This window comes from Deinococcus sp. LM3 (genome assembly GCF_002017875.1).
GTDB lineage: Bacteria > Deinococcota > Deinococci > Deinococcales > Deinococcaceae > Deinococcus.
In genome coordinates this window covers 2,542,129-2,652,635 of the sequence record NZ_MUFV01000001.1, presented here as the reverse complement: position 1 = coordinate 2,652,635, position 110,507 = coordinate 2,542,129, and the positions used below count along the sequence as shown (strand labels likewise).

Genomic DNA, 110,507 nt, shown 5'->3' with positions numbered 1-110,507 from the left:
AGCTCAGGCCGCCCGCCTGTTCGCGGCGCAGCTTGCCACCCGCGCGGTCCTGCTCGTACACGGTGACGGCGTGCCCGCGTCCGGCCAGCAGCGCGGCCAGGGTCAGTCCGGCGATCCCGCCCCCCAGAATGCCGACCGTCCGAGTGCCGACCGTGCGCCTCACCCTACAGGCCGGTCCACTGGCCGCGCGCCAGCAGGTACACGAGCTGCACGCCCGCCACGGCGCCCACGATCCAGGGCGTGACGATACTCAGCGGGTACAGCCGCGCGGCCCGTTCCGGCGTGGGGCGGCGCAGCAGGCCCAGGGCCATGCCGCCGCAGGTCAGCAGCAGCGCCAGCGCCGTCAGTTTCGACGCGGGCCACAGCAGCGCGGCCGCCAGCGCGAACCACGCCAGGGCGTAGGCGGCGCTGCCCCGCACGCCCAGGGTGGTGGCGACCGTGCGCGTCCCGGCGGCCCGGTCGGCGGGGATGTCCTGCGCGGCGTCGAAGGCGTGCTTTCCGACCGAGTAGCTCATGAGGGCCAGCAGCGGCCCCCACGGGGCGGGGCTGCCCAGCGTCAGGGCCGGGAGGATCAGCGGCAGGGCGTAGGCGACGTTACTCAGGCCGTCCAGGAAGGGGCGGCCCTTCAGGCGCAGGGGCGGCAGGCTGTACGCCGCGAACAATACCGCCGACAGCAGCAGCACAGCCGTCGCGGCCGGCGGCAGCAGCAGCGTCAGCAGCAGCAGCGCCGGCACGTTCAGCAGCAGCGTGGCGCGCAGCAGCGGGCCGCCCTCGGCCAGGGTCAGGCGCGCGCCCTGCCAGCCGCCCTTGCGGGACGAGCGGGCGTCCTCCTCGCGGTCGGACAGGTCGTTCAGGCCGTAGATCAGCAGGTTGAACGGTAGCGTCAGGTACGCCAGCAGCAGCAGCGTGGCCGGGTCCAGGGTGTACAGGCGGCCCGAGAGCCACACGCCCGTGACGAGCGTGCCGACCGTGTTCACCCACAGCGCCGGGCGGGACACGGTCAGCAGGCGCCGCAGCGGCAGCCGGTGGGTTCGGGGAGAGACGGCGCCTGACATGAGCAGTCCGCATTGTAGGCACGTGGCGGGCCGGGCAGATGCCCCTTGGGCGCAATCCTTACCATCCGGCGGACTGTCCGTGCGTCACAATAGGCCGAGATGAAGCCCACTGCCGGACGGTCCCAGACCGGAATGTTCACCGCCTCGGAGGTCGAGGCGCAGACCGGCGTGCCGGCCACGACGCTGCGGCAGTGGGAGCGCCGTTACGGCTTTCCGCACCCCGCCCGCAACGCCAGCGGGTACCGCCTGTACTCGCCGGGGGACGTGGCCGCCATTCAGTACATGCAGTCGCAGTTGCAGTCGGGCGTGCCGGCCAGCCGCGCCGCCGAGCTGACCCTGCACGCCATGACGGCCGGTGCCGGCCCGGCACCCACCCCGGCCGCCCCGGACCGCGCGGCGCCCGAGCAGGGCCGCAGCGGCGCGCAGTGGTCGGCGCTGCTCACGCAGGCGCTGATCGATTCCGACACGGACCGCGCGGCGGCCGTGCTGTCCGAGGCGCACGCGCAGATTCCGGTCGAGGTCGTCATGACCGACGTGATCAGCCCCACCATGATCGAGATCGGCGCCCGCTGGGAACGCGGCGAGATCACGGTCGCGCACGAGCATCAGGCGACCGCGTTCCTGCGTTCACGCATCTCGGGCCTGATGGACGTGGCGGGCGTGCAGGCGGGCTTCGGGCCGCTGGTCGTGGCCGCCTGCGCCCCGCAGGAGCAGCATGAACTGGGCCTGATGATGCTGACCCTGGCGCTGCGCCGCCGGGGCGTGCGCGTGGCGTACCTGGGCGCGAACGTGCCGCTGGGCGACCTGGCCGTGTACGCCCGGCAGCGCGAGGCCCGCGCGGTCCTGCTGGCCCTGAACGGCCCCTGGGCGCTGGAGTCGACGCTGGAACACCGCCGCGACCTGGACGGCCTGAACGTGCCGCTGTTCGTGGGCGGAGCGCTGCTGAACAGCCAGCCGCACCTGGCGCGCACGCTGGGCGGCGAGTACGCCGGTCCCGACGCGCCCAGCGCCGCGCAGCAGATCGCCGCCCGGCTGCTGGGCGGCGCACCCCCCCCTCATCCTCCCGGAGGTTCAGAATGAACGTACTCGTGACCGGAGCCAGCGGCTTCGTCGGAAAGGCCGTCGTGGCCGAACTGCTCAAGCACGGACACACCGTCACGGCCGGCAGCCGCTCGGGCCGTGACGTGGGCGGCGCGCGGGGCGTGACCCTGGACGTGACCGATCCCGGCAGCGTGCAGCGCGCCGTGGGACAGGCCGACCCGCAGGCGGTCGTGCATCTGGTCGGCATCATCGCCGAGAAGGGCGACCAGACCTTCACGCGCGTGCATGTGGACGGCACCCGCCACGTCCTGGCGGCCACGCCACGCGGCGCGCGCTACGTGCACATGAGCGCCCTGGGCGCGCGCGAGGACAGCGCCAGCGGGTACTCCAGCAGCAAGGCGCAGGCGGAAGCACTCGTGCGGGCCAGCGGCCTGAACTGGACGGTTTTTCAGCCCAGCCTGATCTTCGGGCCGGGCGATGATTTCTTCGGGCGGGTCCTGCGGGAACTCGTGAGCACCGCACCGATCGTGCCGCAGATCGGGGATGGCCGCTTCCCGTTCCGGCCGGTCAGCGTGCAGGACGTGGCGCAGGCCTTCGCGCTGGCGGCGGGTTCCGACCTGGGCGCCGGGCAGACGCTGGCCCTGACCGGCCCGCAGGAATTCACGTTCCGGGAACTGCTGGAACTGGAACTCGGGGCGCTGGGCCGGAAGAAACCCATCGTGCCGGTCCCGCTGTTCCTGATGGACCTCGCCGTGCCGCTGATGCAGGTGCTGCCCAGCCCGCCCATCACGCGCCACCAGTACGCCATGCTGAAAGAAGGCAACACCGCCCCCAACGAACCGGCCCGCACGCTGTTCGACCTGCCCATGCGCCGCCTGCCCGACGACCTGCCGGGCCTGCTGCGCGCCGCCCGCTGACGCGAATCTCGCGGGCGGGTGCGGGTTACAGCGAGCGGGGCAGGTCCTGAAGGACCGTGACCTGCATGGGCGGCTGGCCCTGCCGGAACGCCGCGAGGTACCCGGTGACGGTCCCCCCGGCCCGCTCGACCAGCCGGGCCAGCGCCTGGGCAGTCCCGCCGCTGGCGATCACGTCCTGCACGATGGCGACCCGGCGGCCGCGCAGCCGCTCGGCGTGCGGGCCGTCCAGCCACAGCGTCTCGGTGACGCCCAGCGTCATGCTCGGCACCTCCTGAATCAGCGGGGACTGCATGTACGTGCGGCGTTTCTTGCGCGCGCAGACGTACGGCAGGCCGCTGCGGTCACTCAGTTCGTGCGTGAGCGGCAGGGCGTTCGTGACGACCGTCAGCAGCACCTCGGTCTGCGCGGGAATCAGGGCGACGAGTTCCTGCGCCGCCGCGTTCGTGAACTCACTGTCACCAATGAATTCCACCAGCGGCACGCGGCCCAGGTTCCCGGCGCGCACGGTCGGCAGGGTGCGTTCCAGACTGCCGATCCTGACGGTCAGTTCATTCGGGTTGTTCATGGCCCACACCCTATCCTGCCCGCGTGCGGGAGCCTTCAGGTGCACCCGGCCGGGCCACGCGGCTGTCCAGCCCGGCGGAACGCGGGGAGGCGGTCATTGGAGCGGGCCGCCTCCCCCCAAAGGGAATGGCAGCCCGGTGCGCGGCGGCTCCGATCAGTTCTCGAACAGCGGCAGGTGGCCCAGCGCCGTCACTTCCGGGCGTTCCTGCCCCTCGGTGAACACCGCGACGACCGCCGCGACCTCCCCGCCGACCTCCTCGATGATCTGACGGATGGAGTGCAGGGTGCCGCCGCTGGACACCACGTCGTCCACGATGGCGACCTTGCGGCCCCGGATCTTCTGCACGTCGAAGCCGTCCAGGACCAGCAGTTGCGGTTTGCCGGTCGTGATGCTGACCACCTCGCGCGCCACGGGCTCCACCATGTACGGCTTCTGCGTCTTGCGGATCACGATGTACGGCTTGCCGCTCTCACGGCTGATGACGTGCGCGAGGCTCAGCGCCTTGACTTCCGGCGTGACCAGCACGTCGATGTCGGCGGGCAGCAGGCGGGCCAGTTCACGGCCGGCCGCCTCGGTCACTTCGGTGTCGCCCAGCATGTTGAACAGGGCGACGCTGACGCCAGGAGCGACGGGAACGATGGGAAGGTCGCGGGTCACGGCGCCCACTTGAACTTTGAACGTGTTCACTCTGAGCAGTGTAGTACGGACCTCCCCGCCGCACAGCGGGTCAGCTGCGGCGGCCGGGAGGTCCGGTGAGGAGCCGGGGACTGGGCGGCGCCGGCCCTTCCGGCAACGGCTAGTCCAGGGGCTGGCCGTTCAGGGTGGCGCGGCCCTGCTCGAACCGCAGGTCGAGGCTCAGCTGGTCGCCGCTGCGGGTCAGGTACCCGGCGCCGAGCAGGGTGTCGATGTCGGCCAGTTCGGCCAGCGGGCCGAAGTTGCCGAGCAGGGTGTTCAGGGCGTCCCGGGTGGCGCTGAGTTTCAGTTGCAGGTCGGCCAGGGCCAGGGCCGCAGCGGGCTGGTCGGCCAGTCCCTGGAGTTCCGGGTCACTCAGGCTGGCCGCGCCGGGCAGGGACAGCTGACCGGTCAGGGTGACGTTCCCGGTGGGCTGCGTGATGTTCAGGCGCTCCAGCCTGAGCACCGGGTTGTCTTTCAGCAGCGCGAGCAGGTCGGCGCGGGCCTGCGTCTGCTGCGCGGGACTGAGGGCGGCGAGGGGGTCGCTGGCCGCGCCGCTTGCGTCCGGCTGGTCCTGCGACGCCTCGTTCAGCAGGGTCGTGAGACGGGCGAGCGGTTCACGGGCCAGGTGTCCGAGGCTCAGGTGCAGTTGCAGGTCGCGCAGGGACTGGGGGCCGTTCGGGCTGGGCAGGGTCAGCGTGCCGACGTCGTACTTCACGGTGCTATTCAGGTAGTCGCCCTCCCCGGTGGTGTCGGCGCTGATGTTCAGGCCGGTCAGGTTCATGGAGTCGGCGTCGGCGTTCAGGGAGGCGCGGTCCAGAGTCAGGGTGGCGCGGCCCAGGCCGATGGGATCCTCTGGCCCGTTGCGGCGGTTCTCGCCGGTCAGGGTGACGCGGCCGATGCTGCCGCTGGTCGGGTTGCCGTCGCCGGGGTCGCTGACGGTCAGGCCGGGCCAGCTGAGGTTCAGGCGGGTGTCGTTGCCCTGCACGTCCATGGTGCCGCCCAGCGGTTGCCAGTTGACGGTGGTGCCCTGTTCGGTGACGGTGCCGCCCGGAACGTCCACGCGGCTGCGGGTGTCTCCGGCGAGGCCGATGGCGGTCACGATCTGGGGCTGGCGGGTGGGGAAGGCGCGGGCGTAGGCGGCCTGCGCCTGCGGGTCCTCGGGGCGGAAGGTGGTGGTCACGGTGGCCTGTCCGACGCCCCGGAAGGCGGGCAGCGGGCCGTGCTGGATGTCGTTCGTGACGATCAGGCCCTGACTGGTCCCGCCCTCGCTGAAGGTGAGGCGCAGGACCTGGGTGCTGTGCGTGAACCCGCGCGTGTACGACACCTGCTCGACCTGCGCGCCCGAGGCGGCGGCGCGGGCGCGCAGCGTGGCGGTCAGGTCGGCGGTGAGGGTCTGGGCGCGGCTGGAGAACACGGCGGTCGCGCCGGCGTACGTGCCGGCCAGCAGCAGCGCGCCCAGGGCAGCGGCGGCCAGCGGACGCCCTGCGCGACGGGCCGGGCGGAGGCGACTGCTCCGGGGCTGGCCGGACTGGCCGGGGCTGGGTCGGTCGGGGCTGGGTCGGTCGGGGCTGGTGGGCCGGGTGGGGTCGGTCATGGGGTCTCCTGCTGGGCGTGGGGGTGCGCCGGCGGTCGGCGGGACGGGGGTGGGGCTGGCTCCGGCAGGCTAGCGGGCAGGCCGGACGGGCGTTGCTGCAGGTGCGCTTGACAGCAGGTCAGCTGCATCCGGGTGTGCTGGACGGGTCCGGTGACCGCCCGGCGGGCCGGTATGGGCCCCGTGAGAGGACCGTCCGGGCACCTGTCTGGATAGTTGACTTGTTTTGTACGCCATAAAGGTTTACCTTTTTTGTCAATGATTGCCTCCGCCCCCACCCGACAGCCGGCCCGACCAGCCCGCACGGACCTCAGCGCCCTGAAGTTCAACCAGCTGGCCGTGGTCTTCGTGACGCTGCTGGCCGTGATCCTGACCCTCCCGGCCCTCACGCTGATCCTGGGCGCGGCCATGCTGCTGGGCGCCGTGCGTCCTGACCTCTCCCCCATGCGCGCCGCGTACCGCCTGCTGGGCCCATCCCTGGGCCTGAGCCCCGAGGTCGTGGACGAGGATCCCCGCGCGCACCACTTCGCGCAGGGCGTGGGCGGCACCTTCCTGCTGGCCTCCGCCGCGTTCACCCTGACGGGCCTGCCGGTCGTGGGCGCGCTGCTGGGCGTGGTCGTGATCGCGCTGGCCATCCTGAACCTGACCGAGAAGATCTGCGTGGGATGCATCATGTACTTCCAGTACCGCCGCCTGCGCTACCAACTGCTGAAACGCTGAGCCGCACCACGCCCCTTTCCGAACAAGCCTCCCCGCCCCGCGCGACCAAAAGGACATCCCATGAGCGACATTGAAGCCCTGAAGAAAGAAGTGCCCCCGTTCCAGATCTTCGACCTGATCCCCCAGTACGCCGCGCAGGGCTTCATCGACCCCGAACGCATCGACCTGCTGAAGTGGGCGGGCGTGTACCCGCAGCGCCCGCAGGAGGACGGCTTCCTGATGATGCGCGTGCGCGTGCCGGCCGCCGAGTTCTCCAGCGCCACCATGCGCGAGGTCGCCAACATCGCCGAGGAGTACGGCCGGGGCTTCCTGGACGTGACGGACCGTCAGGCATTCCAGTTTCACTGGCTGACCATCGACAAGATCCCGCAGATCTTCGACCGGCTCGCGCCGCTGGGCCTGCACCCCAAGGGGGCGTGCGGTGACACCGTGCGCGCCGTGATCGCCAGCCCCCTGGCCGGCCTGGACGCCCGCGAGATCATCGACGTGCGCCCCCTGGCCCACGCCATGGAAGGCACCCTGACCGGAAACCCCGAGTTCCAGGACCTGCCGCGCAAGTTCAAGATGAGCATCACGGCGGTCCCGGAACTCGAAGGCATTCACATGATCAACGACATCGGCTTCCTGGCGCACCGGGTGAACGGCGAGGTCGGCTTCGACGTGTGGGTGGGCGGCGGCCTGGGCGCCGTGGCGCACCTGTCCAGGCGCCTGGGGGTGTTCATCCGCCCCGAGGAGGTCGTGGAGGTCGGGCAGGCCATCACCGCCGCGTACCGTGACCACGGGTACCGCCAGAACCGCAAGAAGAGCCGCCTGAAGTTCCTGATCAAGGACCTGGGCGTCGAGAAGTTCCGCGAAATTGTCGAGAACGACTACCTGGGCCGCAGGCTGACGGACGGCCCGGCCGCGCCGACCGCGCGCTTCGGCGGGAACGACGTGCTGGGCGTGAACCCGCAGGCGGACGGCCTGAACTACGTGGTCGTGGCGACCACCGTGGGCCGCATCGACCCCACCAAGGCCCGCGCGCTGGCCGACCTGGCCGACCGCTACGGCAAGGGCGTGCTGCGCACCACCGCCTTCCAGAACATGGTGCTGCCGCACGTGGCGACCGCCGACCTGGACGCCGTGACGGCCGCGCTGAGCGAACTGGAACTGGCGCCCAAGACCACGCTGCGCGGCACGACCATCGCCTGCACCGGTAACCAGTTCTGCCGCCTCGCGCTGACCGAGACGAAGGCCCGCACCGCGAACCTGATCGACCATCTGGAAGCGAAGTTCAGTGGGCTGGACGTGCCGTTCACCATCAACCTGACCGGGTGCAGCAACGCCTGCACGCGCTATCAGGTGGCGGACCTGGGCTTCATGGGGGCCAACAAGACCGACAAGGACGGCACCGTCCACGAGGTGTTCAACGTCCACTTGGCCGGCAGCATCGGGCAGGCGCACCGCACGGGGACCAAACTGAAGGGCGCGGTGCCGGCCGAACGCCTGAACGAGTACACGGACGCCGTACTGGCCGAATTCCAGGCGAACAAGCAGCCCGGCGAGAGCTTCGTGGAGTACTCCGACCGCATCGGGCACGAGCACTTCGCGCCGGACGCCGTGCTGGGGGCGCGTGAGGCGGTGACCGCGTGACCGCCGTGGCCGACAGGAGCGTCGGTACGGGCCGCGTGGTGTGGCTGACCGGGCTGAGCGGCGCGGGCAAGAGCACCCTGGCGGGCGCCCTGCACCAGGAACTCCTGGCGCGCGGTGTGGCCGTGGAACTGCTGGACGGTGACGCCGTGCGCGAGAACCTCAGCAAGGGCCTGGGCTTCTCGAAGGCCGACCGGGACACGAACGTGCGCCGCATCGGGTTCGTGGCAGGCCTGCTGGCAAAGCATGGCGTGACGGTGCTTGTCAGCGCGATCAGCCCGTACGCCGACACGCGCCGCGAGGTGCTGGACAGCTTCCCGAGTGCGCTGGAGGTGTTCGTGGACGCCCCGCTGGAAGTCGTGACGGAACGCGACGTGAAGGGCCTGTACCTGAAAGCCATTGCCGGGGAGATCCCGCACTTCACGGGCGTCAGCGATCCCTACGAGGCCCCCGAGAACCCGGACCTGCACCTGCGCACCGACCGCATCAGCGTGGACGAGGGCGTGCGGCAACTGCTGGAGGCGCTGAAGGTATGACCGCCACCTCGCCCCGACCCGACTTCACGCCGGACAGCGATCCGCTGGACGTGATCCGCTGGGCGCTCGGCGCGCACGGGCGGGTGCTGATGCCCAGTGCGTTCAACCTGAACGGCGTGGTTCTGATCGATCTGGCCGTGCGGGCCGGGTACCGGGGCGAGGTGGTGTTCGTGGACACCGGGTACCACTTCCCCGAGACCCTGGCGACCCGTGACCGGCTGGCGGCGCGCTACCCGGAACTGACCTTCGTGACCCTGAACGACGGGGCCAGTCCCGAGGACGGGCAGACGGACCCGGCGCTGTACGCGGCCGATGCGGACGCCTGCTGCGCTGTGCGGAAGGTCGCGCCCCTCCAGGCGTACCTGCGTGCCCAGGCGCCGGACGCGCTGCTGAACGCCCGCAGCCGCGATCAGGCGACCACCCGCGCCGACATTCCCTTCGTGGAGCAGGGCGCGCGGGTGAAGGTGAACCCGCTGGCCCACTGGACCCGCGAGCGCCTGGAAGCGTACGCGCGTGAACACGACCTGCCGGTGAACCCGCTGTACTTCGACGGGTTTCTGAGCGTGGGCTGCTGGACCTGCACGCGCGCCGTGCGCCCCGGCGAGGACGCCCGCGCGGGCCGCTGGGCCGGGAAGGGCAAGACCGAGTGCGGCCTGTGGGCCGGAGGGAACGCCCTGTGAACCGTCGCTGTTGACCTCACCGCATCCGGAACGCCGCCTGCCCCTTTCGAGCGGCTTTTCCTGCCCGGAATAGTTGAGTAGTTTGATCCACCAATGCCCTCCGCCCCACTGTTCCTTCACGAGGTTCCTCTCATGACCATCCTGCTGCCCGAATCCGCCCTGCTGCCCACGCCCCTCGGCGGAACCCTCGTGAATCTCGTGCGCCGACCCGGCCACGACTTCGATCCGGCCGAACTGGCTGGCCTGCCCCGCCTGAACATCAGCGACCGCAGCGCCGCCGACCTCGAAATGCTCGCCACCGGCGCATACTCCCCCCTGACCGGCTTCGTGAACGAGGCCGACTACCTGTCGGTCATCGAGCGGTTGCGCCTCGCGGACGGCACGCCCTGGAGCATTCCCATCACGCTACCGGTGGGGCGCGAGCAGGCCGGGCTGCGCGGCCGCGTGGTCCTGAGCCACGGCGGGCAGGACATCGGCTGGATCGACGTGCAGGAAGCCTACGAGGCCCGCAGGAGCCTGGAAGCCCGCGAGGTCTACCGCACCGAGGACCCCGCGCACCCCGGCGTGGCCGCCCTGCTGGCCCAGGGGGACGTGAACCTGGCCGGGCCGGTCGCGCTGTTCGAGATCCCGCGCGGCGCGTTCCCCCGCCACCACCGCACGCCCGCCGAGGTGCGGGGGGTGATCGAGGCGCGCGGCTGGCGTTCCAGCGTGGCCTTCCAGACCCGCAACCCCATTCACCGCGCGCACGAGTACCTGCAGAAGGTGGCGCTGGAACTCGTGGACGGCCTGCTGCTGCACCCGCTGGTGGGCACCACCAAGGGCGACGACGTGCCCGCCGACACCCGCGTGAAGGCCTACGAAGTGCTGCTGGAGGGGTACTACCCGCAGGCCCGCACGCTGCTGAGCGTGTACCCGGCCGCCATGCGTTACGCCGGGCCGCGCGAGGCGATCCTGCACGCCCTGTCGCGGCGGAACTACGGCGTGACGCACTTCATCGTGGGCCGCGACCACGCGGGCGTCGGCAGTTACTACGGCACGTACGACGCGCAGGAGATCTTCAGCGCATACACGCCCGAGGAACTGGGCATCCAGATCCTGAAGTTCGAGCACACCTTCTACTGCAACTCCTGCGGTCAACTCGTCAGCCCGCGCACCTGCCCGCACGACAGCAGCCACCACCTGGTACTGAGCGGCACGAAGGTCCGCGAGAAGCTGCGCGCCGGGGAGAACCTGCCGGCCGAGTTCACGCGGCCCGAGGTGGCCGAGGTGCTGCGCGCCGCGTACGCCGAGAAGGTATAAGTCACGAGCTGAAAGAAACCTGAAGGGACGGTGGGCACCGTCACACGCACGCGCCCGCCGTTCCGCTTGAAATGCAGCGTCCCACCCCGGAGGGCCCATGACCCGAAACAGTATTCCCACCCTGCTGATCCTCTCAATGCTCGGCAGCGCTGCCGCCCAGGACGCCCAGACCGTGCGCCTGGGCTTCTTTCCCAATCTCACGCACGCGCCTGCCCTGGTCGGCCTGGAGCGTGGCACCTTCCAGAAAGCACTCGGTAAGGTAAAACTGGACCCCAGGGAATTCGTGTCCGGCACCACCCTGACCGAGGCGTTCGCCGCCGGTCAGATCGACATCGCGTACGTGGGGCCGGGGCCGGCCATCAACGCGGCCGGGCGCGGCATGCCGGTGCAGTTCCTGGCGGGAGCCAGCGAGGCGGGCGCGGTGCTCGTCGTCCGTAAGGACAGCAGCGTCCGGTCCTACAGGGACCTGGGCGGGAAGGTCGTCGCCGTGCCCAGTCTGGGCAACACGCAGGACATCAGCCTGCGGCACATCCTGAACGAGAACGGTCTGAGATCCAGGACGGACGGCGGGACCGTCACGATCACGCCCGTCGCGCCGGCCGACGTGATGACCGCCTTCGCCGCCAAGCGCGTGGAGGTGACGCTGGTGCCCGAACCGTGGGGCGCGGCCCTCGAGGCGCAGGGCCACCGCGTGATCGGCAACGAGAAGACCGTCTGGCGCGACGGGAAGTACCCCACGACCGTCGTGATCGTGAACTCCAGGTTCGCGCAGGCCAACCCGCAGCTCGTCACGGCGTTCCTGAAGGCGCACACCGAGGCGGTGGCGTTCATCAACCGCAACCCGGTCGGCGCGCAGACGGCCGTGAACGCGCAGCTGCTGGAACTCACGGGCGCGAAACTCGATCCGCGCGTGCTTCAGCGGGCCTTCGCGCGGACTCGTTTCACGACCAACCTTGATCTGGCCGCCCTGACCGAGTACGCGAAGCTGAACGTGGAAGCCGGATACGCCCGCAGCGCGCCGGATCTCGCGCCGTTCATCCGGAAATGAGGCTGACGTGACTGCTTCTCCCCTGAACCCCGAGCGTCCCGTTGCCGTCCGCAGCGGACCGCCCCGCTGGCAGACCCTGCTGACGCAACTGACCGGGCTGCTGATCATCGTGGGGCTCTGGTGGCTGGTCACCGACGTTCTGAAACTGTACCCGCCGTACGTGTTCCCAGGCCCGAAGGCCGTGTGGACCGAGGTCAGTTACGGCCTGTGGGGCACAGGCCCCCAGGACGGCAAGCTGCTGTCCGCCATCGGCGGGAGCCTGCGCCGCGTCCTGACGGGCTACGTGATCGCCGTGCTGCTGGGCGTGGTCGTGGGCCTGCTGATGGGCGCGTGGCGGCCGCTGCGGACCACGCTGGGCGCGTACCTGACCGGCATTCAGAGCGTGCCGAGCATCGCGTTCGTGCCGTTCGCGATCCTGTTCCTGGGCCTGAACGAACGCGCGGTGCTGTTCGTGGTCATCCTGGAGGGATTCATTCCGGTGGCGCTCGCGGTGTCCGGCGCGCTGCTGAACGTGCCCCCGGCGCTGCGCGTGGCGGGCCGCACGCTGGGGGCCGGATCGCTGAGCCTGATGCTGCGGGTGCTGCTGCCCGCCAGCGTGCCGAGCATCCTGACCGGGCTGCGCACCGCCTGGAGTTTCTCGTGGCGCGCGCTGGTCGGCGGGGAACTCCTGATCGCCGGGGCGGCCAGCCTGGGCGAGCAGCTGGAGGTCGGGCGGAACACCGCGAACGTGGCGCTGGTGCTGGCGACCATCATCATCATCGGCGTGATCGGCGGGCTGTTCGACGCCGTGTTGCGCGCCGCCGAGACCCGCGTCCGGCGGGATTACGGCCTGGAGGTGCCCGCATGACCGCGTCCGTTCAGGAAGGTGTCCGCCCGGCGTCCACGACGACCCGCAGCGGTGCGCCGCTGTCGCTGGACGGCGTGACGTTCCGCTACCCGTCGCGCCGCCGCACCGGGGCCGGCGTGGGCCCACTCACGCTGGACGTGCCGGCCGGGGAGTTCCTGTGCGTGGTCGGTGCGTCCGGCAGCGGCAAGAGCACCCTGCTGAGCCTGCTGGCCGGGTTCCTGAAACCCCAGGCGGGCAGCATCACGCTGGGCGGCGAGGCCGTCCGGGGGCCGCACCCGCGCCTGACGCTGGTACAGCAGGAAGCGGCGCTGTTCCCGTGGCTGACCGTCGCCGGGAACGTGGGCTTCGGGCTGCGCGGCCTGAACCGCGCCGAGCGGCAGGCGCGGGTGGCCGACGCCCTGCGGCAGGTGGGCCTCGCGGAGTACGGCGCGCGCCGCCCGCACGAACTGAGCGGCGGTCAGCGGCAACGGGTCGCCCTGGCCCGCGCGCTGGCGATCCAGCCGGGCCTGCTGCTGCTCGACGAGCCGTTCAGCGCCCTGGATCACGCCACCCGCACCGCCCTGGCCGATGAGCTGCTGGCCCTGTGGTGGCAGCACAAGGTGACGGTCGTGTTCGTCACGCACCAGCTGGAGGAGGCTCTGCACCTGGGGCAGCGGGTGGTGGCGCTGCGGGCCGGTCAGGTCGTCCTGGACGCCCCTGCCAAGAGCGTCAGCCTGGACGATCTGCGCCGCACCCTGGAAGACGAGGCACAGTAAAGCGGAGCGAGTGGGGAGTGGGAACCAGCTGACCGGCGGTTCCCACTCCCCATTTCCTGCGGTGCTGTCATACGGATTCCGTTTGTTTCGCTGACAATCCGGAACTTCACCGGATTGCCAGCTCCACGTCCGGAACCCGTTTCTCTCCCATTCGCATCCGCTCGGATTGAATGGTCTTTGCAGCCCATTCAATCGGAGTCCGTATCAGTGGGCGGCGGCCACTTCCTTGCCGCGTTGCTCGGTGGCGAGGCGGTCCCAGTCGATGCGGCGGCGCCTCCATTCGAAGATCAGGACCTTCACGACCTCCTCGGCGCTGCGGGCCAGGAACACGCCCCACACGCCCAGCGGGGAGTACAGGCCCAGGCCGATGGCGAGCGGCAGGCCGACGACGAACGCGCCCACGACGTCACCGATGATGACGCCCTTGCCGTCGGCCGCGCCGGGCAGGACGCCGCCACCGATGATCATGTTGCGGACCTTGACGACCTGCGTGACGGCGCTGATCAGGATGCCGAACAGGGCGATGTGATGCACGTCCGCGCCGACTTTCGGGAACAGGCCGGGCACGGTCAGGGCGCTCGCGGCGAACAGCACGCCGAAGCCGATGCCGGTGACGATGCCGGCGCGGCCGATGCGGGAAAGCCAGAGTTGCGCGGCGGCCGCGTCGCCCGCCCCCAGGGAGCGGCCGATGAAGACGGTGGCGGCGCTCATCAGGCCGAAGGACCCGACGATGAAGATGCCTTCCAGGGTGTGCACGATCTGGCTGGCGGCCAGGGCGGCGGTACCGACGCGGGCGAACACGGCGGCGTACATGAAGCCGCCCAGACTCCAGGCGAACTCGGTAAACGCGATGGGGGCGCTGATGGTCAGCAGGGGCGCGGCGATGGACCGCCACGCGGGCCGGGGGGCAGGGTGAGCGCGGCGAGGTGGCGGGGACCGTAGATCTGGTAAGCGAGCAGCGCGACTTTCAGGGTGTTGGCGATCACCAGCGCCCAGGCCGCGCCGACCACCCCGAGCTGCGGGAGGGGGCCGACGCCGAACACCAGCCCGTACGCGACGAGGCTCTCGACGATCACGGTGATGACGGTGGCGACCAGCGGGGTGCGGGCGTGCCCGAGGGAGCGCAGCGCGCCGCTGAGAATCCAGGCGAGGCTGCCGGGAATCAGGGCGAGCATGCTGACCTGCATGTAGGGGATGGCGGTGCGGGTGACGGCTTCCTCGCCGCCGGCCAGGGAGAGGAGCGTGCCGGCGCCCAGGACGACCGGGACGGTCAGGAGGGCCGCCGCGAGGACGCTGGTGGCGACGCTGACGGTCAGGGTCTGGTTGACGCCGGTCTGGTCGCTGGCGCCGGCGCGGCGGGCGACGAGGATGGAGGTGCCGCTGCCGAGCGCGCCGAGGGTAACGAAGAACAGGAAGCCGAGGCTGCCGCTCAGGCCGACGGCGGCGACGGCGACTGCGCCGAGCGTGCCGACGATGATCTGGTTGATGAAGGTCAGGACGAGCTGAATGACCATTTCAAGGCTGACGGGGACGGCGATGGCCGCGATTTCGCGTCCCGGACTCTTGATCGATTCAGTTGGTGGGGTGATGGAGGGCACGACAGACATGGTGTCCACGGTACACCTGTGCCGCGCGGGGTGAATCAGCCGTCTGGCGGGTCCGCGGGTCTGAACCGGGTTCAGGAATCGGGAGCGGCAGAAGCCGACAGGGGAACGCTTTCCAAACTCTTATCAATTGATATCTATTTAGCCCTTTTGATTGACATTCATCAAGAAGGCCCGCAGAATACCGTACGAGAGGCAGCCCCCATGACCCAGGACCCCACCGCGACCGCCGAACACCCCGCCCCCCTGATCCCCGCGACCTCGTGGGCGATCATCGACTCCACCCTGCGGGAGGGCGAGCAGTTCGCACGCGGGAACTTCAAGACCGACGACAAGATCGAGATCGCCCGCGCCCTGGACGCCTTCGGCGCGGAATTCATCGAGGTCACCACCCCGATGGTCAGCGCCCAGACGCACGCCGACATCCGCCGCCTGACGGGCCTGGGCCTGAACGCCAAGTTCCTCACGCACGTCCGCTGCCACATGGACGACGTGCAGCGCGCCGTGGACACCGGCGTGGACGGCCTGGACCTGCTGTTCGGCACCAGCTCCTTCCTGCGGGAATTCAGCCACGGCAAGAACATCGGGCAGATCATCGAGGCCGCGCAGGAAGTCATCAGCTGGATCAAGACCAACCACCCGGACCTCCAGATCCGCTTCAGCGCCGAGGACACCTTCCGCAGCGAGGAAGCCGACCTGATGGCCGTCTACAAGGCCGTCTCGGACCTGGGCGTGCACCGCGTCGGACTGGCCGACACGGTCGGCGTCGCCACGCCCCGGCAGGTGTACACCCTGGTCCGCGAGGTCCGCAAGGTCATCCACGCCGAGTGCGGCATCGAATTCCACGGCCACAACGACACGGGCTGCGCTGTCAGTAACGCCTACGAAGCCGTCGAGGCGGGCGCCACCCACATCGACACCACCATCCTCGGCATCGGCGAACGCAACGGCATCACGCCGCTCGGCGGGTTCCTGGCCCGCATGTTCACCTTCGATCCGCAGGGCCTGATCGACAAGTACAACCTCGACATGCTCCCGGAACTCGACCGCATGATCGCCCGCATGGTCGACCTGCCCATCCCCTGGAACAACTACCTGACCGGCGAATTCGCGTACAACCACAAGGCCGGCATGCACCTGAAAGCCATCTACCTGAACCCCGGCGCCTATGAGGCCATCCCGCCCGGCGTGTTCGGCGTGGGCCGCCGCATCCAGGCGGCCAGCAAGGTCACGGGCAAACACGCCATCGCCTACAAGGCCCGCGAGATGGGCCTGCACTACGGCGAGGACGCCCTGCGGCGCGTCACCGACCACATCAAGGCGCTGGCCGAGCACAACGAACTGGACGACGAGCACCTCGAAACCCTGCTGCGCGAGTGGGTCAGCGCGTAAGGGCAGCGCGTAAGGGAAGGTGTCGAGACGGCCAGGCAGGTGGCGCACGGTCAGTGGGCCAGAATGACGGCATGAACGCCGAATCCGCTCCCGTCACCGACTCTGAAACCACGCCCGTGCCGGACCTGCGCCGGGTCTTCGCCGCGCCGGACGGCAACGGCGGCAAGCTGGTGGCCGTCTTACCGCAGGGCGGCGACGAGCAGGCGCGCGCCGCTGCCTCGGGTGCGCCCCTGAGCGTGTTCGTGCAGGCCGCCGACCCGACGGGTCTGAGGCTGCGGGTGTTCACGCCGACCCGTGAGAAGGGCAGCAGTGATAGCGCCGCCATCGCCGCGCTGAGCGCCGTGCAGGGCAGCGCGGGCCTGCTGGACGTGGTGGAGGTCACGCAGGGCGACCCGGAGGCGGGCGGCGAGGTGCAGATGGCGCAGTTGTGCGGCGGCGAGTGGCTGCTGCGTCAGGGCGTGGTGACGGTGCAGGCGGTCATGGCGGACCTGTCGGCGCTGGAGTTGTCGGCGCTGGGGCTCTCCCCTACCGAACCGGCCTGGGTGGCCGGGACGGGCCGTCCGAATCTGGTGGCCGAGGTCGCGGACCTGGGCGCGCTGGACGCCTTCGTGCCGGACGACGCGGCCGTGAGCGGCGTGAACCGCGCGACCGGCACGACCGGCCTGATCCTGTTCTGCGTGGGCGGCCCGGCCCGCGCGGACGTGAGCTTCCGGGCGTTCGGGCCGCTGAAGGGCTTTACCGAGGACGCCGCGAGCAGCAACATGCTCGCCTGCCTGACCGGCGTGCTGGGCCACCTGGGTCGCCTGCCGGCAGACAGTACCCTGATCCGCGCGGCGCAGCGCCGGCCCGGTCAGCCCGCCCGCCTGAGCGCCCAGTACGCCCCGGCGGACGGCGGCACCGAGGTCTGGGTGGGGGGCCGGGTCACGCCGGTCTGACCGGGCGGTGCTGGCTCACGGAAGGGGGGCCGCCCGCCCCGTACACTGTCTTCATGGAGCTTTTACTGGACCTTCACCCCGACGCCTACCCGCTGCAGGGCTTTCGCCGCAAGCAGTTGCTGGAGTGGGTGTTCGAGCAGGGCGTGGGCACCTTCGACGCCATGACCAACCTGCCCGCCCAGGCCCGCGCGGAACTGGAGGCGTCGTACCAGCTGAACCCGTTCAAGCTGATCGAGACGGTCCGCAGCGCCGACGGCAGCGTGAAGTACCTGTTCACGCTGATGGACGGCCGGCAGATGGAAGCGGTGTACATGCCGTACCTGGACCGCAAGACCATCTGCGTGTCCACCATGGTCGGCTGCCCCGCCAGGTGCGCGTTCTGCGCGACCGGCGCGATGGGGTTCGGCCGGAACCTGACGCCCGGCGAGATCGTGGGGCAGGTGCTGGCCGTGGCGGGCGGCGAGGGCTTCGCGCCGCGCGAGATCCGCAACCTGGTGTTCATGGGCATGGGTGAGGCCATGCTGAACTACGACCACACCATGCTGGCCGCGCGCATCCTGCTGCACCCGGACGCGCTGGACATGAGCAAACGCCGCGTGACGCTCTCCACGGTCGGCATTGCCAAGGGCATCCAGAGGCTGGCGACCGAGGACGACCTGGGCATCAAACTGGCGATCAGTCTGCACGCCCCGGACGAGGAGACGCGCCGCCGCATCATCCCGACCGGCGCGGTGAACTCCATTGAGGAGATCATGGCCGCCGCCCGCGAGTACCAGTCGGTCACGGGCCGCCGCATCACCATGGAGTACACGATGCTGAAGGGAATCAACGATCACCTGTGGCAGGCCGAACTGCTGGCCGACCTGCTGCGCGGCATGGTCAGTCACGTGAACCTGATTCCCATGAATCCCTGGCCCGGCTCGGACTTCGAGAGCACCACCGAGGAGCAGCTCCAGGCCTTCTACGACACCCTGGAAGCGCGCGGGGTGGACGTCAGCGTGCGCCGCTCGCGCGGGCGGGATGCGGGGGCCGCCTGCGGGCAACTGGCCCTGAAACGCCCCTACGCCGTCAGCGGTGAGCAGGGCACCGGAACAACCGCCGGCGCCTGAAGTCCGCAGGGCGCGGCCCGGCCGTAGCGGGGTGCGGCGCGCATATGAGTAAGGGTTCCGAGAGAGGTTAATGCTACGCTACTCGCGTTTCCGAACACCAGGAGGCCATCAAGGTGACGCAATACACACGCTCCGTTCTGCTGGGCCTGACGCTGGCCCTCGCCAGCCAGGGTGCCGCCCAGACCATGATCGAGACGGTCGGTGCGGCCGGCATTCAGAACACCCTGCAATCCGCCGGTACGCCCGCCATCCCGAAAGTGACCGTTCCCACCGCGCCGGGCGCCGCCAGTGACGCCGGCAGCGCCGCCACCCCGACCGTCACCGTCACGCCCCTGACCGCCGAACAGCAGACCCAGCTGGAAGCCGCGCAGGCCGCGTTCCGCGCCGGGCAACTCCCGCAGGCGCGCGCCGCCTTCGAATCGCTGATCACGCAGAACTACACCAACCCCGCCCCGCACTTCGGGCTGGGGCTGGTGCTGTTCGCGCAGAACGACGACAAGGGCGCCGCCTTCGAATTCACGCAGTTCGCAGCGCTGGCCCCCACCCGCTTCGAGGGGCCGTACAACCTGGGCGTGATCGCCACCCGCCAGGGGAACCACGAGCAGGCGCTCACGCTGTACACCCAGGCCGCCGGCCTGATGAAAGATCAGGCGGGACCGGCCGCGCAGCGTCAGGTCCTCGAGGCGCTCGCCGCCGAGCAGACCCGCAAGGCCGACTTCGCCGCGCTGAGCGGCACGCTGGCCGCCATCGGCACCCTGGACCCGCAGGACCTGGACGTCCAGTACCGCCTCGCGCAGGCCCGGACCCTCAGCGGACAGGGCGCCGCCGCGCTGCCCGGCGTGTACGCGCTGCTGGCGCAGGCCCCGGCCCGCGTGGACGCCGCGCTGCTGCTGGCCGACATCTACGTCGCGCAGGGCCTCCCGGACCGCGCCGTGCGGGAACTCGACGCGGCCGCCGCGCGCGTCACGAACGGCAGCGACCGCTCGGCGCTGCTGCTGCGCAAGGCCAACGTCCTCGCCCAGGGCGGCGACACGCGCGCCGCCGTGTTCGCTGCGCAGGACGCCACCCGCGCCGACAGCCGCAACGCCGCCGCCTTCGCCCGCGTGGGCGAACTGCGCGCCCTGCGCGGCGACCGGCCCGGCGCCCTGACCTTCTACCAGAACGCCGTGAAGCTCGCGCCTGACAACGCCGCCTACCGCGCCGCGCTGGCCGGGGTGCGCCTGACCCTCAACCAGAACGCCCAGGCCGCCGCCGACGCCGCGCTGACCCTGACGCTGCGCCCCGACGACACCACCCTGGCCCGCGCGCTGTTCGTGCAGGGCGTCGCCGCCTACCGCCAGGGGCAGTACGCCCAGGCGATCCGCGCCCTGAGCTCCAGCCAGACGCGCGCGCCCAGCGCCGAGACCAGCCTGTGGCTGGGCCTCAGCGCGTACGCGCAGAAGGACTACCCGGCCGCCGCGACCGCGCTGGGCGAGAGCGTGAAACTCAGTCCCACGCCCACCGCCCGCCTGAACCTCGCCAGCGCCCTGCTGGCCAGCGCCCGCTACGCGGAAGCCGAGGCGATCCTGCGCGGCCTCGTCAGCGACGACCCGAAGAACGCCGAGGCGTGGTTCCAGCTGGGCCTGTCGCAGCGCGCCCAGGCGCGTGAAACCGACGCCCGCGCGTCCCTGAAGACCGCCGCCGCGCTGGGCAGCACCCGCGCCGCCGGGGCCCTCAAATGAGCCGCGCCCCCACCACCCCGCGCCGCTGGCCCGACCTGCTGATCGGGCTGCTGGTCCTGCTGCTGCTGGGCGGCTTCGGCACGCTGCTGCTGCGCGGCAACCCACAGGGCGCCCCGGCGGCCGGGACGGACTCCTCCGCCGCCTCCACAGACACCCCCGCCGAGGCGACCATTCCTGGCGCGCCCGGCACCACCGAGACTGGGGGGATCACCACCGCGCCCATCACGGCGGTCCCCAGCACCGACGCCCCGGCCGCACCCACCAGCGACGCCGCCCCGCAGGACAGCGCCGTCACCGACGCACCGATCATCGAGGCCGCGCCCATCGGCACGCCAGAAACCACCGCCGACCCGGCCGCCGGCGCCAGCACGGATGAAGCCAGCACGGACGAGGCCAGCACCGATGCGGCCAGCACAGGCGAGGCCAGCACGGACGCCGACGAAACCGACCCCGACGCGGCCGACCAGACCCCGGCCACCGCCGGCGGCCCGGCCCCCCGCGTGGAAGGCGCGGTGCCCACCAGCGAAAGCCGCGTGCCGCTGCGCAGCGACTACCGCATCACGCTCGGCACGTTCAGCAGCGAAACGGCCGCGCAGAACGCCGCCGCGCCCGTCCAGGGCATCGGCTACACCGTCTACCCCATCGACGTGGGCGCGCAGGTCGTCGCGCAGATCGGTCCCTTCGCCGACGAGCAGAGCGCCCGGCAGGCCCTCGCGGACGTGCAGCGCGCCTACCCCGGCGCGGTCCTGTACCCCCCGCGCAACCAGCCGGCCGCCGCCACGCCAGCCCCGGCCACCCCCTCCCAGGCCACCAGCGCAGCCCCCGCAGCCACCCCGGCCACCAGCGCGCCCGCCACCCCGGCGGCCCCCAGCGGCCCCACCTACCTGCAGGTCGGCGCATTCGACCGCGTGGAAAGCGCCCAGAACCTCGTGCAGCAACTCCGGGACCTCGGGTACGCCCCCACCGTCAGCGCCCCCGAAGGCCGCAAGGTCACGGTCCTCGTCGGCCCCTACGAGAACCCCGACGCCCTGACCCGCACCGAAGCCCGCCTCGCCACCAACGGCCTCGACAGCTTCCGGGTTCGCTAACGTGGCCGAAATTCCCACAGCCGCCATCAGCCGCCTCGTCACCTACCTGCGCATCCTCGAACAACTCGAAACGCAGGACATCAGCCGCACCAGCAGCAGCGACCTCGCCGAACGCGCCGGCGTCAGCGCCTTCCAGGTCCGCAAGGACCTCGCGTACTTCGGCCGCTTCGGCACGCGCGGCATGGGCTACACCGTCCCCATCCTCAAACGCGAACTCGTCCGGGTCCTCGGCCTCAACCAGACCTGGAACGTCGTCATCGTCGGTGTCGGCCGCCTCGGACAGGCCATCGCCAACTACCCCGGCGCCAGCGACTACCAGTTCCAGTACGTCGGCCTGTTCGACGTGAACCCCGCCATCGTCGGCCAGCAGGTGCGCGGCCTCACCGTCCGCCACACCGACGAACTCCGCGACTTCGCCCGCCACACCACCGTCGACATGGGCTTCCTCGCCGTGCCGCCCGAACACGCCCAGGACGCCGCGCAGGCCCTCGCCGACGCCGGCATCAAGGGCATCCTCAACTTCGCGCCCGTCGTCATTCAACCCCGCACCCTCGAACGCGGCGGGCCGCAAGAAATCAGTGACGAATGGCGTGGTCTTATCGTCGAAAACATCGACTTCCTCGCCGGCATGAAACGCCTCGCCTTCTACATTCTCAACCCACACCTCAAAGACGCCCCCACCCCGGAGGACCCCGCATGAAGAAACTCTCCCTACTCGTTCTCCCTCTCATTCTTGCAGCGTGCGGTGAAACTGGCGTGAACGTCGGCCAGGGTGTCAGCATGACCGCCGCTCTGATCGGCACTGAGGTCGGCGCCGACGTGGTCAACGTCTACGCTAAAAATGCCGACGGCACGCGCGGCGCATACATGGGCAGCGAGGTCAAGGTCTACCGACCGACCCAGGGCGCCCTGAATTTCGAAGTGAAGGCCGGCAGCCTCGGCATGACCATCACGTCCGCCAAGGTGGTGTACACGGATGCTTCCGGCACTCCGTTCGCCGCTCCCTCCAATACCTTTAACACCACCCTGAACATCAAGGTGCCGGAAGGGTACGTCTGCCCTGGCGGCGCCACGACCTGCACGTTCACCGAGAAGACCGCCACGCCCGTCACGTTCACCGCTCCAGCGAACGAGCTGTACCTCCTGAGTGAGCAGGCGGCCATCGCGGCCGCCGACAGCTGCGTGGACGGCTCGGCAGTCCTGGCCTCGGGCCAGGGTGCCTGCGCTGAAGTCCGTATGAACATCACCCTCACGGGCCAGGACACCCTGGGCACCACCCGCACCATCAACATTCCCCAGGCTCAGGTTCGCGTTTACGTCGCCACCGTCACCGAAGAGGTCCGCTGAATGAAAACTGCTCCCCGTAACCCCCTCCTTCTTCTCCTTACCGGTACCCTCGTCGCCTGCGGTGGCGGCGACACCCCCAGCACGCCCGGCAACACCGCACCCGCCGTGAACATCAAGGCGAACGGCCGCACCATCACGGCCGACACCTACCTGCCCACGGGCGGCCGACTGGACGTCAGTGTTTCCGATCCTGACATCGGCGGCAGCATCAAGAAGGTCGTCTACTCGATCGACAACGGCCCCAAAACCGACCTGACCCCCGCCGCTTCCATGACCCTGGCCCTCCCCGGCCTGAGCGGCGGGCAGCACGAGGTGACGGTCGAGGCGACCGATAATGTCGGCGCCGTGACCACCGTGAAAGCGCCGTTCCTGATTGACGCGGCCGCGCCCACCCTGACCACCGTCAACCTGAACGGTCAGGCAGCCACAGACACCGCCACCTTTACGGTCGGTGACGCCGCCCTTCTGAACGTCACCGCACAGGACACCCGCGGCGACACGCAGAACACCGCCGGGCCGGTCAGCATCCGCGTACTGGAAAGCGGGACGCTGGTCAAGTCCGTCAGCGGCAACACCCTGACCGCCGACCTCACCAAGGACCCCAAAGGTCAGGCCCGCACGGCCGGAACCGTGATCTTCACCGTCGAAGCGGAAGACAGCGTGGGCTTCGTGCGCAGCCGCAACATTGCCGTCACCTTCAACGCCGCCACCACCGGAGATGACGGCGTGATCGCCCCCACCTTCACGTGGCTGAGCCCTGCCAGCGACTTCGTGAAAGGCGGCGGCACCGTCACCCTGCGCGCCACCGCCACCCGCAACGGCCAGGACCTGAGCAGCCAGATCGCCTACACCGCCACCTGCGGCACCATCACGGGCAGCACTTGGACCCTGGGCACCGATTGTGCCGACGGCAGCAAGCAGAGCGTCACCGCCACCGTCACCGACGGCGGCCGCAGCTTCAGCAGCCCCGCCAAGGTCATCACGGTCGATTCCAGCGACCCCACCGTGCAGATCACCAGCCCCCAGCAGGGCCAGAGCTTCACGCAGAACCCCATCAAGATCAGCGTGACCGGCACCGACGCCGTCAGTGGCCTGGACCGCATCCTCGTGGAAGCCAAAAAGGACGGGGACACCAATTACACGCAGGTGGGCGTCGTCACGGCCGCCAGCGGCGACGTCACCTGGGCCCCCATGAACGGCACGTACACCCTGCGCGCTACCGCCACTGACAAGACCGGCCGCACCAGCACCACCACCCTCAGCGGCATCAAGGTCAACCTGACCAGCAGTGACGCCACTCCCCCCACCGTCGCCCTGTCCCCCATCCCCGCCACGCCCCAGCGCGCCACCATCACCGTCACCGCCACCGCCAACGACACCGACAGCGGCGTGGCCAAGGTCGACCTGTACGACGGCGGCACCCTGATCGAATCCAAGGCGACCGGCGTGGGCGGCAAGTACACCTTCAGCCTCGACACCACCAAACTCAGCGATGGCGCCCACACCCTGCGCGCCATCGCCTTCGACAACGCCGGCCTGAGCGCCGAAACCAGCGCCAGCCTGACGGTCGACAACACCGCGCCCGTCGTCAACTGGATCAGCCCCGCCGACGGCACGATCACGCGCGGCGAAGTCACCCTGAACGCCACCACCAACGAAGGCACCGTCACGTACACCGTCGACGGCACGCCCCTGACCGGAAACAAGGCCACCTTCACCAGCGACGGCACGCACACCATCACGGCCACCGCGCAGGACGCCGCCGGCAACCGCACCACCAGCACCATCCGGGTCACCAGCGACGCTACCGCTCCCACCGCGCAGATCACTGGCCCCACTGCCGGCAGCACCCTGACCACCAACCCCGTGACCATTAACGTCACCGGCAACGACACTGGCAGCGGCGTGGGTAGCCTGGAAGTCTTCGCCAACGGCACCAGCGTCGGCACCGTCAGCGGCGCCAGCGGCACCGTCACCTGGACCCCCACCAGCGGCACCTACGACCTGACCGTCATCGCCACCGACAAGGCCGGTAACAAGAGCGCCGCCAGCGCCCCCGTGAACGTCACGGTCAAACTCGCCACGGCCGACACCACCGCCCCCGCCTTCGTGGGCACCGCGACCGTGCAGCCCGCCCCCACCGCCACCTTCTCACGCGGCGTGATCACCCTCGACGGCTTCGTGAAAGACCCGGAAAGCGGCGTCAGTCAGGTCGCCCTGTTCAACGGCGGCGTCCGCCTGAACGCCACGCCCAGCCTGAGCGTGCAGCCCGACGGCAGCACCCGCTACGCCCTGACCCTGGACAGCAAGGCCCTCCCCGACGGAACCTACACCCTGATCATCCAGGCCACCAACGGCGTCGGCCTCGTCAGCAACCAGGACGTCAGCGTCAAGATCGACAACACCGCCCCCGGCCTGAGCTGGAACGCCCCCACCTCTGTCGGCAGCGCCGGGACCCTCACCCTGAACGCCATCACAGAGACAGGCGCAACCATCACCTACGCCGCCAGTTGCGGCACCATCACGGGCAGCAACACCTGGACGTACGGTGACTGCCAGGACGGCACTGCCGCCACCCTGACCGCCACCGCCACCGACGCCGCCGGGAACACCACCACCCAGACCCGCACGATCACCGTCGACCGGACCGCCCCGACCGTCCAGATCACCAGCCCCACCCAGGGCCAGAAATTCACCCAGAACCCCATCACCATCGCCGTGAGCGGCACCGACAACGTCGCCGTCGAGCGTATCGACGTGCTGAACGGCACCACCAAGATCGGCACCGTCACCGGTGCGCAGGGCACCGTCACCTGGGCTGCCTCCAACGGCAACCAGACCCTCACCGCCCGCGCGTACGACCGCGCCGGAAACAGCACCGACACCACCGTTACCTTCACCGTCGCCCTCACCACCAGTGATACGACCCCCCCCACCGGGAATGTCACGGCTCCCGCTGGCGACATCAAAGGCCAGGTTGCGCTCACGGTGACGGCCTTCGATACCACAACCGTCACGGACGCTGCCAGTGGCGTCGCTACCGTCAGCCTGTACATTGACGGCCTCCTGAGCGGAACCCAGACCACCGGGGTAGACCGGACGTACACCTTCGCGACCGACACCACCAAGCTCAGCGAAGGGGAGCACACGGTCAAGGCAGTCATCACCGATAACGCCGGGAACACCTTCACCACCCCCACCACCCCCCCAGTGATCGTGCGTGTCAACAACGCTGCGCCGACCATCAACATCAGCAACCCCGCCAATGGCGCGCTGCTCCGCGCGAACAGCGACCTCACCGTCAAGGCCACCGGCACCGACACCACCCCCGGCGACACCCTCACCTACGAGTACAGCGTCGACGGTGGCGATTTCAGCACCGCCGCCCCTACCCTGCCCAACGGCAAGGACGCGGACGGCCTCCACACCGTCACCGTGCGCGCCACTGACAAGGCTGGGAATACCGGTACGACCACCTCCACGTACACGTACGACGGCATCGCCCCGACCGTGCAGATCACCAGCCCCACCCAGGGCCAGATGTTCACCAGCACCCCCGTGACCATCAGCGTGATCGGTCAGGACAGCGGTACCGGCGTCGCCAGCATCAAGGTGTATGCGAATGCGAATCCGAATGACGTCACCAGTCCCGACGAACTGATCGGTACGCTCGGCGGGAACGGTAGCGTCACCTGGTACCCCCGCAAGACGGATGGCAGCCCTTACACCATCAAAGCCATAGCAACCGACAGGGCTGGCAATACCAGCGGCAACACGACCAGCCCCGGCGCGACCGTGACCGACGTGAAGGTGCAGACGGCAAGCAAAGTTGACGTCGAAGACCTGCGCATCGAGGTACCCAGCGCGAATCCCAGGGGTGCCCAGTTCACCGATTCCGGACTTGCCTACGTTCGCGGTCCTCTGTTAGTCAGCGCCACGGCCACCACCAACGCCCCCAACTTCAGCCTGGCTGACCTTCAGATTGACGGTCAGACGCGCAGCAGCCTCACGGCACCTGCTGCCCAGCCGACCTTGCAGCCGACCTTCAACTTCGACTTCGACACCCTCAACGAGGGCCTGCACGACGTCGGCGTTCGCTTCACCGACTCACTGGGTACTGTGGGCATCAAGAAAGCCACCGTGTTCGTCGACAAGACCGCACCCGTTATCACGTGGAATACACCCAGCCTGACGAAAGCAGCTGTTAACCTGGACGCCACGGCAGTAGACGCCGCCTCAAGCGCCAACGTGCCGACCATTCCAGTCACTTACAGCGAGAACGGCAAAGACGTCGCAGTCCCGATTACCGGCGATGGTCAGCACACTGTGACTGCTACCGCCGCCGATAACGTCGGCAACATCGGCACCCGCACCGTGACCTTTACGATCGACTCCACGGCCCCGGAAGTCATCCCGGCCCTCCCGGACAACCGGGACAAGCCGCAGGAATTTACGACTGCGCCCATCACGTTGACGGCCACGGCTACGGACGCAACCACCAGCGTCACGAGCATCGAATTACAGGTAGGACTGCAAGGTACTGACACGAATCCGACTCAGTTCGTCACGCTGGGCCGCCAGAACGGAGCCTCGTACAGCGCAGTCTTCACGCCGTCTGAGGCAGGAAGGTATGCAGTCAGATACATTGCCCTTGATGCGGTCGGCAATTCGAGCACCGTTGAGCGCCACTTTACTTACTCCGTGTCGACGCCCCCCACAGAAAAGGCTCCAGAACCTAGGCTCTCTGTTGTTGGGAGTGGACCTTACAGCGGTAACATTAGCGTCAGCGTCTCGGGCAACTACGATAGCCTGAGCCAAGTTGACCGGATGATTTTGGAGATCACGGATGCCAAAGGGGTGGTCGATAATTCGACCTACGTGACGACCCAGTCACAAACGACCTTTAGTGTGGACTCCACAAAGTTAGCAAATGGAGAGGCCTACCTCTCGGTGATCGCTTACACCAAATCTGGGCTCCGCACAATCACCAAGCCACCGCTGACAATAGAAATTAGCAATATTCTAAATCCCACGATGGCGATTGCCGCTCCTAGTGACGGAGCCTTGATTACAAGCCCCGTCGTACCTGTGCGCGTGACCATCACGAATGCGGGAACTCCGTCACTTATTACGGTTGGCTCGCTCGAGATTGAGTTGTATGATTATCGTGGGCAACTTGTCTCGGTCAAGAAAGAAACCGTAAATGATTCGAGCAACCCCGCACGTAAACAGGTGCAGTGCATCTACTCAAACGGCGGGATGAATGCGACCTGTGACACGACTTTCGATATCGCCGGTTTGCCAGCTGATAGATACACAATTCGTGCCAAGGCCTTCGCAGAAGTCACCGGAGGTAGTCCTTCCACTCAAGAGATAAGGGCGACCAGCTCGTTCACTTCCAATACGTCGAGCGTGAATCCACCCGCCGCAACCATCAGCTTCCCGACCGCAGTAACTCTTAACCAAGTTGACGCCAATGGAAATTACAAGCGTGTCCCCGCACGCATTGATAGTGGATCCGGATTCTTCGCAACAGTTAGTGATGACAAGGGCGTTCAATACGTTGAAGCCCGACTAGTTGGACCTTATGCCGAAGGCAATATCGAAACAGACGGTACTCGTCAGTGCCAAGCCAGCGGAAGCATCATCAGTGGCGAGAACGAAATCAATGTTTTGCTATTGAATGTACCAGGAGCTGGCAACACTGTATACACGCCCCAAGATATATTTATTCCCAAGCTCGATATTGACGGCTCCACCTATGTACCTAATAGCAAAGCGGGACAACGTTACGACCTACGTGTTACTACCGCCGACACGGAAGGTAACCGTAACATCCAATGTGTTCCAGTGCAGGTCGAGCGCGGTCTAAAACGTCCAAGCTATGATGCGTCCAACTCTACGACGCCCAGCACTCCTAGTAACACTCCCGGCGAACTGACTTACACGAGCGGCACCTGGATTCTCAACAGTATCCCAGCAAACTCACGCGTGGTGGCTATTCTCTACTCCAACGGAAAACAGGTAGGCACCGAATTCTTTGCAAAAACGAATGGCAACTCTCTGACGGTGTCGCAGACCTTCTCTGACGTCGGCACCTACGAAGTGAAATGGCTGATTGAAGATATGTCGGACATAGCGCCCACTCAATTGAACTCTACAGGGGTCGTGACGACCCAGGCTGGGGGATACATCAACGTTGCGCGTAACCCCAAGTAAGTAAGACAGCAAAGAACGCCCCCCACCGCGTTGGTGGGGGGCGTCTTTTTACTGATCTCGTTCAGTTTTTGATGGTGTATTCGGCGAAGCCGTCGTCGCGGGTGCGCAGGAGGGCGGCGCCCTGGGGGAGGTATTTCTGGGCGTTGGGGCTGCTGGTGTAGAGCAGGGTGGCGCCGGGGATGGGGGTGAGTTTCCAGTTGCCGTCGGCGGTGGGGTTGACGGTTTTCTGTTCGTTGAAGTATTTGACGAGGGCTTCGCGGGTTTCGTCGGGGGCCTGGAGGATGATGTTCTTGCCGTTCAGGCCAGGGAAGCTGCCGCCGCCGCTGGCGCGGTAGTTGTTGGTGGCGATCACGAACTGCTGGGCAGGGTCGATGGGTTTGCCCTGGTAGCTGAGGTTCTTGATGCGGCGGGCGGCGGGGTTGGCGACTTCGCCGCGGTTGTTGTAGCGGTTGGGTTGGGTGACGTCGATTTCGTAGGTGACGCCGTCGATCACGTCGAAGTTGTAGGTGGGGAAGGTTTCGTCGACGAGGGCCTGGGGTTCGGTCTTGGTGGGGTCGATCTGTTTGAACTGTCCGGCGCTGCGTTCGAGCCATTCCTGGACCTGCGCGCCGGTGACGAGGACGGCCTGGACGGTGTTGGGGTAGACGTACAGGTCGGCGACGTTCTTGATGGCGAGCGTGCCGGCGGGGATGTCGGTGTAGTAGCTGGCGCCGGCGCGGCCGCCGGCTTTGAAGGGCGCGGCGGCGGACAGGACAGGCAGGTCACGGTACTGGGTGCTGCTGAGGGCGGCCTTGACGTAGGCGGTCTGGGCGTTGCTGACGAGCTGGACGCTGGGGTCGTCCTGCATGAGGGCCCAGTAGGAGTTGATGGGGGCGCTCAGGTCGGCGACCTTGCCGCGCACGTAGCCGAGGGTGCCCTGGTGGGCGGTGTCGACGGCGGCGGCGACGGTGGTGTCGGCGGTGACGAGGCTCTTCTTGGCGGTCTTGTCCCAGATGGGGCGGATGCCGCCCTGGGCGTCCACGATGGTCCACTTCTGGGTTTTGCGGTCGAGGCTGAGTTTCAGGTCGGCGACGCCGAGGTTGTTGCCCCAGAAGCCGGGCATCAGGACGACCTTGCCGTTGATGGTGCCCTTGGCGAGGTTCACGCCGGGGACGTCCTTGTAGGAGGCGCTGGGGAATTCGAGGTGGCTGTGGCCGGTCAGGACGACGTCCAGTCCGGGGACTTTGGTGAGTTCCGCGCCGGCCTGTTCCTGGCCGGGGGTGTACGGGCCGGAGTTGATGCCGGTGTGGGCGAGCGCGACGACGATGTCGGCGCCTCTGGCTTTCATCTCGGGGACGAACTTCTGGGCGCTCTGGATGATGTCCGTGACCTGCACCTTGCCGTCCAGGTAGGCCTTGTCCCAGTTGAGGATCTGGGGGGGCGTGAAGCCGATCACGCCGACGTTGATGTAGTACGGGCGGCCCTGGGTGTCGCGGACCAGTTTGCGCTGGATGACGTAGGGGGTGTAGCGGTTGCTGCCGTCCATGTTCAGGACGTTGGCGTTCACGTATGGCATGGGTGCGGAGGCCAGGACGCGGTCGAGGTAGTCGAGGCCGTAGTTGAATTCGTGGTTGCCGAGGGTGGCGCCGTCGTATTTCAGGGAGCGCATGGCCTGGTGCATGGGGTGCAGTTCGCCGTCCTTGATGGGGGCGATGCGGGCGGCGTAGTCGCCGAGGGGGTTACCCTGGATCAGGTCGCCGTTGTCGAACAGCAGGGTGTTGACCTTCTCGGCGCGGGCCTTGGCGATCAGGCTGGCGGTGTATTCCAGGCCGAACTCGCCGGTGGGTTTGTCCTGGTAGTAGTCGTAACCGCGCGCGGCAGTGTGCAGGTCGCTGGTTTCGAGGATGCGGAGTTCGACGGTCTGGGCGCCGGCTGCGCCGAGCAGCAGGGCCGTCATCAGGGAGATAGTTTTAAGCACGCCGTCAAGGATAGCGAATAGCGTCAGGGGTGTATCTGCCGTTCCCAGGTGAGTGGCAGGTCATTGAAAGACCGTGCCCGATGGTCATGCCGGTGTGCATGACGGGCGGGGGTCTGCGTTACAGGCTGGCGGCCAGCGTGCGGAACAGCGCGGGTGGGGTGGGGTGGGCGGCGCCGTCCTGCCACGCGAAGCGCAGGTCGCGCAGGGGGCCGCCTTCTGCGACGCCCATGCCGCCGGGGAACAGTGGAGTGTAATCGGGCGGGGTGGTGACGGGGACCGCGCCGGGCAGGTCGAGGGCAGTGCGGACCTCGCGTTCATGACCGAAGTGCAGGACGTGCGTGCCGTCCGGGGCGGCCCAGCTGAAGCGGGCGGCGGTGGGGGCCAGCGGGCCGGGGTGGACGATGTGTCCGGTGCTCAGGCCGGGGCGCAGGCGCAGCGTGATCTCCAGTGACTCGCCCAGCAGGCCGAAGCTGCCCACGAACGGGCGGGTCAGGTCGTAGCCCTGCACGTTCTTCACGGTGCGGCCGCCCGCGCGGATCACGCGGCCGCTGGGCGCGCGGAAGGTGACGCCCAGAATGTCCGACGCGAACGGGAAGGTCTGCCCGAAGCCCCGCGCGTGATCAGGTCGCCGACCGTGCCGGGCAGGTTCACGCGCGGAAACGGTGGGTACAGTCCGGCGGGCAGCGCGGCGAACACCTCGGGGAGGGTGGTGTCGCCGCTGACGGTGATGGTCTGATCGCCGGGGGACAGGTCAAGGATGGTCATGGGCGGCCTCCGGCGGTGATAGTTGATGGTTGAAAGTAGATGAACGAACGGCCGGGCTGTCTCCGTTGACTCTCAACCATCAACTATCCACTCCTTCCGCAGGAAGGATCTTGCCGGGGTTCAGGGCGAGGTGTGGGTCGAGGGCGCGTTTGACGTTCCACAGGGCCTTCAGGGTGCCGGGGTCGACGGCGTCGGTCATGAAGTCGCGTTTCATGGAGCCGATGCCGTGCTCGCCGCTGAGGACGCCGCCGTGCCGCAGGGCGACGAGGGCGATTTCGTGCGCGAGGTCGTGGACGGCGTGGGTGTCCTCGTGGCGCGGGTCGAACAGGATGTTCGGGTGCAGGTTGCCGTCTCCGATGTGCCCGAACTGCACGAGCCGGAAGGGGCTGGCGTCGCCGAGGGCGCGGATCTCGCGGACCACGTCCGGGAGGGCCGAGCGGGGCACGACGATGTCCTCGTTCATGCGTTGCGGGCGGATGCGACCCAGCGCGGGGCTGACGCTGCGCCGCGCGCGCCACAGGGCGGCTCCCTCGGCGTCGGTGGCGGCGCGGCGCACGGTGCCCCCGGCGCGTTCGCAGGCGTCGGCCACGAGTTGCAGTTCGTCCTGCACGGTGTTCAGGTCGTCTCCGTCGGTGTCGACCAGCAGGACGGCCTCGGCGCCTCTGGGCAGGCCGAGGTTCAGGTAGTCCTCGACGGCGTTCGTGCAGGCGCGGTCCATGAATTCCAGTTTGCTGGGCACGGCCCCGGCGGCGATGGCAGCGCTGACGGCCTCGGCGCACGCTCCGACCTCGGGGAAGTGCGCCATCAGGGTGCGGGTGTGCGTGGCAGGCGGGATCAGGCGCAGGGTGGCCTCGGTGATCAGGCCCAGGGTGCCCTCGGAGCCGATCAGCAGTCCGGCGAGGTCGAAGGCGTCGCGGGTGACGTGGTGCAGATCGCCGTCTGCGTCCACGAAGCTCAGGGCGCGGACGTAATCGCCGGTCACGCCGTACTTGAAGCACATGGGGCCGCCCGCGTTCTCCGCGAGGTTCCCGCCGATGGTACTGGTGCGGAAACTGGCGGGGTCCGGCGGGTAGATCAGGCCGTGCGGTCTGGCGGCGTCGCTGACGGCCAGGGTGATCACGCCCGCCTGCGCCTGCGCCTCACGCCGTTCGGGGTGGATGGTCAGGCGGGTCATGCGGGTGAAAGAGATCACCAGTCCGGGTTCCGTGGGGGCCGCGCCGCCCGACAGGCCACTGGCCGCGCCGCGCCCCACGATGGGCACGCCCGCCGCGCGCGCTGCCCGCACGGCGGCCACCACGTCCCCGGTACTTTCGGGCAGCACGACGGCCAGCGGCGTGGCACCGAACTGGATGGCGTCGTAGCGGTAGTTCAGGCGTTCGGACAGGTTCGACAGCACCTTGCGCGGCCCCAGCAGACGCGTGAGGTCGGCGGCCAGGGCATGGTGCGCCCCCCCCGCCGAGGCAGGCTTGCGAGCACGGGAATTAGTGGTCAGCGCCAGTTTCTCCATGCTCACGAGCCCGCCCCTCCATCAACCATCAACCATCCCCTATCCCCTTTCACAGTTCCCCCCGGTACGCCAGGTCGAGGATTTCGATGGTGTGCATGACAGGCGCGCGGTCGCCCTGGCGGCGCACGTGGCTCTGGATCTGGGTGTGGCAGCCGATGTTGCCGCTGGCGATCAGGTCGGGGGTGGTGGAGAGGATGTTCTTTGCCTTGCGCTCGCCGAGTTGCGTGGCGAGTTCGGGTTGTTCGAGGTTGTACGTGCCGGCCGAGCCGCAGCACAGGTCACCCTCGGGGATTTCGAGGACGGTGACGCCGGGGATGGCGCGCAGCAGGTCGCGCGGCTGGGCGCGGACGCCCTGCGCGTGGGCGAGGTGGCAGGCGTCGTGGTACGCGACGTTCAGGGGTCGGCTGGCGGGCAGGGTGGGTTCCAGCGTGCCGTCGGCCAGCAGGCCGCCCAGGTACTCGCTGATGTCCATGACCTTCGCGGCGAAGGCCTGCGCGCGGGCCTCGTCGGGTTCGCCGTGCAGGACCATCGGGTACTCCTTGAGGCCCGCGCCGCACCCGGCAGCGTTCGAGAGGATCGCGTCAAAGTCGTCGGGGTTGAAGGCGTTCAGGTTGGCGCGCACCAGTTTCAGCGCCTCGTCTCGCGCGCCGGTGTGCAGCGCGGCGGCGCCGCAGCAGCCCTGCCCGTCGGGAATGACGACCTCGATGCCGTTGCGGCTCAGGACGCGCAGGGTCGCGGCGTTGAAGTTGGGCGTCAGGGCCTGCTGGGCGCAGCCGACCAGGAACGCCACCCGCCCCCGCCGCTGCCCGCGCGCGGGCGTGAGCTTCGCGCTGGGCTGCATGGCGGGCACTGATTCGGGCAGCAGGTCCAGCGGGCTGCGCAGCGCGGCGGGCAGCACCGGCGCCAGCGGCTTGGCGAACTGCCCCAGGCGGGCGGCCACGCTGAACACCTTCGGGGCGGGCAGGATCTTCAGGATCGCGGCGCGCTTGGCCCGGTCGAACGGACTGCGCTGGCGCTGCGGCTCGCTCCAGCCCCGGAACGCGGTGATCAGTTCCCCGTACGGCACGCCGCTGGGGCAGGCGGTCACGCAGGCCTGACAGCCCAGGCAGCGGTCCAGGTGCGGCGCGGCGTCCATCAGTGGCAGGCCGCCCTCCAGCACCTCCTTCATCAGGACGATCCGGCCGCGCGGACTGTCCATCTCGTCGCCCAGCAGCGCGTAGGTGGGGCAGGCGGGCAGGCAGAAGCCGCAGTGCACGCAGGCGTCGACCGCGTGAGCCATGACCTCGCCCTGCCCGCCGAGGGTCTGCACGGGAATGTCGTTGTTCAAGCGTGGAACCTCATGCCCTACAGGATAGGCGCGGCTGGACGGGAGAACTGGGCGTGCGGGCGCTGTGGGCTAGGGGGGTGCCCCGCGCCTCGGCGTTACCTGGTCAGCCAGCGAAGGATCAGGTCCGCACTGCGCACCGGGCTCAACCCTGACACGTCCAGTGTGGGTGCGGGCCACTCGCTGCGATCTCCATTCAGCCAGCGATCCCACTGCATGTCCGGCCAGCTTCCCTGGGTGATCACGTCCGGGCGCCACAGCGGGTCGTGGTGGTGCAGGCGCAGCCATGCCGACCAGTTCAGGACATCCTGCGTGTCCTGACCGTCACCGCGCGTCCGCAGGCGCCCGATGCGCTCGACGTCACCGACGTCCAACAGGGCGTGACGGACCGTTGCAGTGCCGGGCATCGAGGGGGCAGCCAGCACCTCGCCTAGCGGGCACGGCCCGAGCAGCCCGAGAGTTCGCCCCGTCCCCAGAGCGGCCCGGATCCACTCATCGGTCACCTGCTGCCGCTCGGCTTTACCACCACCCCGCCACCGCTCGTCGAAGTCGTGCCAGTCGACTTCCGGGCACGCGCCTTTCAGGTGGGGCAGCAGGGTGGTCTTTCCGACGCCGGACGCACCGGCCAGCACGATCAGCATGCGCCGACTCTGACAGGTCCAGGCCCGGCAGACATCCGTCACCTGACCTACCGTGACTACGCGCAGCTTTTCCCCGTGCGCTCAGGCGCAGACTGCCGGGCATGAGTGTTTCCTCTCCCCTGCCGCTGTCCGTGCTCGACCTCGTTCCCGTGCCGCTGGGGTCCAGCGCGGCCGAGTCGGTGGAGGCCGCCTTGCAGTACGCGAAGGCCGCCGAGGACGCCGGGTTCACGCGGTACTGGGTGGCCGAGCACCACAACATGGGCGCACTCGCCTCCAGCGTGCCGCTCGCGGTGCTGGCGGCGGCGTCGCAGCGCACCACGCGCATCCGCCTGGGGTCGGGCGGCGTGATGCTGCCCAACCACGCGCCGCTGAGCGTGGCGGAGGGGTACCGGCTGCTGTCGGCCCTCGCGCCGGACCGGGTGGATCTGGGCCTGGGGCGCGCGCCGGGCACGGACGGCCGCACGGCCCGCGCACTGCGCGGCGCGCAGGGAATGATCGAGGAGTCCTTCGAGCGGCAACTCTCGGACCTGATCGCCTTCGGCACCGGGCAGTACCCGGCCGGGCACCCCTTCGCGGGCACCGTGGCGGCCCCGGCGGGCGAGGGGCTGTTCCCGCCGCTGTGGATTCTGAGCAGCAGCGGCTACGGCGCGCACGTCGCAGCGAAAGCGGGGGCGGGGCTGGCGTTCGCGTGGCACATCAACCCGGACACGGCGCAGGCCCGCGCCGCCGCCGACGCGTACCGCGCCGCGTTCCAGCCCTCGGAAGCCTTCCCGGAGCCACGCGTGATCGTCGCCGCGAGCGTCGTCACCGCGCCCACCGCCGCCGAGGCCGAGGAACTGAGCCTGCCGCTGGGCCTGATGTTCCTGCGCCTCACGCGCGGCGAGAGCGCCCCCTACCCCACCGTCGCCGAGGCAAAGGCCTACCCGTACACCCCGCAGGAACGCGCGCTGGCCGACTCCATGCGGCGCCGCGCCATCATCGGCGACCCGCAGAGTGTGGCCGCGCGCCTGCTCGCCCTGGCCCGCGACGCGGCCGCCGATGAGGTGATCGTCAGCCTGAACATCCCCGACGCCGCCCAGCGCCGCGACACCCTGAAACTGGTCATGGACGCCGTCCGCGCGCAGGAAGCTCGGGAACCCGCGCTGGTGTGACCGTGGGAGCAGCGAGGCGGGCAACTGGCCTCAGCTGCTCGCCTCATCGGCACGGGCATAGACGCCCAGACGGATGCCGAGGAGTACGACGGTCAGGAACCCGGCCATCCAGTACCAGAGGAATACACCCGTTTCAAGGTGGCCCCGGCAGATGGCCAGGAACGTCGGATCGGTGGAGCAGTGACCGTACCGGATGTCCCACAAATATTCGGCCCACAAGAGGAACACGGGCGGCACGGTGAGACACGCGAACAGATGTGCCGGGACGATGAGGTAAGCCCACCAGCGGGAGTGCCGCAGGAGCCACCGCCGCCGGAACCGAACGGTGAGCAGGTAGGCGAGGAGTGGGCTGCCGATCAGCGGCCCTACCGTCCACAGGAAGTCGAGCATGACTCATGGTGCTCATACGCCCGGCCCCCTGCCGTCCATCTTTCAGCTGAACTGCACCTTCTTCGGTTCCGGGAGGCGCGCGGCGATGATCGCGCTGGGGATCAGCAGGCTCAGCGCGGCCAGGGCGGCGGTGGTTGGGCTGGTGGCGTCGGCCAGCGCGCCGACGAGGAACACGAGGAGGCCCGCGAAGCCCCAGGAGAAGCCCATCATGATCGAGCTGGCGACGGCGACGTGGCCGGGCGCGTACTCCTGCGCGGTGACGACCCCGACGGGGATGCTGGCGTTCACGGCGGCCCCCACGATGAAGGTCAGGGGGTAGAACCACCAGTTGGCGGGGCTGGAGAGGATGAGCAGCGCGAAGAAGGGGATGGTGGTGAGGATCGCGCCGCGCAGGACGGTCACGCGGCCCAGGCGGTCGCTGAGCCGTCCTCCGACGATGCCGCCGATGGCGCTGGCGACCGAGTACACGGCGAGCGTGATGGCGACCTCGCGCGCCCCGTAGCCGCGTGCCAGGAGCATGAACGGCAGCATGGCGTTGTAGCCCATGCTGGCCAGCGAGCGCAGGACGGCCATGGCCCACAGCCACACGAGGGGGCCACGGAAGATGCCGGCGTAATCGCGCAGTGGGATGCGCTTCGCCTTCTGCACGCCGCTGGGGGTGACGGCGAAGGTGATGGCGGCGACGACCACGCCGATCAGCGCGAACCACGGCAGGTGCGTGAGGCCCACCCCGGCGAAGACCGGGCCGAGTGCCATCCCGGCGGTGCCGCCCGCGCTGAACAGGCTGGCCCAAAGGCCGCGTTTGTCGGGGGGGCTGTGCTGCGCGACGTACGCGGCTCCGGCCGGGTGGAAGAAGCCGCTGCCGAGTCCGGCGACCGCGACGAGCAGGATCAGCGCCCCGAACCACGGGACGAAGCCCATGAGGGTCAGGCCGATCCCGGTCATCAGGGGCCCGAGCGCGGCGGCGTAGCGGCGGTCGAGGCGTTCACCGAGGATGCCCAGCAGGGGTTGCAGGACGCTGCTGGTCAGCGAGTACACGCTGGACAGCAGCGTGACGGCGGCGATGCTGACCCCGTATTTGGCCTGTAGCGCGGGGGTCAGGGGGGTGAGCATGGCGCTGTAGGCGTCGTTGATGAAGTGCCCGGCGGTGACGGCCACGGCGATGGCGGTGGCGTGGCGGGTGGCGGTGGCGGTGACGCTGGCCTGCATATGGGCTGCACGGTACTGCGCGCGGCGGGGCAGCGTGGGGGTGGCAGGCGACGAAGGGCGCCGGTGCGTCCGGACTGGCGGGCCGCTATGGCCCCGCCCCCCCGGACGCACCTGATCGTTCAACGTTCGGTGAAGATGCCGGCATGGGTTGTGACAGCCCCGCAAGACCCATGACCCTACCCTGGGGTATGACTGACCCGTTCCGCGCCTCGATTGCCCGCGCTCTGCCCAGCCCGGAGCGGGTGCGGGAGTCCCTGCGGGGGCTGAGCGGGCCGGACCTTCAGGCGGCGGCCGATTACTTCAGCCGGACCCTGCCGGAGTTCGACGTGGCGGTCGCGCTGCCGGGCGCGGCGGGGCTGGCGCAGGCGGTGGCGGACCTGCGCGGTGCGTTCCTGGTGATGGCCGGTCGCACGGCGGCGGGCCGCTGGGAGCTGTCCGCCCCGGACCTGGCCGGCATCACGCGGGAGCTGGGGGCGGGGCGGCGGCCCGCGCGCGCCGTCCTGTTCACGCCGCAACTGAAAAGCGGCCTGAAGGAGCTGGAGGTCCTGCTGACCGCCGCCCGGCCCGGCTGGCTGATCCCGGCACTCGCGGCGGGCGTGGCGCGCACCGACGCGCTGGGCCGCGCCCGCCTGGAATTACAGGGCGTGCAGGTGGTCACGCCGGTCATGCTGGCCGACACGCCCGGCGGTCTGGTGTTCGAGCGCCGCTATCCTCACTCGGCCTGACCGGCACCCTGCCCGGCGCGGTAGTGCGCGAGCGCGCGTTCCTCGGCCGGGATGCGGATGCCCAGCAGCAGCGCGGCGTTCAGCAGCGTGAAGGCCAGCGCGGTGCGCCACGCGCCCACCGCGAGCGGCGCGGCGGCGAGTTCCAGGGCCACGACCGCGTAGTTCGGGTGCCGCAGGTAGCGGAACGGGCCGCCCGTGACGCGCTGCCCGCCGGGCACGATCAGGATGCGGGTGTTCCAGTAGCGGCCCAGCGTGCGGATCACCCAGTAGCGTAGCGGCTGGGCCAGCAGGAACAGCAGCAGCGCCGGGACGTTCACGCGCCCGCCCGCCGCGCGGCCTTCCAGGAACGTGAATATCATCCAGGCGGGGTGCAGCACGAAGAACAGCGGGTAGTGTTCCTGGCCGTATTCCACGGCGCCCTGCTCACGCGCCCAGGCCTCGTTGCGGCGCGCGACCCGCAGTTCCAGCAGGCGCTGCGCGGTCAGGAAGGCCAGCAGGCCGCCCGCCAGGGAGCGGGCCTTCACGCCTGCTCCAGCAGGGTGTCGGCGGCCTCGTCGGCGCTCAGTTCACCGCGGGCCACGCGGGCGTACAGGTCGCCGCTGCGTTCTCGGGCCAGCCTCAGCAGCCTCTCCTGCACCAGGGACCGGACCTCGAACTCGGCGCGGGCCTCGCGGCGGGCCAGCAGGCCAGCCTCACCCAGGTGCGCGCGGTGCGCCTCGACGGCGTCGATCAGGGCGTCCAGGCCGGCGGCCTTCGAGGCGATGGTCTGCCGGATGGGGGCCATCCAGGTGTGCTCGTCGTGCGCGCCGAGGCCCTGCGCGGCCATCAGTTCCCGGACGGTCCGGGCGGCGCCGGGCAGGTCGGCCTTGTTCACGGCGATCACGTCCGCGATCTCCATGATCCCGGCCTTGAAGGCCTGCACGCCGTCCCCGCCGGCCGGCGTGAGGACCAGCAGGGTGTGGTCGCAGGCGGCGGCGACGTCCACCTCGGACTGACCGACGCCCACGGTTTCCAGGATCACCCAGTCGAAGCCCGCGCCTTCCAGCAGGGACAGCACAGACATGGTCCGCGCGGACAGGCCGCCCAGCGCACCCCGGCTGGCGAGCGAGCGCACGAACACGCCCGCGTCGGCGTGATGGCGCAGCATGCGGATGCGGTCCCCGAGGATCGCGCCGCCGCTGTAAGGGCTGCTGGGGTCCACGGCCAGCACCGCGACCCGCTGCCCGCGCGCGCGGAGCGTGGCGATCAGGGCGTCGGTCAGGGTGCTCTTGCCGCTGCCGGGGCTGCCGGTCACGCCCAGCACCACGGCCCGCCCCCCCTGGCGGGCGGTGCGTTCACGGGCGGCGCGCAGCAGGGGCCGGGCGCCCGGCAGGCCCGCCTCGGCCAGCGTGACGGCGCGGGCCAGGGCGCGCAGGTCCCCGGCGCGGTAGCGGGCGAGCAGGTCGCCGGGCGGCGGACTTCCGGCTGGGGTCAGCGGGGCGGTCACGGCCTGCCCCGGCCGGAACGGGTGGAAGGAAGGGAAGGCATGTGCCCCCCAGGCTAGCGCATGGGCGCGCGGCGGGGTTCAGCCGCGCAGGACGCGGATCACGTCGGCGGCGCGGTAGGCGGCGGGCAGGTCCCGCAGGTCGTTCAGGCGGTCGCCGCTGGTCAGCAGGGGCGGCTCGGTGTGCCCGCCGCGCTGCACCTGCGGGTACCCGGCGTCGGCCATCAGGGCGTTGCACAGGCACTTGCGTCCGGTCGTGTCGGCGGCCTGTCCGCCCTTGGCGGTGTACGCGGCGACGGGTTCGCTGGGGCAGCGCCAGCCCACGCCCCCCTGTGGGGTGCGGTACGCCTCGCGCAGGTACCCGATGTCGCACACCCGCTCGCGCGCCGCGTACGCTCCGGCCTGCGAGAGCGTGCCGGGCAGGTTCACGACCTTGAACGGAAACCCGGTGGGCGAAGCGAGCGGGTCCGTGAATACCTCCAGCGTCCCGGCGTGCGCGCGGGCCTGCACGTCGGCTTTCAGGTCGGCACGCAGGCCGGACTCGGCGGCGAAGGCGAACAGCGTGCCCACCTGAATGCCCGCCGCGCCCGCTGCCAGCGCCCGCGCCAGGGCGTCCGGGGTGCCGTGACTGCCGGCCAGCCAGAACGGCAGGCCCAGGGCGCGCAGGGCGGGCAGGTCCGCCCCGTCCCGCTCGCCGTACACCGGCTGACCACTGCTGTCCAGGGTCAGGGGGCCGCGCGGCGGGGCGTTGTGCCCCCCGGCCGTCGGCCCCTCGACCACGAAGCCGTCCACACGCCCGCTGGCCTTGCGGGCCAGGACGCCTGCCAGCACGTGCGAGGACACCACCGGGTAGAACTTCGGGCGGGTCAGGGCGGCGCCCGCCCCACCGTATGCGGCCGGGTCCAGGGTCAGGGGCACGGGGTCGCCGCCGCGCACGTCGAGGCTCAGGGTGGCGGGCTGCCCGGCGGCCAGAGCGTCCAGCACGCGCGGAATGTCACGCGGAATCCCGGCGCCCATGATCACGGTGTCCACCCCGGCCAGCATTGCCCCGAACAGGCACGGCAGGGTGTGCAGCTGCAACTTGGTCAGCAGGTTCAGGCCGACCGGGTTCGCGTGCCCCTGACGGGCCAGGAATACCTCGGTGAACGCGCCCAGTACGGACAGTTCCCAGGCGTCGCGGTGCCGTTCGGCGGTGGGCAGCGGCACGCGGGCGTACGGCTGCCCCGGCGCACGGCCCGCCGGGAGGAAGAACCGCTGCACGGTGCGCGCCGCGAGGGCTGCGTCCGGGAAGTGGTTCAGGGCCGCGCGGACGTGCCCGTCCGGGTCGCCGTCCTGAAGGCGGCGCAACAGCACGGTGTCGATGCCGGTGCCGGACACGACGCCCAGTTCGCCGGTCATGGACACGGCCCGTGCCAGCCGCCAGTCCGAGACGGCCACGCCCATGCCGCCCTGAATGATGCGCGGCAGCGCCGGGGCAGACGGCAGCGCCGGAGCCGGGTGCGGGGCAGGCCGCAGTGGGGTGAGGGGCAGGCCGGGGAGCGTGAGGGGAGCGGGGTGCGTCATGGCTTCACCTGCCGCCGCTGGGAGCGGGCCGCGCCGGACCGTCCGGGCGCGGCGCAGAGGAAGCGGCGGTCCTGCCCCGAGTGTCCGCCCGGCAGTGGGTGGGGACGCGCTCCTGCGGACGGGGTGCATCTTTGCACCGCATCCCGACCGCCGCCCTGCCCTTCTGCCACAGACGCAGCGCGGCCGGTCCCAGGGCAGGACCGACCGCGCACAGACGGGAGATGCGGGCTTACGGGGCCTGTCCGAGCACGTCGTCGGCCTCGGTGGCTTCCAGCAGGCTTTCCAGATGGGCGTCGTCGTTGAAGCCCAGCAGCATGCCGCTGCCCGCACCCAGCAGGACGCGCGTGACCGAGGTGTTCGACACGCTCAGGCGCGCCCAGGCGTTGGCGGGCACGCCGCCCAGCGCCAGACCCACCGCCACGCGGACCACGCCGCCGTGCGTGAACACCAGCACCCGCTGACCGGGATGCCGCGCCTGGATCTGCGTGAAGGCCTCGCCGCTGCGGGCGTACAGGTCCTCCATGCTCTCCCCGCCGGGGCGGCGGGTGCTCCAGGGTTCGGCGCTCAGGGCCTGCAGGTACTCGGGAAAGCGGGCGCGGATCTCGTGGATGGTCAGGCCCGCGAGTTCGCCCACGTCGATCTCGCGCAGGCCCACGTCGGTCTGCACGGGGGGCGCGCCGTGCAGGCGCTCGGCGACGATGCGGGCGGTCTGCGCGGCGCGGTTCAGGTCACTGGTGTACACGGCGTCGAAGGGTTGCGCGGTCAGCCGCTCGGCGAGGCTGGACGCCTGCAACACCCCGATGGGACTGAGCGGCACGTCGGTCTGCCCCTGGTAGCGGCCGTCGGCGTTCCAGGTGCTCTCGCCGTGGCGCACGACCCAGAATTCGGTGGCGGTGGCGCGGTCCGGCGCGGCGAACCCGGTGGGGGCCAGCCGCCTGGTCAAACGGCTCCCGTGAAGGTCACGCCCTGACCGGCCGTCATCTGGCCGATCACCCAGGGCTGCTCGCCGGCGGCCCGCAGGGCGTCCAGCGCCGCCGTCTGCTGCGCGGCGGGCAGGATGAACAGGAAGCCCACGCCCATATTCAGCGCCCGGAAGGCTTCCTGGCGTTCCACACCGGCGCGCGCCACGATCAGCTCGAAGACGGGCGGCACGGTCCAGCTGCCGGTGTCGACCTGCATGCCGATCCCGGCGGGGAACACGCGGGGCGGGTTGTCGATCAGGCCGCCGCCCGTGATGTGCGCCATGCCGCGCACATCCACCCCGGCGGCCTGCAGGGCGTCGAAGGCCGGCAGGTACGAGCGGTGCGGGACGGGCAGCAGGTCCGCGAGCGTCTGGCCGTTCAGGTCCTCACGCGCCTCGTTCCAGTCGAGGTCGTCCAGGGCCATGCGGGCCAGCGAGAAGCCGTTGGTGTGCAGGCCCGAGCTGGGCAGCGCGATCACGGTGTCGCCCGCCTCGATGCGCGCGCCGGTGATCAGGGCGGGGCGGTCCACGACGCCCACGATGGTACCCACGATGTCCAGTTCGCCGTCCACGTACACGCCGGGCATCTCGGCCGTCTCGCCGCCCAGCAGCGCCACGCCGAGCGCCTCGCAGGCCTGCGCCGCGCCGGTCACGACCTCCGCGACCCGTTCGGGCGAGAGTTTGCCCATGGCGACGTAATCCAGGAAGAACAGCGGGCGCGCGCCCTGCACCAGGATGTCGTTCACGCAGTGGTTCACGATGTCGCCGCCCAGCCCGCCGAAGCGCCCGGTGCGGACCGCGACCTTGGTCTTGGTGCCCACACCGTCGGTACTGGCGACCAGGACCGGGTCTTCCATGTGGCCGAACGCGGCGCGGAACAGGCCGCCGAAGCCGCCCAGGCCGCCCAGCACGTTGGGCGTGTGGGTGCGGGCGACCGCGTCTTTCATCAGGTGGACGGCGCGGTGTCCGGCGTCGATGCTGACGCCCGCGCGTTCATAGGCTGACGCCTGCGCGCCTTGCTTGCTTTCAGTCATGTGCTCCTGCCTCCTGCGGTCCGCTGCGCGGATGTTCAGTGCAGTGTAACCAAACTCGCGCTGATCGGGGCGGAGAGGGGCAGGCCGTTCAGGGGCGCGGGGGACGCGCGGCGCGGCGGGCCAGCAGCCAGCGGATCAGCCCGGCAATACCCACCACGCCCGACAGCAGGCCCAGGCCCCACAGCATGCGCTGCGTGTCCCCGCTGAGCCACACGACCAGCAGCGTGACCGGCAGCGCCCCGATGGCGGTGGCGATCATGAACGGCCGGAAGCCCATGCGGGCCGCGCCCGCCACGAGGTTCATCACGTCGGCGGACAGGACCGGCATCAGGCGCACCATCAGCACGCCCTGCAGGCCGTAGCGGGCGGCGAAGTCGTGCGCGGCGCGGCGGGCGCTCTCGCCGGCCAGGGTGCGGACCAGGGTGTCGCCCAGCAGGCGGCCCAGGCCGTACCCGGCGGCCGCGCCCAGCAGCGTGCCCAGGTACACGATCAGGAATCCCTCGTAGGGGCCGTAGGCGCGGGCGGTCACGGCGGTCATGACCAGCGCCGGCAGCACCGGCAGCACCGCCTGCAACACGAAGCCCGCGATCAGGGCGAGCGGTCCGGCCCAGCCCAGCCCGTCCACGAAGGCGTGCGTGACGCGCGGATCGCTGCTGGTCAGGGCGGCGTACGCGCGGCCCAGGAACTCGCGCACGTCCGGCTGGAGGGCCGCGCCGCCGATCAGCAGCAGTGCGCCGCCCAGAATCAGCCAGCGCAGGTAGCGGGGTGGGTGAACTGCGGCGGTCATCGCGGCCCAGTGTAGGCGACAGGCGGATGAGCTGCGACCATCAAAAGTTACGGTTCCTGCTGGGGCCGGGCCGGAAGGCCCGTGGCGAGGGCGGGCGCCGGGGCGGCCTGTGCGGATGCAGGGCGGGGCGCGGCGGCCAGTGGCACGGTCAGGTCGTCGTGGGCGTACTGCCAGCCGGGCGGCAGGTGACCGGCGCGGCGCACGTCCACCCCGTGCGACAGGTGCGTCAGGACGACCCGTCCCGCCGCCTGCGCCCAGGGGAGGGTCAGGGCCTCGCGCACGTCGTACACGCTGCGGCCGGTCAGGGGGGCGCCGGACTCGTCCTCGAAGGACGTGCCGAGCAGCAGGGTGTCCAGGCCCGCCCCGCCGGGCGCGCGCAGCCACTCGCGGGCCAGCTCTGGCGGGATCCCGATGGCGTCCGTGACGACCGCCGCCGACCAGCCCGCCTGCCCGGCCCCGGCGGGGCGGTCCAGGCGGTAGGCATGGCTGTGGCCGTTCGCGCCGTGCGGCACCCGGAAGGCCCGCACGACCACGCCTCCGACTGGGACGCCCTGCGCCGGGATGGGCTGCACCGGCCCCCCCTCGCCCGCCGGGAAGGCGTACGGGAAGCGCGCGGCGATCTCCGGCACGACCTCCGGCGGGGCGTACACCCGCAGCCGCCCGGCGGCGTACCGCACATAGTCCAGCAGGTCGCCCAGGCCCAGCAGATGGTCGTTGTGCGCGTGCGAGATGAACACCGCGTCCGGCACGAGCGGGCCGTTCAGGCGGGCCAGTCCGGCGTGCGTGTCCGGCCCGGCGTCCAGCAGCGCCGACTGCCCGCCCGAGCGCAGCAGCGTGGCGGTGCGGGTGCGGCGGTTCACGCCGGGCTGTCCGTCCACGCCGCGCGCCTCGGCGCAGACGGGACAGGCGCACCAGAAGCGCGGCACGCGCTTGCTGTCGCCCGTGCCGAGCAGCGTCAGGGTGTCGGTCTGGTCGGGGCTGATGTCGGCTGGGCCAGTCGCGGGGTCATCGGTCACGGAGTCATCGGTCACGGGGTCATGAGGTCACGCGCGGCGCGGGCGAGGTCGCCGCTGCCCGCCAGACTGCTGCCCACCAGCACCGCGTCTGCCAGCCCGCGCACGGCGGCGATGTCCTGCGGGGTGCGGTAGCCGCTCTCGGCGACCAGCACGCCGCTGAAGCCCGCCTCGCGCGCCCGGCGGATCAGGCGCGGACTGACGTTCAGGTCGATCTCCAGCGTGGTCAGGTCGCGGTTGTTCACGCCGATGATGCGCGCGCCCGCCTCCAGCGCGATGTCCAGTTCGCGCTCGTCGTGCACCTCGACCAGGGCGTCCAGGCCCAGGTGGTGCGCCGCGCCCAGGTACTCGGCGGTGTGTTCGTGCAGCACGCTGACCATCAGCAGCGCCGCCGACGCGCCCCAGTCGGCCGCCTCGCGCAGCATGGCCGGATGCACCACGAAATCCTTGCGCAGCGCCGGGAGTTCGGTCACGGCGACCACCTCCAGCAGCGCCTCGCGGTTCCCGTCGAAGTAACGCGGCTCGGTCAGGACACTGAGGGCCGCCGCGCCGCCCGACGCGTACGCCCGCGCCGCGTCGGCCGGGTCGAGCGGCGCGATGGCTCCCTGGCTGGGACTGGCGCGTTTCACCTCGGCGATCAGGGACAGGCCCGGGGCGCGCAGCGCCGCCTCGAAGCGCCGCGCGGCGGGACGGGCCTCGCCCAGGGCCGGATCGGCGTCCCGGTAATCCCCGGCGCGAAGGTCCACGATGCGGCCCAGCACGCCCGGAACGCGCGTCAGGTCAGGGGCACTCATACGGACTCCGATTGAATGGTTTGCAAGAACCGTTCAATCCGAGCGGATGCGAGCGGGAGTCGAACGGGTTCCGGACGTGGAGTTGGCAACCCGGTGTTGTTCCGGGTTGTTAACGGAACAGACGGAATCCGTATCAGAACAGACATGCGCCGAAGCATAGAGCATTGCCCGGCAGGCCAGAAGCCGGCGGCGCCCCGGTCAGCGCGGCGGCGCGGCGTGTTAGCCTGATCCCCTATGAGTCTCGCCCCAGGCAACGGCCCCGTACAGATCACGCAGGACCAACTTCAGGCCCGCATTCACGAAATCGCCGCGAAAATCCGCGAGGACTACCACGGCATGGAACCGCACCTGATCTGCGTCCTGAACGGCGCGTTCATGTTCCACGCCGATCTGGTGCGCGCCATCGACATGCCCTGCACCATCGATTTCCTGCAGGCCAGCTCGTACGGGAACGCCAAGCAGAGCAGCGGCGAGGTCCGGATCGTCAAGGACCTGCAGTTCCCGATCAGTGACCGGCACGTGATCCTGGTCGAGGACATCGTGGATACCGGCATCACCATGAACTACCTGCTGCACTACCTGGAAGGGCGCGGCCCCGCCAGCCTGAAGATCGCGGCGCTGCTCAGCAAACCCAGCCGCCGCAAGGTCGAGATTCCCGTCGAGTACCTGGGCTTCACCATTCCCGACGCGTTCGTGTACGGTTACGGCCTGGACCGCGCGCAGTTCGACCGGAACCTGCCCTTCATCACCAGCCAGGAGTGAGCTGGCGGCGGGGGAGCGGCCGACCTGGGTGAACCGGGGCCGGCCGCTTCCCCGCCCTGCGTTCAGGGCAGGGTGACGGTGGTCAGCATCGCGTAGTGGTCGCTGATCTTCGGCCGGTCCTGCCGGACGCGTTCGTCGGCGCGTGGCAGGTCCGGCGAGTACAGGAAGTAGTCGATGGTGCGGTCGGCGCGGCCCACGGCCGGGTCGTTCGCCTCGTGCGTGAAGAAGGCCGGGTTGCCGCTGTCGATCTGCGCGGGGCTGGGGAACGACGCGAACCTCGCGAGCAGCGGGGCCAGTTCGGTCTGCGGGTTGAAGTACGCCCGCTCGCGCTCGCGCAGACGGTTGTAGGCGGCGCGGGTGCCGAGCAGGTTGAAATCCCCGCCCATCACCCAGGGGGTCGGCGCAGCGCCGAGCAGGTCGTTCACGAACGCCGCCTGCCGCTGCATGGTGTCGCAGCCCTGCGCGAAGGCGTCCATGTGCGTGTTGAAGGCACTCAGGGGTGCGCCGCCCTGCACGGGCAGGGTCACGCCCAGCACCGCCCGCCTGAAGTTGAACGCGACGGTGACCGGATCGCCGCAGATGCGCGGCAACTGGTAGCGGGTGGCGGTGTCCAGGCGGTAGCGGCTGAGCGTCACGAGACTCAGGCCCACCCGGCCCATGATGGACGGGTGCGGCACGAACGCCGCCCGGTGGTAGTACGTGGTGGCCGCGCAGGGGAACGCGCCGCCCAGCCGCGCCTGTAGCAGCGCCAGCTGGTCCTGGTAGTCGGTGCGGCGGCTGTCGCGGTCGACCTCCTGCAGCAGGATCAGATCGGGCTTCTCCTGCTCTATGGCGCGCGTCACCTCGTCCAGCGTCCGGGCGAGGCTCCCGGGGCTGGGGCGGGTGTCGGGGCCGTCGCCGTTCAGGGTGTCGTAGAAGAAGACGTACCCGCGCCCGGCGAGGTACTGCACGTTCCAGTTCATGACCCGCACGGCCTGCCCGGCGCGCAGGGTGGGGGCCGAGTCGGGGCAGTTCAGGTCGGCCGCCTGCACAGGTTTCGGGTGGTCGGTCAGGGCGTACACCACGCCCGCCAGGACGCCCGCGAGCAGCAGCAGTCCGGCCAGCAGGCGCGGCAGCCACCGCGTCAGGATTCGCTTCATGATGCCCGCAGCATAGAGGCCGGGCGCGGGGTGTGGGAACCTCCCCCCCGCCGGGACCGTACCGTCCTTGCAGATGCCCCCGTCATCCCTGACCGCGCCGCCGCCCTCTGAGCCGCCCCCGCCCGAACCGCCCACGTCTGAGCCGCCCGTTCCGGCCCTGTTCCTGCCGCCCGGCCCGCTGGTGGTCGCCGGGCGTCCGCTGGCGCAGCTGCCCGGCCTGACCCTGCGGGCGGGCGAGGTGCTGCACCTGCACGGCCCGAACGGCGCCGGCAAGACGACGCTGCTGCGCGCCCTGGCCGGCGAGCAGGGGGGCGTGGACGGCGCGCGGGTCGCAGGCGACGTGCCGGGCAGCCGGACGGCGCGGGCGGCGACGGCGTGGGTGTCCACCGACGCGCCCCTGCCGGACGACCTGAACGCCGGGGAGTTCCTGCAGTTCACGGCGGCGCTGTGGTCCCGCCCGGCCGCGCCGCTGCTGGCCCTGGCCGGGACGCTGGGACTGGACCGCTGGCTGGACGCGTGGCCGCAGGACCTGTCGCGCGGCACCCGTCAGAAGGTCGCGCTGAGTGCCGCGCTGGGCCTGGGCCTGCCGCTGACGCTGCTGGACGAACCGTTCGGCACGCTGGACACCGCCGCCCGCGACGCGCTGCTGCGGGCCGTCCGGGAGCGGGCGCAGGCGGGCGGGGTGCTGATCGTCACGACGCACGGGGACGAACTGGCCCCGCTGCACCCCCGCACGCTGACGCTGGACGTGGCGTGAGCGGCCGACCCGGGCCGCCAGAACGGGCCGTGTGGGCCGCGCAGGCCCGGGCGTCCCGCCGCGCGTGGCGGCAGACCTGGGGGGCGTGGCGGGCCGCCGGGCTGCCGCTGATGGCGGCGTACCTGGGCGGCGCGGCCCTGATCGCGCTCGTCAGTCTGTGGCAGACGTACCGGCCCACGCCGCTGGACCTGCCGCTGGCGCTGCTGCTGCCCGTGGTGTGCGCGGGCCTGCTGCTGGCCGCCCTGAGCGCCCGGTCTGGCCGCCCGCCGCTGACCCTGGGCGGCGCGGACCTGAGCTGGCTGCGGTCGCCCGCCGCGCCGTGGGCCGCGCTGCTCTGGCCGCTGCTGAGGACGGCTGCACCGTGGCTGCTGGCCGGACTCGCCGCCGGGGGGCTGCTGCTGGCGTGGCACGCCGGAAGCTGGGCGGTCGCCTCGGCCCTGCCGCTGCTGGCGCCCGGCGTGGCGCTGGTGCGGGCCGGGGCGCACGCCGCCCGCCTGACGGGGCGGCCCGCGCCGATCCTGCTGGCCGGGACGCTGCTGCCGCTGGCGGGCCTGCTGCACCCGGCGCTGCTGCCGGTCGGCGCGGCCCTGACCGGCGCAGCCGCCGCGTGGACGTGGCGCCGCTCCCTGCACGCCGATCTGCCCCCGCGTCTGCACCGGCAACTGGAGATTCAGGCGCTGCGGGTCGGAGCGCGCCGCCTGCGCCTGCCCGCCCCGGTCATGACGGCCGACGGGCACCGGCCCGCGCGGCCCTGGTCTCCCCCGCTGCGGCGGGCCACACCCGCCGGGGCGCTGCTGTGGCGCGCGGCGCTGTCCGTCCTGAACCGCCCCCTGGCCCTGCTGCCGGCGCTGCTGGGCGGCGCGGCCCTGGCAACCGGGGCCCCGGCGCTGGCCGCGCTCCCGCTGACGGTCACGCTGGCGGTGCGGCCCCCCACCCTGCCGGCGGGCGCGCCGCTGGACGCCCGCACGGCCCGCCTGCTGGCCTCGCTGCCGGCTGGCCTGGGCCTGGGTGCCTTCTGCCTGCTGGGCGCCCTGCTGGCCGGGGCTGGCGCGGCGGTGGCCCTGACGGCGCTGCTGAGCCCCTGGGCGGCGCACGCCGTTCACTCCTGGCTGGGCGATACGCTGCCCGGAACAGGTGCAGCGGGGCAGGCGGCGTTCGGCGCGGCCCTGACTCCCGCCCTGCTGGGAACGCTGTGCGGCGCGGCCGGGCTGGCGGCGCTGGCGCCGGTCGCGGTGCTGGGCCTGGGCGTCCTGTGCCTGCTGGCCCCGCCGCTGGGCTGAGTAGCCGGGCTGGGCCACGCCTGGGGGCCGGGTGCCCCTGGGCGGCGCGCGGGGGGCCGGGGTAGCCTGCGCGACATGAGACGAACGGGGTGGGTGGTCGCGGCGCTGGTGGTGGTGGCAGGCGCGGCCGGGTGGTGGCAGTCCGGGGCGCGCTGGCGCGGGGAGCTGTACTGCTTCGCGCAGCCCGGACAGGTGTGGGAGGTGGGCGCGGTCCCGGCGGGCGCGACTCCCACCTGCCCGGACTCGCGCAGCGTGCGCGCCGAGGTGCGGGCCGGTCAGACCCGCGTCGAGCAGTTCAGCTTCCCAGACTGGCAACCCGAGGCGGTCCTGGACGTCCTGAAGGCCGGGGGGTTCACGCAGCTGACCGCGCGGCCCGACGACGGCGTGCAGCTTGAGGTGGTCCTCACGCGCGGCCGCGAGCGGGTGCTGTACCTCGCCGCGCACCAGGGGGCGGGGACGTTCGTGACGCTCAGCAGCACCCCGGCCCGCTGACCGGCCCACTGAATGCTGGCCCGCCGGCGTGACGAACGGCCGGGCGGTGCGCTACACTTTCAGGCATGATCCGCTCTGCGCTTACCATCCGGGGACGCCTCGACTGACTGCCCAGGTCCGTTCGAGCGTCCCCGGCTGACTGCCGGGGCATTTTTTTTGATGATGGTCGGTAGACCAGCCTCAGCATCAGCAACTGCAAGTGCTTCCATCAAGCATCCACTATCAACCCAGGAGTTCCCATGACCCAGATGAACGACCCCCAGCCGATCAACATTGCCGAGCCGCGCATGGAGCGCTACAACCCGCACGCCATCGAGAAGAAATGGCAGGACACCTGGGAGGCCAGCGGCCTGTACCGCTTCGACGAGAACGCGCCGGGCGAGAAGTTCTACGCCCTGACGATGTTCCCGTACCCCAGCGGAAACCTGCACATCGGTCACTGGTACGCGAACGTCGCGCCGGACGCGCGGGCGCGCTGGCTGCGGATGCGCGGGTACAACGTGCTGTTCCCGATGGGCTTCGACGCCTTCGGTCTGCCCGCCGAGAACGCCGCCATCAAGAACCGCACCAACCCGGCGACCTGGACATACGCGAACATCGAGCGCATGACCGGGCAGTTCCAGGCGATGGGCACCATGATCGACTGGAGCCGTCAGTTCGCCACCTGCGACCCCGAGTACTACCGCTGGAACCAGTGGTTCTTCATCGAGTTCTACAAGCGCGGGCTGGTGTACAAGAAGGGCGGTCTGGTGAACTGGTGCCCGAAGGACCAGACGGTGCTGGCGAACGAGCAGGTCGTGAACGGCCACTGCGAACGCTGCGGCACGGCCGTCGAGAAACGCAACCTGAGCCAGTGGTACATGAAGATCACGGACTACGCCGAGGAACTGCTGGACTTCAGCGGCGCCGACATGCCCGAGAAGGTCAAGCTGATGCAGACCAACTGGATCGGCAAGTCGGTCGGCGCCGAGGTGACCTTCGACACGCCCGCCGGACCGGAAACGGTCTTCACGACCCGCCCGGACACCCTGATGGGCGCGACGTTCATGGTGCTGGCCCCCGAGCACGCCAAGGTGGCAGAACTGACCACCGACGAACAGCGCGCCGAGGTCGAGGCGTACGTGGCCGCCGCCGGCCGCAAGACCGACGTGGAGCGCCAGCAGGAGGGCGAGAAGACCGGCGTGTTCACCGGCAGCTTCGCCACGCACCCCATCACCGGTCACCAGTTACCGATCTGGGTGGCGGATTACGTGCTGGTCACGTACGGCACCGGGTCCATCATGGCGGTGCCCGCGCACGACGAGCGTGACTTCGCGTTCGCCCGCCGGTTCGGCCTGGAGATCACGGAAGTCATCCGGCCCGAGGGTGGCGAGCCGATGGCCCCTGACGCCCAGGAGGCGTACACCGGCGAGGGCGTCATCGTGAACAGCGGCGAGTTCGACGGGCTGCCCGGCGGGAAGGCCAGCATCGCCGGCATTGTCGAGAAACTGGAAGCGCGCGGGATCGCCACGGCCAAGACCACGTACCGCCTGCGCGACTGGCTGTTCGCCCGCCAGCGTTACTGGGGCACGCCGATTCCCTTCGTCCACTGCCCCGAGCACGGCGCGCAGCCCGTCCCCGAGGATCAGCTGCCCGTGCGCCTGCCCGAGAACGTGGAGTTCACCCCGACCGGCCAGAGCCCCCTGAAACTGGATAAGGCATGGATGACGGCCACCTGCCCCGTCTGCGGCGGCCCCGCCGAGCGCGACACCGACACCATGGACACCTTCGTGGATTCCAGCTGGTACATGTACCGCTACCTGAGCCCCGACTACCACGAGGGCCCCTTCGACCCCGCCAAGGACCCCATGATGCCCGTCGACCTGTACACGGGCGGCATCGAGCACGCGATCCTGCACCTGCTGTACTCGCGGTTCTGGGTGAAGGTCATGCGTGACATGGGCCTGACGAAGCACAGCGAACCCTTCGCCCGGCTGCGCAACCAGGGCATGATCCTGGGCGAGGACGGCGAGAAGATGAGCAAGTCGCGCGGGAACGTCGTCGACCCGGACGACCTGGTGCGCGAGTACGGCGCGGACACGGTCCGCACGTACCTGATGTTCATCGCGCCGTGGGAACTGGGCGGCCCGTGGGACCCGCAGGGCATCAACGGTCCCGCCAAGTGGCTGTCGCGGGTGTGGAACCTGTACTTCGAGGACAAACCCACCGGCCCCGCCGAGACGATCAGCGAGGCCGACCTGCGCTTCGCGGTGCACAGCACCCTGAAAAAGATCGACGGTGACTTTGAACGCCTGAGTTTCAACACCATCGTCGCCGCGCTGATGGAACTGACGAACACGCTGGTCAAGGCCAAACGCGCCCCCGCGTTCGGCACGCCCGCCTGGGACGAGGCGCTGGACATCTTCGTGCGCCTGCTGGCCCCGGTCGTCCCGCACATCGCCGAGGAAATCTGGACCGGGCGCGGCCAGGACGGCAGTGTGCACACCGCCGCGTGGCCCGCCCTGGACGAGGCCGCCGCCACCCGCGACACCGTCACCATGGGCGTCCAGGTCAGCGGCAAGGTGCGCGGACAGGTCACGATCTCCAAGACCGCCACCCAGGAAGAAGCCCTGAGCGCCGCCCGGGCCGTCCCGGACGTCGCGCGCTTCATGGAAGGCAAGGAGATCGTCAAGGAGATCTACGTGCCGGGCCGCATCATCAACATCGTCGTCCGCTGACGACCCAACCGGCGTGGCCCCACCTGTCCCATGCGGGCGGTGGGGCCGCCGTGCTGCTTCAGCCCGCCCTCGCGCCTCTGCGAGTCGGCGTCTACTTGGTCCCCGCGAGCTACCCGCCTGGAGTCCGGTTCAGTCGCCGGCCTGCGGGCCACGCTGGTTGGACTGGACTGCCTTCCATGCCTGCGGAGTGGGGTAGCGGTTGAGCTGGCGGGTGGTGTTCAGGCTGTGGCGGGGGCCGCGCAGGGCGAGGTAGGCGACGCACAGGCCCAGGACCACACCGGTGATGACCTGCAGCAGGACGATGAAGCCGATGACGGAGAGCAGGGTCATACCCCAGGGTGTCAGCTGCGTGTGAGCAGGCGGGGTGGGTGGGCTTGAGGTGACGTTCAGGCTTCGGCGCGGATGTGGTCGCGGCCGGCGTTCTTGGCGGCGTACAGGCGGCGGTCGGCCTCGCCGACCAGGGCGTCGAAGTCCGGCGGGCCGGGCGGGGCGGAGTGGGCGGTGTCGGCCACGCCGATGCTGAGGGTGACGCGCAGGTCCGGGATGATGTCCTGCCAGGGGTGGGCGTGCATGCGGCGCTGCAGTTCCTGGCAGGTCTGGGCGAGGTCGGCGGCGGTGGCGTCCGGGCGCAGGATCGTGAATTCCTCGCCGCCGTAGCGGGCGGTGACGTCGCCGGGCCGGGCGACGCTGCGGATCAGTTGCGCGGTGTGTTGCAGGACGGTGTCGCCCAGCTGGTGGCCCCAGGTGTCGTTGATGCGTTTGAAGTGGTCGATGTCGATGATGGCGGCGGCCAGGGGGCGCTGGGGGGTGCTGGCAGCGGCGAGGCGTTCGCCCTCGTGGAAGAGGTGTTCGCGGTTGGTCAGCTGGGTGAGGTGGTCGGTGCGGCCCAGTTCGCGGATGCGGCGGTTCAGGGCGCGGAGTTCCTGCAGGTGGACGTTCAGTTCGTCGTTGCGGTGGCGTTCCTGTTCGGCGATGTCCTGGAGTGCCTGGATGCGGTGCAGGACCTCGAAGCTCTGGAGGTTCTGGCGGCGTTCGGCGGCGTGGCGGCTGCGTTCGAGCCGCAGGGTCTCGCTCAGGTGGTGCAGGGCGGCGGCGTGGTCGCCCAGGGCGGCGTGCGCGGCGCTGAGTTCCTCGTGCAGGACGGGCAGATTCACGTGCTCGCCGAGGCGGCGGGCGGTGTCGACGGCGGGCGTGAGGAGCGCGACGATCTGTGCCGGGGGGGCGTGGCGGGCCAGGGCGAGGCGCGCCGTGATCTGCACTTCCGGGTTGGTGTGGGACCGGCCGAAGTGTTCCAGGCGGGCGCGGGGCTCGGCGGCGGCCGGGTCGTTCAGGGCGCTCAGGGCGTGGAGGCGCGCGGCCTGCACCTCGACTTCCAGGGTGGGCTGCTGGTCCATGAACGGGAAGGCCATCGCCTGCGCGGTGTGGTGCAGCGTGACGTGGTGGTCGCCGGCACGCTGGGCGAAATCGGCGAGGTTGGTGTGCGCGACCGCGACCCCGTGGGCGTAGTTCATGCCCTGGAAGATCAGGAGCGCCTCGGTGATGTGCTGGCGGGCGCGTTCCGGGTCACTGAAGCGCAGTTCGACGCCCAGGTCGTGCAGGGCGGTCGCGGAGAGTTCCGGGTCGCGGATGTGCCGGGCGAGGTCCACCTGCTCCTGGTACAGCGAGACGGCCAGGTCCGGGCGGTTCAGCTGGCTCTGCAGAGCCGCGAGGATGTTCAGGCCGCGTCCCAGCCACACGCTGGGCGGCTCGAGCCTGAGGCGGTTGAGGCTGAGCGTGACGCGTTCGACCGCGTCGGGCAGGGCGCCGTCCCGCCACAGCAGGTATCCGGCGATCACGCCGGCCTGCGGGTCGTCCGGGCCGCCCAGTTCCGGCTGGACGAGCGCGCGGGCCAGGGACGGCTGTGCGTCACGGGCGTCCCAGGCGGTGTCCAGTGGGGAGAGGGCGGGGGGCGGGGTGTTCATGTACTCAGAACACGATAATTGAACTGACTCCAGCGTGTACCGGCAGTTGCCTTCATGTGTGGGGTGACATGACCGCCCCCACCGGGGGGCCTTCAGGGAAGCGCGGCCCAGAAGGCGTCCAGCGCGGCCCTGACCTCGGGCGTCTTCTCGAAGTGGGGCAGTCCGTCCGTGCCCTCGATCCGCACGGCGCGGACGCCGGCCTGCAGGGTGAACGCCTGCAGGCGTTCGAAGGACACGAAGCCGTCCTGGTCGTACAGGACCAGCGTGGGGATGCTGAGACGGCTGTACAGGTCGGCGTAGGCGTCGGCGGTGAACAGGCGGCCACTGATGAAGTAGATCGGGGCGTACTTCGCGCCGGGCTGGCGGGTAGTGTCCAGCGAGTAGTCGATCAGGCCGCCGTCCACGGGTCCCCGGAACGAGCGGCTCAGGAAGTACTGGATGCTGGGCCGCGTGCGGATGACGGCGTACAGCGGCGTACTGAAGGTGTTCAGGCGGTCGTACAGTTGCTGGCCGCCGTCGTCGGCGGTGGCTTCCTGGGTGCCGCCGCGCGGGCTGCCCAGGCCGCTCGGGCTGATCAGGACGGCGCTGCGGACCCGGCGGTCGAGCAGCGCGGCGCGGGCCACGAACTCGCTGCCCAGGCTCAGGCCGACCACGTCCACGTCGGTGTTCAGTTCGGCGATCAGGGCGTTCAGGGCCGCCGTCATGAGTTCCTTGGTGTACGTCACGTCCGGGCGGTCGCTGCTGCCGAAACCGGGCCATTCCAGGGCGTACACCGGGCGGGTGCCCACGTAGGCGTCCCAGAGGGGTTTCATCTCGTAGGCGCTGGCGGCGGCGTTCACGCTGCTGGTCAGGACCAGCGGTCGGCCCTGCCCGCGGTCATCGGCGTAGTACGCGACCCGGCCAAAATTCGGGATGGTCAGGTACCGCCGCTCGCCACTCACGGCGGCGCGCAGGTTCACGGGCCGGTTGGGCTCGGCCGGTTGCACCTGGGCAGGCGCGGGCGAGGCAGGGGCTGTCTGGGCCAGCGCGGCGGCGCCCAGGGTCAGCCCGCCGATCAGCAGCGCGGTCGTCAGGGGGCGCAGGCGGCGGCGGGCGGGCAGCTCGGTCTGGTTGTCTGGGCGGGTGCGCTTGAGCTTCATTCCTGTATGCTCGCCCACCGTTGCGGGCGGAACTGTCCTGTCGGGTACGCTCTGCGCCGGGGGGGCTGCGCGCACTCCGAACACCCCGCCCGCTTCCGGTGGCGCCGCTGCTCTAGACTGCGCGGCGATGCGTGCTGATCTGCTGTCCCGTGTGTTTTCGCTGCTGCCCGAACGGTCGGACCGTCCGGAACTGACCGGGTATTACGGGATGCTGCGCGATTACCCCGCGCGCGGCGGCAAGGGCATCCGCAGCGAACTGCTGCTCGCCAGCGCCCGCGTGCACGGCGCGCAGCCGCAGGCGGCCCCCACGCCGGGAACGCCGTGGGACGCGGCGCTGTGGCTGGCCGCCGGGCTGGAGATGTTCCAGAACTGGGTGCTGATCCACGACGACATCGAGGACGACAGCGAGGAACGCCGGGGCCGCCCGGCCCTGCACCGCCTGCACGGCGTGCCGCTGGCCATCAATGCCGGGGACGCCCTGCACGCGTACATGTGGGCCGCCGTGCACCGCGCGGGCGTGCCGGGCGGCATGCAGGCCTTCCTGGACATGATTCACCGCACGGCGGAAGGGCAGCACCTGGACCTGTGCTGGGTGGAGGGCCGCCGCTGGGACCTGCGCGAGGACGATTACCTCGAGATGGTGCGCCTGAAGACCGCGTACTACACGGTGGTCGTACCACTGCAACTGGGGGCGCTGGCAGCGGGAGCGCAGCCGCACGCCGGGTTCCACGCGGCGGGACTGGCGCTGGGCGCGGCCTTCCAGATCCGGGACGACGTGCTGAACCTGAACGGCGACCCCGTCAAGTACGGCAAGGAGATCGGCGGGGACCTGCTGGAAGGCAAACGCACACTGATCGTGCTGCACTGGCTGGCGCACGCGCCGCACGATCAGCGCGAGGTGTTCCTGGAGCAGATGCGCCGCGACCGCCCCGACAAGGACCCGGCCGTGATCGCGCAGATTCACGGGTGGCTGCTGGAGAGCGGCAGCGTGGCCCACGCGCAGGCCTACGCGGACGCCCTGGCCCGCGAGGGCCTGACCCTGCTGGAAGACGCGCTGACCGGCGTGCCGGACCCGGCGGCGGCGCAGGAACTGCTGGGCGTCATCCGGGAGCTGGCGACCCGCGAGGCCTGAACCGGTAGCGGGCAGGCCTCAGCAGGGCAGCAGTTTCAGCGCAGCAGGGTCAGGGCGGCGTGCGCGAACACGCCGAACGCGGCGTTCAGGGCGCGGATGGTCGGGTCGATGGGCTGCCCGCCTTGCAGGTACAGGCCGGCGTTGAATTCGATGCCGAAGGCGGGCACGCCGCTGCGTTCGCTGTGCGCGCGGCTGAGGGTGTCGGTCGCCCAGGGTTCCCCGATCGTGACGCGCGGGTCGGGGCTGGCGGCGATGATGGGCGCGAAGGCGTCCTGGCAGGCGCGTTGCAGTTCACTCCACAGGGCGTGCGGGAAGGTGGGCTGTGCGGGCGTGCCGGGCATCAGGCAGATGGCGGGGCGGGGCACGCCGGTGTCATTGCCCAGGGCGGGGCCGGTGGGGGCCATGGAGTGCCCCACGATCATCAGGCGCGCGCCGCGCAGTTCGGCGGTCAGCTGGGCGTCGAAGGGGTCCCAGATGCGCCGCAGCCGCGTTTCGCGCGTGTCGTCGCCGGGCGTCCAGCCGGCCGGGTACAGGGGCGCGCGGTCGAAGCCCATGACTTTCAGGACGCCGTTGTCGTCGAGGTCGTCGCGTTCGCGGTTCAGGTCGGCGGCGAAGCGGCTCCAGGGGGCCTGGGCGTGGCGGGCGCCGGGCACGCTGAACAGCAGGTCCGTGTACGGGTCGCCGTCCAGGAAGATGCGGCGCAGGAACGCCTCGCGGCGGGGCGTGTCGAAGGCGTCGTCGCCCAGCATGTCGCGCAGCACGTCGGCCGGGAGTTGCCCGGAGGGGTGCGGCGTGACGATCAGCAGCTCGCCTGTGCGGGGCAGGTCGCCTGTGGGGTGGCCGGGCGCGGAGGTCATGCGCGGAGCATAGCGCTGCCCGGCCGGAGGGGCGTTCAGCTCAGCGGGGCCACAGGCGGTTCATCCAGCTGGCCGGGTTGGTGCCCTCGCCCCGCACGCGGATCTCGAGGTGCAGGTGCGCGCCGGCGCTCAGGCCGGTGTTGCCGACCTCGCCGATCTTCTGGCCGCGCGTGACTTTCTGCCCGACCTTCGCGGTCACGCGGCTCTGGTGAAAGTACAGGCTGGTCACGCCCGCGCCGTGGTCGATGACGACCAGCCCGCCGCGCACCGGGTAGCGCCCGGCGATCACGACCGTGCCGTCGTTCACGGCCAGGACGGGCGTTCCGGTCCTGGCGGGGTAGTCGGTGCCGAAGTGGTACGCGACCGGGCCGCCCGCCGTGTACGTGCGCGGCTGCCCGAAGGAACTGCTGGTCGGCGCGGCGCCCTTCAGGGCCGGCGCGAACGGCCGCGACCAGGCCTGTGGGGTGCGCCGGGCGTAGGCCTTCTCGACCAGGGCGTCCTCGGCCTTGCGGGCGGGGTCCTGCAGCACGCCGCTGACCTGCGGTGAGAGGTTCAGGTGCTGGATGGGCTGGTCGAGGCCCACGACCGGGATGCGGCCCCGCACGAGTTCGCCGCCCACACTGACCTCGAACACGACCGGGGTGGTCTTGCCCAGCACGACCCGGCCCGGCACGACGTACTCGCCGGCCGCCCCGACGGGGTTCAGGATCTCGGCGGGCTTGCGGACGTCCTCGCCGATCTCGCTGGGGAAACGCACAGTGGCCTGCGCGGCCCGCGCGCCGCTGAGCTGCACGGTAAAGGCCTCGCCCATGCGCAGGCTGGCGGGCACCGTGACGTTCACGCCCGCGATACGCGCGGTGGGTGGCGTGGGCGTCAGTTGATCGGCTGGCAACGGGGCGGGCAGGCCGGGCCGGGCGGGCGCGGCGGCCTCCCCCGGCAGGCGCAGTTGCTGCCCGACTTCCAGGGTCGTGCTCCCCAGGTTGTTCAGTTTCATGAGCGCCTCGGGCGTGGTGCCGTTGGCGCGGGAGATCGAGTACAGCGTGTCGCCGGGTTTGACGGTGTAGGCCGCCGCGCCGCCCACCAGGAGCAGCGCGGTCAGCAGCAGGGAGCGGCGGTTCATGCCCCGCAGGATAGGGGCCGAGCGTGAGAGGCGCACCTGACCGGCCGGTCTACAGGTCGAGGGTGAGGGTGACGGGGCCGTCGTTCGTCAGGTCGAGGACCATGTGCGCCCCGAACACCCCCTCGCCGACCGGGAGGCCCAGCCCTCGCAGCGCGGCGTTGAAGGTGCCGTACAGCGCGCGGGCCTGTTCGGGCGGCGCGGCCCCCGTGAAGCTGGGGCGGTTGCCGCTGCGGGTGTCGGCGTACAGCGTGAACTGACTGACGCTCAGCACACCGCCGCCGATGTCCTGGACGCTGCGGTTCATCTTGCCGTTCTCGTCGTTGAAGATCCGCAGTTTGGCGATCTTGGTGGCCATGGCGCGGGCCGTTTCCTCGGTGTCGCCGGGCGCGACGCCCAGCAGGACCAGCAGGCCGGGACCGGTCTGCCCCGTGACCTCGCCCTCGACCGTGCAGGTGGCGCGGGTCACGCGTTGCAGGGTGGCGCGCACGTCAGTTCTGCGCCCCGCCGCCCTGCGGAGCGGCGTTCAGGCGTTCGCGGACGCTGCCGATGGCGTCTGTCAGCAGGTCGGCCTCGGTGAAGTCGAGGTTCCCGCGGGTCTTCTCGGCCAGCATGGTCAGCAGTTTCAGGCTGCGTTCGGCGGTCTGGCGGGCGCGGCGTTCCTCCAGCAGGCCGTCGCGGGCGGCACTGGCGGTCGCGGCGTTCAGGTCGCCCAGGGCCGCCTCGGCGGTCGCCTGCAATGAGTTGACAAGTCCAACGAATTCCGGGTGAGGCATGCGCCGAGCATAGCGGGCGGCGGCGGGGGCGGGTGTCCGCCCGGTGACGGTGGGAGCAGAGAGACGCTGAGGGCAGGAATCATACGGATTCCGTTTGTTTCGCTGACAACCCGGAACATCGCCGGCTTGTCAGCTTCACGTCCGGAACCCGTTTCTCTCTCACTCGCTTCGCTCGGATTGAACGGTCTTTGCAGCCCATTCAATCGGAGTCCGTATCAGAACAGGCCCGTATCAGAACAGGCCGGGCTGGCCCTGCATGTCGGGCGGGGCGGGGTCCGCGAACTGCTGCGGTTCGTGGTCGCCGCGCAGCACGGCCGCCGCCTCGCGGATGTCGCGCCACGTGAGGCTCTTGGGGCCGCCGGGCGCGCGGGTGTCGCGGCGCAGCAGGTAGGCGGGGTGCAGCAGCGGCATCAGCGGGGCCTCGTACGTGCCGCCCTGCCCGTCGTCGTGCCGGTACCGGAACCACTGGCCGCGCAGGGCGCTCATGTTCAGGCGGGTGTCCAGCAGGTAGGCGGCGGCGGTGTGCCCGACAGCCAGGATCACGCGCGGACGCAGCCGCGTCAGCTGCGGTTCCAGCCAGTGGGCGGCGCAGGTGCGGGCCTCGTGCGGCAGGGGGTCGCGGTGGCCGGGGGGGCGGCACTTGACGACGTTGGTCAGGTACGCCTCGTCCCGCCCGATCCCGGCGGCGTGCAGGATGCGGTCCAGCAGTTGCCCGCCCGGCCCGACGAAGGGGCGGCCCTCGCGGTCCTCGTGCGCGCCGGGGCCTTCACCCACGATCAGCAGCGGGGCGTCGGCGCGGCCCTCGGCCACCACGACCTGCGTGCAGCCGGGCCGCAGGTGGCAGGCGCGGCAGGCGCGGTTCTGGCCTTCCAGGGTGGCGAGGGTACCGACAGAGAGGGTGCCGGCGGGGTGCGGGTCGGTCACGCCCGCAGGATAGGGCGGCCGGGGGTGCGTAACAGCGCAAGGGACGCCCCCGAACCGTGCGGGGCGTCCCTTGCTGGTCGTACTCCTGGTCTGTGCTGCTGCTGGTACTACCTGCGCGGCGCTACCTGAGCGGGCGGGTCAGCCGGCCTGAACGGTCTGGGCAGCCTGGACGGCGGCCAGTTTCGGGCGTTTGCTGCGGGCCTCACGGCGGGCTTTGGGGTCCAGGCCGATCAGCAGGAAGAAGTTCTCCAGGGCGTTCTCTTGGCCCTTGATGTCCGGGTGTTCGTGTTCGGGCGTGCCGGTCACGAAGGGCAGCGCGCGGTACAGGTCGAGGGCGTGGGCGATCACCTCGTCCGGGGCGTGCGTTTCGGCGTGCGTGCCGAGGCGGGCGTAGATTTCACGGCGGCTCTCGGCGTGTTTCAGGAAGGCGTCCGGGTGGGGCGTTTCGGCGGCGCGCAGCATGTCCTGCCGGGCAATGCGGCGGTAGTGCTTCAGGCCGGTCTGGATCTGTTCGGTGGTCATGGTTTCCTTCATGCTGTCCTCCAATGCACCGTGGTGGGCTGGTGGGGCCGGGTGGCCGTCGAGAGCGGAAGTGCTTGCGCCGAGTATAGGCGTTGCGGCGGTGCGGGCGACAGTCGGCGGGAAACACGCCCGTCGTTGCCGGGGCGGCAGCACGCTCCTGCGGAGGCCGCGTGCACTGGCAGCGGTGATCACAGCGGTTTTCAGTTCGGCGCGCTGCTTGTGCCGGTAGTCGCCCTGCTCGATTCGGAGATCTGGAGGAGCATCTCCAGGCCACCTCCCTCATTATGAGCACTCAGTGAGTGCGTGAAAAAACCTTCAATGCCGTTCGGAGGTGCCTGACAGGGGCCAGACGCTACTCGCTCCGCATGAGCCCTTTCCTGAGAAAGCTGAGTCTGGGGCGGTCAGTTGACCCTCAGCCCACCGGCTCCCGCACGCATAAACACCGTATAGGCGCATACTGGGGGCCGGTTTTCCCATGAATGAAGGACAAATAAATAAAGGCACGCTAAACTTCAGGCGTCGATGAAACTCTCCCACGTACTTCTGACCGCACTTGCCCTGAGTGGCACCGCCAGCGCCGCTACCTACACCGTCAAGGCCGGTGACACCCTGTACTCCATCGCCAAGGCCACCGGTGTGGACGCCAGCACGCTGATGAAACTCAACCGACTGAACAGCAGCACCATCAACGTCGGTCAGAAACTGACGGTCAGTGGCGCCGCCAGCGCCCCCGCCGCCCGCGCCACCACTGCCGCCGCCCCCGCTGCCCGGGGCAGCACGTTCATCCGCTCGGCCGCCACCCGCTACCTCGGGATCCGCTACGTGCTGGGCGGCAACGGCAATGGCGGTATCGACTGCAGCGCCTACACCATGAACGTGTTCCGCCAGATGGGCATCAACCTACCCCGCACCGCCGCCGCCCAGTGGCGGGTCGGCAGCCCCGTCAGCCGCCGCGACCTGCGCGCCGGGGACCTGGTGTTCTTCAACACCATGGGCCGCACCGCCAGCCACGTCGGCATCTACCTCGGCGACGGCATGATGGCCAACGCCAACTCCTACCAGGGCCGCACGGTCGTGGAGCCCCTGTTCAGCAACTCGTACTGGGCCAACCGCTACGACGGCGCCCGCCGCGTCCTGAACTGAGCGCCCGGAGTTTCACCGACACCCCCCGCCCACCCCGGCGGGGGTTTTTTCATGGCGCGGCTCCGGCCAGCACGGCCAGCGGCCCGGTGTTTCTGTAATACGGATTCCGTTTGTTTCGCCAACAATCCGGAACTTCACCGGATTGCCGGCTCCACGCCCGGAACCCGTTTCTCTCTTACTCGCATCCGCTCGGATTGAACGGGCTTTGCAGCCCATTCAATCGGAGTCCGTATAACACCGGGCCGCCGCCATGCACCGCAGAACGGTTACTGCCGGATGATCTGCGCGTCTTTCGGCAGGGCCTTGATGCTGGCCGCCGTCAGTCCGGCGTTCACGCGGTAGTTCGAGACGTTCAGGTCGGCCAGGGTCTTGCCGCCGCTGTTCAGGATCTGAATGCGGGTGGGGCGCCAGCCGGCCTCGGTGATCCACACGCGGGTGCGGTCGGTGCCGCCGTTCTTGGGCGTGGCTTCCAGCTGGAACAGGCGCTTGCCGGCGCTGCCGCTGGTGCCCAGCAGTTTGACGTTGTAGCTGCTCAGCATGCTGGCGGTGTTGCTCAGCTGCGTGAAGTCCAGGCTCAGGCCGGCGGTACTGGCGGCTTTCTGCGCGCTGGTGACGGTGATCTGGTTGGTCAGGAACAGGTACTGGCGGATCTCGTTCTTGTCGGCCACGACCACGTTGTCGGCCAGGGCGTCCGGCGCGGCGAACTGCACGCGGGCGACGTTCTGCGCGGGAATGGCCTTGATGGTCATGTCGATCTTCTGACTGCTGGTGTCCAGGGTGGCGTTGCCGCTCAGGCGGAACGACACGTCCCTGGCGGCCTTCTGGGTGGCGTCCACCCGGCTGATGATGTCCTGCGCGGTCTGGGCACTGGCGACCGAACCGAGGGCCAGCAGGGCGGGAGCCAGGAGGGTCAGGGAGAGCTTCTTCATGCCGGCAGTATCCCGTCCGCCCTCATGAGAAGGGGGCCGCGCGGCTGATGGGAAGTTCATGCAGGGGCGGAAAAAAGCGCTGCTGGACACAGTCGAGCGGTCCAGCAGCGGCCAGCCTCTCCCCCGGCGGGGGTCAGGGCATCGCTCAGGGCAGCGGCAGGGTGTACCCCATGCGCACACCAAAGCCCGCCTGACCCTGGAGGGTGCGCCCGGCGCTGGCGTCCAGGGTCAGGGTGCCACTCCCCGCCAGGAGGCTGGCGCTCAGGCCGGTCCGCAGCGGCGAGCTGACCGTCCGCCACGGCTCGTAGGCGGCATACAGGCGCACGCTGCTGCCCTCGCCGATCAGGTCCGGTGCGGACAGGCTGCCGGTCACTCCGAAGGTGTTCAGGCCCGCCAGTGCGTCCACGCCCACGCTCAGGCCGTTCTCGGTGGCGTAGCTGACACCGCCGGTCAGGCCCAGCACGTCCCGCCCGGCCAGCACGCCCGCCCGCCAGGTCAGGGTGCCGGTGGGTTTGGTGTCCGGCAGGGTGTCGTCCATGCCCATGGCGTCGTCCACGCCCAGGGGATCGGCCTCCGGGGTGTCGGTGGTCGGCAGGTCGGTGGTGGGGTCGGTCGTGGTGGGGTCGGTGACTGTCTCCGGGGCGGCAGGTTCAGGGACCGGGGTTTCCTCTGCCGCGTCCGGATCCGTCCCATCGTCGCTGGGCGGCACGGGGCGCGTCAGGAGGCGGCGGCCCTCCACGCCCACGCTCAGGTGCGGCTGCGCGCCCAGTTCGCCGCCCACCACGGCGATCAGGTCGCGGCTGACGCGGTACCGGGCGCCCAGCGAGGCGTTCCAGCCGCGCTCCCGCAGGTCCGCCGGGGCCTGCGCGAACGGCGCGAGCGGGTCCACGTCCGTGATGGGCGCCGTGAAGTACGCGCCCGCGAGGTTCAGGGCGACCGGCCCCACCCCGGCGCTGGCGTGGCTGTCCAGGCGCACGCCGCCCTGCCAGGTCACGGCGAGGTCCGTGCGGGCGGTCGCGGCGCCCAGCGGCGGCAGGCTGAGGCTGCGGGCGTACCCGACCTGCGCCGCGCGGCTGCCCACGGCGGCCGACACCTGCCCGCCCAGCAGGTCCAGCTCCGACACGCCCACGCGGCCCCACAGTCCGGCGTCCGGGGCGCGGTACGACACGCCGAAGTCCAGCGTGGCGGCCTGCGCGGACGACACGAGCAGCGCCGCGCCGAGCGTGACGGGCAGCGAACGGGAACGGCCGGAACGGAGGGTGGGTCGCATGCGGGCAGCGTAGCGCAGCGGCCCGGCCCCCTCCAGCCCCGCTCCCTTCACGCCTGTCACGTTCATGCCTGTCACCTTCACGCCTCCGCACCCGCGCCGAACCTGACGCGCCCGGTCAGGTTCCCGTGCGGGGGGCGGGGTAGCCTGACGGTATGCGCCTGCTGCCTGTCGCCGCCCTGAGTACCGCCGCCCTGTCCCTGAGTGCCTGCGCGCCGCTGCAACAGATCGTTCAGGTGCCGCAGGTGGAGGTGCAGAACGTCACCCTGACCAGCCTGACGCTGCCCGGCGGGTTCGGCAGCGCCCCCGTGGCGAACCTGAGCATGAACCTGCAGGTGACCAACCCCAACCCGGTGCCGCTGCGCATGGCGAACATCGCCGGGACGCTGATCATCGACGGGGCGGCCGTGGGCGACGTATCGTTCCCGAACGTCGATATCGCGGCGCGGGGCGTGAGCAACCAGCGGGCGGACCTGTCCATTCCGGTCACGCTGAACACCGCCGCGTCGTTCCTGAAGGTCGCGCGCGGGCAACTGGTCACGTACCGGGTGGATGGGGGCTTCACCGCGAACTTCGGGCCGCTGGGATTGCAGCAGTTCGGGCCGTTCACGCTGTCGCAGGGGCAATGGAAGCAGGCGCCCATCCTGCCGTTCTGATACGGATTCCGTTTGCTTCGCTGACAGATCGGAACACCACCGATCTGCCAGCTCCACGTCCGGAACCCGTTTTTCTCCTACTCGCTCCGCTCGGATTGAATGGGCTTTGCAGCCCATTCAATCGGAGTCCGTATGAGCACCGGGGCAGGACCGCGCCGGGACGCTACGCTGTGCGGGTGACCGACGCCACTTCTGCCCTTCCGGACCCGCAGCGGGCCTGGGCGTTCCGGCCCGCGTCTCCCCTGCCCGGCGTGCCCGGCGGGCCACTGTCGGGCCTGACCTTCAGCGTGAAGGACCTGTTCGGCGTACCCGGCTGGCCGCTGCACGCCAGTACCCGCGCGCCCGTCCCGGACCCCGGCGAGAGCGTGCTGGTGCGCCGCCTGCTGGAGCTGGGGGCCAGCGCAGTCGGTAAGACGCACCTGCATGAGATCGCGCTGGGCATCACGGGCGCCAACGGCTTCGGCGGGACCGCGCACCCCACCCGGCCGGAGTGCGTGCCGGGCGGCAGCAGCAGCGGCGCGGCCGTCAGCGTGGCGCTGGCGCAGGTGGAGTTCGCGCTGGGCACCGATACCGGCGGCAGCATCCGCGTGCCCGCCGCGTGGTGCGGCGTGCGGGGCTTCAAGCCCACCAAGGGACACGCCGACTGGAGCGAGGCGGGCGTGCTGCCCCTGTCCCGCACCTGTGACCACACCGGGCCGCTGGCGCGGGACCTGCGCACCATCATCCGCGTCCACGAGGCCCTGACCGGCCAGCCCGTCCCCCCGCAGGACTGGGCGGGACGACGCGTGGGCCTGTGGCTGCCGGACGGCTGGGTCACGCCGGACGTGCACGCCGCCGTGCTGGGCGTGGCGGGCACCCTGGAGGGGCTGGGCGCCACCGTGACGCCCGTGGACTTCCCGGAGGTGCTGGACGCGTACTCGCCCATCGTGCTGAGCGAGGCGGCCGCCGTTCACCGGGACGCCCTGACACTGGACGGGCCGGGCTTCCTGCCGTTCACGCTGGCGGCCCTGCGGCAGGGCGCGACCCTGAGTACCGACGAGGTGCAGGCGGCCTTCGCACGCCGCGCCGCGTACCGCGAGCGGTTGGACGCCCTGCTGGACACCTTCGACGTGCTGCTGGCCCCCGCCGTGCCCACCCCGCCCCCCCTGACCGGGCAGGACGAGGTGGACCTGCCGGGCGGCCCGCTCCCGCTGCGCCGCGCCGTGCTGCGCCTGACCGCGCCGTTCAGCCTGCTGGGCGCCCCGACCGCCGCGCTGCCCACCGCGCACCACGCGGGCGGGCAGCCGTTCGTGGGCGTGCAACTCGTCGGGCGGCACGGGCAGGACGACACGCTGCTGGCCCTGGCCCACGCGCTGGACACCGCCCCCGCCACGGGCATGCCGGAGCCTGCGTGAAGCGCGCCGCCCTCCCTCTGGCCGTCCTGCTGGCCGCCTGTGCCCCCGCCACGCAACCCGCCGCGCAACCCGTGTACTCCTATGCGGGCGAGGCGCGGTTCCTGCTGACCCCACAGAAGATCCGCGTGACGTACACCGTGGACCCCGTCACGCACGAGGCGCGCGGCGAGTACCGCAACCTGACCAGCGGCGGCACCTTCCTCCTGCGCGGCACGCAACTGCCCAGACCCGGCGGCGCGGCCACCCTGACCGCCACCGTCGACCCCGGCGACACGCCCCGCCTGAACGCCAGCCTGCTGGGCTTCGGCGTCAGCAACGTACCCCTCAGGGCCAGCGGCCTGCTGAGCGCCACCGTCACGGACACCATCCTGAGCGGCACCCTGACCGTGGGCGGCGTGAGGCACGCCCTGATCCTGCGCGCGGAACGCTGACCGCACCCACAGCGCATCAGGCGCACGGCATCAGGCCCGCTTCATGAGGGGTGCGTACGCTGCGGCCCATGCGCCGCCACCCCGCTCCCCTCACCGTGACCGCCGCCCTGCTGCTCCCCCTGGCCCTGAGCGGCTGCGCGTTCGGCGCGTACTTCCCGCCCACCACCACCCTCGAACGGCAGATCAGCGGCGTGTACGAGGGCGTCGGCGTCGGCCCCACCGGACGCGTCCCGTACCGCCTGACCCTCGGCCTCGTCGAACGCGACGGACGCGCCAGCGGCAGCCTCGTCAACCTCGAAAGCCGCCGAGTCTACGCGGGAAACGGCCCCTTCAAACGCCTCGCCGACGGCACCGAACTCACCCTGAAGCTCTACGAGAACGGCACCCACCGCGCCAACCTGTACCTCATCCGGCGTGACAAGGACGGCACCGTCACCCTGGACGGCCACCTGCGCACCGTCCTCCTGGGCCGCGAAGCCCTCGGGTACACCCTGCAACTGCGGCCCATCCCGCCAGCACAGCCCTGAGCCGCCTCCGCACCCCGGGCCCGTCCGCTAGACTGCCCTCCGACCGCCCAGCGCGACACAGCGGGCAGGCAAAGGCCCCGGAATCCATCCGACCGGCTGAGAGGAGAGACACACATGAAGGCAATGATCGTCACCTACGGGTGTCAGATGAACGAGTACGACACGCATCTGGTCCAGTCGCAACTCGTGAGTTTCGGGGCAGACATCGTGGACAGCGTGGACGTCGCCGATTTCGTGCTGCTGAACACCTGCGCCATTCGCGGGAAACCCGTCGAGAAGGTCCGCAGTCTGCTGGGCGACCTGCGCAAGATCAAGGCCCGCCGCCCCCTGGTGATCGGCATGATGGGCTGCCTCGCGCAGCTGGAAGAAGGGCAGCAGATGGCCCGCAAGTTCGGCGTGGACATCCTGCTCGGGCCGGGCAGCCTGCTGGATATCGGCAAGGCACTGGAAAGCAACGAGCGCTTCTGGGGACTGGCGTTCCGGGACGAACTGCACGACCACGTCCCGCCCGCCCCGGCCGGGCAGTTGCAGGCGCACCTGACGATCATGCGCGGCTGCGATCACCACTGCACGTACTGCATCGTGCCCACCACGCGCGGCCCGCAGGTCAGCCGCCACCCGGACGACATCCTGCGTGAACTGGACCTGCAACTCGCGGCGGGCGTGCAGGAAGTCACCCTGCTGGGCCAGAACGTCAACGCGTACGGCGTGGACCAGGGCGCCCGACTGGGCGGATACCCCACCTTCGCGAACCTCCTGCGACTCGTGGGCCGCAGTGGCGTGCGCCGCGTGAAATTCACGACCAGCCACCCCATGAACTTCACCGAGGACGTCGCTGCCGCCATGGCCGACACGCCCGCCATCTGCGAGTACGTGCACCTGCCCGTCCAGAGCGGCAGCAACAGCGTCCTGCGCCGCATGGCCCGCGAGTACACCCGCGAGCAGTACCTCGCGCACGTCGCGGACATCAAGAAACACCTCCCGCACGTCGTCCTCGCCACCGACATCATCGTCGGCTTCCCCGGCGAGACCGAGGACGACTTCGCGCAGACCCTCAGCCTGTACGACGAGGTCGGGTACGACAGCGCGTACATGTTCGCGTACAGCGCCCGCCCCGGCACGCCCAGCTACAAGCACTTCGACGACCTGCCCCGCGAAGTGAAAACCGAACGCCTCGAACGCCTGATCGCCAGGCAGAAAGACTGGAGCGCCCGCAAGAACGCCGCCAAGGTCGGCACCACCCAGGAAGTCCTGATTCGCGGCGACGCGCACAGCGACGGCTTCCTCGAAGGCCACACGCGCGGCAACCACCCCACCATCGTCCCCGCCGCCATCGGCGCGACCGGCCCCGGCGTGTACCGCGTCCGCATCGACCACGCCACGCCGCACATGATGTACGGCACCGTCCTCGGTCCGGACGGCCACCCCCTGCCGCAGGTGCCGCGCCTGGACCCGCAGGCCGCCGCCCTCAGCGCCCCCCTCAGCATGGCCTGACCCGCCGCGCCACACGGCCCGCCCCGGCACGCCCGGCGGTGGGCCGCCCCTTTGCCCCGCCGCGCAGCATTCACGGAACTGAAGGTTTCCTCAGTGGCGCGTCACGTGCAAATCAGACTCGACAGGCAAAGTGAGAGGCATGAAGAAATTGATGCTGGCAGCGGTGGGATTGACAGGCATTCTGGCAAGTTGCGGTTCGTTCGGTGTTGCACCAGATGGGACTAATGCTGTTATGGGCAAGGTCACGACGGAGTACAAGGTTGCAGGAGCTGACCCCGTACGCTTCGTGGGCTGTGACCGGATTACCAACCCGACGGACGGACGTGCGACGGACACCCAGGTGGTCGTCAACTTCACAGCTGCTGGCAACCTCTCAAAGGTGGATGTGGCTATCGTTGGAGCCTCTGGAACAAAGAAAACCCAGACAATTCAGGCTGCTAATCTGAAGAAGAACTCCAACAACGACTATCAGGCTATTTTCGAATTTAAATCCGCGAGCAATGATCTGATCCCCGCGAGCATCATCGTCAGCCCCAACCCCCAGTTCAGAGAGCCTCGTAATGTAACCGTGGACGGTCGTGACAGAGTCGGTAGCTTCCATGCCGAGATTCTGGTGTACACGACTGGTGGCGACACCTTCCCCATCACGAGCCAGTACCTGGGCCGCGATGGCAACATTGACGTTTACAGTAAGTGCACCCTCACCAGCACCGCTCAGCCGCTCAGCCAGTAATTCCCAGCTTCACACTTTCGGCCCCTGCTTTGCGCGGGGGCTTGTTCTTGTTCTCAGGTTTGCTGAGGGGTTCATCACGTCCCGGTCAGGTTCGGCGGGCACAGTGAGAGGTATGAAGAAACTGGCGTTGGCGGCAATCGGGTTGGCGGGCATCCTGGCGAGTTGCGGAGCGACTGTGGTAATCGGCACTTCTGATCCGGTGCGGAATTTCCGCCTGCTTTCGTATCAGAGTCAGTACACGCTGCCGTCTGATTACGTGGATACGGCGACGGGCACGCGTTACCCTAAAGGGACTTCGATCATCTGCGACAACTGGAACACGCGCCTGAGCGTGACGCTCGACTGGGACGGCACGGTCGATCTGGTGGGGGCGCGACTGGTGGGCCGGGATTCCATGGAGACGCGCACGGTGTACTCGGAGCCGCTGGGGGACCTGTATTCAGGGAACCCTTCTGTGTTCGAGTTCGTGGTCGGGCCGAACACTGCGCCGCTGAGCGTTGGGAAAGGCGGGATCAGCGCGCAGGCGATCGTGGTGACGCCCGTGAATACGTTCACGGTCAAGGGGGCGACGTTCGTGGACGTGCAGGCGCAGTCGTCGGACGGTACGAAGAGCCCGGTGCGCCAGAGTGTTCAGGCACTTCCTGTGGCAAACTGCTCCTGATTTCTGACCTGTGAGTGCCGCTCCCACCGTTGACTGGTGGGGGCGGTTTTGTTGTGGGTTCAGCTGAGGGGGGTGAGGCCCGCTTCGATCTGGGCGCGGCGGGGTTCGAGGAACGGGGCGAGGATCAGGGTTTCACCCAGGTGGTCGGGGTGTTCGTCGACGGTGAAGCCGGGGCCGTCGGTGGCGAGTTCGATCAGGATGCCCTGCGGTTCGCGGTAGTAGATGCTGTGGAACCAGTGGCGGTCGACTTCGCCGCTGGTGCGCAGGCCCAGGCTGGTCAGGTGGGTGTTCCAGTCGTGGTACTGGTCGTCCTGGACGCGCAGGGCGATGTGGTGGACGCCGCCGGCGCCGGGGCGGGCGGGGGGCATGGCGGGGTCGATGCGCAGGTGCAGTTCGGCGTGCGGGCCGCCGTCGTGCATGGCGTAGACGTGAATGGTGCGCCCTGGTTGTTCGGGGTCGGGGTACGTGCCGGCGGGGGTCATGTGGTAGGCGCGTTCGAGGACGCGGGTGGTGGGGAACAGGTTCGGGAGGGTCAGTTCGCTGGGGCCGAGGCCGTGAATCTGTTTGTCGGTGGGGACGCTGCTGCCTTCCCAGGGGGTGCCGTGCGGGCCGCCTTCCACGAGGCTGAGGCGCTGGCCTTCGGGGTCGCTGAAGTCCAGGTGGGGGCGGCCGTGGCGGGTGGTGGGCGTGACGGTCAGGCCGTGGGCGCTGAGGTGCGCGTGCCACCAGTCGAGGGTGCCGTCGGGGATGCGGAGGCTGGTGCGGGTGACGCTGTTGTTACCGGGTTGTTCGGGTGGGACGGGCCACTGGAAGAAGGTGAGGTCGCTGCCGGGGGTGCCGGCGCTGTCGGCGAAGAAGAGGTGGTAGGCGGTGACGTCGTCCTGGTTGACGGTCTTCTTGACGAGTCTCATGCCGAGGACGCCGGTGTAGAACTGGAGGTTGGCGCGGGCGTCGGCGGTCACCGCGGTGACGTGGTGCAGGCCGTGCGGGGTGAGGGGCGTGGTGGTCATGCCCACAGGGTAAATCGTTTGACATTAAGCGATTGTGACGAGCCGACAGCAGGAGGGGCCGCCCCCACCCTCCCCCGTGGAAAGGGGTGGGTGAGGGGTCCCCCACAACGAAAGAGCAGACCGCAGGGTCACCCCCACAGCCCACTCCCGCCTGTCTATAACGCTTACAGCACTTCGAACAGACCGGCTGCGCCCATGCCACCGCCCACGCACATGGTCACGACCACATGCTTCGCGCCCCGGCGTTTGCCTTCCAGCAGGGCGTGCCCGGTCAGGCGCGCGCCGCTCATGCCGTACGGGTGCCCGACGCTGATCGCGCCGCCGTTCACGTTGTACTTGGCGGGGTCGATGCCCAGCGTGTCGCGGCAGTACAGGGCCTGCACGGCGAACGCCTCGTTCAGTTCCCACAGGTCGATGTCGTCCACGCTCAGGCCGTGGCGTTTCAGGAGTTTCGGCACGGCCAGCACGGGGCCGATGCCCATCTCGTCGGGTTCCAGGCCCGCCACGGCGAAGCCCTTGAACAGTCCCAGCGGGGCCAGTCCGCGCTCGCGGGCCATGTCGCCGCTCATGACGACCACGGCGGCCGCGCCGTCCGACAGTTGCGAGGCGTTCCCGGCGGTGATCACGCCACCCTCGATGACGGGCTTCAGCTTGCTCAGGCCCTCCAGGGTGGTGTCGGCGCGGTTGCCTTCATCCAGGCTCAGCGTGACCTCGCGGGTGCTGATCTCGCCCGTGGCCTTGTCCTGCACTTTCATGCGGGCCGTCATGGGCACGATCTCATGCTCGAACAGCCCGGCCTGCTGCGCCGCCGCCGTCCGCTGCTGGCTCATCAGGGCGTACTCGTCCTGCGCCTCGCGGCTGATGCCGTAGCGTTTTGCGACCACCTCGGCCGTCTGAAGCATGGGCATGTAGATCTCGGGCTTGTGCTCGGTCAGCCACTCGCCGCGCAGGCGGTACTGGTTGGCGTGCTCGTTCTGCGTCAGGCTGATGCTTTCCAGGCCGCCCGCCACGAACGCGTCGCCCTGACCGGTCATCACGTGGTTCGCGGCCAGCGCGATGGTGTTCAGGCCGCTGGAGCAGAAGCGGTTCACGGTCACGCCGGACACGCTGACCGGGAATCCGGCGCGCAGCGCGATCTGCCGGGCGATGTTGCTGCCGGTCGCGCCTTCCGGGTTCCCGGCGCCCATGATCACGTCCTCGATCTCGGACGGGTCGAGCCCGGCCCGCTGCACGGCGTGCAGAACAGCGTGCGCGCCGATATCGGAGCCGTGCGTGTCGTTCAGGAAGCCCCGGTAGGCCTTGCCGATGGGGGTGCGGGCAGTGGAAACAATGACAGCGTCTTTCATGGTTGGTACTCCTTCAGATTCGGTTACCGGACTGCGGATCGAACAGGATCGCGCCGGGGAAGAGGACTTCGATGGTTTCCAGCAGGAGGAGAGAATCGTTGAAATGATCCATGTCCGGATCAGGCTTCCGGCCGCTGACAGTCACCACAGCCACGTACTCGCGTTGGCGTTCGGCGTCGGTTCTGACGATCTCTAGCATGTGCGCCCTGATCGCGCCGAACTCCGATTCCGGCAACGAACCATCGTCGATCGCAATGAAGAACGGGTAGGAGCCAAAACGCACCTCAGCCGCCCTGATCGGTCCGGACGCGGCCAGCACACCCCCAGCCTGGGCGGCAATCCTGGCCATCACGTCTGTCAGGTCACTCCCGGCTGGGAGCAGGGCGTGCGCGAGGTACGGCGTCATGCTCAAGGGTCAGGCCCGCCCCTTCTCGGCGTCGTACTGGGCAAAGGTCTTGCCTTCCTCGGCCAGTCGTTTCAGCAGCGGCGCGGGCGTCTGGCCGTACTTCTCCAGGTCCGCGACCACGTTCTTCAGGCCCTGTTCGCTGGCGTATTGCATGGGGCCGCCACGGTAGGCGGGGAAGCCGTACCCGTAGATGTAGATCACGTCGATGTCCCCGGCGCGCTGCGCGATGCCTTCCTCCAGGATTTTCGCGCCCTCGTTCACCAGGGAGTACGCGAGGCGCTTCGTGCTTTCCTCCTGGGTGATCTCGCGGGGCGTGATGCCCTTCTCGGCGCGGTAGTCCTCGATCAGTTTCTGCATGTCGGCGTTGGGGATGGGGCGGCGGGTCTCGTCGTAGTCGTAGATGCCGCCCTGCGTCTTCTGGCCCTTGCGGCCGGTCTCGACGATGCGGTCGAGCCAGCCGTCGGGTTTGGGTTGCCCGGCGACCTTGGCCTGGTGCTGGCGGATGGCGTACCCGATGTCCAGTCCGGCCATGTCGCTCATCTGGAAGGGGCCCATAGGGAGTCCCAGGGCGTTCATGCTGGCGTCCACGTCCTCGGGGCGGGCGCCTTCCTCGACGATCTGGCGGGCCTCGTCGCCGTAGCGGTGGACCATGCGGTTGCCGACGAAGCCGTCGCAGACGCCGACGACCACGCCGACTTTCTTGATCTTCTTGGCGAGGGCCATGCTGGTCGCCAGGACGGTGTCGCTGGTCTTCTCGGCGCGCACGATCTCCAGCAGTTTCATGACGTTGGCGGGGCTGAAGAAGTGCAGGCCGATTACGCTTTCGGGGCGGCTGGTGACGCTGGCGATCTCGTTCACGTCCAGGGTGCTGGTGTTGCTCGCCAGGATCGCGCCGGGTTTGGCGATGCCGTCGAGTCGCGTGAAGATGTCCTTCTTCACGTCCATGTTCTCGAACACGGCCTCGATGATGATGTCGGCGTCTTTCAGGTCGCCCATGTCCAGGGTGGGGGTCAGGAGGGCCATGCGCGCCTCGACGTCCTCCAGGCTCATGCGGCCCTTCTTGGCGGTGTTCTCGTAGTTGCGGCGGATGACGCTCAGGCCACGGTCCAGGGCTTCCTGCTGCGTCTCGACGATGGTGACGGGAATGCCGGCGTTCAGGAAGTTCATGGCGATGCCGCCGCCCATGGTGCCCGCCCCGATGATCCCGGCCGACTTGATTTCCGTGGTGGGCGTGTCCTTCGTGATGCCGGGAATCTTCGCGCTTTCCCGCTCGGCGAAGAAGATGTGGCGCAGGCCACGGCTCTGGGGGCTGTCCTTGGCTTCCATGAATTTGGTCGCCTCGGCGTCCCAGCCTTCCTGGAAGGGAACGGCAGCGGCCATCTCGGCGAGGTCCACGATCAGCGACGGTGAGAGCTGCCCACGGTGCGTCTTCCTGATGCCCTGGCGGGCAGCGGCGAACACGTCGGGCGTGGCGCCGGGCACGCTGCGTTCGCTGATGCGCGGCAGGGGTCGGGTGTCGGCCATCTCGCGGGCGAACTCGACCGCTCCGGCCAGCAGGTCGCCGTCGATGATGCGGTCGATCAGGCCGAGCTGGCTGGCTTCCGTGGCCTTGATGGGGTTGCCGCTCAGCATCATGTCCAGCGCCTTGGCGGCGCCGACCACGCGGGGCAGGCGCTGCGTGCCGCCCGCGCCGGGCAGGACGCCCAGTTTCACCTCGGGCAGACCGACCTGCGCGCCGGGCACGGCCACGCGGTACGTGCAGCCCATGGCGAGTTCCAGGCCGCCACCCAGCGCGGTGCCGTGAATGGCGGCGACGGTGGGTTTGGTGAACGCGTCGAGTTTCTCGATGGTGCCGCGCAGGTCCGGGGACTGCTCGCGGGGCAGGTCGAAGGTGCGGATGTCGGCCCCGGCGACGAAGGTGCGCCCGCCTCCGATGATGACCACGGCTGTCACGCTGTCGTCGGCTGCGGCGGCGTCCAGTCCGGCTTTCAGGCCCTCGGGCACGCCCACACTGAAGGCGTTCACGGGCGGGTTGTTGATGGTCAGGATGAGGACGTCGCCGTCGCGGGACTGCTGCACGAGGCTGGGCTGGCTGCTGGACTCGGGGGTGCTCACGGTAGGGCCTCCTGATGGGTGGGTGATGTGGTTGTGGTTCGGCCCCTAGCTTTTCACGATTTCTGAACCCGGTCAAACACGTTCACGTTCAAGATGTACGTCAACGTTCACTTTGGGGGTGACAGTCGGGTATGCTGCGCCTCATGAGTGAATCCATGAAGGCCATCCGGGTCGAACGACTCGGCCCCCCAGACGTGATGGAACTCCAGGACGTTCCCGCCCCCACCCCCGGCCCCGGCGAGGTCCGCATCGAGGTCGAGGCCGTCGGCATCAACTTCGCGGACGTCCTGAGCGTCGCCGGGGAGTACCTGACCCGCACCCGCGTGCCGTACACGCCGGGCATGGAATTCGCCGGGATCGTCGAATCCCTCGGCGAGGGCGTCACGGGCGTGCAGGTCGGGCAGCGGGTGGCCGCGCTGGGCGGCAGCGGCGCCCTGGCCCGCTACTCGGTCGTGAACGCCGCCGGGCTGATCCCCGTCCCGGAGAACCTGAGCGGCGCGCAGGCCGCCGCGTTCCCCGTGTCGTACTTCACCGCGTACCACGGCCTGAAAACCCTGGGGCGCGGCGTGGAGGGCGAGTGGGTGCTCGTGCAGGCCGCCGCCGGGGCGCTCGGCACCGCCAGCATCCAGCTCGCCAGGGCGATGGGCATGCACGTGATCGCGCTGGCCAGCACCGACGAGAAACTCGCGCTGGCCCGCGACCTGGGCGCCGACGTGACCATCCTCCAGGACGACCCGGACCGCGTGCAGAAAGTTCGTGACGCGGCCGGCGGCAAGGGCGTGCCCCTGATCCTGGAAGTCGTGGGCGGCAAACGCTTCCAGGAGAGCCTGGACATGGCCGCCCCGCAGGGCCGGATCATCGTGATCGGGAACGCCAGCCGCGAGCAGGCGAACCTGCGCCCCGTGGAACTCATGAAACGCAACCTGACTGTCACGGGCCTGTGGCTGACCAGCCTGATGAACGACCGCGCCGCGACCATGCAGGCCGCGCAGGCCCTCGCCGGACTGGTCGGAAGCGGGAAGGTCACACCGCAGGTCGGCCCCACCTACGCCCTGGCCGACAGCGCCCGCGCCTTCCAGGACCTGCTGGACCGCAAGACGACCGGCAAGGTCATCATCGAACCCGCCCGCTGACCCGGCCCTCCCTGCTGACCGCCACCCCGCCCCTGCGGCCGGTGGCGGTTTTTCGCGTGCCGAACGGCCCGGCAGCGGACCTGACCGACAGCTGATCACGGCCCGGTCATGGTGGGCCGGGCACCATGACCCCCGACATGACCCGCGAGAGATCCGCCGCGCCGCTCACGCTAACGCCCCCGTAACGCCCGGACGGGCACACTCGGAGACACCGCTGCCCATTCCTCCCACCTGCTGCCTGCCGACCGATCACCGAGCCGCTTCACCCTGGAGGTTCCTGCCATGCCTGCTACTCCCCCCACCCGGCCCGCCTGCCTGCCATCCCACCGGCCGCCCGGCCGTTCCCTGGTGACGCGGGTGGTGATCGTGGGAGGAGGCCCGGCCGGACTGGCCGCGTACCGGGCGATCCTGCGCGCCTGCGGAAGTGCCGTGCGGAGCGGTGACGTGCACCTGAGCGTGATCAGCGGCACGCCGGACTTCCGTGCGCCCGGCCTGAACGCCGACGTGCTGGCCGGACACCTGACGGCGCAGCACCTCTGCACGCCCCTGCGCCGTCTCATGCCGCGCGCGACCGTGCTGATGGGCCGGGTGGCGCAGGCGGACCTGACCATGCAGCGCCTTCAGGTGAGCCGCGCCGATCACAGTCCCTGCTGGCTGGGCTTCGATCACCTGATTCTCAGCGAGGCCCGCCCGGACGCGGACACCGGCCCGCTGGCCGCTCGCCTGGACACCCACCGGCCTGCCCATGTCACCGTACTGGACGGCGACGGGGCCGGGGTGGAACTGGCCCTGGCCGCGTGCGAACGGCAGCGGCAACGCGACCCGGAGCGCGGGCCGGGCCGCGTGACCCTGCTGTGCAGCAGCGAGTTGTCCGGCGGGCGTCCGGGCGTGGGTTCACCCGTGCGGGCGGCGCTGGCGGCGGCCGGGGTGACCGCGCACGAACTGACCCGCGCCGTCCACACCGCGAGCGGCGGGGTGCGTGACCAGTACGGCCGGCTGCACCCGTCCGACCTGACCGTGTCGGCCGACGCCGCGCCGCCCGTCCTGCCCGGCACGGAGAGCCTGCCCCGTGATGGGCGCGGTTCCCTGCTCACCGACGCGACCCTGCGCGTTCCGGACCCCGCGAACGTCTGGGCGGCCCGAACGCCCGCGCAGGGCGCCCACGCCGGGCGGAACGTGGCCCGCGCCCTGCGCCGCCGCGAGGCGCAGCCCGTCCCGGACGGCCAGTGGACGGCCCACAGCCTGCGCCTGGGCCACTGGAACGCCGTGACCTACCTGCGCCTCCTGCCCACACCGACCGGGGGCGGGGGCAGGAGTCTGATCCTGCGGGGACGGCTGGGCTGGCTGGCGCGGACGCTGCTGCTCAGCGCGGCCCTGCCTCGCCCGGCAGAGCGGCTGCGGGTCGCGCTCGCCCTGCTGCGCCCCGCTCCGCGCGCCGGGCGGGACGTCCCGGCCGCGCCGCGCGCTGCCGCCGACCGACCCACCCCGGTCTGAACCGGCCCCCGCCCACGCGGGAAAGGGCCACGGGGGAAGGGGGCCGGGCGCCGCAGGGAACGGTTACTGCGTGAAGAAGCGCAGCAGGGGCCGCCACCAGGGAATGCCGGCCAGGATGACGATCATGGACAGGCCGGTCCACAGGGCGGCCGCGCGGAATTTCAGGGGATCGCTGGCGGCCTTGCGGCTCTGGACGCTGCCCAGCGTGGCGAACACGGCGGCCAGGACGCCCAGGCCCAGGTGTTCCCACTGGAAGCTCTCGCGGGGCGCGCCAGCGAACACCGGAATGTTCTGCATGCCCATGAACGCGAACAGCATCAGGCCCAGCACCAGTTGCAGGTGCAGGCTGCCCATGAACGCCACGACGGGTCGGCGGTCGGCGGGCGTGAAGGGCCGCCCGCTGCTCAGGCCGGGAATGGTCTGAGACAGTGCCCACAGGCCGGTCAGCAGGATTACCCAGCGGTTGAGGTTGTGGAGGGTCAGCAGCACGAGGTACAGGGTCGCCATGCCCGACAGCCTAACCTGACCGATCGGTAAGCTCAAGGGACACGGGCGCGACGGGACGTGGAGCAGACCTCACAGCGCCCCTGCTCACGCCATCTCATACGGATTCCGCTGGGAGCCTGACATAAATCATGAGAAACCCTGAACGACGTTCCAGCCGAATGGCGATCGTCGACGACGTGACGGTTCAGGATCACAGGCCTGGGAGAGGCGCAGCCTCTCCAGGACTGGCGTTCGACGTGTCAATGCCTGGCGAATGGCACGCAACCCTATCTGCGCATAACTCAAGCCCCGTGTCCAGTGTGGATCGACCTCCCGTCGTTTCCCCTCCTCCGTGACGGCAGTTCCCTCGCTCAAGACCATCAGGTACGCCATTCCCAGCACGCACCAGAGTTTCTCCAGTTGGTGCGCCTGATCCAGGCGTGTATCCTCCAGGTTGAATGCCCCGCTCTTCAGGTCGAGGAAGGATTCCTCGACCTGAGTACGTTGGTGATGCTCCGCAAATGTTCGCCTGTTGCAGGGCTGATTACTCACGATGAACCACGGATCACGCTGCCCAAAGGGCCGCACTGCCGCGATGTTCACGGGCCCGTACTTCTGCCCCGTGACGTACACCCCATGCCGCACGACCAACTGACCGTGTTGGCTGAGCTGTGACTGAAATTGCCCCAAGGACGCTCCGTTCTGATCAAAGAGGTGGATGGGACCCTTGCCGCGCATCATCCACCGCCATCTGAAGGTGGTGAAGTCGTCCATCAACGTGTGATCCAGGAAGCCCCGGTCTGCATAGATGCAGACCTCTTCGACCTGTGGCAGGTGAACGAGCAGACACTGGACACTGGCCAGCACAGGGTAAATCTCCTGATTCCCCACCGTAGAACTGCCATGACGGATGACACGCCAGGACAGCGGCACGGCACGCCCCCGGTAGAGGAGGGAGACGCAGATCACGCACCAGCGTTTGAACAGGAGAGTGGTGTCCAGGGCGAGGGTGATGCGGGCATCACCCCAGTCACGCAGTGCGACCTGCATGAGGTGCTGGTAGACCGCGCGCCAGGGGACGGTGGAAGACGTCAGTGCGCGGAGGAATCGTCGTTCATGACTCTGGGCGTATCGGGCTCGGGAGACCACGAAAGGAGCACCACGCGGCTGGGTGAGGAATGCAGGTCAGGAGGAGGCCGGCAACCATCCAGGCGAACGTTCGGGCATGTCGCTGATCCGACCATGGGGCAGTTCGCAGGAGGTCGAAGATGCGGTGGAATAGGATGGAGGCGTCCCCGTCAGTGTGCTGTTCTTGTTTCATGGCCATTCAAGAATGCCCCGTCGGGGGCATTCTCATCATTTGTGTCAGGCTCCCAGCGGATTCCGTCTGTTTCGCTGACAATCCGGAACTTCACCGGATTGCCAACTCCACGCCCGGAACCCGCTTCTCTCCTTCTCGCTCCGCTCGGATTGAACGGTCTTTGCAGCCCATTCAATCGGAGTCCGGATCAGAACACGACAGTCTTGTTGCCGTGCACCAGCACGCGGTCCTCCACGTGCGCCTTCACGGCGCGGGCCAGCACCTGCCGTTCCACGTCGCGGCCCAGGCGCATCAGGGTGTCCGGCGTCTCGCGGTGCGTGACGGGAATCACGTCCTGCGCGATGATCGGCCCGGCGTCCAGCTCCTCGGTGACGTAGTGGCTGGTCGCGCCGATCAGTTTCACGCCCCGGTTGAACGCCGCGCGGTACGGGTTGGCGCCCACGAACGCCGGCAGGAACGAGTGGTGAATGTTGATCACGGGCCGCCCGAACGAGCGCAGCAGCTCGCCGCTCAGGATCTGCATGTAGCGGGCCAGCACGGCGAAATCCACGTTCGCCTCGTGCATCAGGCGCACCTGCTCGGCCTCGGCCTCGGCCTTGTTCTCCTTGGTGACCTTCACAACGTGGAAGGGAATGCCGAACATCTCCGCGTCGCGGCGCAGGTCCTCGTGGTTGCTGATGATCAGCGGGATCTCCACGTTCAGTTCGCCCCGGCGCTTGCGCCACATCAGGTCCAGGAAGCAGTGGTCGTAACGGCTGACGAGTACGGCCATGCGTTTGGGCTGCGTGGTGTAGTGCACGCTCCAGTCCATCTCGAACGGCGTGGCGACCACGTTCGCGAACGCCCGCTCGAACGGCTCGCGGGCCAGGTCCAGCCCCGCGAGGTGGAATTCCATGCGCATGAAGAACGTCCCGCCCTGCGGGTCCGTGCTGTGCTGGTCACTGTGGATGATGTTCGCGCCGTGGTTGTGCAGGAACTGCGAGACGGCCGCGACGATCCCGCCCCGGTCCGGGCAGGCGATCGTCAGTACGGCAGTGTTCAGGGGGTCGGGCGCGGTTGAAGCTGGGGCCGTCATATCCGGCGAGAATACCCCGCGCGGCGGGTGGTAGCCTCGCGGACGTGCAAACAAACACCTCTTACGTGGCGTACGACCCGGACCTTCACGCGGCCCTGCTGGCCGACTACTGCCTGTCGGCCGCGCCCGGCGAGCGCCTGCTGGTCGCGGGCGGGCAGGCGGCCACGCCCCTGATCCGCGCCGTGACCCGCGCCCTGCTCACGCGCGGCGCGCGGCCCGTCGTGCGCGTGGACTACCCCGGCCAGCAGGAGGACTTCGCGGAACTCGCCAGTGACGCCGTGCTGGACGCCATTCACCCTGCCGACCTGAGCGACGTGGAAGCCCTGGACGGCAGCCTGCGCGTCCTGACGCCCGCCCCCGCCCACCCCGTGGACGCCGCCCGCCGCGCCCGCCTGCTGGCCGCGAACGCCCCCGTCGCCTCCGCCCGCGCCCGCCGCAAGTGGAGCCTGACCCTGTACCCCACCGCACACGCCGCCGCGCAGGCCGGCATGAATGAGGCGCAGTTCGGGGATTTCGTGATGCGCGCCATGTTCCTCGACCGGCCCGACCCGGTCGCCGCGTGGGCCGAAGTTCGCGCCACCCAGGCGCGCCTGATCGAACGCCTGACCCGCGCCGACGTGGTCCGCATCGAGGCGCCCGGCACCGACCTGACCCTGCGCGTGAGCGGCCGCACCTGGGCGAACAGCGACGGGCGGCGCAACATGCCCAGCGGCGAGGTCTTCACCGGCCCACACGAGGACAGCGCCGAAGGGATCGTGACCTTCACCGTGCCCGCCGAGTACCAGGGGCAGATGGTGCGCGGCGCCCGCCTGGAATTCCGCGCCGGGCAGGTCGTGACCGCCAGCGCCGACGAGGGCGAGAGCGCCCTGCACGCCGCGCTGGACACCGACCCCGGCGCGCGCCGCCTGGGCGAACTGGGCATCGGCACGAACACCGGCATTCAGGTGCCCACCGGGAACATCCTGTTCGACGAGAAGATCGGCGGAACCGTGCACCTCGCCATCGGCAAGAGCTACCCGGAAACGGGCGGCGTGAACGCCAGCGCCGTCCACTGGGACCTGATCACCGACCTGCGCCAGGGCGGCCGCCTGAGCCTGGACGGCGAGATCGTGCAGGAAGACGGCGTGTTCCTGATCTGATACGGAATCCGGACAGCGGCCGCCAGTCGCTGGTCAAGCTGTCGCCGGTCACGTGACATCTGAGGAAGGGCGTGGGCAGGGGCTGCGCTACGCTGCCCGGCATGAGTGGCGTGATCTGGGTGTTCAGCGGCAGTCCGGGTGCGGGCAAGAGTACGGTGTCGGCGGCGCTACTGGGCCGCTTCCCGTTCGGGCTGCACCTGTCCATTGACGATCTGCGTGAACAGGTGGTCTCCGGGCTGGCGCAGCCAGCGCTGGATCACCCGCCGGAAGCCGTGCGGCAGTTCGCGCTGGCCCGCACGTCGGCGGCGCAGACGGCCCGCCTGTACGCGCAGGAGGGCTTTGCGGTGGCCATCGAGGATGTGCTGTGGCCGGACGATCTGGCGTTCATGGCGCGCCACTGGGCGGGTCTGGACGTGCGCCCGGTGCGGCTGCACACCACCCTGGAGGTCGCACACGAACGCAACCGGACCCGCACGAACAAGACGTACGACACGTCCGTGCTCGTTCCCCTGATCGACGGACTGTACGGGCAGATGCCGCCCGAACTGTTCCGCGAGGCTGGCTGGGCAGTCGTGGACAGCAGCGCCCTGAGCCTGGAGGCGACCGTGGACGCCCTGCTGGCCCTGACGTGGCCCGCCAGGTCTGAATTCGGTCAGTCCTGAAGCACGGCCTCGCACTGACCGAGCGGGGTGTCCTGTTGCAGGTACGAGCGGGTCAGGTCGCCGTACACGTGCGTGCGGGGCGGGCCGCCGTCGCGGATCAGGCAGCCGTACAGCACGCCCGGCTGCCCGGCATTCCAGACGATCATGGTTTCACCGCTCAGCGGTTCTCGGGTGATGACCGGCGCGGTGTTCGGGAACAGGATGCGCGCGGCGAACAGGCCCGTCTGGTTGGTCGTGAGCTTCGGCACGGGCCGGTCCCGCCAGAACAGCTGCGTGCGGTCGCTGGCGATCTCATCGCTGAACAGGCCGGTGCGGGCCACGGTTCGCAGGGGCACCGGGCCGTCCTGTCCCGTGACGATCCAGGTCTGACCGGCGTTGAAACTGCTGCGCGGGTCGTTCAACAGCGCGCAGCTACCCAGCAGGGCGGGCATGAACAGGGCAGGCAGGAGCGGCGCGGTCAGGCGGCGGATGGGCATGCCGTCAGTGTACGGACGGCCAGTGCCCCGGCGCGGCGCACCTGAGCGGCCCCCTTACCCGATGACCTTCCGGACCGTCCCGGCCAGGGTGGGCAGGTACATCACTGCGAACTGGCCGCGCTGGTCGGCCCAGACGCGGTCCATGTCGCTGTAGCGCATGGCGACGTACCCCAGCAGGGGGTCCATGATGTACACCTGCCCGGTCGCGTCGTTGTACCCGACCAGCACCCGCCAGTGCGGGATGACGGTGCCGGTGTCCGTGATGTGCGATTGCAGCGCGATGATGGGCAGCCCGGCCCGGATGGCATTCTTGACGGTGTTCAGGTTCCCGCCCGTGAACAGCCGGGCCTGCATGCCGACCGTGGGGGCGTAGTTCACGATGGCCTGCGCGGTCATGTACGAGCGTTCGGTGGGGCGGGTCTGGCGGCTCACGTCGGCCATGCTGACCTGCCGCCCGAAGTACGCGAGGACCTGCGTGATACTGGCGGGGCCGCAGGCGTTGTACGACTGCCGGACGAGCGGCATGCCCTTAAGGACGTAGCCGGGCACCTTCGCGGCGGCCTGCGCGGGGGCGGGTAAGGCGAGGCTGGTACTCAGCGGGGCGGCGCACAGCAGGGTCAGCAGGAAGCGGGCGGGGAACGGCACCGGGGCATCATGCCGCGCGGGCCGTCACGGGGGTCTTTCAGTGCGGGACACGCCGGGCCGGCAGAGTCAAGATCTTGCATGTGCAGGTGCGTTTGACCTGACCACGTACTACATGTAGACTCCGCGCTGTCGTTGCCACCCGGCAGCACTACCACCTAGCAGCACTTCGCGGGAACAGAGGGAAATCCGGTCACGCCGCCCACGCGTTGGGAGGTTCAGTCCGGTACGGTCGCGCCACGGTTTCAGTCCGGACGCTCGCCCAGCGAAGATACGCCCATCTCACGGTCCCCCGCGGTAGGGGCACAAGGCGGTTTCTCTGATGCGTACATGGGGTTCATCCTTGCGGCCTTCCGGGCTGCTCTCTGCTTCCGGGCCTGTTTTACGGGGCAGGAGTCCGGCGTGAGGCTGGTGTTCGATTCCCTGACCGGGAACGTGCGCCGCTTCGCGCTGGCGGTGTCGCGGGAGGCGGGTGACGTGCCGGTGCAGTCCGTGCGGGACGCGCCGCCCGCGCCGGGTGAGCCGTTCCTGCTGCTGACGTACACGTTCGGGCAGGGGGAGGTTCCGGCCAGCACGGCGGCGTTCCTGCGGTCGCACGCGGGGGGGCTGCGGGGCGTGGTCGCCAGCGGCAGTTACCACTGGGGCGCGAATTTCGGGCGGGCGGGGGACCGGATCGCGTCGGAGTTCCGGGTGCCGCTGGTGGCGCGTCTGAACAAGGGTGGCACGGTCTCGGACCGTGAGCAGGTCACGCGCTGGGTGCGGTCGCACCTGCCGGGTGGGGGGGAAACGTATGGAACGCTGGATTGAACTGAACAACCGGGTGCTTTCGGGCACGCACATCGACACGAGCCATGACGCGCAGGCGCTGCGGGCGTACTTCACGGAGAAGGTGAACCCCAATACCGTGACGTTCCCGACGCTGGCCGAGAAGGTCGCGTACATGACCGAGAAGGGCGTGTGGGACCCGGCGGTGTTCGCGCGGTACCACCCGCGTGACGTGAAGGCCGTGTTCCAGCGGGCGTACAGCTACGACTTCCGGTTCCGGTCGTTCATGGGGGCGTTCAAGTTCTACAGCGAGTACGCGACCATGACCCCGGACCGCCAGCAGTGGCTGGAGCGCTTCGAGGATCGCCTGAGCGTGACGGCCCTGGCGCGCAGCAGCAGCGTCGAGGAGGCGCTGGAACTCGTGCATCATCTGGTGAACCAGACGTTCACGCCGGCCACGCCCACCCTGATGAATTCCGGGAAGGCGAACACGGGGCGGCTGGTCAGTTGCTTCCTCTTGCAGGACTGCACGGACAACCTGGATTCCATCACGAAGACGCTGTCGTTCGTGGCGGAACTCAGCAAGGGCGGCGGCGGGATCGGCGTGGAGGTCAGTAACCTGCGCGCGCGTGGCGAGAGTCTGCGCGGCATTCAGAACGTCACGAAGGGCGTGATGGGCGTGGCGAAGATGCTGGACAACATGCTGCGCTACGCCGATCAGGCCGGGCAGCGGCCGGGCGCGGGGGCGATCTACCTGAGCGTCATGCACGCCGACTTCCTGGATACCCTGAGTGCCAAGAAGATCGCCACGGACGAGGACGCGCGCCTGAAGACCCTGTCGGTCGGGGCGACCGTGCCGGACGTGTTCATGCAGAAGGTCCGGGCCGGTGAGGACATCTACCAGTTCTACCCGCACTCGCTGTTCCAGGCGACGGGGCGCGAGTTCACGAGCATCGACTGGACGCGCGAGTACGACGCGCTGGTCGCGAACCCGGACATCCGCAAGAAGCGCGTGTCGGCGCGGCGTGTCATGGAGGAGATCGCGGTCACGCAGGGCGAGAGCGGGTACCCGTACCTGCTGTTCGAGGGCAACGCGAACGCCGTGAACCCCATCCCGAACGTCGGGACGATCAAGATGAGCAACCTGTGCAGCGAGATCCTGCAACCCACGCTGCCCAGCACCTTCCACGCCTACGGGCAGGAGGCGAAGGATCAGGTGGGGCTGGACGTGAGCTGCAATCTCGCGTCGCTGGTGATCGAGCAGAGCGTCGCCAGTGGCGACCTGGGCCGCGTGGTGCGCGCCGCCGTGCGCATGCTGGACGACGTGGCCCGCTCCACCAGCATCACGGAGGTGCCCGCCGTGCGCCGCGCCAACGACGAGATGCGCAGCATCGGCCTGGGCGCCATGGGCCTGCACTCGTTCCTGGCGAAGAACGAGATCGCGTACGGCAGCCCCGAGGCGCTGGAGTTCGTGGACGTGTACTTCGCGGCCGTGCACTACCACGCCCGCCGCGCCAGCATGGAGATCGCGCGCGACACCGGCTTCGTGTTCCGGGGCTTCGAAGGCAGTCGCTACCAGAGCGGCGAGCACTTCGCGCAGTACCTCACGCAGGACTTCGCGCCCCGCACGCCCGAAGTCGCCGCGCTGTTCGACGGTCACCAGCTGCCCACCCGCGAGGACTGGGCGCAGCTGGTACAGGACATCCAGACGCACGGGCTGGCGCACTCGTTCGTCATGGCGATCGCCCCGACGGGTAGCATCAGTTACGTCAGCAACGCGTCGGCCAGCATCATGCCCATCACGGAACGCGTCGAGACCCGCACCAGCAACAAGGCCCGCACCATCTACCCCATGCCGCACTTAAGCGAACTGACCGAGTGGTTCTACGAGGAAGCGTACGACATGGACCAGCGCCGCGTGATCGACACGGTCGCCGCCGCGCAGAAGCACGTGGACCAGGGCATCAGCTGCACGCTGTTCATCCCCAGCAGCGCCACCACCCGCACCCTGCAACGCTACTACCTGTACGCCTACGCCAAGGGGCTGAAAACGCTGTACTACACGCGACTGCGCAAGGTCAGCATCGACGAGTGCCTCAGCTGCGCCGTCTGACGGCGGGCCGCAGGCCCCGAGCGGAGCGAGAGACCGACCCGGCAGCGGCGTGCAGTGGAATGGACGGGAGTGCCGTCCTCCCGTCCGTGGAACGGAACGCCGCGCCCCCACACCGAACCCCTCCCCCACCCCCCCCTGTGAGACTCCCCATGACCCGAACCCCCTTTACTGCCACGAACTGGAGCGAACCCGAGGACAGCTTCTCGGTCACGTTCTACGAGAAGTACACCTCGCAACTGTGGTTCCCGGAAGAGATTCCGCTGTCGAATGACGCCATCGTCTGGAAGTCCCTGACCGACGCCGAACGCTGGACGTACATGCACGCCTCGGCCGGCCTGAACGCCCTGGACACCCTGCAGGGCGAGGTCGGCATGCCCGCCCTGCGTGGGCTGGTGCCGGGCCACATCCGCAAGGCGACCCTGCAATTCCAGGGCATGATGGAAGACATTCACGCCCGCTCCTACAGCCTGATGAACAAGACATTCCTGTCCACCACCGAGGAGCGCGCCGTGTTCGCATGGGTGGAATCACAGCCGCAACTTCAGTTCAAGATCGCGTTCATTCAGGACGTGTTCGCCGACCCGGACACCAGCGACTTCGGGCTGTGGCGCAAGATGGTCGTGTCGTGCATGCTGGAAACGGCACTGTTCTACAGCGGCTTCTACTACCCGCTACTGATGGCCGGGCAGGGCCGCATGGTGTCGGCCGGCGAGATCTTCAACCTGATCATCCTCGACGAGGCCGTGCACGGCGTGTACGTGGCGCTGCTCGCCCAGGAACGCTTCGAGGCCCTGAGCGAGGCGCAGCAGGCAGAAGCCCTGGCGTGGTTCGACGGCGCGCTGGACACCCTGTACCGCAACGAACTGGCGTACACCGACACCCTGTACGCCGGGGTGGGCCTGACCGAGGACGTGGGGCGCTTCATCCGCTTCAACTTCAACGTGCTGGCCGACAACCTGGGCCTCCCGCGCCGCTTCCCGGACGAGGACATCAACCCGGTCGTCCTGAACGGCATCCGCACGCGAGGCACCACGCACGACTTCTTCAGCGCCAAGGGCAGCAGCTACGCCAAACTGAACGTGGAACCCCTGGCCGACGAGGACTTCGCGGAACTCTGGCCCGAACGCACGGCGGTCGCGCATGACTGACACCGATCAGAACCGGCCGTTCGTGCTGTTCACGCAGGACCAGTGCCCGCAGTGCGAAACCCTCAAGCGCATGCTGGCCCTGCCCCTGCGCGGCGCGTTCGACGCCCAGATCGAGGTCCTGCACCGCCAGGAACAACCCGACGCCTTCGCACAGCTCGCCGAAGCACACGCCCTGGCCCGCACACCCGCCCTGCTCCACTGCCCCAGCGGCAAGTTGCTGCTCGACACCGGCAGCCTCAGCGCCGTCAAAGCGTTCCTGACGCAGGGGTAAACGATCAATCGGGCGGATCGGACCTCTGCTTTGTCACTTCCAATCGCTGCTGAACGCGTCGGAGCGTCACTGTGGACTCTTCAGCGTGGGGGTCAAGGATGTTCCCCGAACTAACCCGCATCAAGATTCCCAGATTCCAGAGCAGCTGGCCGAATCTGAGATCAGGGTGATCGTCGACTTCCTGTAAAAGCAGGGTCAGCAGGGCAAAATTAGCTTCCTGACGGTCAGTCGTCATCTCCCCCATCCCCTACTTCACGCCCAGCGCCGCCAGTTCCTCCCGGAGCTGCGCGGCGTTCTCGTACCGCACGGCGTGCATGCCGACCGAGCGGGCCGCCTCGGCGTTCTGCGCGCGGTCGTCGATCATGACGGTCTCCTCGGGGCGGAGGCTGGCGAGGTTCAGGCCCAGGCGGTAGATGGCGGGGTTGGGTTTCATACGGATTCCGATTAATTAGCCAACAAGGGCCACCAGTAGAAGAGCGTGTGACGAGTGACCAGATCAGGTTGACCTTCCAACCAGACGCAGCGATCCGAGAGTGCTGCCTCCACCTCCTTGATGCTCTTGAACGCTCGATTCGCAATCGGTACATCCGTCAACTCCCACAGCCGTTCCGCTGGCTGCAATTCCGGCGAGTACGGCGGCAACGTCACCGTCTGAATCCCCTCAGGATGCCCGTCATCCGGTGGCAAATGGAAACCGGCCCCATCCTGAACGACCAACACACGATGGTCGGCGCCCGCGCCGACCTTCTGCGCAAACGCCGTCATGACGGCCGCATACGCCTGCTTGTTCACCACCGGGATCAACCAGAACAAGCTCTCGCCACTCTCCGGATTGACAAACGCGTACACATACAACCACTCGTATCCAGGCTGAACTGGACACGTCAACGGCTGCCCAGTTGGCGCCCACATGGAACGCCGGATCGGTTTGAGCCCGATTCGATGTTCGTCCATGCACCACAGAGAGACACGCGGTGAGAGACGCTCCGCCAGGCGGAGCGTCTCGGTCAGGACTTTGTTTTGAACGCTTCCTTGGCGGCCTCATCGCCGCCAACGTGCCGGGGTCGAGGGCGTTGAGGCGTGAAGCCCGCCGCCCGTAGGAATTCATAGGTGCGCCCGAGATGGACGGCCATTCCGTACTGCTGCTGAAGCCAGTCTTGAACGTCTTTACCGGACCACACGATGCCCTGCTCGAAGTCGGCGTGCAGTCGGGCAGCCAGGGTTTGTTGTTGCTCGGCCGTCAGGAGGCGGGGAGCGCCCTGGTTGGCGTGACGCGCGTCACGGAGGCCAGCGAGCCCCTGTTCGCGGTAGCGCTTGACCAGTCCGTAGACTGTGACCCGGTTGTACCGGGTCACTTGAAGGATCTCTGGCACGGGGCGTCCTTCTGCGAGGAGTGCGAAGAGTTGAGCTCTGCGTCGTTCGACGGCACAGGTACTGGCCCGGTAGAGATGCCAGAAGGTGTCAGCGTCATGCGCGAGAGGAGCGGTCAGAGGTATCTGTTTGATGCAACGATTATAATCTACTTAATCGGAGTCCGTATCATGACGCCCAGGTAGCAGGAACTGAAGAAGGCCAGCAGGAACTCGTGCAGGGCATAGGTGCGGATGCGGCACTCGTTCAGGTCGTGGCCTTCGTTGTTCAGGGCGTACGTACGGTACCGGCCACTCAGGTCACGGGCGATGGCCAGGGCGTCGTCGTGGGGGCGGCTCTCGGCTTCCATGGCGGCGCGGAAGGCCTCGCGGGTAAAGTCACGCGGGGCGTGGAACACCGTCTGCGACAGGTACTCGTCGAGGGTCATGCGGCCCAGTTCGAGTTCCGGCACGGCCAACTTGTGCCGCTCGGTAAACTCGGTCAGGTCCAGCCCGAAGCGTGAGAGAACATCCGCGCGTTGCTCGCGGTCCCAGCCGTTCGTGAGGAGCACCCCACCGATATCCCAGAAGACAGCCCTGATAGTCATGCGCGCAGGGTACGCCGGGGCGGCGGCAGACAGGCAGACGTACAAGAAAGTGTGAGGGGCTGGCTCCGTTCCCACAGCCCACCCCCCACATCATTTACTTCGTGTCGTACCAGTTCGGCCCGGTGCCTGCCTCGACGGCGAGGGGCACGGTGAGGCTGGCGGCGCCTTCCATGATGGTTTTCACGAGGCGGCTGATCTCTTCGGCTTTCTCTTCGGGCGCTTCGATCAGCAGTTCGTCGTGGACTTGCAGCAGGAGGTGCGCGCCGGTGCCCTGGAGTTCCCGGTCGAGTTTGATCATGGCGAGTTTTATGATGTCGGCGGCGGTACCCTGGATGGGCATGTTGTACGCGAGGCGCTCCCCGGCCTCGCGCAGAGTGCGGTTGGTGGCAATGAGTTCCGGGACGTAGCGGCGGCGGCCGTACAGCGTTTCGACGTACCCGTTCTGGCGGCCGAATTCGAGGGTGCGGTCGATGTACCCGCGGATGCCGGGGTAGGTGTTGAAGTACGTTTCGATGAATCCGGCGGCGTCGGCATAGGGGATGCCCAGGTCGTTACTCAGGCGGTGGGCGCTCATGCCGTACAGCACACCAAAGTTCACGGTCTTGGCGGCGCGGCGCTGGTTGGGGGTGATGGTGGCCTCGTCGAGTCCGAGGACCTGCGCGGCGGTGCGGCGGTGGATGTCCGCGCCTTCCTGGAAGGCCTGTTGCATCAGGGGGTCGTCGGCGATGTGCGCCAGGAGGCGCAGTTCGATCTGTGAGTAGTCGGCGCTGATCAGGCACATGCCGGGCGCGGCGATGAAGCCCTTGCGGATTTCGCGGCCGGCGTCGCTGCGGATGGGGATGTTCTGGAGGTTGGGGTTGAGGCTGCTGAGGCGGCCGGTGGCGACGGCGGCCTGCGCGAAGGTGGTGTGCAGGCGGCCCGTGGCGGGGTTCACGAGGTTGGGGAGGGGTTCGAGGTACGTGCCGCGCAGTTTTTCCAGTTCGCGGTACTCCAGCAGGGCGGGGATGATGGGGTGCTCGTCCCGGAGAGGTTCGAGGGCGGCGACGGCGGTACTGCGTTTGCCGGTCAGTTTGGTCTTCTTGCCGCTGGCGAGGCCGAGTTCGTCGTACAGGACCGCTTCGAGCTGGTCGCGGCTGCGGATCTGGAATTCGCGTCCGGCCAGCGAGTGGATCTGCGTTTCGAGGATCTGGAGGCGGGCGGCGGTGGCGGCGGACAGGCCGCGCAGGTACTCGCTGTCGAGTTGCACGCCCCGGACTTCCATGCGGGTCAGCACGCCGGAGAGGGGTTTCTCCATGTCGTCGTACAGGGCGCGGCGGGTGTCGTCGAGCAGCGGGGGCAGCAGTGTCAGGAGCTGGGCGGTGGCGGCGGCGCGACCGGCGGCGTCGTCGGGCCAGGGGGCGTTCAGATACCGCTGACTGACGGCGCTCATGGTGGTGTTGGCCGGGTCGAGCAGGTACGCCATGAGCAGGGGGTCGTCGCCGGGTTCGGTGTTCAGGCCGCGCACGCGCAAGTGTGTGGCGAGGGCCTTGGCGGCGGCGGCCGTCACGGTCGGCTGGGCGGCGAATTCGGTCTCGCTGACGGTGGCGGGGTACTGCGCGCGGAGTTTCGCGGCCGCCTTCTCCTGTTCTTTCAGGGCTTTCTCGGCGGCTTTCTGCTGCGTTTTCGTCAGGGGCGCGGCGGGCGTGTCGGGGTTGTCGAAGAGGCTGCCGGGCTGGGTGTACACCTCGGCTTTCTTCCACTGGGGGGGTTCGTGGGTGGGCGCGGTCCGCAGTAGACCGCTGTACTCCCCGGCCGCCGGGTCGCCAGTCGCCTCGAAAGTGGCGGCGTCGGTCAGGGCGGCGGTCAGGTCGTCCTCGCGGGACAGGGCGTAGCCCCAGATGACCGTCCCGGTGGGGGCCTGCCAGGGGGCCGTCTCGGTGCTCAGGTCCGGCAGGGGATCGGCGGTGGGTTCGTCGTGCGGCGCGGTGTGGTGGGCGGCGTCGTGCACGCTGTCCGGCAGGGCCGTGCCCGCATCAGCGGCGTCCAGGGCGGCCACGTCACGCTTGACGCTCATCAGGTTCAGTTCGTCCAGCAGCTCTTCCAGGCGGGCCGGGTCGCCCGGCAGTCGCCCGGTCCCGAGTTCCACGTCCAGCGGCAGGTCCGTGACCATGCACGACAGCCCGTGGCTGAACTGCACGTTCTCCTCGGAGTCCAGCAGTTTCTGGCGCGTCCCGTCGGGTTTCAGGGTTCCGGCCTTCGCGGCGGCGTAGATGCCTTCCAGCGAGCCGTACTCCTGAAGCAGCTTCGACGCGGTTTTCGGTCCGATGCCCTTGGCGCCGGGAATGTTGTCGCTGGCGTCGCCGGTCAGCGCGCGGTAATCCACCCACTGCCGGACGGTCACGCCGTACTTTTCCAGCACCTCGTCCGGGCCGATCAGGCGGAAGTCGTTCGTGATGACGCGCACGTGGTCGTCCAGCAGCTGGTACGCGTCGCGGTCACTGGTCACGATCCGCACCTGCATGCCGGTGCCCTCGGCCTTGCGGGTCAGGCTGGCGATCACGTCGTCGGCCTCGTAACCGGGTTCCTCCAGACGGGGCAGGCCGATGGCGTCCACGATCTCGCGGATGCGGTTGATCTGGGCCGGGAGGTCGGCGGGCATCTCGGCACGCCCGGCCTTGTACCCCTCGAACTGCTCGTGCCGGAAGGTCTTGACCGGCGGGTCGAACACCACGATCACCTGATTACTTTTCTGCCGTGCCAGACGCAGCGTCAGGCGCAGGAACCCCAGGATGGCGTGCGTGCTCTCCCCCTGCCGGTTGGTGAGGGGTGGCAGGGCGAAGTACGACCGGAACGCCAGGGCGTGCCCGTCGATCAGCACCAGGGTATCGGGAGAAGCGGAGGTCATAACCCCCATTCTACTGTGGGCGTAATAAGGGGGCGCATCGCGAAGACACGCCCACTGGTCAGGACATCATACGGATTCCGTTTGTTTCGTTAACAGATCGGAACACCACCGATCTGTTAACTCCACGTCCGGAACCCGTTTCTCTCCTACTCGCATCCGCTCGGATTGAACGGCTTTGTAAGCCATTCAATCGGAGTCCGTATCAGAAGGCCCGGTGTGGGGGGAAACCGCCACCCGTCACGCGTTTAGTCCGCCGCTTGCGGGTAATGCTCCGGGTCCGCCACCCGCCGGTTACGGGGCCGCAGAGGCTGCAGGTCCAGTGGAAGATCCTCCTGCTCCCGCAGCAGCGCGCGGTCGTCACGCGTGAGCGCAACGAAGGCACCCAGCATGATCAGGAGAGTCAGGGCCGCCATGATCAGGAGCAGGTTCATACCAGCAGTGTGCGCCGCGCACTCATACAGGGGCATGACGGACCTCTCAAGAGAGCTCAACTTAACCTTCAGCGCCTCTACAGGGAACGCTGAGGCAACGTCCATCTCCGCTTCCCCGGCCCGACCACTCATACGGACTCCGATTGAATGGGCTGCAAAGCCCGTTCAATCCGAGCGAAGCGAGTGGGAGAGGGGCGGGTTCCGGACGTGGAGCCGGCAATCCGGTGAAGTTCCGGATTGTTGGCGAAACAAACGGAATCCGTATCACCGCAGCAGCACAGTCAAAACCCCGCGCTGAGGCGGGGTTGGCCCTCACCGACTTCACCCGGTCGGCCTGAATTGTGGGTGAATTCAGCCTAGGCTGGCCGCGTGAGCGCCCCTTATGACCCACATGGGCTGTCCTTGAAGGATCAAGAGCCGCTCAAAGCCCCCTGCCCTCAGCTGGTCTGCCGGAACGGCACTCTGCCCACTGCCTCATCTCGGATTCCGGGGAGCTTCCGGGTGTACCCGTGAGGTAGGCGCAGACGCACCGCGTAGTAGTTCGCGGCCCCGCCACGTAACTTCGGGTTCTGCTTGCCCCTGCCCAGAGCCAACTCAAGCTCTGCCCCAGCCTTGCACCGCACATGGATGCTGTCGCCCTGCCTTTTCGTGGTACGACGAGAAGCATGATCCAACAGCAACCCGTCGCACCTCGGTTTCTGTGGTTGGCCGGGCCGCTCCTGACCTTCACCCTGCTGTTCACCCATGACACCTGGGGCGTCGAAGCGATCGCACTTTACCTGGTACGGACTGCGCTGTTCGCGGTCATAGCCTTTGACTTCTGGCGATACCCGAATCCGAAACGCAGCGCCCACACGAACGCTGTCCTGACGGGCATCATGGTGACAATGGCCGTGGCGGCGACCATCCTCGGCAGTCTGGCCCTGTTCTACCTGTGGCGGGCTGCTCAGATTGATCAGCGACTGGGCGGCTGATAGGGACGAGTCCTGAATGCCGCTTTCGGCTTTCTGCGGGGGCCGTTGCGGTTGGTGATCATGGTCAGGTCCTTCCCTCAGTCCAATGGGCCAGCCCGCACCGCTCATCACTGATACGGACTCCGATTGAATGGACTGCAAAGCCCGTTCAATCCGAGCGAAGCGAGTGGGAGCAAAACGGGTTCCGGACGTGGAGCCGGCAATCCGGTGAAGTTCCGGATTGTTGGCGAAACAAACGGAATCCGTATGAGCTTACCGACAACATTCCTGGCCTCACCAGAGAGGCGCGCCACCCAGACGTGCCCTCCCTCCTCATAACGCAGAAAGGCGCGCACGTTGAAGTGCGCGCCCTGAATCTCCCCGCCGCCTGACGGCGTGTGGGGCCGCTGATGTTCAGCCGGTCTGTCCGAACTGCATTCTGAAGACGAACTTGGTGACGTCCGTTTTCAGGTTGTCGATCATCTCGTTGAACATGTTGGTCGCTTCGAACTTGTATTCGGTGAAGGGGTCGCGCTGGCCGTAGCCGCGCAGGCCGATGCCCTGGCGCAGGACGTCCATGCCGTGCAGGTGTTCTTTCCAGTGCTGGTCGACGACCTGAAGCAGGACGTAGCGGGCGAGGCTGGTGAGCATGGTGGTCCCGAGTTCCTCGCGGCGGGCGTCGAGGGCGTCCGCGACGGCTTTGAGGAGGGTGTCCTGCGCGGCGGCGGGGCTCATGGTGCGCAGCGCTTCGAAGTCGAAGCCTTCGAGTTGGGGGACGGCGTCGAGCATGGCGGCCTGCAGGCCCTCGATGTCCCACTGTTCGTGGCTGGCGTCGGTGGGGAGGTGCGTGGCGAGTTGCAGGTCGACGAAGTCGGCGATCATGCCTTCGGTGCTTTCCTCGACGTCGCTGTCCGGTCCGAGCAGCACTTCGCGGCGCTGGGCGTAGATGGTGTCGCGCTGTTTGCTCATGACGTTGTCGAATTCCAGCAGTTGTTTGCGGGTGCTGAAGTTGCGGTCCTCGACGCGGGCCTGCGCTTTCTCGATGGCGCCGGTGACCATTTTCGCTTCGATGGGCTGGGTGTCGTCCATGCCGAGGCGGTCCATCATGGCGATGACGCGGTCGTTGGCGAACAGGCGCATCAGGTCGTCTTCGAAGGACACGTAGAAGCGGCTGCTGCCGGGGTCGCCCTGGCGGCCGGCGCGGCCGCGCAGCTGGTTGTCGATGCGGCGGCTCTCGTGGCGTTCGGTGCCGATGATGTGCAGGCCGCCGAGTTCCTTGACGCGTTCGCGGTCGGCGAGGATGTCGGCCTGGACCTGGAGGGCCTGCCGGGCGAATTCCTCGGTCATGCCGGGGATCTGCATGCCGGCCTGCACGGCGTTCTCGTCCTGGCGGCTGACGGCCTTGATGAAGGCTTCGGCTTCGGGGGTGAAGCGGCTGATGCCGAAGTTCTGTTCGATGGCTTCACCGAGGATGAATTCGGCGTTGCCGCCGAGCATGATGTCGGTGCCGCGTCCGGCCATGTTGGTGGCGATGGTGACGGTGCCCGAGCGGCCGGCCTGCGCGATGATGCTGGCTTCCTGCGCCTCGAACTTGGCGTTCAGGACGCTGTGTTTCACGCCGGCCTGGGTGAGCAGGTCGCTGAGCTGCTCGCTGGTGACGATGCTGGCCGTGCCGATCAGGACGGGGCGGCCGGTGGCGTGCATCTGGGCGACTTCCTGCACGACGGCGTTGTACTTGCCCAGGCGGGTGCGGTACACGAGGTCCTCGGAGTCCTTGCGCAGGATGGGTTTGTTGGTGGGGATGACCAGCACGTCGCTGCCGTAGATGTCGAGGAATTCCTTCTCCTCGGTCTTGGCGGTGCCGGTCATGCCAGAGAATTTGTTGTACAGGCGGAAGAAGTTCTGGTACGTGATGGTCGCGAGGGTCTGGTTCTCGTTCTCGATCTTCACGCCTTCTTTGGCCTCAATGGCCTGGTGCAGGCCCTCGCCGTAGCGGCGGCCGGGCATGGAGCGGCCCGTGAATTCGTCGACGATGACGACCTCACCCTCGGCGTTCACGATGTAGTCCTTCTCGCGCTGGTACAGTTCGCGGGCGCGGATGGCCTGGGTGATCATGTGGGCCTTGTCCATGTTCTCGGGGCTGTACAGGTCCCCGAGGCTGAGCAGGCGTTCGATCTTGCTGATGCCGCCCTCGGTGAGGTGCACCTGCTTGGCTTTCTCGTCGATGGTGTAGTCGCCGGTGGGTTCGGTGCGGACGCCGGGTTCGGCGGGTTCGCCTTTCTGGAGGCGGCGGATCAGTTTGGCGTACACGTAGTACAGGTCGGTGGCCTTCTCGGCGGCGCCGCTGATGATCAGGGGCGTGCGGGCCTCGTCGATCAGGATGGAGTCGACCTCGTCGACGATGGCGAAGTTCAGGGGGTGTTCGGCGCGCAGCGAGAGGGCCTCGCGGCTCTGGGCCATGTTGTCGCGCAGGTAGTCGAAGCCCAGTTCGCTGTTCGTGACGTACGTGATGTCGCAGGCGTACGCGGCCTGCTTCTGCGCGGGTTGCAGTTCGCGGCTGGCGAGGCCGACGGTCAGGCCGAGGGTGCGGTACAGCAGGCTCATTTCTTCCATGCCGACCCGCGCGAGGTAGTCGTTGGAGGTCACGAGGTGCGCGCCGCGTCCTTCCAGCGCGTTCAGGGCGAGGGCCAGGGTGGCGACCAGGGTCTTGCCTTCGCCGGTGCGCATCTCGGCGATGCGGCCCTTGTGCAGGGCGTACCCACCGATGAGCTGCACGTCGTAGTGGCGTTTTCCGATGGAGCGGCGGCCCGCCTCGCGGATGAGCGCGAAGGCGGGAATGACCACGTCATCGAGGGTCTCGCCGCCCTCCTGAACGCGGCGGCGCAGGTCCATGAAGGCTGCGGCGAGATCTTCCACTTTCATGGTTTCTTCTTCCAGCGCGTTCACGGGTTGCACGATCGTCTTCACGATCTGCGCCACGTCGCGCTGGTTGTTATCGAATAATTTGTTCAGGACACGGAACATGACAAGTGAGTATAACGCGCGGCGCGGGCCGCACACGTTCGGATTTCAGTGAGCCGCGCATAAGCAACTTGAGTACGGATCACTCAGACACCATGAACGCCCGCTCCAGGGGCGGCGGAATACCCGTCCTCATGTGTGCCCCGTATGCTCTGCGCATGACCCTGCGTGTGCTGCCTGCCGCCCTGCTGCTTCCCGTCCTGATGGCGTCCTGCGCGCCCGTGGCGTCCCTGCTGGCCACCCGCGACGCCGAGGGGCCACCGCCGCGTCAGGCGGGGCCACTCACGGTCGGTGAGACCTGGACGGTCGGCGGCCCCATCGACGGCCGGAGCGTGGCGGCCACCATCGGCATCCAGGATCTCGTGGACGTGCCGGGTGGGACGGCCAGCGTGAACGAACGCGACCGCCTCGACGCCTTCGCGGCCGGGCGCGAGGGCTTCGGCGTAGCGCGTTACGACCCGGACCGCCGGTACCTGACGTTCTCGTGGGTGGGAACCGGGAACACCACCTACACCTGTGAGGTCACGACCCTGCTGAGCCTCCCCTACCAGGGTCGCCTGACCATGCTGCGCGGCGGGCAGCCGGTCGCCAACGGCACCTGCGAGGCGAACGTCCGGCAGTAAGGCCGCTTCTCCCGGCCTGCGTCCCGCCCGTCAGCGCCAGAGGTACGCCTCGTTCCACGCCTCGCCCCGGCGGATGAACGGGGCGCGGCTGCCCAGCACGCGGTGACCGCCCTTGACGGCGGCGCGCACGATCACGCGCGGGTCCAGGGTGGGGTACAACGTGCGAGCGAACGCCACGTCCTCTCGCACGTCGAGCGAGCCGCCACTGGCGACGGAATCGGTGCCCAGCGCGACCTCCACCCCGGCCGCCGCGAAGGCCGCCCAGGGGAACACCCCGCACTCCAGGTGGTGGTTGCTGCGCGGGCAGGTGACGACGGCGCTGCCTGCGCGGGCCACGCGCACAATGTCGTCCGGGGTGACGTTCACCATGTGGATCAGGGTGGGTTTCGCGTTCAGCACGCCCAGTTCGTCGAGGTAGCGCACGGGTGTCAGCCCCGGTTCCGGCGCGCGGCCGATCACCTCCGCGAAGGTGTCGGGGTAGAAGGGCGCCAGACGGTTGTCCCAGATGGGGCCGCCGCCGCGCGTGTACAGCTCGTGCTCGGCGGGGTGTTCGGCCACATGGATCTGCACGGGCAGGCCCTCGCCGGCGGCGTAGTCGCACAGCAGCCGCATCAGGCGGTGGCTGACGGTGTGCGGCGTGTGCGGGGACAGGCCCACGCGCGGCCCGCCGGGGCGTTCCAGACGGCGCCAGCGTTCAAGGCGCTCGCGGATGGTGCGGAAGATGTCGTCCGCCCTGTCCGGGAAGGTGCCCAGCGCCTCGTAGTACAGGACGCCGCTCAGGTCCTCGCGGGCCAGCAGGGCGTCCATGACCTCCGGGGCATGCATGTACACGATGTCGCCCACGCCGCCCGAGCCCAGGTCGCGCAGGGTGTCCGCGCCGTGCAGGGCGGCCTCCACGCTGCGTTTCTCGCGCTGCGGGACGACCACCTCCGGAATCCAGCGGAAGTACGGCAGGGCCGTGAACTCGTAACGGCTCATGTCCAGGTGCGTGTGGGCGTTCACGGGCGGCGGCGCGATCACGCCGCCCACCGCTTCCTCGCGCGCGTGCGGGTACGAGGCGCGCAGCGCGGCCGGGTCACCCGTCGCAGCGACCGTGCCGCCCACCACGACCACGCCACCCGGCGACTGCGCGCCCCCCATGCCGGTGAACAGTACGTCGCAGGTGAGCAGGCGGGGAGCGAGCGGGTCGGCGTGGTCGGTCATGGGCGGCATGCTACGCCGCGCGGCGCGGGGGCTGCCATCAAGGGGGGTACAGCAGGGCCGTTACAGCAGGGCCATCACAGCAGCGCGCGGATGCGGGCCTCGAGTTCGCGGGCCACGGCGTCCGGCCCCTGCGCCAGCGTGTGCGCGCCCAGGTTCCAGCGGCCGCGCTGCTCGAACTCGCTGGTGAACAGGCTGGCCACGCCGGTCGCGCGGCGATCCACCTCCAGGATCACGTCCAGGCCGCCGCCCGTGTGGAACAGCATCATCTCGACCTCGGCCACGCGGTACTGCCCGTGCGGGGGCGGAAGGCGAGTTCCTGCGCGACGCGGCCGTGATGGTGTTCGATCTCGCTGCCGCTCAGGCTGAAGCCCAGGCGCTGCGCGGCCATGATCAGCGTTTCCGCCTCGCGGCTGGGCAGGATCTGCAGGTGGTCCTGATCGCCGGGGTCGGCCGCGCCGGCGATGTCGGCGTCCGTGGCGAGCCACACCTGCGTGCCGGGCAGCGACAGCGGCGTGTCGAGCGGCACGGGCAGGCTGAACGGGAACTCGCGGGTCTCGCCGGCCCGCAGGTCGAAGGCCGGCACGACCTGCGCCCGGGTCAGCTGGTGCGTGACGTGGGTGTCGTCGTGCCGGTAACGGGTGGCGAGCCCCAGGTTGATGCGCTCGATGCGCTGCTCGACGCTGCCGCCCTGCACGGCCAGCACGCCGGTCAGGGTATCCCCGGCGCGCAGGCTGGGGTTGTTCACGCGGGCGTCGACCTTTGCGCCGCCCACACCGATGGCGGCCATCATCTTCTTCAGGAATCCCATGCTGCCCGGTACGGGGTCACGCTGACGTGGGTTCCCGGCTGCTGCCCCTGGATGGTTCAGGCTTTCTTGCGGGCAGGGGCCTTGCGGGTCGGGGTCTTGCGGGGGGTGGGCTGGCCTTCGGGGGCTGGTTCCGGTGAGGCGGGCGTCCCGGCGGCCGATTCCGGGTCGCGGGCGGCCATCATAGCGGCCCCGATGATCCCGGCCTCGTTCAGCAGGGTGGCGGGCACGACGCGGCTGCGCCCGACTTTCAGGTGTTCCTGCCACTTGTCGGCTTTCTTGCTGATGCCGCCGCCGATGATGAACAGGTCCGGGCTGAACAGCAGTTCCAGGTGTTGCAGGTAGGAGCTGGCGCGTTTGCTCCACTGCTTCCAGTTCAGGTCGTCCAGTTCGCGGGCGCGGTCGGACGCCCAGCTCTCGGCGTGCTTGTCGCGCAGCCACAGGTGCCCGAGTTCCGTGTTGGGGATCAGCACGCCGTCGTGGATCAGGGCGCTGCCGATGCCGGTGCCGAAGGTCAGGACCATCACGGTGCCCTGCACGCCCTGCCCCGCCCCGAAGCGCGCCTCGGCCAGGCCGGCGGCGTCGGCGTCGTTGATCAGGTGGACCTCGTGGCCGGTCGCCTCGCTGAACAGCGCGTCGGCGTTCAGGCCCACCCAGTCCGGGTGGACGTTCGCGGCCGACAGCGTGTGCCCGCGCTGCACGATGCCGGGGAAGGTCACGCCGACCGCGCCGGGCAGCCCGAAGTGCTCCACGAGTTCCTTCACGACGCCCTGCACGTCGCCGGGGGCGGCGCCCTCGGGGGTGGGAATGCGGCGGCGTTCGCCGGCCAGCCGTCCGGTGCGGGTGTCCACGGGTGCGCCCTTGATGCCGCTGCCGCCGATGTCGATGCCCAGGATCACGCTCATGCGGCCCAGCGTACCGCAGCGCGCCCGCCCGGTGCGCGCATCCCCCCCCGCGCCGCCACTGCCGGGGGGGATGCGGGGCGGGGATCACCGGTTGGACGGGGTGTAATTTTGAACCGGCGGCAGTATCCTGTCTGGATCATGGATTCAACCTCGCTGCGCGAACGCCAGAAGGAGCGCCGCCGCGCCCGCATCTACACTGTCGCCATTGACCTGTTCAAGCGGGGTGGGTTCCAGACGACCACGGCCACCGACATCGCCAAGGCCAGTAACGTCTCGCGCGGCACGTTCTTCAACTACTACCCGTACAAGGAAGCGGTGCTGCTCGACTACGGCAGCGAGGTCATGAACCGCCTGCGCGACCACGCCGAGGCCCGCCTGCACGAGGGCACCCCGCCCCTGACGGTGCTGTACGAGGTCTGGGACCGCCTGGCCGACGAGAACACCCGCGAACGCGACCTGTTCCCGCCGCTGGCCTACGAGGTCATGAACCCCAACCCCGAGCGCGCCCGCACGGCGTACCAGGCGCTGCCGCTGAGCAAGGTCATCGAGCTGATCCTGCGGCCCATGCACCAGGCGGGCATGATGCGCACCGACCTGAGCCTGCAGCGCATCAGCAACCTGATCGCCGACACGTACCTGATGGTCGCGCTGCGCTGGAGCGCCTACGGCACCGAACGCCCCCTGCAGGAAGAGATGCGGCTGGCCCTGAGCCTGCTGCTGGAAGGCGCCGTGAAACGCGAGCCGCCGCGCTCCTGACCCTGACCATGGGGAGGCGCGCGAGTGTGCCGCGCGATACACTGCGCCGCATGAAGGCCCTCCCCCATCCTCTCCGGGCAGGCGGCGCGTGAGTCAGCCGGAACTGCGGATCGGCACGGCCCGGCACGCCTTCCCGTTCAGCCGGGGCCTGCTGGCCGAGTCGCTCGTGAACGCCGGGGCCGATACCGCTGTCGCCGCCGCCGCGTCCCGCCGCATCGAGCAGCAGTTGCGGCTGGCGCGGCGCACGCTGGTCAGCCCATCCGAGTTGCAGGCCCTGATGGTCGAGGTCGCCCGCGACCTGGCCGGACCCGAGGTGGCCCGCGCCGCCGAGACGCAGACTCCGGCCTTCGTGGACATCCTGGTGATCGCGAAGAAGGGCGACCTGCCGTTCAGCCGGGGCGTGCTGGCCCGCACCCTCGAGGACGCCGGGCTGTCCGGCAAGGACGCCTATGCCACGGCCAGCAGCGTGGACGTGCGCCTGCGCCGTCAGGGCGTGCGCCGCCTGAGCGCCGAGGAGATCGACCGTCTGACCGAGGACGCCCTGGCCGAGCAGTACGGCGAGCACCTGCGCCTCACGTACCGCTACCTGCAACACAACCGCGGCAAGATCGGCGTGATCAGCGGCGGCAGCGCCGTCCCCAGCCCGTTCAGCAAGGGCATCCTGGTGCAGTCCATGCTGGCGGCCGGGGTGCCGCCGGACGTGGCCCGCAAGGTCGCGCGGGTCACGCAGCGGGACCTGCGCGGCACCGAGGACCGGCTGGTGCGCCGCGCCGCGATCCGCGAGAAGGTCGAGGCGCTGCTGCGCGACGAGGTCGGCCCGGACGTCAGCGCCCGCTACCGGCTGCTGCGCGTCATCCGCCGCCCGCCGCGCCCGGTGATCGTGCTGCTGGGCGGCGTGAGCGGCACCGGCAAGAGCTTCCTGGCCGCCGAGATCGCGTACCGGCTGGGGATCACGCGGGTGGTCAGCACCGATTCCATCCGCGAGGTCATGCGCGCCATGGTATCCCCGGCGCTGCTGCCCACCCTGCACGCCAGCACCTTCAGCGCCTGGGAGGCCCTGCTGCCGCCCGGCACGCCCCGCCCCGAGCGGCCCGGCCGCGAGACGCTGATCGCCGGGTTCCGCGATCAGGTGCAGCAGGTCAGCGTGGGCCTGAGTGCCGTCGTGCAGCGCAGCGTGCAGGAGGGCACCAGCCTCGTGCTGGAGGGCGTGCATCTGGTGCCGGGCTACCTTCAGGCCGGGTCGTTCGCGGGGGCGCTGGTCGTGCCGATGCTGGTCACGCTGCCGGACGCCGAGGAGCACCGCCGGCACTTCGAGAGCCGCAACGAGGAGACCGGCGCGAGCCGCCCGCTGCACCGCTACATGCAGTACTTCCGCGAGATCCGCGACATGCAGGACGAACTGGAGACGCTGGCCGCCGCGTACGACGTGCCGCTGCTGGACGGCCTGACCCTCGACGAGAGCGCCGAGCAGGCCGTGGACGTGGTGCTGCGCCGCGTGATGGTCGCGCTGACGCCCACAGAGCGCCGCGACCTGCTCGGCGACGACGCCGACGAACTGCTGGTCGACAACCGCGAACGCAGCTGATCCGGGCTGCGGCGCGGCCACGACCCACGAACACACACGAAACGCCCCGCCCGGTCCGGGGGGACGGGGCGGGGCGCGGGTGGGGGGTTCGGAAGGTTCATACGGATTCCGTTTGTTTCGCCAACAATCCGGAACTTCACCGGATTGCCGGCTCCACGTCCGGAACCCGTTGGGCTCCCACTCGCTTCGCTCGGGTTGAATGGGCTGCAAAGCCCATTCAATCCGAGTCCGTATCAGCGGACGCTGAGGCGCACGTCCACGTTGCCGCGCGTGGCGACGCTGTACGGGCAGACCTCGTGCGCGGCGTGCATCAGGGCCAGCGCCTGCTCCTCGGTCAGACCGGGGAAGTGCCCTTCGAGTTCTACGTCGAGCGCGAAGGCCAGTCCGGTCTTCTGCAGGCCCACGCGGGCGGTGACGGTGCTGTCGTCGCTCAGGGTGATCTTGGCGCGGCGCGACGCGACGCCCAGGGCACCCTGGAAGCAGGCGGCGTACCCGGCGGCGAACAGCTGCTCGGGGTTGGTGCCGGGGCCGTCGTCGCCGCCCATGCCGGCGGGCACGCTGAGGTTCAGGTCGAGGCGGCCGTCGGTGCTTTTGGCGGTGCCGGCGCGGCCGCCGGTGGCGGTGGCTTCTGCGGTGTAGAGGTTGCTCACGGGGTCAGCATGCACCGTCCTTCTCATGAAGATGGCGAGGCCGACTACAGAAGCGCGGCCCACCAGCGCTGCCGCGACCCGGTGTTCCTGACGGCGTGACGGATCTGCCCCCCTCCATCCGGTGCGGGGGCTTACCAGATGCGCACGCGGGCGTAGGCGCGGTCGGCGTACCCCTCGTGGTCCGGGCGGTGGGGGCGCACATACGGGAAACGGGTGATGAGCAGGGGGTCGGCGCGCAGCAGTTCCTGAAGGCGGCGTTCCGTGGCGGCCAGGGTGTTCATGACGGCCGGGTAGCCGGCGGTGGCGAGGCTGACCTCGTGCGGGCCGGGCGGCAGGCGGTGCACGCGCAGGTGCTCGTCCGGGACGGGGTCGCCGTTGATCAGGCCATACCCGAACGGCCCGGCCGAGTTGGCCAGCGAGGCGTGCGCGACCAGCAGCGGCGCGATGATGGCCTGCGCGGGGTCGCTGGCCTGAAGCTGCCTCTGCGTGAACTGCCCGGACCCCTGCGCCAGCAGCGCCTGAACGACCAGTGCGCGGGCCTGCCCGGCGGCCGTGAGGGACGGCAGGGCGGCACTCAGGCCTCCCTGCGCGCCTTCCAGGCCGGGTTCGTCCCAGAGCGCGCCGACCGGTCCGACCTGCCAGACCTCGCGGCGCACGCTGCTGACGGCGGCCAGCGCGAATCCCACCTGCAGGCGTTCGCCGCCCATCACGGCGTGCCGCAGGGCGCTGGTCAGCGAGGCGCTCAGGTGGTCGGTGGCCTCGCGCAGCGTGGCGGCGGGCGGCAGGTCGCGCAGGCCCGCCAGGCCGACGGTCGCGGCGAACCGGGCGGGCGGCAGGCCGCGCGGCCGGGTGCCGCCGGACGTCGTGCCGAAGCTCAGGCCGGCGATCAGGGCGACGTGGTGCGGCGTGACGAGCAGCAGGTCCGCTCCCTGTTCCGGGGGGCCCGCGCGGGAGCGGACGCTTGATTCCACCACGCTCAGGGCCATGTGGGCATTTTATGAGACTTCATGTGAAATTTTCGTGGTGGGGGTCCGGATGCCCCCAACGGGCGTACTCGACCCGGCAGGCGCTTCAGGGCATCAGCCGGTCCACGCGCCAGCCCGCCCCGTCCCGCGCGTACCGGAACCGGTCGTGCAGGCGGCTCTCACGGCCCTGCCAGAACTCCCATTCCTGCACCTGCACCCGGTAGCCTCCCCAGAAGGCCGGGCGGGGAATCACGGTGCCCGGCGGGAATCGGGCGTCCAGGGCCGCGAAGGTGGCGTCGAGTGCGGCGCGGTCCCGGATGGGCGCACTCTGCGGGTCGCTGGCGTGCGCGGCCAGCTGCGACTCGCGCGGGCGGGCGTGAAAGTACGCGTCGCTCTCGGCGTCCGGCACGCGCGTCACGGGGCCGGAGGCGCGCACCTGCCGTTCGTGTTCGGCCCAGTGGAACAGCAGTTCCGCCTGCGGGTTGGCGCCCAGGTCGCGGCCCTTGTGCGACTCGTAGTTGGTGTAGAAGGTCAGGCCGCGTTCGTCCGCGCCGCGCAGCAGCACGGTGCGCACGCCCGGCCGCCCGGCCGCGTCGGCCGTGGCGAGGCTCAGCGCGTACGGTTCGCGCAGGCCCGAATCGATGGCCTCCTGCAACCAGCCCCGGAACTGCTCCAGCGGATCGGGATGCAGGTCGGCGCGGCGCAGTTCGGCGCGGGTGTACGACAGTCTCAGTCCGGTCAGGTCGGTCATGCGCGGCCTCCCTCTGCCCGGCCTTCCGGGCGGCGCAGCGGCTGGCACTGCGGGCAGTGGTGCGTGCCCCGCTGGGCCAGCACGGTCTTCTCGATGGTGGTCCCGCAGCGCGGGCAGGGCTCGCCGCCGCGCCCGTACACGGCGTGCGAATGCTGGAACAACCCGGACAGGCCGTCATGCTGCCGGTAGTTGCCGGCGCCGCTGCCCAGGCTGCTGCCGCCCGCCTCGACGGCGCGGCCCATCACGTCCCGGACCGCCGCGTACAGCCGCCCGGCCTCCTCGCGCGTCAGGTGCGACTGCGCCGGGTGGAGGCCCGCCTGCCACAGGCTCTCGTCGGCGTAGATGTTCCCCACGCCACTCACGGGTTTCTGCGACAGCAGCCAGGGTTTCACGGCGCCCGCCTGCGCGGCCAGCGCCGCGAACCCTTCCTCCCGGAAGTCCTCCGAGAGCGGCTCCGGGCCCATCGCGGCCAGGGTCGGCATGCCGGCGTACTCGCCGGGCCGCACGACCGCCATCTTCCCGAAGCGCCGGGGATCGTCGAAGAACAGGTCGCCGCCGTCCGTGCGGATCGTCACGCGCGTGTGCCGCCCGCCCTCCAGCCGGAACCCGCCGGTCATGCCCAGATGCACGATGAATTCCAGGTCGTGCGGCCCCTCCTCTGTCTCCTGCGGGGCGAGGTTCAGCATCAGGTACTTCCCGCGCCGCGAGAGGCCCGTCACGCGCCGACCGACCGCGAGATGCGTGTCGCGGTACTTGTGAGGCGCGTCGTGCTCGACGTGCAGGATCGTCCGGCCGCGCAGCAGCGGCTCGATCTTGCGGCGCGTGGTTTCCACTTCCGGCAGTTCAGGCATACGCCCGAGCATAGGCCGCGCGGCCCGGCAGGACTGCGGCCTTCGTTTCAGGGTGGCGCCGACCTTACGGGAAGTACACCTGCTCGGCCCACAGGACGCGGGAGCCGTTCAGGCGCAGCGCCACGACCCGCTCGCTGAACGGCCAGCAGCCCTGCGGCGCAAAGCCCTTCCAGGCCGACACGAACGTCTCCAGCGGCACGGCCTGCACGCCGTCCGGGCGGTCCAGGCAAGAGAGCGCGAACACGGTGCGGGCGTCGGTCTTCAGGGTCCGCAGCAGGGGGTTCACATTCCGGACGTACAGCCCACTCGGGTTCGCCTCGAAGTACGCCTGCGCGGACGGGTAATCACCGAGCGCCACGACGCGGCGGGCGTCGGCGTCGGTGTCCGAGAACACGTCCACGTAATCCAGGGTCAGGGTGGCGACGCGGCCCTGCACCTGCACGCCCCGCAGCACGGCGTACTGCGTGGTCGTGGCGGCCAGGGCGGACGGGGTCAGCAGGGCCGCCAGGAGCGGCAGGGCAGGCAGCAGGCGCATACCGCCAGCGTACCGGTCGGGGGCGCCGCCGCGCTACCCTGCGGGGCGTGAATACGCTGCTCCTGACCGGCTTCGAGCCGTTCCACACGCACCCCGTCAACCCGAGTGCCGAGGCGGCCCAGGCACTGGAAGGGCAGGTGCTCGGCGGCCTGCGGGTCGTGTCGGCGCTGCTGCCGGTCGAGCCGCACGCCGCCTGCGCCCGCCTGACGGAACTGCTGGGCACGCAGCGCCCGGCGGCCGTCCTGCTGACCGGACTGGCGAGCGGGCGCCCGCAGGTGACGCTGGAGCGCGTGGCCGTGAACGTGATGGACTTCCGCATTCCCGACAACGCCGGGCAGCAGCACCGGGACGCCCCGGTCCAGGCAGGCGGCCCGGACGCGTACCTGAGCACCCTGCCGCTGCGGGCCGTGCTGGCCGCGTGGCACGGCGCGGGCATTCCCGGTCAGTTGAGCGACACGGCCGGAACGTTCGTGTGCAACGCGGTCATGTACCACGCCCTGCACACCCTGCGCGCCCTGGGCCGCCCGGACGTGCCGTGCGGGTTCCTGCACCTGCCCGCCAGCGCCGGGGTCGCCCTGGCCGAGGCGAAAGCCGTGCCGTACCTCCCGCAGGCGGAACTGACCCGCGCGGTCGAGGTGGCCGCCCGGACCGTGGCGGCGTCGGTCAGCGACGAGGCGTAGACAGCCGCAGCGCCACTCCCGCCGCCTACGGAAACGGGGCGCGGCCCGGCTGCCAGCCGCCCCCCTCGCCGCCCGCCCAGTGGCACTCTCCGGCGGGCCGCGCGGCCAGGGCGGCCTTCACGGCGTCCAGCGGCACACGCCGGGCGAAGCGGGTGCGGGCGTGCCACGCGGCCAGCGCGGCGTCCGGCTGGGCGGGGCGCAGACCGCGCAGGGCAGCGGCGGCGCGGTTGACCGCCAGATCGAACAGGGCAGGCGGCACGGCGCCGTTCCCACGCGTGCCGTCCGGGGTGGGGTCGGTCAGGAAGGGCCGGTCGGCGGGCATGTCAGGCGAGGCGGGGTTGCTGCGCCAGCCGGCGGATCTGCGCGGCGCGGCTGCCGGTCAGCGAGGCGTTCAGGCGGATCAGGGCGGCAACGGTCATGGGCGGCTCTCCCCCCGCCGCGTCGGGGTCGGCGGTGGGAACGGTCAGGGTCAGCGTGTGGGCGGGGAGGGCCTGCGCGGCGCCCACCTCCCAGTCGCTCAGGCGGGTCAGGCCCGCGTCGTCCGGCGGGGCAGGCGTGCCGGTGGCGGCAGCAATGCGCGTCCACAGGTCCCGCTTGGCGGCGCTCAGGTGCGCGGCGATGGCCGCCACGCGCGGGTGAGGCTGGCCCTGCACGCTGTCCAGCGCGGCACGCAGGCCAGTATCGGGGTCGTGGTTGGCGCGGTCCAGCAGGTCCGCGAGGGTATCGGGCGTGTCGGTCATGGAAAGGGTCCTCAGGGCAGGCGGAAGGTGTCGCCATCACGGGTCAGGCGGCCCAGGTCCAGCAGGCGGGCCGTGACGGCGCGGGCCTGCTCGTCGGTCAGGGGACTGGCGGCGCGCAGGTCATCGAGCGTGAACCGCCCACCCTTGCGGTGCGCGAGACGGTACACCATGCGCTCCTGAATGTCCGTGCGCGGCGTCCCTGACTGCCGGCGCGAGAAGGCCCACCACACCAGCACGCCCACCAGCAGCCCCACCGTCAGGGCCAGCGGAATCAGCTGCGCCGCCAGCGCCGGGTCGCCCACCTGCTGCCCCAGCGCCTGCAACTGCGCCTGCCCCTGCGCGACCTGCTCGGGCGTGCCGCTTTCACGCAGGCGGCGCAGCGCCCCACGAGCCCGCAGGTACGCCATGACGCCCCCCAGATCGCCCCGCACGAAAAAGGCGCTGTAGGCGATCAGGGCAGCCGAGAGGCCCGCAATGAGCGAGAGAGCGGTTTTGATCACGTTCACCCCCCCATGCTAGTGCAGAGGCCAGCGCCACCGCTGTCGGGCAGGGCACCATACCGGAAGACAATAGGCAGCATTCCCCTGACCCGGAGACTCCCAACAACAACCCAGCGCCCAGGAGGTCATTCATGAAACAGCCTTCAGTGCCACGGAAACGGCGCACGTCGTCCAGCATCGCGCCGCCCGTGCCGAAGACCGTGCTCGTCTTCACGAACTCCGCCCCGGCCCGCACCACCGCCGCCGTCGCCTCCCGCTTCTGCTCATCACTCAGGAAGCACGTCAGGGTGGGCACCTTCCGCACAGCACCCCAGTCGTTCTGCCGTAGAGAGGAAGCCGCCCCACGTCTCAGAAGGGCGGCTTGTATTTTTAGTTTATTTGACAAAAGAATTTATGCTCTTCGCTTCAAAAAGCTAATTTATCATACGAACTTGATCTCTGCATTTATGTTTCCGATAAATAATTCAGGATAGTCTTGAGATAGCTTAAGGATGCTTTCGGCGTTTTTTCCTGGAGCGCCGCTCCATCCATTGATGTACTCTGCATACTCATGCTGCATCTGCAGGACTGATTTCCCGCATATTTCATCAATGACTGACCTCTTGGCAATTAAGAATGAAGTCAAGGTGTGCGTGGCTACCAGTACGGCACTTAAATCAGAGGTTGCTATCAAGGTATCGCACAAGTAGCCTTCTCTCATGATTAATGAAATGGCTTGCGCATTACTCACTTGCAAGGCGTTAATTTCGTAGGCAGCTTCTGTATCAAAACGCCCTGGAAAGTATTGCTCGATGCGCATTACGAGTTTGCGCGATCTAGAATAATTAATAAATTCTTCTATATAATCGGTGAGACAGCCGTTATCCGACCTTACTGGTATGAATCCCCAGTCTGTTTTGACAGGGATTATGAGGCTTCCATTAATATATATGCCAACTTCTTGTAACAATGTCATAAGTGATCACTTGTACCTAATTTTCAGAATAGCCTTGCCCCCTACTTGATACTCAAGAGTTGGAACGCTTCCGGCAGCGCCTCCACTTCTATTGCGAACAATCAGTACATCCCCCTGAGCATTTACGCGAACCACCATCACGTCGCCGTTAGCCTTTACTGAAACCTTTGAAGGATCAACACCGTACTCCTTGAGAATGACTGCAAAATCCGCCCTTGCTCCTTCGAAGTCGCCGAGTTTCTCGTATTGAGGTAGGTTCTTGCTTGAC

Annotated in this window: 113 protein-coding genes (2 of these 113 only partly in view); 47 read left to right on the top strand and 66 right to left on the bottom strand. The window is 69.4% G+C overall.

From position 1 onward, the window contains the following. Positions 1-163, bottom strand: the start of a protein-coding gene (locus BXU09_RS12520; RefSeq protein ID WP_240501226.1) for an NAD(P)/FAD-dependent oxidoreductase. Its footprint begins 1,196 nt before the window's first position; the window shows 163 of its 1,359 coding nt (coding positions 1-163); it begins with the start codon at positions 161-163; its stop codon lies off the left edge, out of view. Position 164: 1 nt separating this feature from the next. Further along, complete coding sequence (locus tag BXU09_RS12515; RefSeq protein ID WP_078303372.1) at positions 165-1,055, bottom strand: UbiA family prenyltransferase; 891 nt, start codon at positions 1,053-1,055, stop codon at positions 165-167. A gap of 99 nt (positions 1,056-1,154) precedes the next feature. Between BXU09_RS12515 and BXU09_RS12510 the strand changes: the two genes are divergently transcribed. Together BXU09_RS12510 and BXU09_RS12505 are read left to right on the top strand one after the other, a co-directional pair. Continuing rightward, positions 1,155-2,135 carry a B12-binding domain-containing protein gene (locus BXU09_RS12510; RefSeq protein ID WP_078303369.1) on the top strand — a complete coding sequence of 327 codons (981 nt, stop codon included), beginning with the start codon at positions 1,155-1,157 and terminating at the stop codon, positions 2,133-2,135. Beyond that, positions 2,132-3,013, top strand: a complete 882-nt coding sequence (locus BXU09_RS12505) for a complex I NDUFA9 subunit family protein (protein WP_078303366.1) — start codon at positions 2,132-2,134, stop codon at positions 3,011-3,013. The genes BXU09_RS12510 and BXU09_RS12505 overlap by 4 nt, the downstream gene beginning before the upstream one ends. A 25-nt stretch (positions 3,014-3,038) precedes the next feature. Here the strand turns inward: BXU09_RS12505 and BXU09_RS12500 are convergent, their stop codons facing one another. The 3 genes from BXU09_RS12500 to BXU09_RS12490 all read right to left on the bottom strand — a co-directional run bounded on the left by BXU09_RS12500 (position 3,039) and on the right by BXU09_RS12490 (position 5,847). Beyond that, positions 3,039-3,578, bottom strand: a complete 540-nt coding sequence (locus tag BXU09_RS12500; protein ID WP_055362916.1) for a phosphoribosyltransferase family protein — start codon at positions 3,576-3,578, stop codon at positions 3,039-3,041. A gap of 153 nt (positions 3,579-3,731) precedes the next feature. Next, the gene (locus BXU09_RS12495; RefSeq protein ID WP_055362913.1) at positions 3,732-4,265 is read right to left on the bottom strand and encodes a phosphoribosyltransferase family protein; all 534 of its coding nucleotides are present in this window, start codon (positions 4,263-4,265) and stop codon (positions 3,732-3,734) included. A gap of 109 nt (positions 4,266-4,374) precedes the next feature. After that, the gene (locus BXU09_RS12490; RefSeq protein WP_078303363.1) at positions 4,375-5,847 is read right to left on the bottom strand and encodes a YdgA family protein; all 1,473 of its coding nucleotides are present in this window, start codon (positions 5,845-5,847) and stop codon (positions 4,375-4,377) included. A gap of 255 nt (positions 5,848-6,102) precedes the next feature. Between BXU09_RS12490 and BXU09_RS12485 the strand changes: the two genes are divergently transcribed. The 8 genes from BXU09_RS12485 to BXU09_RS12450 all read left to right on the top strand — a co-directional run bounded on the left by BXU09_RS12485 (position 6,103) and on the right by BXU09_RS12450 (position 13,358). After that, entirely contained in the window at positions 6,103-6,564 is a 462-nt protein-coding gene (locus BXU09_RS12485) for a DUF4395 domain-containing protein (protein WP_078303361.1), read from the top strand. Positions 6,565-6,624: 60 nt separating this feature from the next. Further along, a complete protein-coding gene (locus BXU09_RS12480; RefSeq protein WP_078303358.1) occupies positions 6,625-8,196 on the top strand; it encodes a nitrite/sulfite reductase in 1,572 nt (523 codons plus the stop codon). After that, positions 8,193-8,729, top strand: a complete 537-nt coding sequence (gene cysC / locus BXU09_RS12475; protein ID WP_078303354.1) for an adenylyl-sulfate kinase — start codon at positions 8,193-8,195, stop codon at positions 8,727-8,729. Before BXU09_RS12480 ends, cysC begins: the two co-directional genes overlap by 4 nt. Next, positions 8,726-9,409, top strand: coding sequence for a phosphoadenylyl-sulfate reductase (locus BXU09_RS12470; protein WP_078303351.1), 684 nt, complete (start codon positions 8,726-8,728; stop codon positions 9,407-9,409). Before cysC ends, BXU09_RS12470 begins: the two co-directional genes overlap by 4 nt. Before the next feature lie 132 nt (positions 9,410-9,541). Further along, entirely contained in the window at positions 9,542-10,708 is a 1,167-nt protein-coding gene (sat, locus tag BXU09_RS12465; RefSeq protein ID WP_078305005.1) for a sulfate adenylyltransferase, read from the top strand. Positions 10,709-10,805: 97 nt separating this feature from the next. After that, positions 10,806-11,756, top strand: a complete 951-nt coding sequence (locus BXU09_RS12460; protein ID WP_078303347.1) for an ABC transporter substrate-binding protein — start codon at positions 10,806-10,808, stop codon at positions 11,754-11,756. Positions 11,757-11,763: 7 nt separating this feature from the next. Then, on the top strand, positions 11,764-12,603 hold the full coding sequence (locus BXU09_RS12455) for an ABC transporter permease (RefSeq protein ID WP_230287056.1): 840 nt from the start codon (positions 11,764-11,766) through the stop codon (positions 12,601-12,603). Then, the gene (locus tag BXU09_RS12450; RefSeq protein WP_078303343.1) at positions 12,600-13,358 is read left to right on the top strand and encodes an ABC transporter ATP-binding protein; all 759 of its coding nucleotides are present in this window, start codon (positions 12,600-12,602) and stop codon (positions 13,356-13,358) included. Before BXU09_RS12455 ends, BXU09_RS12450 begins: the two co-directional genes overlap by 4 nt. A gap of 204 nt (positions 13,359-13,562) precedes the next feature. Here the strand turns inward: BXU09_RS12450 and BXU09_RS22120 are convergent, their stop codons facing one another. Both BXU09_RS22120 and BXU09_RS22115 read right to left on the bottom strand, forming a co-directional pair. After that, entirely contained in the window at positions 13,563-14,171 is a 609-nt protein-coding gene (locus BXU09_RS22120) for an MATE family efflux transporter (RefSeq protein WP_346417572.1), read from the bottom strand. Positions 14,172-14,224: 53 nt separating this feature from the next. After that, positions 14,225-14,965, bottom strand: a complete 741-nt coding sequence (locus BXU09_RS22115; protein ID WP_346417571.1) for an MATE family efflux transporter — start codon at positions 14,963-14,965, stop codon at positions 14,225-14,227. Positions 14,966-15,166: 201 nt separating this feature from the next. Between BXU09_RS22115 and lysS the strand changes: the two genes are divergently transcribed. The 8 genes from lysS to BXU09_RS21935 all read left to right on the top strand — a co-directional run bounded on the left by lysS (position 15,167) and on the right by BXU09_RS21935 (position 28,773). Next, positions 15,167-16,354 carry a homocitrate synthase gene (gene lysS / locus BXU09_RS12440; RefSeq protein ID WP_078303339.1) on the top strand — a complete coding sequence of 396 codons (1,188 nt, stop codon included), beginning with the start codon at positions 15,167-15,169 and terminating at the stop codon, positions 16,352-16,354. A gap of 71 nt (positions 16,355-16,425) precedes the next feature. After that, positions 16,426-17,289 carry a PhzF family phenazine biosynthesis protein gene (locus BXU09_RS12435; protein WP_078303336.1) on the top strand — a complete coding sequence of 288 codons (864 nt, stop codon included), beginning with the start codon at positions 16,426-16,428 and terminating at the stop codon, positions 17,287-17,289. Positions 17,290-17,342: 53 nt separating this feature from the next. Next, on the top strand, positions 17,343-18,398 hold the full coding sequence (rlmN, locus tag BXU09_RS12430) for a 23S rRNA (adenine(2503)-C(2))-methyltransferase RlmN (RefSeq protein WP_055363421.1): 1,056 nt from the start codon (positions 17,343-17,345) through the stop codon (positions 18,396-18,398). A gap of 113 nt (positions 18,399-18,511) precedes the next feature. After that, on the top strand, positions 18,512-20,119 hold the full coding sequence (locus BXU09_RS12425; protein ID WP_240501225.1) for a tetratricopeptide repeat protein: 1,608 nt from the start codon (positions 18,512-18,514) through the stop codon (positions 20,117-20,119). Beyond that, entirely contained in the window at positions 20,116-21,207 is a 1,092-nt protein-coding gene (locus BXU09_RS12420) for an SPOR domain-containing protein (protein ID WP_078303332.1), read from the top strand. The genes BXU09_RS12425 and BXU09_RS12420 overlap by 4 nt, the downstream gene beginning before the upstream one ends. Position 21,208: 1 nt before the next feature. Continuing rightward, on the top strand, positions 21,209-21,907 hold the full coding sequence (locus tag BXU09_RS12415; RefSeq protein ID WP_078303328.1) for a redox-sensing transcriptional repressor Rex: 699 nt from the start codon (positions 21,209-21,211) through the stop codon (positions 21,905-21,907). Positions 21,908-21,987: 80 nt separating this feature from the next. Next, on the top strand, positions 21,988-22,554 hold the full coding sequence (locus tag BXU09_RS12410) for a hypothetical protein (RefSeq protein ID WP_144012111.1): 567 nt from the start codon (positions 21,988-21,990) through the stop codon (positions 22,552-22,554). Then, the gene (locus BXU09_RS21935; protein ID WP_144012110.1) at positions 22,555-28,773 is read left to right on the top strand and encodes an Ig-like domain-containing protein; all 6,219 of its coding nucleotides are present in this window, start codon (positions 22,555-22,557) and stop codon (positions 28,771-28,773) included. A gap of 61 nt (positions 28,774-28,834) precedes the next feature. Here BXU09_RS21935 and cpdB read toward each other — a convergent pair whose 3' ends face one another. The 6 genes from cpdB to BXU09_RS12380 form a co-directional block, all read right to left on the bottom strand. Further along, positions 28,835-30,709: a 2',3'-cyclic-nucleotide 2'-phosphodiesterase gene (gene cpdB, locus BXU09_RS12400; protein ID WP_078303317.1), complete on the bottom strand. Its 1,875-nt coding sequence runs from the start codon at positions 30,707-30,709 to the stop codon at positions 28,835-28,837. 139 nt (positions 30,710-30,848) lie between these two features. Continuing rightward, entirely contained in the window at positions 30,849-31,271 is a 423-nt protein-coding gene (locus tag BXU09_RS12395; protein WP_346417570.1) for a DUF5639 domain-containing protein, read from the bottom strand. Beyond that, positions 31,268-31,495 (bottom strand): hypothetical protein, encoded by a 228-nt coding sequence (locus BXU09_RS22110; RefSeq protein WP_346417569.1) that lies wholly within the window; start codon positions 31,493-31,495, stop codon positions 31,268-31,270. Before BXU09_RS22110 ends, BXU09_RS12395 begins: the two co-directional genes overlap by 4 nt. Positions 31,496-31,574: 79 nt before the next feature. Next, the gene (locus BXU09_RS12390; protein WP_144012109.1) at positions 31,575-33,008 is read right to left on the bottom strand and encodes an FAD-linked oxidase C-terminal domain-containing protein; all 1,434 of its coding nucleotides are present in this window, start codon (positions 33,006-33,008) and stop codon (positions 31,575-31,577) included. 43 nt (positions 33,009-33,051) lie between these two features. Next, the gene (gene glcF, locus BXU09_RS12385; RefSeq protein WP_078303312.1) at positions 33,052-34,329 is read right to left on the bottom strand and encodes a glycolate oxidase subunit GlcF; all 1,278 of its coding nucleotides are present in this window, start codon (positions 34,327-34,329) and stop codon (positions 33,052-33,054) included. 95 nt (positions 34,330-34,424) lie between these two features. Continuing rightward, the gene (locus BXU09_RS12380; RefSeq protein WP_078303306.1) at positions 34,425-34,967 is read right to left on the bottom strand and encodes a hypothetical protein; all 543 of its coding nucleotides are present in this window, start codon (positions 34,965-34,967) and stop codon (positions 34,425-34,427) included. Between the two features lie 101 nt (positions 34,968-35,068). On the opposite strand from BXU09_RS12380, the gene BXU09_RS12375 reads away from it, so the two are divergent. Next, on the top strand, positions 35,069-36,118 hold the full coding sequence (locus tag BXU09_RS12375; protein ID WP_078303303.1) for an LLM class flavin-dependent oxidoreductase: 1,050 nt from the start codon (positions 35,069-35,071) through the stop codon (positions 36,116-36,118). A 30-nt stretch (positions 36,119-36,148) separates the two neighbouring features. On the opposite strand, the gene BXU09_RS12370 is transcribed toward BXU09_RS12375, so the two are convergent. Together BXU09_RS12370 and BXU09_RS12365 are read right to left on the bottom strand one after the other, a co-directional pair. Beyond that, a complete protein-coding gene (locus BXU09_RS12370) occupies positions 36,149-36,508 on the bottom strand; it encodes a hypothetical protein (protein ID WP_078303293.1) in 360 nt (119 codons plus the stop codon). A 42-nt stretch (positions 36,509-36,550) separates the two neighbouring features. Beyond that, positions 36,551-37,717: an MFS transporter gene (locus BXU09_RS12365; RefSeq protein ID WP_078303287.1), complete on the bottom strand. Its 1,167-nt coding sequence runs from the start codon at positions 37,715-37,717 to the stop codon at positions 36,551-36,553. A gap of 188 nt (positions 37,718-37,905) precedes the next feature. Here BXU09_RS12365 and BXU09_RS12360 point away from each other — a divergent pair, with 188 nt between their 5' ends. Beyond that, complete coding sequence (locus tag BXU09_RS12360) at positions 37,906-38,442, top strand: hypothetical protein (RefSeq protein WP_078303284.1); 537 nt, start codon at positions 37,906-37,908, stop codon at positions 38,440-38,442. Here the strand turns inward: BXU09_RS12360 and BXU09_RS12355 are convergent. The 8 genes from BXU09_RS12355 to trpC all read right to left on the bottom strand — a co-directional run bounded on the left by BXU09_RS12355 (position 38,430) and on the right by trpC (position 46,077). Continuing rightward, a complete protein-coding gene (locus BXU09_RS12355) occupies positions 38,430-38,966 on the bottom strand; it encodes an isoprenylcysteine carboxylmethyltransferase family protein (protein WP_078303282.1) in 537 nt (178 codons plus the stop codon). The genes BXU09_RS12360 and BXU09_RS12355 overlap by 13 nt on opposite strands. Further along, on the bottom strand, positions 38,963-39,928 hold the full coding sequence (gene meaB / locus BXU09_RS12350; protein ID WP_240501223.1) for a methylmalonyl Co-A mutase-associated GTPase MeaB: 966 nt from the start codon (positions 39,926-39,928) through the stop codon (positions 38,963-38,965). Before meaB ends, BXU09_RS12355 begins: the two co-directional genes overlap by 4 nt. Positions 39,929-40,006: 78 nt before the next feature. Continuing rightward, complete coding sequence (locus BXU09_RS12345) at positions 40,007-41,488, bottom strand: nitronate monooxygenase (protein WP_240501221.1); 1,482 nt, start codon at positions 41,486-41,488, stop codon at positions 40,007-40,009. Between the two features lie 229 nt (positions 41,489-41,717). Next, positions 41,718-42,431, bottom strand: coding sequence for a histidine phosphatase family protein (locus BXU09_RS12340; RefSeq protein ID WP_078303280.1), 714 nt, complete (start codon positions 42,429-42,431; stop codon positions 41,718-41,720). Beyond that, positions 42,428-43,483, bottom strand: a complete 1,056-nt coding sequence (gene purM, locus BXU09_RS12335; protein ID WP_078303277.1) for a phosphoribosylformylglycinamidine cyclo-ligase — start codon at positions 43,481-43,483, stop codon at positions 42,428-42,430. The genes BXU09_RS12340 and purM overlap by 4 nt, the downstream gene beginning before the upstream one ends. Positions 43,484-43,571: 88 nt before the next feature. Beyond that, positions 43,572-44,270 (bottom strand): VTT domain-containing protein, encoded by a 699-nt coding sequence (locus tag BXU09_RS12330; protein WP_078303273.1) that lies wholly within the window; start codon positions 44,268-44,270, stop codon positions 43,572-43,574. 47 nt (positions 44,271-44,317) lie between these two features. Then, positions 44,318-45,301 carry an MBL fold metallo-hydrolase gene (locus BXU09_RS12325; RefSeq protein ID WP_240501220.1) on the bottom strand — a complete coding sequence of 328 codons (984 nt, stop codon included), beginning with the start codon at positions 45,299-45,301 and terminating at the stop codon, positions 44,318-44,320. Further along, positions 45,298-46,077, bottom strand: a complete 780-nt coding sequence (trpC, locus tag BXU09_RS12320) for an indole-3-glycerol phosphate synthase TrpC (protein ID WP_078303271.1) — start codon at positions 46,075-46,077, stop codon at positions 45,298-45,300. Before trpC ends, BXU09_RS12325 begins: the two co-directional genes overlap by 4 nt. A 234-nt stretch (positions 46,078-46,311) precedes the next feature. Between trpC and hpt the strand changes: the two genes are divergently transcribed. Beyond that, positions 46,312-46,839 (top strand): hypoxanthine phosphoribosyltransferase, encoded by a 528-nt coding sequence (hpt, locus tag BXU09_RS12315; RefSeq protein WP_055362409.1) that lies wholly within the window; start codon positions 46,312-46,314, stop codon positions 46,837-46,839. 62 nt (positions 46,840-46,901) lie between these two features. Here hpt and BXU09_RS12310 read toward each other — a convergent pair whose 3' ends face one another. After that, a complete protein-coding gene (locus tag BXU09_RS12310) occupies positions 46,902-47,978 on the bottom strand; it encodes an endonuclease/exonuclease/phosphatase family protein (protein WP_078303269.1) in 1,077 nt (358 codons plus the stop codon). A 73-nt stretch (positions 47,979-48,051) separates the two neighbouring features. On the opposite strand from BXU09_RS12310, the gene BXU09_RS12305 reads away from it, so the two are divergent. From BXU09_RS12305 to leuS, 4 genes are all read left to right on the top strand, one after another. Next, complete coding sequence (locus BXU09_RS12305; RefSeq protein WP_078303266.1) at positions 48,052-48,735, top strand: ATP-binding cassette domain-containing protein; 684 nt, start codon at positions 48,052-48,054, stop codon at positions 48,733-48,735. Further along, complete coding sequence (locus BXU09_RS12300) at positions 48,732-50,015, top strand: hypothetical protein (protein ID WP_144012108.1); 1,284 nt, start codon at positions 48,732-48,734, stop codon at positions 50,013-50,015. Before BXU09_RS12305 ends, BXU09_RS12300 begins: the two co-directional genes overlap by 4 nt. A 75-nt stretch (positions 50,016-50,090) precedes the next feature. Continuing rightward, complete coding sequence (locus BXU09_RS12295; RefSeq protein WP_144012107.1) at positions 50,091-50,507, top strand: hypothetical protein; 417 nt, start codon at positions 50,091-50,093, stop codon at positions 50,505-50,507. Between the two features lie 248 nt (positions 50,508-50,755). Next, on the top strand, positions 50,756-53,224 hold the full coding sequence (gene leuS / locus BXU09_RS12290) for a leucine--tRNA ligase (protein WP_078304998.1): 2,469 nt from the start codon (positions 50,756-50,758) through the stop codon (positions 53,222-53,224). Between the two features lie 129 nt (positions 53,225-53,353). Here the strand turns inward: leuS and BXU09_RS12285 are convergent, their stop codons facing one another. From BXU09_RS12285 to BXU09_RS12275, 3 genes are all read right to left on the bottom strand, one after another. Further along, a complete protein-coding gene (locus BXU09_RS12285; RefSeq protein ID WP_078303258.1) occupies positions 53,354-53,554 on the bottom strand; it encodes a hypothetical protein in 201 nt (66 codons plus the stop codon). Between the two features lie 56 nt (positions 53,555-53,610). Then, a complete protein-coding gene (locus BXU09_RS12280; protein ID WP_078303254.1) occupies positions 53,611-55,185 on the bottom strand; it encodes a GGDEF domain-containing protein in 1,575 nt (524 codons plus the stop codon). 92 nt (positions 55,186-55,277) lie between these two features. After that, positions 55,278-56,324 carry an alpha/beta fold hydrolase gene (locus BXU09_RS12275; RefSeq protein ID WP_078303252.1) on the bottom strand — a complete coding sequence of 349 codons (1,047 nt, stop codon included), beginning with the start codon at positions 56,322-56,324 and terminating at the stop codon, positions 55,278-55,280. 127 nt (positions 56,325-56,451) lie between these two features. On the opposite strand from BXU09_RS12275, the gene BXU09_RS12270 reads away from it, so the two are divergent. Then, positions 56,452-57,456, top strand: a complete 1,005-nt coding sequence (locus tag BXU09_RS12270; protein WP_078303250.1) for a polyprenyl synthetase family protein — start codon at positions 56,452-56,454, stop codon at positions 57,454-57,456. Positions 57,457-57,491: 35 nt separating this feature from the next. Here BXU09_RS12270 and BXU09_RS12265 read toward each other — a convergent pair whose 3' ends face one another. From BXU09_RS12265 to BXU09_RS12240, 6 genes are all read right to left on the bottom strand, one after another. After that, complete coding sequence (locus BXU09_RS12265; RefSeq protein ID WP_144012106.1) at positions 57,492-58,313, bottom strand: N-formylglutamate amidohydrolase; 822 nt, start codon at positions 58,311-58,313, stop codon at positions 57,492-57,494. Positions 58,314-58,353: 40 nt separating this feature from the next. Then, entirely contained in the window at positions 58,354-59,433 is a 1,080-nt protein-coding gene (locus tag BXU09_RS12260) for a M23 family metallopeptidase (protein WP_078303248.1), read from the bottom strand. A 49-nt stretch (positions 59,434-59,482) separates the two neighbouring features. Further along, complete coding sequence (gene dtd, locus BXU09_RS12255) at positions 59,483-59,920, bottom strand: D-aminoacyl-tRNA deacylase (RefSeq protein WP_078303246.1); 438 nt, start codon at positions 59,918-59,920, stop codon at positions 59,483-59,485. A 1-nt stretch (position 59,921) separates the two neighbouring features. Next, positions 59,922-60,206, bottom strand: coding sequence for a DUF1844 domain-containing protein (locus BXU09_RS12250; RefSeq protein WP_078303243.1), 285 nt, complete (start codon positions 60,204-60,206; stop codon positions 59,922-59,924). A 231-nt stretch (positions 60,207-60,437) separates the two neighbouring features. After that, positions 60,438-61,130 carry a uracil-DNA glycosylase gene (locus tag BXU09_RS12245; protein ID WP_078303239.1) on the bottom strand — a complete coding sequence of 231 codons (693 nt, stop codon included), beginning with the start codon at positions 61,128-61,130 and terminating at the stop codon, positions 60,438-60,440. Positions 61,131-61,268: 138 nt separating this feature from the next. Then, the gene (locus tag BXU09_RS12240; RefSeq protein WP_055362860.1) at positions 61,269-61,664 is read right to left on the bottom strand and encodes a hypothetical protein; all 396 of its coding nucleotides are present in this window, start codon (positions 61,662-61,664) and stop codon (positions 61,269-61,271) included. Positions 61,665-62,174: 510 nt separating this feature from the next. Between BXU09_RS12240 and BXU09_RS12235 the strand changes: the two genes are divergently transcribed. Then, complete coding sequence (locus BXU09_RS12235; RefSeq protein ID WP_078303236.1) at positions 62,175-62,795, top strand: LysM peptidoglycan-binding domain-containing C40 family peptidase; 621 nt, start codon at positions 62,175-62,177, stop codon at positions 62,793-62,795. Between the two features lie 266 nt (positions 62,796-63,061). Here BXU09_RS12235 and BXU09_RS12230 read toward each other — a convergent pair whose 3' ends face one another. Continuing rightward, positions 63,062-63,724 (bottom strand): outer membrane lipoprotein carrier protein LolA, encoded by a 663-nt coding sequence (locus tag BXU09_RS12230; RefSeq protein WP_078303232.1) that lies wholly within the window; start codon positions 63,722-63,724, stop codon positions 63,062-63,064. Positions 63,725-63,869: 145 nt separating this feature from the next. Next, a complete protein-coding gene (locus BXU09_RS12225) occupies positions 63,870-65,060 on the bottom strand; it encodes a hypothetical protein (protein ID WP_144012105.1) in 1,191 nt (396 codons plus the stop codon). 86 nt (positions 65,061-65,146) lie between these two features. On the opposite strand from BXU09_RS12225, the gene BXU09_RS12220 reads away from it, so the two are divergent. From BXU09_RS12220 to BXU09_RS12190, 7 genes are all read left to right on the top strand, one after another. Continuing rightward, positions 65,147-65,647, top strand: a complete 501-nt coding sequence (locus tag BXU09_RS12220) for an LEA type 2 family protein (RefSeq protein WP_078303225.1) — start codon at positions 65,147-65,149, stop codon at positions 65,645-65,647. A 176-nt stretch (positions 65,648-65,823) separates the two neighbouring features. Continuing rightward, a complete protein-coding gene (locus tag BXU09_RS12215) occupies positions 65,824-67,041 on the top strand; it encodes an amidase (RefSeq protein ID WP_240501218.1) in 1,218 nt (405 codons plus the stop codon). Beyond that, entirely contained in the window at positions 67,038-67,472 is a 435-nt protein-coding gene (locus BXU09_RS12210) for a hypothetical protein (RefSeq protein ID WP_078303218.1), read from the top strand. Before BXU09_RS12215 ends, BXU09_RS12210 begins: the two co-directional genes overlap by 4 nt. A gap of 68 nt (positions 67,473-67,540) precedes the next feature. After that, complete coding sequence (locus BXU09_RS12205) at positions 67,541-67,999, top strand: hypothetical protein (RefSeq protein WP_078303214.1); 459 nt, start codon at positions 67,541-67,543, stop codon at positions 67,997-67,999. A gap of 114 nt (positions 68,000-68,113) precedes the next feature. Then, complete coding sequence (miaB, locus tag BXU09_RS12200) at positions 68,114-69,493, top strand: tRNA (N6-isopentenyl adenosine(37)-C2)-methylthiotransferase MiaB (RefSeq protein WP_078303211.1); 1,380 nt, start codon at positions 68,114-68,116, stop codon at positions 69,491-69,493. A 139-nt stretch (positions 69,494-69,632) separates the two neighbouring features. After that, complete coding sequence (locus BXU09_RS12195) at positions 69,633-70,226, top strand: hypothetical protein (protein ID WP_144012104.1); 594 nt, start codon at positions 69,633-69,635, stop codon at positions 70,224-70,226. Positions 70,227-70,338: 112 nt separating this feature from the next. Continuing rightward, complete coding sequence (locus BXU09_RS12190; RefSeq protein ID WP_078303205.1) at positions 70,339-70,887, top strand: hypothetical protein; 549 nt, start codon at positions 70,339-70,341, stop codon at positions 70,885-70,887. A gap of 59 nt (positions 70,888-70,946) precedes the next feature. Here BXU09_RS12190 and BXU09_RS12185 read toward each other — a convergent pair whose 3' ends face one another. The 4 genes from BXU09_RS12185 to BXU09_RS12170 form a co-directional block, all read right to left on the bottom strand. Then, entirely contained in the window at positions 70,947-71,897 is a 951-nt protein-coding gene (locus BXU09_RS12185) for a ring-cleaving dioxygenase (RefSeq protein ID WP_078303201.1), read from the bottom strand. Between the two features lie 164 nt (positions 71,898-72,061). Next, positions 72,062-73,243 carry an acetyl-CoA C-acyltransferase gene (locus tag BXU09_RS12180; RefSeq protein WP_078303198.1) on the bottom strand — a complete coding sequence of 394 codons (1,182 nt, stop codon included), beginning with the start codon at positions 73,241-73,243 and terminating at the stop codon, positions 72,062-72,064. A 13-nt stretch (positions 73,244-73,256) separates the two neighbouring features. Then, positions 73,257-73,649 (bottom strand): hypothetical protein, encoded by a 393-nt coding sequence (locus BXU09_RS12175; RefSeq protein WP_078303194.1) that lies wholly within the window; start codon positions 73,647-73,649, stop codon positions 73,257-73,259. A gap of 9 nt (positions 73,650-73,658) precedes the next feature. Beyond that, positions 73,659-75,764, bottom strand: coding sequence for a 3-hydroxyacyl-CoA dehydrogenase NAD-binding domain-containing protein (locus BXU09_RS12170; protein ID WP_078303192.1), 2,106 nt, complete (start codon positions 75,762-75,764; stop codon positions 73,659-73,661). A 143-nt stretch (positions 75,765-75,907) separates the two neighbouring features. On the opposite strand from BXU09_RS12170, the gene BXU09_RS12165 reads away from it, so the two are divergent. Both BXU09_RS12165 and BXU09_RS12160 read left to right on the top strand, forming a co-directional pair. After that, positions 75,908-76,897 carry an NADPH:quinone oxidoreductase family protein gene (locus BXU09_RS12165; RefSeq protein WP_078304996.1) on the top strand — a complete coding sequence of 330 codons (990 nt, stop codon included), beginning with the start codon at positions 75,908-75,910 and terminating at the stop codon, positions 76,895-76,897. A gap of 282 nt (positions 76,898-77,179) precedes the next feature. Further along, positions 77,180-78,391, top strand: coding sequence for a hypothetical protein (locus tag BXU09_RS12160; protein WP_144012103.1), 1,212 nt, complete (start codon positions 77,180-77,182; stop codon positions 78,389-78,391). 63 nt (positions 78,392-78,454) lie between these two features. Here BXU09_RS12160 and BXU09_RS12155 read toward each other — a convergent pair whose 3' ends face one another. From BXU09_RS12155 to purU, 3 genes are all read right to left on the bottom strand, one after another. Further along, entirely contained in the window at positions 78,455-78,898 is a 444-nt protein-coding gene (locus tag BXU09_RS12155) for a hypothetical protein (protein WP_078303184.1), read from the bottom strand. Positions 78,899-79,024: 126 nt separating this feature from the next. Continuing rightward, entirely contained in the window at positions 79,025-79,927 is a 903-nt protein-coding gene (locus tag BXU09_RS12150) for a transposase (protein WP_078303181.1), read from the bottom strand. 458 nt (positions 79,928-80,385) lie between these two features. After that, a complete protein-coding gene (purU, locus tag BXU09_RS12145) occupies positions 80,386-81,273 on the bottom strand; it encodes a formyltetrahydrofolate deformylase (RefSeq protein ID WP_078303177.1) in 888 nt (295 codons plus the stop codon). Positions 81,274-81,317: 44 nt separating this feature from the next. Here purU and BXU09_RS12140 point away from each other — a divergent pair, with 44 nt between their 5' ends. Both BXU09_RS12140 and BXU09_RS12135 read left to right on the top strand, forming a co-directional pair. Continuing rightward, entirely contained in the window at positions 81,318-82,412 is a 1,095-nt protein-coding gene (locus tag BXU09_RS12140) for an aminopeptidase (protein ID WP_078303173.1), read from the top strand. 101 nt (positions 82,413-82,513) lie between these two features. Beyond that, on the top strand, positions 82,514-83,074 hold the full coding sequence (locus BXU09_RS12135; protein WP_078303170.1) for an AAA family ATPase: 561 nt from the start codon (positions 82,514-82,516) through the stop codon (positions 83,072-83,074). On the opposite strand, the gene BXU09_RS12130 is transcribed toward BXU09_RS12135, so the two are convergent. Both BXU09_RS12130 and BXU09_RS12125 read right to left on the bottom strand, forming a co-directional pair. Further along, positions 83,065-83,550, bottom strand: a complete 486-nt coding sequence (locus BXU09_RS12130) for a hypothetical protein (RefSeq protein WP_078303167.1) — start codon at positions 83,548-83,550, stop codon at positions 83,065-83,067. The two genes, BXU09_RS12135 and BXU09_RS12130, sit on opposite strands and share 10 nt — an antisense overlap. 54 nt (positions 83,551-83,604) lie before the next feature. After that, on the bottom strand, positions 83,605-84,195 hold the full coding sequence (locus BXU09_RS12125; protein ID WP_240501216.1) for a C39 family peptidase: 591 nt from the start codon (positions 84,193-84,195) through the stop codon (positions 83,605-83,607). Between the two features lie 399 nt (positions 84,196-84,594). Between BXU09_RS12125 and nrdI the strand changes: the two genes are divergently transcribed. The 4 genes from nrdI to BXU09_RS12105 all read left to right on the top strand — a co-directional run bounded on the left by nrdI (position 84,595) and on the right by BXU09_RS12105 (position 88,489). Continuing rightward, complete coding sequence (nrdI, locus tag BXU09_RS12120) at positions 84,595-84,999, top strand: class Ib ribonucleoside-diphosphate reductase assembly flavoprotein NrdI (RefSeq protein WP_240501215.1); 405 nt, start codon at positions 84,595-84,597, stop codon at positions 84,997-84,999. Continuing rightward, positions 84,983-87,070, top strand: a complete 2,088-nt coding sequence (nrdE, locus tag BXU09_RS12115; RefSeq protein ID WP_078303160.1) for a class 1b ribonucleoside-diphosphate reductase subunit alpha — start codon at positions 84,983-84,985, stop codon at positions 87,068-87,070. Before nrdI ends, nrdE begins: the two co-directional genes overlap by 17 nt. Before the next feature lie 149 nt (positions 87,071-87,219). Continuing rightward, on the top strand, positions 87,220-88,218 hold the full coding sequence (locus BXU09_RS12110; RefSeq protein ID WP_078303157.1) for a ribonucleotide-diphosphate reductase subunit beta: 999 nt from the start codon (positions 87,220-87,222) through the stop codon (positions 88,216-88,218). After that, on the top strand, positions 88,211-88,489 hold the full coding sequence (locus tag BXU09_RS12105) for a thioredoxin (RefSeq protein WP_078303153.1): 279 nt from the start codon (positions 88,211-88,213) through the stop codon (positions 88,487-88,489). Before BXU09_RS12110 ends, BXU09_RS12105 begins: the two co-directional genes overlap by 8 nt. Positions 88,490-88,493: 4 nt before the next feature. On the opposite strand, the gene BXU09_RS12100 is transcribed toward BXU09_RS12105, so the two are convergent. The 7 genes from BXU09_RS12100 to BXU09_RS20300 form a co-directional block, all read right to left on the bottom strand. After that, positions 88,494-88,724 (bottom strand): hypothetical protein, encoded by a 231-nt coding sequence (locus tag BXU09_RS12100; protein WP_144012102.1) that lies wholly within the window; start codon positions 88,722-88,724, stop codon positions 88,494-88,496. Positions 88,725-88,736: 12 nt separating this feature from the next. After that, on the bottom strand, positions 88,737-88,922 hold the full coding sequence (locus BXU09_RS12095) for an HAD-IA family hydrolase (RefSeq protein ID WP_078303146.1): 186 nt from the start codon (positions 88,920-88,922) through the stop codon (positions 88,737-88,739). Between the two features lie 11 nt (positions 88,923-88,933). Then, positions 88,934-89,500, bottom strand: a complete 567-nt coding sequence (locus tag BXU09_RS12090; protein ID WP_144011981.1) for an IS630 family transposase — start codon at positions 89,498-89,500, stop codon at positions 88,934-88,936. Next, a complete protein-coding gene (locus tag BXU09_RS12085; RefSeq protein ID WP_274540277.1) occupies positions 89,497-89,979 on the bottom strand; it encodes a winged helix-turn-helix domain-containing protein in 483 nt (160 codons plus the stop codon). The genes BXU09_RS12090 and BXU09_RS12085 overlap by 4 nt, the downstream gene beginning before the upstream one ends. Before the next feature lie 29 nt (positions 89,980-90,008). Further along, complete coding sequence (locus tag BXU09_RS12080; protein WP_346417568.1) at positions 90,009-90,446, bottom strand: HAD family phosphatase; 438 nt, start codon at positions 90,444-90,446, stop codon at positions 90,009-90,011. A gap of 94 nt (positions 90,447-90,540) precedes the next feature. Then, entirely contained in the window at positions 90,541-93,330 is a 2,790-nt protein-coding gene (gene polA / locus BXU09_RS12075; RefSeq protein WP_078303142.1) for a DNA polymerase I, read from the bottom strand. A 245-nt stretch (positions 93,331-93,575) separates the two neighbouring features. After that, positions 93,576-93,761, bottom strand: coding sequence for a hypothetical protein (locus BXU09_RS20300; protein ID WP_144012101.1), 186 nt, complete (start codon positions 93,759-93,761; stop codon positions 93,576-93,578). A 623-nt stretch (positions 93,762-94,384) separates the two neighbouring features. Between BXU09_RS20300 and BXU09_RS12065 the strand changes: the two genes are divergently transcribed. Continuing rightward, positions 94,385-94,735: a hypothetical protein gene (locus BXU09_RS12065; RefSeq protein WP_144012100.1), complete on the top strand. Its 351-nt coding sequence runs from the start codon at positions 94,385-94,387 to the stop codon at positions 94,733-94,735. A gap of 393 nt (positions 94,736-95,128) precedes the next feature. Here BXU09_RS12065 and secA read toward each other — a convergent pair whose 3' ends face one another. After that, positions 95,129-97,738 carry a preprotein translocase subunit SecA gene (gene secA / locus BXU09_RS12060; protein ID WP_078303135.1) on the bottom strand — a complete coding sequence of 870 codons (2,610 nt, stop codon included), beginning with the start codon at positions 97,736-97,738 and terminating at the stop codon, positions 95,129-95,131. Between the two features lie 155 nt (positions 97,739-97,893). Between secA and BXU09_RS12055 the strand changes: the two genes are divergently transcribed. Continuing rightward, on the top strand, positions 97,894-98,358 hold the full coding sequence (locus BXU09_RS12055; RefSeq protein ID WP_078303132.1) for a hypothetical protein: 465 nt from the start codon (positions 97,894-97,896) through the stop codon (positions 98,356-98,358). A gap of 30 nt (positions 98,359-98,388) precedes the next feature. On the opposite strand, the gene BXU09_RS12050 is transcribed toward BXU09_RS12055, so the two are convergent. From BXU09_RS12050 to BXU09_RS12040, 4 genes are all read right to left on the bottom strand, one after another. Then, positions 98,389-99,561, bottom strand: coding sequence for an amidohydrolase family protein (locus BXU09_RS12050; protein ID WP_078303129.1), 1,173 nt, complete (start codon positions 99,559-99,561; stop codon positions 98,389-98,391). A gap of 74 nt (positions 99,562-99,635) precedes the next feature. Then, positions 99,636-99,842 (bottom strand): sporulation protein, encoded by a 207-nt coding sequence (locus BXU09_RS21495; RefSeq protein WP_240501208.1) that lies wholly within the window; start codon positions 99,840-99,842, stop codon positions 99,636-99,638. Next, on the bottom strand, positions 99,824-100,369 hold the full coding sequence (locus BXU09_RS12045) for a sporulation protein (RefSeq protein WP_240501206.1): 546 nt from the start codon (positions 100,367-100,369) through the stop codon (positions 99,824-99,826). The genes BXU09_RS21495 and BXU09_RS12045 overlap by 19 nt, the downstream gene beginning before the upstream one ends. Before the next feature lie 56 nt (positions 100,370-100,425). Next, positions 100,426-101,271: a polyphosphate--glucose phosphotransferase gene (locus BXU09_RS12040; protein WP_078303126.1), complete on the bottom strand. Its 846-nt coding sequence runs from the start codon at positions 101,269-101,271 to the stop codon at positions 100,426-100,428. A 138-nt stretch (positions 101,272-101,409) separates the two neighbouring features. Here BXU09_RS12040 and BXU09_RS12035 point away from each other — a divergent pair, with 138 nt between their 5' ends. Further along, positions 101,410-102,027, top strand: a complete 618-nt coding sequence (locus BXU09_RS12035; protein ID WP_055363519.1) for a TetR/AcrR family transcriptional regulator — start codon at positions 101,410-101,412, stop codon at positions 102,025-102,027. Between the two features lie 88 nt (positions 102,028-102,115). Further along, positions 102,116-103,612: a 2-phosphoglycerate kinase gene (locus BXU09_RS12030; protein ID WP_078303124.1), complete on the top strand. Its 1,497-nt coding sequence runs from the start codon at positions 102,116-102,118 to the stop codon at positions 103,610-103,612. Between the two features lie 233 nt (positions 103,613-103,845). On the opposite strand, the gene BXU09_RS12025 is transcribed toward BXU09_RS12030, so the two are convergent. The 5 genes from BXU09_RS12025 to BXU09_RS20955 all read right to left on the bottom strand — a co-directional run bounded on the left by BXU09_RS12025 (position 103,846) and on the right by BXU09_RS20955 (position 107,364). Beyond that, the gene (locus BXU09_RS12025; protein WP_144012098.1) at positions 103,846-104,262 is read right to left on the bottom strand and encodes an organic hydroperoxide resistance protein; all 417 of its coding nucleotides are present in this window, start codon (positions 104,260-104,262) and stop codon (positions 103,846-103,848) included. A gap of 131 nt (positions 104,263-104,393) precedes the next feature. Continuing rightward, on the bottom strand, positions 104,394-105,248 hold the full coding sequence (locus tag BXU09_RS12020) for a hypothetical protein (RefSeq protein ID WP_078303120.1): 855 nt from the start codon (positions 105,246-105,248) through the stop codon (positions 104,394-104,396). 85 nt (positions 105,249-105,333) lie between these two features. Continuing rightward, positions 105,334-105,978, bottom strand: coding sequence for a pyridoxamine 5'-phosphate oxidase (gene pdxH, locus BXU09_RS12015; RefSeq protein WP_078303115.1), 645 nt, complete (start codon positions 105,976-105,978; stop codon positions 105,334-105,336). Further along, entirely contained in the window at positions 105,975-106,829 is an 855-nt protein-coding gene (locus tag BXU09_RS12010; protein WP_078304993.1) for a DNA-formamidopyrimidine glycosylase, read from the bottom strand. The genes pdxH and BXU09_RS12010 overlap by 4 nt, the downstream gene beginning before the upstream one ends. 64 nt (positions 106,830-106,893) lie before the next feature. After that, entirely contained in the window at positions 106,894-107,364 is a 471-nt protein-coding gene (locus tag BXU09_RS20955; protein WP_078303111.1) for a hypothetical protein, read from the bottom strand. Between the two features lie 47 nt (positions 107,365-107,411). On the opposite strand from BXU09_RS20955, the gene BXU09_RS12000 reads away from it, so the two are divergent. Continuing rightward, positions 107,412-108,044 carry a pyroglutamyl-peptidase I gene (locus BXU09_RS12000; protein ID WP_078303107.1) on the top strand — a complete coding sequence of 211 codons (633 nt, stop codon included), beginning with the start codon at positions 107,412-107,414 and terminating at the stop codon, positions 108,042-108,044. Between the two features lie 25 nt (positions 108,045-108,069). On the opposite strand, the gene BXU09_RS11995 is transcribed toward BXU09_RS12000, so the two are convergent. The 5 genes from BXU09_RS11995 to BXU09_RS11980 all read right to left on the bottom strand — a co-directional run. Next, on the bottom strand, positions 108,070-108,366 hold the full coding sequence (locus BXU09_RS11995) for a hypothetical protein (protein ID WP_078303103.1): 297 nt from the start codon (positions 108,364-108,366) through the stop codon (positions 108,070-108,072). A gap of 1 nt (position 108,367) precedes the next feature. Beyond that, the gene (locus tag BXU09_RS11990; protein WP_240501204.1) at positions 108,368-108,784 is read right to left on the bottom strand and encodes a hypothetical protein; all 417 of its coding nucleotides are present in this window, start codon (positions 108,782-108,784) and stop codon (positions 108,368-108,370) included. Between the two features lie 11 nt (positions 108,785-108,795). Further along, positions 108,796-109,290, bottom strand: coding sequence for a hypothetical protein (locus BXU09_RS11985; protein WP_078303098.1), 495 nt, complete (start codon positions 109,288-109,290; stop codon positions 108,796-108,798). Positions 109,291-109,705: 415 nt separating this feature from the next. Then, entirely contained in the window at positions 109,706-110,239 is a 534-nt protein-coding gene (locus BXU09_RS20285) for a hypothetical protein (RefSeq protein WP_144012095.1), read from the bottom strand. Positions 110,240-110,245: 6 nt separating this feature from the next. Continuing rightward, positions 110,246-110,507: the 3' portion of a polymorphic toxin-type HINT domain-containing protein gene (locus BXU09_RS11980; RefSeq protein ID WP_240501203.1), read on the bottom strand. 236 nt of this gene lie beyond the right edge of the window; 262 of the gene's 498 nt are visible here — the last part of the coding sequence; its start codon lies off the right edge, out of view; the stop codon is at positions 110,246-110,248.

What these genes read in the sequence shown, in the direction of transcription:
- BXU09_RS12515 (WP_078303372.1), bottom strand. Translation starts at nt 1,055, where the DNA reads ATGTCAGGCGCCGTCTCTCCCCGAACCCACCGGCTGCCGCTGCGGCGC.
- BXU09_RS12510 (WP_078303369.1), top strand. Translation starts at nt 1,155, where the DNA reads ATGAAGCCCACTGCCGGACGGTCCCAGACCGGAATGTTCACCGCCTCG.
- BXU09_RS12505 (WP_078303366.1), top strand. Translation starts at nt 2,132, where the DNA reads ATGAACGTACTCGTGACCGGAGCCAGCGGCTTCGTCGGAAAGGCCGTC.
- BXU09_RS12500 (WP_055362916.1), bottom strand. Translation starts at nt 3,578, where the DNA reads ATGAACAACCCGAATGAACTGACCGTCAGGATCGGCAGTCTGGAACGC.
- BXU09_RS12490 (WP_078303363.1), bottom strand. Translation starts at nt 5,847, where the DNA reads ATGACCGACCCCACCCGGCCCACCAGCCCCGACCGACCCAGCCCCGAC.
- BXU09_RS12485 (WP_078303361.1), top strand. Translation starts at nt 6,103, where the DNA reads ATGATTGCCTCCGCCCCCACCCGACAGCCGGCCCGACCAGCCCGCACG.
- BXU09_RS12480 (WP_078303358.1), top strand. Translation starts at nt 6,625, where the DNA reads ATGAGCGACATTGAAGCCCTGAAGAAAGAAGTGCCCCCGTTCCAGATC.
- BXU09_RS12470 (WP_078303351.1), top strand. Translation starts at nt 8,726, where the DNA reads ATGACCGCCACCTCGCCCCGACCCGACTTCACGCCGGACAGCGATCCG.
- sat (WP_078305005.1), top strand. Translation starts at nt 9,542, where the DNA reads ATGACCATCCTGCTGCCCGAATCCGCCCTGCTGCCCACGCCCCTCGGC.
- BXU09_RS12460 (WP_078303347.1), top strand. Translation starts at nt 10,806, where the DNA reads ATGACCCGAAACAGTATTCCCACCCTGCTGATCCTCTCAATGCTCGGC.
- BXU09_RS12450 (WP_078303343.1), top strand. Translation starts at nt 12,600, where the DNA reads ATGACCGCGTCCGTTCAGGAAGGTGTCCGCCCGGCGTCCACGACGACC.
- BXU09_RS22120 (WP_346417572.1), bottom strand. Translation starts at nt 14,171, where the DNA reads ATGTACGCCGCCGTGTTCGCCCGCGTCGGTACCGCCGCCCTGGCCGCC.
- BXU09_RS22115 (WP_346417571.1), bottom strand. Translation starts at nt 14,965, where the DNA reads ATGTCTGTCGTGCCCTCCATCACCCCACCAACTGAATCGATCAAGAGT.
- lysS (WP_078303339.1), top strand. Translation starts at nt 15,167, where the DNA reads ATGACCCAGGACCCCACCGCGACCGCCGAACACCCCGCCCCCCTGATC.
- BXU09_RS12435 (WP_078303336.1), top strand. Translation starts at nt 16,426, where the DNA reads ATGAACGCCGAATCCGCTCCCGTCACCGACTCTGAAACCACGCCCGTG.
- rlmN (WP_055363421.1), top strand. Translation starts at nt 17,343, where the DNA reads ATGGAGCTTTTACTGGACCTTCACCCCGACGCCTACCCGCTGCAGGGC.
- BXU09_RS12420 (WP_078303332.1), top strand. Translation starts at nt 20,116, where the DNA reads ATGAGCCGCGCCCCCACCACCCCGCGCCGCTGGCCCGACCTGCTGATC.
- BXU09_RS12410 (WP_144012111.1), top strand. Translation starts at nt 21,988, where the DNA reads ATGACCGCCGCTCTGATCGGCACTGAGGTCGGCGCCGACGTGGTCAAC.
- BXU09_RS21935 (WP_144012110.1), top strand. Translation starts at nt 22,555, where the DNA reads ATGAAAACTGCTCCCCGTAACCCCCTCCTTCTTCTCCTTACCGGTACC.
- cpdB (WP_078303317.1), bottom strand. Translation starts at nt 30,709, where the DNA reads ATGACGGCCCTGCTGCTCGGCGCAGCCGGCGCCCAGACCGTCGAACTC.
- BXU09_RS22110 (WP_346417569.1), bottom strand. Translation starts at nt 31,495, where the DNA reads ATGACCATCCTTGACCTGTCCCCCGGCGATCAGACCATCACCGTCAGC.
- BXU09_RS12380 (WP_078303306.1), bottom strand. Translation starts at nt 34,967, where the DNA reads ATGCTGATCGTGCTGGCCGGTGCGTCCGGCGTCGGAAAGACCACCCTG.
- BXU09_RS12375 (WP_078303303.1), top strand. Translation starts at nt 35,069, where the DNA reads ATGAGTGTTTCCTCTCCCCTGCCGCTGTCCGTGCTCGACCTCGTTCCC.
- BXU09_RS12370 (WP_078303293.1), bottom strand. Translation starts at nt 36,508, where the DNA reads ATGCTCGACTTCCTGTGGACGGTAGGGCCGCTGATCGGCAGCCCACTC.
- BXU09_RS12365 (WP_078303287.1), bottom strand. Translation starts at nt 37,717, where the DNA reads ATGCAGGCCAGCGTCACCGCCACCGCCACCCGCCACGCCACCGCCATC.
- BXU09_RS12360 (WP_078303284.1), top strand. Translation starts at nt 37,906, where the DNA reads ATGACTGACCCGTTCCGCGCCTCGATTGCCCGCGCTCTGCCCAGCCCG.
- BXU09_RS12345 (WP_240501221.1), bottom strand. Translation starts at nt 41,488, where the DNA reads ATGACGCACCCCGCTCCCCTCACGCTCCCCGGCCTGCCCCTCACCCCA.
- purM (WP_078303277.1), bottom strand. Translation starts at nt 43,483, where the DNA reads ATGACTGAAAGCAAGCAAGGCGCGCAGGCGTCAGCCTATGAACGCGCG.
- BXU09_RS12330 (WP_078303273.1), bottom strand. Translation starts at nt 44,270, where the DNA reads ATGACCGCCGCAGTTCACCCACCCCGCTACCTGCGCTGGCTGATTCTG.
- trpC (WP_078303271.1), bottom strand. Translation starts at nt 46,077, where the DNA reads ATGAGTGCCCCTGACCTGACGCGCGTTCCGGGCGTGCTGGGCCGCATC.
- hpt (WP_055362409.1), top strand. Translation starts at nt 46,312, where the DNA reads ATGAGTCTCGCCCCAGGCAACGGCCCCGTACAGATCACGCAGGACCAA.
- BXU09_RS12310 (WP_078303269.1), bottom strand. Translation starts at nt 47,978, where the DNA reads ATGAAGCGAATCCTGACGCGGTGGCTGCCGCGCCTGCTGGCCGGACTG.
- BXU09_RS12305 (WP_078303266.1), top strand. Translation starts at nt 48,052, where the DNA reads ATGCCCCCGTCATCCCTGACCGCGCCGCCGCCCTCTGAGCCGCCCCCG.
- BXU09_RS12295 (WP_144012107.1), top strand. Translation starts at nt 50,091, where the DNA reads ATGAGACGAACGGGGTGGGTGGTCGCGGCGCTGGTGGTGGTGGCAGGC.
- leuS (WP_078304998.1), top strand. Translation starts at nt 50,756, where the DNA reads ATGAACGACCCCCAGCCGATCAACATTGCCGAGCCGCGCATGGAGCGC.
- BXU09_RS12285 (WP_078303258.1), bottom strand. Translation starts at nt 53,554, where the DNA reads ATGACCCTGCTCTCCGTCATCGGCTTCATCGTCCTGCTGCAGGTCATC.
- BXU09_RS12280 (WP_078303254.1), bottom strand. Translation starts at nt 55,185, where the DNA reads ATGAACACCCCGCCCCCCGCCCTCTCCCCACTGGACACCGCCTGGGAC.
- BXU09_RS12275 (WP_078303252.1), bottom strand. Translation starts at nt 56,324, where the DNA reads ATGAAGCTCAAGCGCACCCGCCCAGACAACCAGACCGAGCTGCCCGCC.
- BXU09_RS12270 (WP_078303250.1), top strand. Translation starts at nt 56,452, where the DNA reads ATGCGTGCTGATCTGCTGTCCCGTGTGTTTTCGCTGCTGCCCGAACGG.
- BXU09_RS12265 (WP_144012106.1), bottom strand. Translation starts at nt 58,313, where the DNA reads ATGACCTCCGCGCCCGGCCACCCCACAGGCGACCTGCCCCGCACAGGC.
- BXU09_RS12260 (WP_078303248.1), bottom strand. Translation starts at nt 59,433, where the DNA reads ATGAACCGCCGCTCCCTGCTGCTGACCGCGCTGCTCCTGGTGGGCGGC.
- BXU09_RS12250 (WP_078303243.1), bottom strand. Translation starts at nt 60,206, where the DNA reads ATGCCTCACCCGGAATTCGTTGGACTTGTCAACTCATTGCAGGCGACC.
- BXU09_RS12240 (WP_055362860.1), bottom strand. Translation starts at nt 61,664, where the DNA reads ATGAAGGAAACCATGACCACCGAACAGATCCAGACCGGCCTGAAGCAC.
- BXU09_RS12235 (WP_078303236.1), top strand. Translation starts at nt 62,175, where the DNA reads ATGAAACTCTCCCACGTACTTCTGACCGCACTTGCCCTGAGTGGCACC.
- BXU09_RS12230 (WP_078303232.1), bottom strand. Translation starts at nt 63,724, where the DNA reads ATGAAGAAGCTCTCCCTGACCCTCCTGGCTCCCGCCCTGCTGGCCCTC.
- BXU09_RS12225 (WP_144012105.1), bottom strand. Translation starts at nt 65,060, where the DNA reads ATGAACGTGACAGGCGTGAAGGGAGCGGGGCTGGAGGGGGCCGGGCCG.
- BXU09_RS12220 (WP_078303225.1), top strand. Translation starts at nt 65,147, where the DNA reads ATGCGCCTGCTGCCTGTCGCCGCCCTGAGTACCGCCGCCCTGTCCCTG.
- BXU09_RS12205 (WP_078303214.1), top strand. Translation starts at nt 67,541, where the DNA reads ATGCGCCGCCACCCCGCTCCCCTCACCGTGACCGCCGCCCTGCTGCTC.
- miaB (WP_078303211.1), top strand. Translation starts at nt 68,114, where the DNA reads ATGAAGGCAATGATCGTCACCTACGGGTGTCAGATGAACGAGTACGAC.
- BXU09_RS12195 (WP_144012104.1), top strand. Translation starts at nt 69,633, where the DNA reads ATGAAGAAATTGATGCTGGCAGCGGTGGGATTGACAGGCATTCTGGCA.
- BXU09_RS12190 (WP_078303205.1), top strand. Translation starts at nt 70,339, where the DNA reads ATGAAGAAACTGGCGTTGGCGGCAATCGGGTTGGCGGGCATCCTGGCG.
- BXU09_RS12185 (WP_078303201.1), bottom strand. Translation starts at nt 71,897, where the DNA reads ATGACCACCACGCCCCTCACCCCGCACGGCCTGCACCACGTCACCGCG.
- BXU09_RS12180 (WP_078303198.1), bottom strand. Translation starts at nt 73,243, where the DNA reads ATGAAAGACGCTGTCATTGTTTCCACTGCCCGCACCCCCATCGGCAAG.
- BXU09_RS12175 (WP_078303194.1), bottom strand. Translation starts at nt 73,649, where the DNA reads ATGACGCCGTACCTCGCGCACGCCCTGCTCCCAGCCGGGAGTGACCTG.
- BXU09_RS12165 (WP_078304996.1), top strand. Translation starts at nt 75,908, where the DNA reads ATGAGTGAATCCATGAAGGCCATCCGGGTCGAACGACTCGGCCCCCCA.
- BXU09_RS12160 (WP_144012103.1), top strand. Translation starts at nt 77,180, where the DNA reads ATGCCTGCTACTCCCCCCACCCGGCCCGCCTGCCTGCCATCCCACCGG.
- BXU09_RS12155 (WP_078303184.1), bottom strand. Translation starts at nt 78,898, where the DNA reads ATGGCGACCCTGTACCTCGTGCTGCTGACCCTCCACAACCTCAACCGC.
- BXU09_RS12150 (WP_078303181.1), bottom strand. Translation starts at nt 79,927, where the DNA reads ATGCAGGTCGCACTGCGTGACTGGGGTGATGCCCGCATCACCCTCGCC.
- purU (WP_078303177.1), bottom strand. Translation starts at nt 81,273, where the DNA reads ATGACGGCCCCAGCTTCAACCGCGCCCGACCCCCTGAACACTGCCGTA.
- BXU09_RS12135 (WP_078303170.1), top strand. Translation starts at nt 82,514, where the DNA reads ATGAGTGGCGTGATCTGGGTGTTCAGCGGCAGTCCGGGTGCGGGCAAG.
- BXU09_RS12130 (WP_078303167.1), bottom strand. Translation starts at nt 83,550, where the DNA reads ATGCCCATCCGCCGCCTGACCGCGCCGCTCCTGCCTGCCCTGTTCATG.
- nrdE (WP_078303160.1), top strand. Translation starts at nt 84,983, where the DNA reads ATGGAACGCTGGATTGAACTGAACAACCGGGTGCTTTCGGGCACGCAC.
- BXU09_RS12110 (WP_078303157.1), top strand. Translation starts at nt 87,220, where the DNA reads ATGACCCGAACCCCCTTTACTGCCACGAACTGGAGCGAACCCGAGGAC.
- BXU09_RS12105 (WP_078303153.1), top strand. Translation starts at nt 88,211, where the DNA reads ATGACTGACACCGATCAGAACCGGCCGTTCGTGCTGTTCACGCAGGAC.
- BXU09_RS12100 (WP_144012102.1), bottom strand. Translation starts at nt 88,724, where the DNA reads ATGACGACTGACCGTCAGGAAGCTAATTTTGCCCTGCTGACCCTGCTT.
- BXU09_RS12095 (WP_078303146.1), bottom strand. Translation starts at nt 88,922, where the DNA reads ATGAAACCCAACCCCGCCATCTACCGCCTGGGCCTGAACCTCGCCAGC.
- BXU09_RS12080 (WP_346417568.1), bottom strand. Translation starts at nt 90,446, where the DNA reads ATGACTATCAGGGCTGTCTTCTGGGATATCGGTGGGGTGCTCCTCACG.
- polA (WP_078303142.1), bottom strand. Translation starts at nt 93,330, where the DNA reads ATGACCTCCGCTTCTCCCGATACCCTGGTGCTGATCGACGGGCACGCC.
- BXU09_RS20300 (WP_144012101.1), bottom strand. Translation starts at nt 93,761, where the DNA reads ATGAACCTGCTCCTGATCATGGCGGCCCTGACTCTCCTGATCATGCTG.
- BXU09_RS12065 (WP_144012100.1), top strand. Translation starts at nt 94,385, where the DNA reads ATGGATGCTGTCGCCCTGCCTTTTCGTGGTACGACGAGAAGCATGATC.
- secA (WP_078303135.1), bottom strand. Translation starts at nt 97,738, where the DNA reads ATGTTCCGTGTCCTGAACAAATTATTCGATAACAACCAGCGCGACGTG.
- BXU09_RS12055 (WP_078303132.1), top strand. Translation starts at nt 97,894, where the DNA reads ATGACCCTGCGTGTGCTGCCTGCCGCCCTGCTGCTTCCCGTCCTGATG.
- BXU09_RS12050 (WP_078303129.1), bottom strand. Translation starts at nt 99,561, where the DNA reads ATGACCGACCACGCCGACCCGCTCGCTCCCCGCCTGCTCACCTGCGAC.
- BXU09_RS12045 (WP_240501206.1), bottom strand. Translation starts at nt 100,369, where the DNA reads ATGGGATTCCTGAAGAAGATGATGGCCGCCATCGGTGTGGGCGGCGCA.
- BXU09_RS12040 (WP_078303126.1), bottom strand. Translation starts at nt 101,271, where the DNA reads ATGAGCGTGATCCTGGGCATCGACATCGGCGGCAGCGGCATCAAGGGC.
- BXU09_RS12035 (WP_055363519.1), top strand. Translation starts at nt 101,410, where the DNA reads ATGGATTCAACCTCGCTGCGCGAACGCCAGAAGGAGCGCCGCCGCGCC.
- BXU09_RS12020 (WP_078303120.1), bottom strand. Translation starts at nt 105,248, where the DNA reads ATGGCCCTGAGCGTGGTGGAATCAAGCGTCCGCTCCCGCGCGGGCCCC.
- pdxH (WP_078303115.1), bottom strand. Translation starts at nt 105,978, where the DNA reads ATGACCGACCTGACCGGACTGAGACTGTCGTACACCCGCGCCGAACTG.
- BXU09_RS12010 (WP_078304993.1), bottom strand. Translation starts at nt 106,829, where the DNA reads ATGCCTGAACTGCCGGAAGTGGAAACCACGCGCCGCAAGATCGAGCCG.
- BXU09_RS20955 (WP_078303111.1), bottom strand. Translation starts at nt 107,364, where the DNA reads ATGCGCCTGCTGCCTGCCCTGCCGCTCCTGGCGGCCCTGCTGACCCCG.
- BXU09_RS11995 (WP_078303103.1), bottom strand. Translation starts at nt 108,366, where the DNA reads ATGCCCGCCGACCGGCCCTTCCTGACCGACCCCACCCCGGACGGCACG.
- BXU09_RS11990 (WP_240501204.1), bottom strand. Translation starts at nt 108,784, where the DNA reads ATGACCGACACGCCCGATACCCTCGCGGACCTGCTGGACCGCGCCAAC.
- BXU09_RS20285 (WP_144012095.1), bottom strand. Translation starts at nt 110,239, where the DNA reads ATGACATTGTTACAAGAAGTTGGCATATATATTAATGGAAGCCTCATA.